Genomic DNA, 115,343 nt, shown 5'->3' with positions numbered 1-115,343 from the left:
CGGCTCGGCACATTCCCGGCGCTGCTTCGGAACGCGCCGCTGCGGGCGGGACTCCTGGTGGTGCTGTCCCTGGTGACCGGGCACTTCGCCGCGTACACCTACGTACGCCCCGTCCTGGAGCGGGCCCCGGGCCTCGGCGCCGGGCTGATCAGCGCATCGCTTCTCGCGTACGGGATCGCGGGCATCGCAGGCAACTTCGCCGCCGGTACGCTCGCCGCCCGCGATCCGCGCCGGGCGCTGCTCGCCATCTCCGCGGCGCTGGCCGCCGCGGTCCTGCTCCTCGGCCCCGCGGGCGGCTCGCTGCTCGCCTCGGTGGCGCTGCTCATCGCATGGGGCCTGGCCTACGGCGGGGTCTCCGTCGCCACCCAGCACTGGATCCTCGCCGCCGCGCCCCGCGCCCGCGAGGCGGCATCCGGGCTCTTCGCCGCGGTGTTCAACGCGGCCATCGCCCTGGGCGCGCTCACCGGCGGCCTGGTCGCGGACGGCTTCGGGACGACGGACGTGCTCTGGCTCGGCGGCGGCCTCGCAGGCCTCGCCCTGCTCGTCGTGGCGTACACGACGAAGGGGACGGCCACCGCGTACGCGAAGGAGGCGGCCACCGGTGCACGGTGACCGCCCCCTCACAGGCGTACGGAAGTGGGCGTCAGCCCTTGAGCTCCGCCGCTACCAGCTCCGCGATCTGCACCGCGTTCAGCGCGGCACCCTTGCGGAGGTTGTCGTCGGAGATGAAGAAGGCCAGGGCGTTCTCCGCCGTCTCGTCGGCGCGGATGCGGCCCACGAAGGAGTCGTCCTTGCCGGCCGCGACCAGCGGGGTCGGGACGTCCGTGAGGACGACGCCCTCGGCCGTCGCGAGGATCTCGGTGGCGCGCTCGGCGCTCAGCGGACGCTCGAAGCGGGCGTTGACCTGGAGGGAGTGGCCGGTGAAGACCGGCACGCGCACGCAGGTGCCGGAGACCTTGAGGGCCGGGATCTCCAGGATCTTGCGGGATTCGTTGCGGAGCTTCTGCTCCTCGTCGGTCTCGTTCAGACCGTCGTCGACGATGGAGCCCGCGAGCGGCAGGACGTTGTACGCGATCGGCGCGACGTACTTGTTCGGCGCGGGGAACTCCGTGGCCGAGCCGTCGTGCGTGAGCTTGGGCGCGTCGTCGCCGACCTTCTTGACCTGCTCGAAGAGCTCGTCGACACCGGCGAGACCCGAACCGGAGACGGCCTGGTAGGTCGCCACGACGAGCGCGGTGAGCCCGGCCTCCTTGTGCAGCGGCTTCAGGACCGGCATCGCGGCCATCGTCGTGCAGTTCGGGTTGGCGATGATGCCCTTGGGGCGGTTGGCGATCGCGTGCGGGTTGACCTCGGAGACGACGAGGGGAACCTCGGGGTCCATGCGCCAGGCCGAGGAGTTGTCGATCACGACGGGGCCCTGCGAGGCGACCTTCTCGGCCAGCGCCTTCGACGTGGCGCCGCCCGCCGAGAACAGGACGATGTCCAGGCCGGTGTAGTCCGCCGTGGAGGCGTCCTCGACCGTCACGCCGTCGAGCTTCGAACCGGCCGAGCGTGCCGATGCGAACAGGCGCAGCTCGTCCAGGGGAAAGTTCCGCTCGACGAGGATCTTGCGCATGACCGTGCCGACCTGACCGGTGGCTCCGACGATTCCGACCTTCACAGGAACTTCCTCCGTATGTGCATGGGCATAGGCATTGGCCTGTGCGTTCCATCATGCGTCTGTCCACGGCCGCCTTGTCCAATCCATTGTCCGGAGTTCGGGATGTCACATTCCCGGCCACCGCGAGCGAACGTTTCGGGCCCTCGCGGCGTCCTAGGGGAAACGTCGGGGGAGGGAGGGGTGTCTTGCTGCGCGGAAAGGTGCGACGGGCCCAGCGGGAGAGGGCCGATCCGCTCGACGCGGCCCAGGAGGACCGGGTACGGGCGGTGCTCGCGCTCGGGGGTGTGCCGCACGCCGATCTGCCCGACGGCGTCCAGCAGGTCAGGCTCAAGCTCCTGGAGCGGGCCGCTGACGGGCGTGAGGCGCCCCGTGACGTGTCCGCGTGGGCGGCGGTCGTCGCCTCGAACCTGGCCATGGACTGGCACCGGGCGCGCCGCAGACAGGAGCGCCTGGGGGAGCGGCTCGCCGTGCTGTGGCGGGAGGCGACGGACGAGGACGGCGCGGAGTCGCGGGCCCTTTCGATGGCCGTGACCCAGGGCCTGGACGCCCTGCCCGACACCCAGCGGCAGGTCGTCGTCTTGCGGTTCTACGCCGATCTGCCGGTCCGGGCGATCGCCGACGAGCTGGGCATCCCGGAGGGCACGGTCAAGAGCAGGCTGCATACGGCGGTACGGGTGCTGCGGACGCGGCTGCACGAGGGCGAGGTGGTGTGACGGTGGCCAAGGACGAGTACGACGCGCTGATGCTCGCACTCACGGACGAGCCCGTGCCCGAGGCCGCCCGGCGGGACCCGGAGCTGCTCGCGGAGCACGCGGCGGCTGTGGCGGATGTCGCACTCCTTCGGGAGCACATCGGGGCGGCGGGCCGCGCCCTTGCGGCTCCGGAGCCGGTACCGAAACCGGTGCCCCTGCCGGATCAGCGCGTCGGAGTACGCCCGGCCGGGGCCCGGCGGCGGCGCGTGACGACGGCGCTGGGCCTCGCCGCGGCGATGGCGGCCGTCTCGCTGGTGGGCGGCGTCGCGTGGCTGGCGGTGGAGAGCGGGGGCGGGATCAGCCGGAGCGCCGACGACAAGGACGCGGCGCAGGGGGCGGCGCCTGAGGCCGGGGACCAGAAGTCCGGGGTCTACGTGCCCTGCGCCCGGCTCATCGTGGAGGGCACGGTGAAACGGGTCGAGCCGGTTCCCGGTGGCGTCCAGGACCGGATCGTCCTGGACGTGACCCGCTACTACAAGCCGAGCCGAGGGACGAAACAGGTCACCTTCGTGATGGACGTGGACGTGGATCCGCGGCTCCGGCCCGGAGACCGCACCCTGATCGGCATCCCGAAGGGTGAGGCGTCGCCGGACATCTGGTCCAGCGGCAAGGCGGGCCTGGCCAAGGACCGCGCGTGGATCGAGCGGGAGTTGCGGCAGGGGAAGGGGATGAAGTGCTGAGCGCGGAAACGCAGCGGATGCCGTGAACGCGGCGGACGGGAACGCGGCGGACGTAATGTGCTGGATGTAAGGACCGCTGGCCACTTATGGTTGCTACATGACGACCCAAGCGCCCCTGCCCGCACCCGACTTCACTCCGACCGATGACGTCTTCGTACGGAAACACATGGGCGTGCCGTCCATCGACGTCGACGACTGGACCCTGGTGGTGGAGGGGCTGGTCGAGCATCCGCTGCGTCTGGACATGGCCGAGGTGCTGGCCCTCGGGACCGAGCGGCTGCCCGCCTTCCACGAGTGCTTCGGGAGCCCCTTCGCGCCGGACGTGCCGACGCGGGCGGTGGCGCAGGTGGAGTGGGCCGGGGTGCCGCTCGCCGCGCTCCTGGACCGGGCGGCGCCTCGCGCCACCGCGCGGCACGTCTGGTTCGAGGGCGCCGACACGGGGTCGTTCCACGGTCAGGACGGCCTCACATACGTCAAGGATCTGCCCCTGCCGGTGGCCCGCGGTGATGTCTTCCTCGCGCACCGGATGAACGGGGAGCCACTCCGTGCCGAGCACGGGTTCCCCCTGCGGGCCGTGGCGCCGCGGATGTTCGGCACGAACTCGGTGAAATGGCTGACCCGGATCGTCCTGGCGGACCGCAGGGCGGACAGCGTGTTCACCACGCGGTTCTACAACCGGGTCCTGCCGGGGGACTCGGAGCCGAGCCCCGTGCGGGAGGTCGACGTCAGCAGCAAGTTGTTCGCACCGGGGGAGGGGGAGGAAATCCCCGCGGGGCACGCCGTGTTGAGCGGCAGGGCCTGGAGTACGTCGGCGATCGTGGCGGTCGGAATCTCGGTCGACGGAGGCCCTTGGGAGCCCGCCGTGGTGGACGCGGCGGGGGCAGGGCCGACGTGGCAGCGCTTCTCCCTCCGGCGGGAGTTGGCTCCCGGCACGCATCACATCCGCTGCCGGGCCACGGACGGGGCGGGCAGGACGCAGCCGCTCGCCGGGGCGCGTAACTCGGTGCATGAGGTGGGGGTCGTGGTGGCGGGAGAGTGATCCGCCCGCGACACGCAGACACCGGCCGGCCCGATGCTCGGGCCGGCCGGTGTCGAAGAACCTACGGAGTGACCTTCTCGATGATCACGCTGCCCGTTCCCGCGACCGTGCCCCGCCCGTTCAGGAGGGTCACCTCACCGAACAGCTGGCGGCCGTCGGCCGACGGTGCGTCCGCCGCGACCTCCGCGGTGACCTGGGCCGACGCGCCGTTCGCCAGCTTCACCGGCGCGGACTCGTCCACCTTGACCGAGCCGAGCGCGCCCGAGAAGAAGACATCACGGTAGTCGTACGCGGTCGATCCGGCCGGGATGGAGTAGCCCGCCACCTGGATCTCGTACGTACCCGCCGCCGGCTTCGTGAGGCTGACCGCCTCCTCCGAGTCGCCGTCCGCCGATGAGCCCACGGCCTTGCCGTCCTTCAGGACGGAGAGGTCGAGGTCCGCCGCGGCGTCCGCCGTCGAACCGATGGCGACGTCGAGCCGCTCCGCGCCCTCGGGCACGACCACGGTCGTCGTCTGCGTCTCACCCTGCTTGATCGAAGGCCGCGTCGCCTTCGCGGAGCCGAGCGAGCCGCCCTTCAACTTGCCGTCCACCGCGGCGAAGTTGTTGGTGACCTTCCAGGAGACGGGGGCCGGCGTGCCGACCTTCGCCTCCGGAACCGTCTGCACGGCGGGGTCGAAGTCGACACCCAGCGCGGAGACGTCCAGCTTGTACGGGTTGTCCAGGAGCGGCGACGTCCTGCGCGACTCGACCTCGATCTCCCACACGCCCGGCGTCGGCTCCGGGTAGGAACGCAGGTCGGGGCGGCAGGTGTTGGCCGGGTTGACGTAGTTCGCGTAGCAGACGAGCGACGACGTCGAGTCGACCGGGACGCCGTACGGGTGCACCGCGATGAACCGCGTCTGGCTCTTGTCCTTCAGACCGCCGAGCGCCACCTCAAGGGACTTGGCGCCCTTCGGCACCGTCACGAAGTACGACTTCGTGCTGTTGCGCTGCACCGAACCGGCCGCCGAGGAGACGTACGACGGCTTGGCGAGCGGCGTCGAGACGACCACCGTTGACATGATCTGCTGGTCGACACCCTCGGTGCGTTCGTCGTCCACCGTGAGGACCGCGCTGTGCAGCCCCGCGGACTTGGCCTGCGCCTCGACCTTCACCGTCACCGGCTTGTTCAGGCCGAGCGAGACGTGGTCGCTGCCGAGCAGGCGGAACGTGCCCTGGTGGTTGTTCTCCAGGTCCAGCTCGTGGCGCACGGCACGGTCCGGTCCCGACGTCCGCGTGATGGTGACGTCGTACGTCCGCTTCTGGCCCGTCTTCAGGCCGCCGTCGCGGTCGTAGATACCGGTGCCGGGCTTCTTCAGCTCCTGCTCGAGGGAGGTGTCGACCGGGGCCTTCACCGTGTAACTGTGCGCTGTCGCACCGGACTTGATGGACTTCCAGGCGCCGACGATGTCGATCAGGCCCGTGCCCTGCGCGTACGCCTGCTCACCGCGGATGTGGTCCGCGGTGGACGTCAGCGCGGTGCGCAGCGTCGCGGGGGTGAGGTCGATGTGCTTCTGCTTGGCGGCGGAGATCAGCAGCGCCGAGGCGCCGGCGGCCTGCGGCGACGCCATCGACGTACCCTGCAACATCGAGTAACCGGCGGGGAGTTTGTAGCCCGCCTCGGTGACTGGGGAGCCCGGCAGCCAGGTCTGCGTGGTGTTGATGGCCGAGCCCGGCGCCGAGATGATCGGCGCGAAGCCGCCGTCCTCGCGCGGGCCGCGCGAGGAGAAGGGCATCATCGCGTACTTCTTCTCCACGGCGGAGCCGTAGTTGGCGGCCCAGGTCTCCTTGGAGATGGAGGCGCCGACCGAGATGACCTTGTCGGCGAGGCCGGGGTCGCCGATGGTGTTCGCCCCGGGGCCCGAGTTGCCCGCGGAGATCACCAGCTGCACGCCGTAGGTGTCGATGAGGCGCGTGTAGAGCTCGGCGCGCGCGTTGTTGCCGTCGTTGAGCGCCGGGAGGCCGCCGATCGACATGTTCACGATGTCGACGCCGCGCTTCGTCACGAGGTCGATCATGCCCTCGGTGAGCGCGACGTTCGTGCAGCCGCCGGACCAGGTGCAGGCGCGCGAGGAGACCAGCTTGGCGCCGGGCGCCGCGCCGCTCATCTTGCCGCCGAACAGGCCGTTGGCCGCGGTGATGCCCGCGACGTGCGTGCCGTGCTCGGACTCGATGACGCCGATGTTGACGAAGTCGGCCTTCTTGCCGACCCAGTCGCCGCCGTACGGGTCGGTCGGCACGTCCTTGCGGATCTCGACGACGAAGGGAACGCGCTCGACGACGTCGGTCGCCGGGTCGTCCTTGCCGAAGTAGGCGACCTGGTGGTCGTCCTTGTACGGCTTCATCGTCTCGTCGTCGGTGAAGTCGTTGTTGTCGTTCAGGTCCACGCGCACCGTGCCGGCCGCCGGGTCGTACAGGACGCCCCAGCTGTCGGTGGTGTCGCCGTCGCGGTTGATGTCGCCGTTGGCGTCACCGCCGACGGTGGCCGACTCGCGGAAGCGGTTGACCTGGAAGGAGCCCGCGGGGGCCTTCCACGTCTTGCCGTCCCAGGTGAAGACGGGTCCTGTGACGGGGTTGGTCATCCGCCGCCAGGTGCCGTCCGCGTCCACGATCGGGTCGGTCGCGGTCACCCAGTCGGTGATCTTCCGCTCGCCCGTGGTGGTCTTCTGGAGCGCCGGGTGACCGAGGTCGATGCCGGAGTCCAGGATGCCGATGGTGGTGCCGCGGCCGTCCGCCTTCGGGTTCTTCTTCACGAAGTCGACGGCGCCCGTCTCGAAGGACGGGTTGTACGGGTTCTTCGCGGGGGTGTTCTTGCCCGGTCCGGCGTACGTGTCCTCGACGCCATCGGCGGCCGTCTTCGCGCCCTTGGCCCGGTCGGCGGCGGGCGTCGGGTCGTCGAGCTTGATCTCGTGCCGCAGGTCGATGCCGTGCACCGACGACAGCTTCCCGGCCGCCTCGATGGCGGCGGCGGCCTTCGCGGTGGGCACGGTGGCGCGTACGTACCCGAGCTTGTCGTACGTCCGCCCGACCGAACCGCCCTTGACGGCGTCGAGCTGGCCCGCGACCTGCTCGGTGGCGCCGGGAGCGGTGGCGACCATCATCGTGACGGTCTTCTCGCCGTCCGCCTCGGCGTCCGCGAGGAGTTCGGCGTCGGCGGAACCGAGCTTCTTGTCGGCGGACTTGGGGGCGGTCTTGCCCCCGGGGTCCCCACCGGCCGCGAGGGCCATGGGTATGGGCCCGGCGGCGGAGAGCGCGGCGGTCAGACCGACGGCTATCGCGAGGCGGGTCGTGCGTCTAGCACTGGATCTGTGCATCAGCATCCCTGTACGTAAAGGTCGAAAAGGTCCGGAATCCGGAACCGGATGACCGCTCAGCTTTACGTAAGTGACTGCTGATTGGGGAGAGTTGTCAGGTTACGATCGCGGCGTGACGCAATCCCGCCATGTGCCATCGGCGACATAGCGGGGTGATTCACCTCGCCGGACGCGCCCGCGCGTAATGGCGCGAGGCCTTCGCCCGGTTTCCGCAGGCGGCCATCGAGCACCACCGCCGCGTGCCGTTGCGCGAGGTGTCGAAGAAGTGCAGGATGCACGCCTCGTGGGCGCAGGGCCGGATCCGGTCCTGCGCGGTGGCCAGCAGCGTCAGGTAGTCGCGCGCCGCCAGCCAGGCCGCACCCCACGTCACGTCCTTGAACTCGGGCTTCTCGCCCGGCCCTTCGGGGGACAGAGTCGCCCGGATCCGCCCGTGGTCGAGGACCTTGTTGACGCGGTCGATCCCGGCGTTGGGGTCGGGGCCGTCCACGACGGAGGCGATCGCGTCGCGCGCCCGCAGTACATGCTCCAGCGTGGCCTCGTCCGCACCGAACCGGTCACCGAGCCCGTTGGCGGCGAGCCAGACGGCCAGCCCCTCGGTGCCGGCCAGCAGATCCTGGCGCACGCCGTCCGCCATCCACCGGGTGTTGAGCAGGTCGAGGGAGAGCGGCTCGCCGACGAGCGGACGGGGGTCGCGGGGTGCGGTGGTCGCGGGCTCGGTGGTCATGGGGGCTCCCTTCGAAGCTAACCAGCAAAGGGTACGTGACCGGTTGACGCTCCCGAGTCTAACCACTAACGTCACATTCAACGGTTAGCCCGCGTCAGGCGGGCCGCCGCCGACAAGGGGAGAGTCATGACCGCGACCAGCACACTCCGCACCGGCCACATCGGTCTGAACGTCACGGACATCGAGCGCTCGCTCGCCTTCTACCGCGACGTCATCGGCTACGGCGTGATCGGCGAGGGCAAGGAAGGGGGCCGCAGATTCGCCTTCCTGGGGGAGGGCAAAACCCCGGCGCTCACGCTCTGGCAGCAGGCGGACGCGGCGTACGCGGCCGGGAACGCGGGCCTGCACCACCTGGCGATCGAGGTGGACACCATCGACCAGGTCCGCGCGTACGAGAGCGCTCTGCGTGCGTACGGAGTGGAGTTCGCCTACGAGGGCGTCGTCCCGCACGGCGAGGGCGCCGCGTCCGGCGGGATCTTCTTCCACGACCCGGACGGCACGCGCCTTGAGATCTATGCGGCTTCTGGCGTGGGCGCCTCGGACGTGGCTCCGGTGCCGGACGCTCCGACGTGCGGCTTCTTCTGATCCGATTCCCGCCCACCCACCCGATCACCCGGCGATGCACCCCTGGCCCCAGGAGCGACATGACCCCGCACGCCCCGTACCACCACGGCTCACGCGCCGTCCAGGATCTCGTCGGCGTGCGGGAACTGGCCGACCACGTGGGCCGGTCCATAGGCGACGGCATCCGCCCCGTCGCCGCCGCCTTCCTCGAACTCCAGCCCATGCTCGTGATCGGCGGCGCGGACCCGGCGGGCACCGTCTGGGCCTCGCTGCTCACCGGCGACCCCGGGTTCGTACGGGCCACCGGGCCGCACCAGATCTCGATCGCGGGCCGCGGCCTGCGCCGGGCGGACCCCCTCGCGACGGCCCTCGCGAGGGAGGGCACCCGCGTGGGCACCATCGCCCTCGATCCCCGCACCCGGCGCCGCATGCGGCTGAACGGCCGGGCGCGGCCGACCCCGCGCGGCCTGGCGATCGAGGCCGACCAGGTCTTCTCCAACTGCCCCAAGTACCTCCAGAAGCGGGATCTCCCGCCGGGCGCCATGCCAGGCCGCCCCTCCGCGCCCCGACACGGGGTGAAGCTCACCGGCGATCAGCGCGCGTTCATCGCCGAAGCGGACACCTTCTTCCTCGCCACGGTCCACGCGGAAGGCGCCGACGCCAGCCACCGGGGCGGCAACCCCGGCTTCGTCCAGGTCCCTTCCCCCTACGAACTCGCCTGGCGGGACTACCCCGGCAACTCCATGTTCCTGTCCCTGGGCAACCTCGCCGCCGACCCACGCGCCGGACTCCTCTTCCTCGACTGGGTGACCGGCACCACCCTCCAGCTCACCGGCACGGCCCGCACCGAATACGGCGACGACGGCTCCCGCACGGTCCGCTTCACCCTCACCGAGGCGGTTCAGACCTTAGGCGCGAGCCCCTGGAGCTGGACCGCTCCCGAGTACTCCCCTGCCAATCCGACCCAGGAGGACTAGCGTCACTCTGTGCACAAAGAACTCCGGGTGGCGGCCTACGCCGTATGCGTACAGGACGGGCAGCTGCTGCTCGCCCGCTGGGTGGCGGGCGACGGCAGTAAGCGCTGGACGCTGCCCGGTGGCGGGATGGACCACGGCGAGGACCCGTACGACACGGTGATCCGCGAGGCCGACGAGGAGACGGGCTACGTCGTCGAGCCCGTCGTACTGCTCGGCGTCGACTCACTGCGCCGGCGTTATCCCCGCAAACTCGGCGCCATCGCCGACTTCCACGGCCTGCGGATCATCTACGAGGCGCGGATCACCGGTGGCGAGCTGCGTCACGAGCAGGACGGTTCCACCGATCTCGCGGCCTGGCACCCCCTGGACGCCGTCCCCGAGCTCGACCGGGTCGGGCTCGTCGACATCGGGCTCGACCTGTGGCGGGTGCGCCCCGACGACGGCCACTCCTTCCCCGGTAGATGAACGTGGAGTGACCCCTTCCTCTCCGTCCGGAGAGGGGTGCGTGACCGCGCAGGGTGCCTGATGATCCACGTACGGTGATCGGCGTTGGGCGTTGCGGTCTCGTTAACGTCCAGGTCATCCCGGATGCCAACGATCCAGTAGAGCGGGAAGTTCGCCCACTGCGGAGCTGCCCGCGACCACTGCCGACGCGTTCGCAACCGGGGAGACCGCGCCATGCCGCGCATACGCACCGTCGCCACCACCGCCCAGACCGCCACCCGCTCCGCCGCCTCCGCCGTGGACCGCAGGGCCTTCCTCGCCGCCACCGGGGCGGTCTCCCTCTCCGCAGGCATCGGCTACGCCCTGCGGCCCGCCACCAGCCACGCCGCCGCCAGCGGGCCCGCCCCCGTCGCGCTCTCCCGCCAGGCGCCCGCCGCGCCCCTCGCGCCCTACCGGGGCGGCACCACCCTGGGCGCCGTCGCCACTCCGCGCGGCAGCTCCGGCTACCGGCGGCTCGGGGACGGGCCCGCCTGGGACCGCGTCGTCCGGGGTGAGCTGGCCGCCGCCAAGCCAGGACGCGAGGGGCGGCGCACCGCGCTCGCCGCGTTCGTCCAGTTCACCGACCTGCACCTGGTGGACGTGCAGCACCCGCTGCGGTACGAGTACCTGCGCGCCCAGACCGCGAGCGCCTGGCGCCCGCAGGAGGCCCTGTCGGTGGCCGGCGCGGTCGCGCTGGTCGAGCGGGTGAACGGACTGCGCGGCGCGCCCGCCACCGGATCGCCGCTGCACTGCGTGGTGACGACGGGCGACAACACGGACAACAACTCCCGCTCCGAGCTGGACTGGTTCCTCAAGACGATGAGCGGCGGGCGCATCACCCCCAACACCGGTGACCCGCGCCGCTATGAAGGCGTCCAGGACAGCGGCCTGAAGCTGTACTGGCACCCGGACGACCACCTCCGTGACTCCGACAAGGCCCTCGGCTTCCCGCAGATCGACGGTTTCCTGAAGGCGGCGCTCCGCGAGGTCAACAGCCCCGGTCTCGGGCTTCCCTGGTACTCGACCGTCGGCAACCACGACGCGCTGCCCGGCGGCTGCTGGGGCCCCGGAGACTCGTACTTCTCCGAATTCGCCGTAGGAGGGAGGAAGTTGATGTCCTTGGACGAGTCGCGTGGCGCCGCCCTGTGGAAGGCCGTCAAGAAGGGCCGCGACCCCAAGGGCGCGCACTTCAGGGAGCTGCTGAAGAGCGAGGCGCGGCGGATGCGCACGGTCACCCCGGACGAGAGCCGCGCGCCCTTCACCCCCGCCGAGTACGTCAAGGCGCACCTGGATCCGGCGTACAAGGGCCACGGTCCTGTCGGGCACGGCTACACGCAGGAGAACCTCGACGCGGGCACGCAGTACTACTCCTTCCGCGTCAGCGACGACGTACTCGGCATCAGCCTGGACACCACGGACCCCGGCGGTCACTACGAAGGCTCCCTCGGCACGGCCCAGATGGACTGGCTCGCACGGGAGCTGGAGGCGAACGAGAAGAAGGACGGCGGCGGTTCGTACGTCGTCGTCTTCAGTCACCACACCAGCAGAACCATGCGCAATCTGCGCCAGGACCCGGACCATCCGCGCGAGGTACGGCACGGAGGCGACGAGATCGTCTCCCTCCTCGGCCGCCACCGTTCCGTACTCGCCTGGGTCAACGGACACAGCCACAAGAACGACATCACCGCGCACCAGACCCCGCGCGGTTCCTTCTGGGAGGTCTCCACGGCCTCGCACATCGACTTCCCGCAGCTGGCCCGGGTGGTGGAGCTGAGCGACAACCACGACGGGACGATCTCCCTGTTCACCACCCTCATCGAGTCGGCGGCCCCGCACCGCACGGATTACGCCGACCTCTCCCAGACCGGCCTCGCCGCGCTCTACCGCGAGCTGTCCTTCAACGCCCCTGGTGCGAAACCGGCGTTGGGCGGGGAGCCGGGGGACCGCAACACCGAACTCATCCTCAAGAAGGGCTGAGTCCGAGGAAAGGCCGAAACCCGCTCAACCCGCGTGAGCCGGTCAACCTCCGCACCAGCCCCGTGAGTCCCTCCGGCCGAACGCACATCGTGAACGGAGGGGGAGACATGTCAGCGCGCAGAAGAGGCCTGACGGGTGTGGCCGCAGTGGTGGCCATGACGGTGACGGCGGGGGCGTTCGCGGCTCCGGCTCTCGCCTCGTCGCCCGGCGACCGGCACCGGGCGACGCGGAAGGCGATGGAAGCCGCCGTCAACGAGAACGGGCCCGGCGTGACCGCGCAGGCCAAGGACAGGCACGGCACCTGGAACGCGGCGGCGGGCATCGGCGACCTCGAACGGCAGACGCCGCGCGGCGCCCACGACCGCTACCGCGTCGGCAGCATCACCAAGACCTTCGTCTCGACGGTCGTGCTCCAGCTGGTGGCGGAGGGGGAGCTGAGCCTCGACGACAAGGTGGGGCGGTGGCTGCCGGGGGTGGTCGAGGGCCACGGCCACGACGGGGACAGGATCACGGTCCGCCAGCTCCTCAACCACACGAGCGGCATCTTCAACGTGACGGACGACCCGGGCTTCCGGGACAAGGTGTTCACCGAGAAGTTCCTCGCGCACCGCTACGACACCTGGACCCCCGAGCAGGAGGTCGCCATCGCCATGCGCCACAAGCCGGACTTCAAGCCCGGCAAGGGGTGGGAGTACTCCAACACCAACTACGTCCTCGCCGGAATGATCATCGAGAAGGTGACGGGCGAGTCGTACGCGGACGAGATCCGGCAGCGCGTCATCAAGCCGCTCGGCCTTAAAGCCACCACCGTGCCGGATACGGACCCGAAGATGCCGCAGCCGAGTTCACGTGCCTACACCAAGCTGTCCGACGCACCGGATGCCAAGACCCACGACGTGACGGAGATGAACCCGTCCGTGATGGGCGCTTCCGGTGGCATGATCTCCAGCTCGGCGGACCTGAACCGCTTCTACACGGCGCTGCTGCGCGGCAAGCTCCTGCCGAAGAAGCAGCTCGCCGAGATGAAGACCGCCGTTCCGATGGACGACGACGGTTCTCGGGCGTACGGGCTCGGCCTGGAGCGCCGCAAGACCTCGTGCGGAAAGATGATCTGGGGCAATGGCGGCGACGCCCCCGGTTCGTCGTCCGGGGCGCTGGCGACGGCGGACGGCGGCCATGCCCTCGCGTTCAACTTCAACGGCCCCGAGGCGGACTGGCCCTCGGTCATCAACGCGGAGTTCTGCGCCGAGTAAGGCAAACGGGGGGCGGGACCGCGGTCGCGGCCCGCCCTCCTTCGCTCGCGTCACCTGGGCAGGACGACCACGTACGCCGCCGGGTCGCGGTCGGTCGAGGCCATCAGCGCGGTCCGTACGACGGTCGCCTGCTGCTCCAGTGACTCGCGCAGTTTCCTGGGCGTCAGATGAACGACGGTGATGCCGAGCCGCTCCAGGTGCTCACGCTTACGGGCGTACTCGGACCACAGGGCGTCGTCGTCCTCCCGGAGTCCCTCCCGGAGCCCCTCCCGGAGACCCTGCCGGGGTGCCCGCGTGTCCAGTTCGATCGCGACGGCCTGGTCCGGCCAGTAGGCGTCGACGCCCCCGAGGTGCGGCCCGCCCGGCAATCGCAGGTCGACGTTCCACAGCGGATCGGGCAGACCGTGCTCGGCGACCATCCGGTACAGCCGGTCCTCGGCGATGGCCCGCCCCTCGGCGAGCAGCGAGTCCACCGCGTCCACGACATGGGGCCGGGTGAGCAGCTTGGCCTGGCTCAACTCCCGCACGAGGGCGGCCGGTTCGCAGTGGCCGCCGCGCACCGCCTCGGTGAGCAGCCTGCGCACCGCGCCCGCCTCGGTGAGCCCCGCCACGGCGTCGGCGAGCGCGCGGGGCACCGGGGCTACCGGAACTCCCGTGATCTGTACGGCGGTCGGCAGCGCCGGGGTCCGCACGAGCCGCGTGAACCCGGTGGACCGCAGCCGCCGGGTGCGCGGGACGAGGACGTCGATGCGGTCGAGGGAGAGGAGCGGGGGAGCGGAGGAGAAGCGGTGCAGGGCGAGTGCCGCGAGGCCGGTGATCAGGGCGTCGGCGTACGGGGCGTGGGGCTCGCCAGGGCCGGGCTGTCCGGGCACGGTCCTCGCCACCTTGGCCGGCGGGCGCCCGGCGTACAACAGGGCGCCGTGCAGGCGCTCTTCACTGGTCGGTGGCCCCGGATGCAGCAGGCACACCCCCGGGAGGAGCTGCTGCCAGGGTCCTTCGGGGCGGCAGTGGGCGGCGACGTCGGCGGCGGAGACGCCGTGGGCGCGGAGCTGGGCGGTGCTCATGACGCGACGCTGGACGTCGGCGAGGTGGCGGAGGGGGCGGGGGGAGAGCGGGGTGTTGTGGTTCATGACCGGGCCATTCCCGCTGCCGCCGTGCCCCCTAACCGCTGTTACAAGCCCGTCGACATAACCGGACAACCCCGCACTAAAGTGCAGACGTTCGACTGCCGAAAAGGTCCGTTTGTGTGCGGTACGGGATGAGGCGGGGTGGGGCGGGGCGCGGGCGGGTGCGGAATACCCCGCACCCGCCCGTACCTCCCTAGGAGACGGCGCCCGCGTCGCAGGCCTGCGCCCGCAGGGACCGGGCGAGGTCGTCGCGAGCCTCAAGCACGAGGCGCCGCAAGGCGGACGCGGCCGACTCGTGCGAGGCGAGCCACGCATCCGCCGCGTCCAACGTCCCCTGATCGTCCTGGAGGTGGGGGAACAGCCCCTTCACCACGTCCATGCCGATCTGGATGGACCGCTCGGCCCACACCCGCTCGATGGCGTCGAAGTACTTCGCGGCATACGGCGCGACCAGCTCCCGCTGCGACGCCTGCGCGAAGCCGCCGATCGTCGCCCCCACCAACGCGTTCGACAGGTTGTCCGACTCCACCACGGCGGCCCACGCCTGTGCCTTGACCGCCTCGGAGGGCCGCGCCGCCAGGCACCGCACCTGATGCCGCTTGCCGGAGGCGGTGTCGTCGCGGGCCAGCTCGGCGGCCAGTTCCTGCTCGCCGACGATGCCGTGCGCGGCCAGCGGGCCGAGGAAGGACCAGCGCAGCTCCTGATCGATGTCCAGGCCGTCGATCTTCGCCGTCCCGGCCAGCAGGCCGTGCAGCAGCTGAAGATCGGCTTCCGAGGAGGCCACGGCCGTGAAGAACCTGGCCCACGTCAGCTGGTGCTGGCTGCCAGGGTCGGCGATCCGCAGCTCCCGCAGCGCACCCTCGGCGAGCGCGCGCCCGCCCTCCTCGCGCCACTCGGGGGAGGCGTAGTGCGTGAGGGCCGAGTCCGCCCAGGCGTGCAGCATCTGCAGCACCCCGATGTCGCTCTCGCGCCCCGCGAACCGCAGCACGAGCCCGATGAAGTCCCGCGCCGGCATCAGCGCGTCCCGCGTGAGGCTCCACAGCGCGGACCAGCACAGGGCGCGAGCGAGGGGATCGGTGAGCTCACCGAGGTGCTCCCGCAGCGTGTCCAGGGAGTTCTCGTCGAAGCGGATCTTGCAGTACGTCAGGTCGTCGTCGTTGACCAGGACCAGGTCGGGCGCATCGGCCCCGGCCAGCTCGGCGACGGTCGTGCGCGGCCCGTCGACGTCCACCTCGGCGCGTGCGTACCGCGTCAGCTCGCCCTCGGGCGTGCGGCGGTACAGGCCCACCGCCACGCGGTGCGGGCGCAGTTCGGGGTGCGACTCGGCGGCTTCCTGGAGCACGGAGAGCTCGGTGATCCTGCCCTCCGCGTTCAGGATGACCTGCGGAGTCAGCGAGTTCACGCCCGCCGTCTGCAGCCAGGCCCGGGACCAGGACGCCATGTCGCGCCCGGAGGTCTCCTCCAGGACCGAGAGGAGGTCACCGAGCCGGGTATTCCCGTACGCGTGCCGCTTGAAGTAGCGGCGCGCGCCTTCGAGGAACGCGTCACGCCCGGCGTAGGCGACGAGCTGCTTCAGTACGCTCGCGCCCTTCGCGTACGTGATGCCGTCGAAGTTGAGCTTGGCGTCCTCCAGGTCGCGGATGTCGGCCGTGACCGGGTGGGTGGAGGGCAGCTGGTCGGCGCGGTAGGCCCACGCCTTGCGGTTGTTGGCGAAGGTGATCCAGCCGTTGGTGAAGCGTGTCGCCTCGACCATCGAGAAGGAGCCCATGAAGTCGGCGAAGGACTCCTTGAGCCACAGGTCGTCCCACCAGCGCATGGTGACGAGGTCGCCGAACCACATGTGCGCCATCTCGTGCAGGATGACGTTGGCCCGGCGCTCGTACGACGCCTGCGTCACCTTGCCGCGGAAGATGAACTCCTCGCGGAAGGTCACACAGCCCGGGTTCTCCATCGCGCCCAGGTTGTACTCCGGCACGAAGGCCTGGTCGTACTTCCCGAAGGGGTAGGGGTAGTCGAAGTTGTCGTGGAAGAAGTCGAGCCCCTGCTTGGTGACCAGGAAGACGTCGTCCGCGTCGAAGTGCTTGGCGAGCCCCTTCCTGCACAGCGCGCCGAGCGGGATGTCCAGCGTCGTGCCGTCGTCGAAGGTGCGGGTGTAGGAGTCCGTCACGTAGTGATACGGGCCTGCGACGACGGCGGTGATGTACGTCGAGATCGGCTTCGTCTCGGCGAACCGCCAGGTGCCGTCGGTCAGTTCACCGGCGCCGTTCGACCAGACCGTCCAGCCGTCGGGTGCCTTCGCGGAGAAACGGAAAGGTGCCTTCAGGTCCGGCTGCTCGAAGTTGGCGAAGACGCGGCGCGAGTCGGCGGGCTCGTACTGCGTGTAGAGGTAGACCTCGCCGTCCTCCGGGTCGACGAAGCGGTGCATGCCCTCGCCGGTGCGGCTGTAGGCGCACTGGGCGTCCACCACCAGTTCGTTCTCCGCGGCCAGGTCCTCCAGCGTGATCCGGGTGCCGTCGAAGACCTCGGCGGGGTCCAGGTCCCTGCCGTTGAGGGAAACGGCCGTGACGCTCGGGGCGATCAGGTCGGCGAAGCTCGTGGCGCCGGGCTCAGCCGAGCGGAAACGCAAGGTGGTGACGGAGCGGAACGTGCGCGGCTCCTGGTCGCTCTCGCCGAGCGCGGAGCGCAGGTCGAGAAAGACCTCGTACCCGTCGACGGACAACAGCGCGGCCCTCTCCTGGGCCTCGTCGCGGGAAAGATTCTCACCGGGCACGGGCGGTACTCCCTTGTACTCGCATGACTGAAGTCGTGGATCGCACGACCTGTACGAATGTCTACGATCCTCGCATGTGCCCTCGGCGCGCGGTATCCGGGAATGCCCGGGTAGATCACTGACGTTCCCCTGGCCAAGCGCGCTCATATTCCCTAGGGAGAGACATGTCCGAGAACGGCAAGTCCGGCAAGACCCCCGTTGACTTCTGGTTCGACCCGCTGTGCCCGTGGGCCTGGATGACCTCGCGCTGGATGCTGGAGGTGGAGAAGGTCCGCGATGTCGAGGTGCGCTGGCATGTCATGAGCCTCGCGGTGCTGAACGAGGACAAGCTCGACGAGCTGCCCGAGGAGTACCGCGACATGCTGGAGACGAAGGCCTGGGGCCCGGTCCGCGTCGTCATCGCCGCCCAGCAGAAGCACGGCGACGAGTACACGGGCAAGCTCTACACCGCCCTCGGCACCCGCTTCCACAACCTTGGCGAGGGCCCGACCCGCGAGGCGATCGTCTCCGCGCTCAAGGACGTCGGCCTGCCCGAGGACCTCGCGGACTACGCGGACTCCGACACGTACGACAAGGAGCTGCGGGCCTCCCACAAGGAGGGCATCGAGAAGGTCGGCCAGGACGTCGGCACGCCCGTCATCGCCGTACCCGGCGCGGACGGCGAGCAGATCGCCTTCTTCGGCCCCGTCGTGACGCCCGCCCCCAAGGGCGAGGCGGCGGCCAGGCTCTGGGACGGCACGCTCCTCGTGGCGTCCACGCCCGGCTTCTACGAGATCAAGCGGACGCGTACGCAGGGCCCGATCTTCGACTGACCCGGCCTGCAGAGATACACCGAAAGGCCCGAAAGAACCGAAAGGCCCCCGTGAGTCATGTCCTCACGGGGGCCTTTCCTTTATCCGCCTGCCTCAGCGAAGGTTGAGAAGACGATCACGAGGCAGGACGTTCTCAGGGAGAAAGCAGCAGGCTGTTCACGCGCTGCTTGGCGGCCTCGTACCGCTTCGACACGTCCTGCCAGTTGACGACCTGCCACATGGCCTCGATGAAGTCGACCTTCTGGTTCTTGTACTGCAGGTAGAAGGCGTGCTCCCAGGCGTCGAAGACCAGGATGGGCGTCGAGCCCTGGCCGACGTTGCCCTGGTGGTCGTAGACCTGCTCGACGATGAGGCGGTTGCTGAGCGGCTCGTAGGCGAGGACGCCCCAGCCCGAACCCTGCGTGGTCGCCGAGGCCTTGGTCAGCTGGGCCTTGAACTTGGCGAAAGAGCCGAAGGACTCGGTGATCGCGTCCGCGAGGTCGCCGACACCGTCCGCGGCCAGCGGCTCGCCACCGCCGCCGTCCTTGGGGCTGTTCATGTTGTGCCAGTAGATGCTGTGCAGGATGTGGCCGGAGAGGTGGAAGGCCAGGTTCTTCTCCAGGCCGTTGATGGCGCCCCACGTCTCCTTGTCGCGCGCCTCCTCCAGCTGCTCAAGGGTGTCGTTCGCGCCCTTCACGTACGCCGCGTGGTGCTTGTCGTGGTGCAGCTCGACGATCTGGGGGTTGATGACCGGCTCGAGCGCCGCGTAGTCGTACGGAAGTTCTGGAAGCGTGTAAATGGCCATGATCCGAGCCCTCCGACTGCTGCTCTGCTGTGGTGCAACGCTTATTGCGACCTATATGCAAGTGCAGGCTAGCAGCAGAAGGGGCCCGGAGTTGATCAGCCCTTCGTCCTAGGACCGGGTGTCGGGGAACGCGATGGGAACGCGAGAGGGCCCCGAGTCCATCGACTCGGGGCCCTCTCGCGAAAAAGTAAGGACGAGCTACTCGGCGGCGGTGACCGCCGCCCGCTTCTCCGCCGTCTTCTGCCGCGCGAATCCGATCGCGGCCAGGATCAGCGTCAGCGCGCCCGTCGCCAGCAACTGCTTGCGCGTGTCGGGCTGCTGGGTCATCAGGTAGAAGATGTACGCCATCGCGGCGAGCGCCACCCAGGTCAGGAAGGGGTAGCCCCACATCTTGACGACCAGCTTCTGCGGGTTCTCGCGGTTCATCCTGCCGCGCAGGATCAGCTGTGAGGCGGCGATGAAGATCCAGACGACCAGGATCATCGCGCCGATCATGTTCAGCAGCCACGGGAAGACGTCGTCCGGGCGCCAGTAGCTGAGCAGCACGCAGACGAAGCCGAAGACCGAGGAGGCGAGGACCGCGAGACGCGGGACGCCGCCCGAGACCTTGCCCAGCGCGCGGGGGCCCTGGCCGCGCCGGATCAGGGAGTACGACATGCGCGACGCCCCGTAGATGTTGGCGTTCATCGCGGAGAGCAGGGCGATCAGGACGATGACGTTCATGATCTGGCCGGCGCCGGGGATGCCCAGGTGGTCAAGGGTGGCGACGTACGGACCCTTCGCCACGACCTCCTTGTTGTCCCAGGGCAGCAGCGTGACGACGACGGCCATGGAGCCGACGTAGAAGAGCGCGATGCGCCACATCGCCGTGCGGACGGCCTTCGCGACGCCCTCGACGGGCTTCTCGGACTCGGCCGCCGCGATCGTGACGGTCTCCAGACCGCCGTACGCGAAGACCGACGCGAGGAGGCCGATGATCAGGCCGTCCGTGCCGTTCGGCATGAACCCGCCCTCACCGGTGAGGTTCGCCGTGCCGGGAGCGGACGCGTCCGAGCCGGGCAGGATGCCGAGGATCGCCAGGACGCCGAGGCCCAGGAAGAGCGCGATCGCGCCGACCTTGAGGGCGGCGAACCAGAACTCGAACTCGCCGAAGTTCTTCACGGCCGTCAGGTTGGCCCCGCAGAACACCAGCATGAAGAGGGCCACCCACGCCCACTCGGGGCTGTCGGGGAACCAGCCCGCCATGATCTGCGCGGCGCCGAGGCCTTCGATGCCGACGGCGACGCAGAGCAGGAACCAGAAGCCCCAGCCCGCCGTGAAGCCCGCCCAGGGGCCGATCGCCCGCTCGGCGTGGACCGAGAAGGAGCCGGACGCCGGGTTCGCCGCCGACATCTCGCCGAGCATGCGCATCACGAGCATGACGAGCACGCCGGATACCGCGTACGCGAGGACGATCGACGGTCCGGCCGCGGCGATGCCCGCTCCGGAGCCCACGAAGAGGCCGGCCCCGATGACGCCGCCGAGGGCGATCATCGAGAGATGCCGCTGCTTGAGGCCGTGGACGAGCGGTGAATCGACCTTGGGGGCTGCGTCGGTTGATGCGTCGGGCGATGCGTCCTGGGGGATGGACGTCCGAGACATGGGCGTGCCCTGTTCACTAGCTGAGACGGAGAGGCGGAGCTGAGACGGGGAGGCGAGCGGCCCACAGTCTGAAGTCCCCCACCGCTGACAGGGAACACCTGACCGCTATACGGACACGACGCTCACACGTTGTGAAGCGGCGGGCACGAGATGTTCACGCCCGTTTCAGGCGCGCCGCGCGCCACTCCCGCAGCCCCGCGATCGCGAGGACAAGGCCCGTCGCGCCCGCCGACCACAGCAGCTGCGGACGCGCCCCGTCATCGGTCAGCATCAGCCCGATCACGGCCGTCATCGCGGCGAGCGCCGCCCACGTCAGATAGGGGAAGGCCCACATCCGCAGAACGAGACGCTCCGGAGCCTCACGCTCGACGCGCCGCCGCAGCCGCAGCTGCGAGACCGCGATCAGCGCCCACACGAACAGCAGCACCGCGCCCACCGAGTTGAGCATGTAGAGGAAGACGGAGTCCGGCCACTTCAGATTGAGTACGACGGATACGAAGCCGAAGGCCACGGACGCGAGCACGGCACGCCGGGGCACCCCGCCGCCCGACACCTTCAGCAGGGCCCTCGGGGCCTCACCGCGTTCGGCCAGCGAGAAGACCATCCGGGACGAGCCGTACAGGTTGGCGTTCAGCGCCGAGAGCAGCGCCACGAACACCACGATGTTCATGATCGTGCCGGCCGACGGCACCCCGATCGAGTCGAGGACCGTCACATACGGACTGACCCCGGCCTTCTCCGCCGTCCACGGCAGGACCGTCACGATGACCAGCATCGAACCGACGTAGAAGAAGAGGATGCGGTAGACGGCGCTGCGCACGGCGCGGGCGACCGAACGCACCGGATCGTCGGACTCGGCGGCGGCGATCGTCACGACCTCAAGGCCGCCGAAGGCGAAGACCACGGCGAGCACACCGGAGGTGACGCCCTCCCAGCCGTTGGGAAGGAACCCGCCGTGCCCGGTGAGGTTGGTGAGGCCCACGGGGTCTGTGTCCGGCAGGACCCCGAAGACCGCGAGCAGCCCCAGCACCAGGAACGCGACGATCGCGAAGACCTTCAGCGCGGCGAACCAGAACTCGAACTCGCCGAAGTTCTTCACGGAGGCGAGGTTGGCCGCCGTGAACACCAGCATGAAGATCAGCACCCAGGCCCACTGCGGGACGCCCGGCGCCCAGCTGTTGGCGATCTGCGCGGCGCCGGTCGCCTCCACGGCCAGGACGACGACGAGCAGGAACCAGTAGAGCCACCCGACGCTGAACCCCGCCCAGCGCCCGAGCGCCCGCTCGGCGTGCACGGAGAAGGAACCGGAGGCGGGCATCGCGGCGGACATCTCGCCGAGCATCCGCATCACGCACATCGCGAGCGCGCCCGCGATGAGGTACGAGACGACGATGCCGGGCCCGGCGACGGCGATGCCGGCGCCGGATCCGACGAAGAGACCGGCTCCGATGACTCCGCCGAGCCCGAGCATGGTGAGATGCCGCTGCTTCAGTCCGCCGCCGAGAGGCTCGGGTGTATCCGGGGATGCGTCGTGCATGGTGCTCAGGCTGCTCTCGGGCTCACAAAGACTTTGGCGGGAACCTACAGTCTCGCCGTGGCATGGCCTCCCGCGCAAAACGGCCCCACAAGCCCCCCACCTCAGTGACGAGCGTCACGCCCCCATGGGGGGTATGTCCCACGCTTTGTGCAGAGCCCACCATCAAAGCCCCCGGCGCCTTGTCACCCACCACCGATGTCGGCCGCCCCCGCCTGAGATAGCGTCGCGGAGTCCCAACTGCCCGTTCCACAACCCGCGGAGTCCCGATGAGCATCGCCGCCGTCTCTTCCCGTCCCGGCCAGGTCCTCGCGGACCTGCTCCCCGCCTCCCGTGCGAAGGACGCGGCCTTCGTCCTCGGCGGCGCCGCCCTCACCGGCATAGCGGCCCAGATCGCCGTGCCCGTGCCGGGCTCCCCGGTGCCGGTGACGGGCCAGACCTTCGCCGCGCTCCTCGTCGGCACCGCGCTCGGCGCCCGCCGCGGCTTCCTCTCCCTCGCCGTGTACGCCCTCGTCGGCATGGCCGGCATGCCGTGGTTCGCCCAGGCGGGCTCCGGCGTCGCCGCGCCGTCCCTCGGCTACGTCCTCGGCATGCTGCTCGCCGCGACCGTGGTCGGCGCCATCGCCCGTCGCGGCGGTGACCGTTCCGTCCTGCGCACCGCGGGCACGATGGTCCTCGGCTCCGCGATCATCTACGCGGTCGGCGTCCCGTACCTCGCCGCCGCGACCGGCATGTCGCTGACCCAGGCCGTCGCCGCCGGGCTCACGCCCTTCCTGATCGGCGACGCCCTGAAGGCCGCGCTCGCGATGGGCGCGCTGCCCACGGCGTGGAAGCTGCTCGACCGCTAGTTCAACCCCGGTCGGTCACTCCGTTAGTTCAACCCCGGTCGGTCACTCCGTAGTTCCGCCTGAAGAGGTTCGCCGGGTCGTACGTGGCCTTCAGCCCGGCGAGCCTCTCCCGCGTCCCCGCGTCGTACAGGCCCTCGGGCCGGTCCCCGCCGCCGAAGGCGAAGTTGAGCGACCGCCCCACGACCTGCGGTGCAAGCAGCCCGAACGCCTGTGCCTGCACGGCCCGTACCGCCGTGAGATCCGTGCCGTCAAGCGGCGAGAGCACCCGCACCAGCCACCCCGCGCCCCGGTAGGGCACCGCGTTCCCTGCGGGCTTGGCCAGCGCCCCGCCCAGGTGGTTGACCTGGACGACGTGCATCGACTCGGCGGCGGGACCGGTCAGCGCGAACAGCTCACCCAGCGCCGCGACATCGAGCGCGTCCAGCATCACGCTGTCCCCGTAGTAGGCGTGCGGGAAATCCGGGTCGCTGTGGATCGTGTGGCTCTCCGCGTACGGCATCTCCCGCAGCGAGTCCGACACCACGGGCCCAATCTCCCTGAGCGGCGCCACAAGCCGCTCACCCGCGGCCTCGGAGCCGGTGTACGCGACCCGCACCGTCACGAGATAGCGGCCCCGCAGATGGGGCGGCAGCTGTGGGATGTCCGGGTAGGTGATCGCCGCCACCGATGAGGTCAGCTCGTCCGGCACGGTCCGCGTCCACGCCTCGTAGGCCCGCAGCACCTCCCCCGGATCGACCTCACGCCCGTCGAACTCGATCGCCCCGCCGTACACCCGCTCCACCGGCACCAGGCCGATCTCCAGGGCCGTCACCACCCCGAGGTTCGCGCCCCCGCCGAGCAGCCCCCAGTAGAGCTCGGGCTCGCTCTCGGCCGTGACGCGGCGCTGTGAGCCGTCCGCCGTGACGACATCGAGCCACCGGACGTGATCGGCCGCGTACCCGAACTCCCTTGCCAGGACGCCGAGTCCACCGCCCAGGGTGTACGAGACGGCCCCCACGCCCGGCGCCGAACCGTTCAGCGGCGCGAGTCCGTGCGGCGCCGCGGCCTCCACGACCTGGCCCCAGCGGACGCCCGCCCCGACGGTGACCGTGCGCGCCTCGGCATCGACCCGTACGGAGTCCATCCGCCGGGTGCTGATCAGGACGCCGCCCTCCGAGGCCCCCGGAAGCCCGTGCCCGGTGGCCTGCGCGCCCACGGGCAGGCCCGCCTCGGCGGCGTACGAGACGGCGGCGACGACGTCATCGGCGCTCTCGGCCGCGAACACGATCGCGGGCCGCTGCGCGAAGCCGGTCTGATACCCGGCGATCTCCTCGTCGTACCCCTCGTCGTCGGGCCGGAACACGAGTCGCCGATCGGTGAAGTCCACGGTGATCCTCCAAGATGCGCTGTCTGACGGGACAGAGCTTGCCTGGAAAACCTGACATCCGCCGTCAAGTTTTCCGGCTCTTCGGGAAAACCGGTCACCGACGGTGGCGGGTACGTCGACCACGCCACCGTCGGCGGGTGACGGCTAGGCGTCGACGCGGGGCCGCACCTTCTCGCGTACGACCGAGAAGATGACCACGAACGCCGCCGCGAGGAGCGAGAGCAGCACCTGCTTGCGCCCGGCCTCGTCGGTCAGCATGTAGACGAGCACGAAGGAGATCATCGCGATCGTGACCCAGGTCAGGTACGGGAAGAGCCACATCTTCACGACGAGCTTCTCCGGCTCCTCGCGCAGGATGATGCCGCGCATCCGCAGCTGGGTGAAGCAGATCATCAGCCAGACGAAGAGGGCCACAGCGCCCGACGAGTTCAGCAGGAAGTCGAAGACGGTGTCCTTCCACTGGTAGTTGAACCAGACGGCGACGAAGCCGAAGACGACGGACCCGAGGATCGCGGCCTGCGGCACACCGCGGGAGTTGGTGCGCGCGAAGGCCTTGGGCGCGTCACCCCGCTGGCCGAGGGAGAAGGCCATGCGGGAGGCGGTGTAGAGACCGGAGTTGAGACAGGACAGGACGGCGGTGAGGACGATGACGTTCATGACCTGACCGGCGTGCGGAATGCCGATCGAGTTCAGCGCGGCGACGTACGAACCGTCCTTCAGGATCGACTTGTCGTTCCAGGGGAGCAGCGTGATGACGACGAAGATCGAGCCCAGGTAGAAGACGCCGATACGCCAGATGACGCTGTTCGTCGCCTTGGTGACGGCGCGCTGCGGGTCCTCGGACTCGCCGGCGGCCAGGGTGACGATCTCGGAGCCCATGAAGGAGAAGACGACCATCAGGACACCGGTGAGGATGGCGCCCGCGCCCTTGGGCATGAATCCGCCCGCGTCGGTGAGGTGCGCGAATCCGGCGCCGGGGTTGTCGGAGCCGGGCAGCACGCCGAAGACGGCGAGCAGACCGATGATCACGAACCCGCCGATGGCGACGACCTTGATGCCGGCGAACCAGAACTCGAACTCTCCATACGAGCCGACCGAGACGAGGTTCGTCGCGGTGAGCACCACCATCACGATGAGCGCCCAGCCCCACTGCGGGACGGCCGGTATCCATCCGTTGAGGATGACGGCACCCGCGGTGGCCTCCACCGCGAGCACGACGACCCAGAAGAACCAGTAGAGCCAGCCGATGGAGAATCCGGCCCAGCGGCCGAGGGCCTGGTCCGCGTAGGTGGAGAAGGAGCCGGAGGTCGGCCGTGCGGCGGCCATCTCGCCCAGCATCCGCATCACCAGGACGACCATCGTGCCGACGAGGGCGTACGAGACGAGGATGGCGGGCCCTGCGGCGGCGATACCGGAGCTGGAGCCGACGAAGAGGCCTGCTCCGATGACGCCACCGATGGCGATCATGGAGAGGTGTCGGTTCTTCAGCCCGGCCTTGAGGCCGTCACCGGTGTCTCCAGACTGTGAATCCCCAGGGTCGACGGGGTTACGGTCTGCCTTCGCAAGGGAGGGTTGCGAGGTCATGGACGAATCCTTAAGTTCTCGGGTCACGAGCCCCCGCATTCAAACTCAGGGGTGCGGGTGACGGAAGCCCTGACTCCGGATCGTTGTATTTGGGCCTGATGGCCTGGACCTGCCGTGACCGAGGCCGGGTCCGGAGTGACCAAGGTCCGGCCCCCGGACGCGGCTACCCGCCCCGTGACGTGCCACACTCGGACGCATGCGCGTGTACCTCGGCTCGGATCATGCCGGCTACGAACTGAAGAACCACCTGGTCGAGTGGCTCAAGAGCCACGGCCACGAGCCCGTCGACTGCGGGCCCCACATCTATGACGCCCAGGACGACTACCCCCCCTTCTGCCTCCGCGCCGCGGAGAAGACGGCGGCGGACCCCGAGTCGCTCGGCATCGTGATCGGGGGCTCCGGCAACGGGGAGCAGATCGCCGCGAACAAGGTGAAGGGGGTCAGGGCCGCCCTGGCCTGGAGCGAGGAGACCGCCGCGCTCGGGCGTGAGCACAACGACGCGAACGTGGTGTCGATCGGCGGCCGGATGCACACGCGGGAAGAGGCGACGAAGTTCGTCGAGATCTTCCTGGCGACGCCGTACTCGGGCGAGGAGCGGCACACTCGCCGCATTGACATGCTGTCGGCTTATGAGGAGTCGGGCGAACTGCCGCCCATCCCGGCCGGCCACCCGCAGCAGTAGCGGCCCCCCACGGGGCTCCGCCCCGGACCCCGCTCCTCAAACGCCGGAGGGGCTGGAGGTTTCTCCAGCCCCTCCCTATCTCCATGTCTCCAGGAGGCACCGTGCCGGAGGGGCACACGATTCACCGGCTGGCCGCGGACCACCGGGAACGCTTCGAGAACCGCGGCCCCCTCCGGGTGACCAGCCCCCAGGGCAAGTTCTCCGACAGCGCCGCCCTTCTGAACGCCCAGGAGATGGACACCGCCGAAGCCCACGGCAAGCACCTCTTCCTCGGCTTCGCCGAGACCGGCTGGGTCCACATCCACCTCGGTCTCTTCGGCAAGGTGAACTTCGGCGCCGCGGCCTCCGCGAACCCGCCCACGGACACCGTCCGCCTCCGCATCGCCACCAAGGACGCGTACGTCGATCTGCGGGGTCCCACGACCTGCGCGCTCATCACGGACGAGGAGAAGCAGGCGATACACGCCCGCCTCGGCCCCGACCCGCTCCGGACGGGGGACGACCCGGCCGCCGCCTACGCCCGCGTCTCCCGCAGCCGCACCACCGTCGCCGCGCTCCTCATGGACCAGAAGGTCATCGCGGGCGTCGGCAACGTCTACCGCGCCGAGGTCCTCTTCCGGCACGGCATCGACCCGTACACACCGGGCAAGGACATCACTCCCGCCCAGTGGACGGCCATCTGGGACGATCTGGTCGCCCTGATGCGGGAGGGCGTACGCCTCAACCGCATCGACACCGTCAGGCCGGAGCACACACCGGAGGCGATGGGCCGCGCCCCGCGCGTGGACGACCACGGCGGCGAGGTCTACGTCTACCGCAGGGCGCTCATGCCCTGCCACATCTGTGGCGGCGAGATCCGCACCGCCGACCTCGCCGCCCGCAACCTCTTCTGGTGCCCGAAGTGCCAGCGAAAGGCCCGGTCATGTTCAGCTCGATAGGCCCCTTGGGCGTCACGCTGTTCTCGCTGCTCAGCGTGGTCGTCTACCTCCTGCCGTCCCTCATCGCCTTCAACCGGGGCGTCGAGAACCGCTGGCTGGTCCTGGTCATCAACATCGTCTTCGGCGCGTCCGTCATCGGCTGGCTGATCGCCCTGTACCTGGCCACCCGCAAGGTCAAGGCCCCGCTGCCCCGGATCAGCTGAAGCCCCCCGGGCTAGAACCCGTGCGGCAGCCACGGTGCGACGTCCGAGCCGAAAGCCGTCGTCGCCTCCGCGAGTGCGCCCGGCCGCAGTTCCCGCACCCGGCCCGCCGCCGACAGTGACGTCAGGGACACACCGCCGAGATAGGCCGAGCCCAAGTCCCGTACGGACAGGGCGAGATCGGCGTCGTCCTCGGTGCGCTCGCACGTCGCGCCCTTCAGGTCGCCCGTGAGCCGCCAACGGCCCGCGTTCCAGGGACAGAAGGCGTCCTCCACGTCCAACACGAGGTTCACCGGCGTCCGGTAGGTGCGTGCCTCAAGGGCGGCACCGACCTCCACGAGACGCACGTGCAGCGAGTCGGCCACCCGGATCTCGCAGCGCCGCTGGTCCGAGACGAGCCACAGGACCGCGTCGTCCTTCGGGCGGCTGCGGGTCTCGATCCTCGACGTCAGGTCGATGTCGAAGAGGAACCGCCACAGCGCCGCGTACGCCGCCGGGTCGAGCGCTTCGAGATCCCGCAGCCGCACGATGCCCTTGGGGCCCGCCGCGTCCCACTCGGGCTTCACCCGGAAGCGCGAGTAGCCGACGACCTCCCCGTCCCGCTCCGCGACCACGCACTGCAGGGGTGAGGCCCCGTGCCGCTCGCTCTCGGGGTCGAGCAGACCGAGCCGCTCCCAGCCCGGCTGCCGCGACAGCATGCCCGGCCGTTCGCTCACCCGCCGCGCGTACACCGCCTCGCAGGCGTCGAGCACATCGGCGGGCTTGGCGTACCGAAGCCGTACGTCGTCCGTGCCGGGCGGCACCGAGAGGCGTACGCGAGAGGTGTCGATGTCGGCCTTCATGGCCTCGGTCGCCACCCCGTACCCGAACCGTCCGTAGATGGCGGGTTCGGAGGCCGTGAGCACGGCCAGGGACTCGCCCTTCGCACGTACGTCGTCAAGCTGACGCCGCATCATCGACGTGAGGATCCCGCGGCGCCGGTGCGTCGCCGCGACGCTGACCATGGTGACGCCGGCCGCGTCCACCAGGGAGCCGCCCGGCACGGACAGGCGGAAGCTGAACGATCCCGTCGTGCCGACGCAGGCGTCGCCCTCCCAGGTGCCGAAGAACCGGTCGAACTCGGTCAGTGCGTTCCAGAGCTCATGCTCCTCCTTCGCCTCGGCCACGCCACCGAAGGCGAGCTCCAGCGTTCCGTAGTACGTGTCCCAGTCTTCCTGGCGCAACTCCCGCAGTTCCCTGGTCATATGCCATGCCTACCAGGATGAAGCGGGCAGAGCGACAGGATTTCCGCGCGTCGTCGACATGCCCCTGACGGGGGACAACCGGCACCTCCCGTGCGAAGTCCCTGGCCCGGTGGATAGGGTCCGGGAGCAATGGCAGGCAGGCGAGCGGAAGCCGAGACGTTTACAGCCCGGATGAAGAAGCGGATCCACCGGGTGCGGATAGGGCTGCGCAAATCCGGGGTGGACTACTTCAGAGGCGACGGCTCGGACTGGGTCGCCCTGGCGGGACTGCTCCTCACCATCCCGGTGATCACCTTCTTCACCATCGTCAACAACGTCTGGTTCTCGCCCTCCGCGCTCGTCCTGCCCATCGTGGCGGGCGGCCTGCTGCTGCGCCCCTCAAGCCTGCTCGGCCTGTACGCGGCGTCGGCCGCGGCGCTCATCGTGGAGTCCGTCCAGCTCGGCCCGTACACGGAAGGCCCCTCGCGGGTCACACCCGGAGTGGTCCTGGTGGTCGCGGCCTGCGGGTTCTTCGGGCTGATCATCGCGCAGTTCCGCAGCAGGGTCGGTGTGCCGTGGAGAGGCGGCGGCACGATGCTCTTCGACCTGCGCGAACGTATCCGCGTACAGAGCAAGTTGCCGAAGCTGCCCCGGGGCTGGCACCGCGAGATGGCGCTGCGGCCCGCGGGCGGCCAGTCCTTCTCCGGTGACTTCGTGGTCGCGGCCCGCACGAACGGCGGCCGGACCCTGGAGGTCGTCCTCACGGACGTCTCGGGCAAGGGCATGGACGCGGGCTCGCGCGCCCTGCTCCTGTCCGGCGCCTTCGGCGGGCTCCTCGGCTCGCTGCCGCCGCACGCGTTCCTCACCGCCGCCAACGGCTATCTCCTGCGCCAGGACTGGGACGAGGGCTTCGCGACCTCCATCCATCTGGTCCTCGACCTGGAGACCGGCGACTACGAACTCTTCACGGCGGGCCATCCGCCGGGCCTCCAGCTCAGCTCGGGCAGTGGCCGCTGGGAGGAGAAGGCCGCCGAGGGCCCGCTCCTCGGGGTGTACGACGGGGCGCAGTTCGACCCGGTGAAGGGTTCGCTGCGCCCCGGTGACGTTCTGATGCTGTTCACGGACGGCCTCGTCGAGACCTCCGACCGCGACATCAGCGAGGGCATCGACCGCCTCACCGGGGAAGCCGACCGCTATGTCGCGGGCGGCTTCCACGGTGCCGCGTGGCATCTGATCGAGGCGGTAGCCAAGGACGTCAACGACGACCGGGCGCTGCTCCTGATCTGCCGCGAGGCGTCAGCGGGCGCCTGACATCTCCATCTCCGGTTCCGGTACGGGATCGCGCCCGCCCGGCAGGATCCGGGCCAGCCAGTGCGAGCGCCCCGCCGCCAGCGGTCCGAGCACCGCGAGGACGAGCACGTACCCCGCGATGAAGGGCGACAGCCGCTCGTCCAGGCCCGCGGTGGCGGCCATGGTCGCCAGGATCAGGGCGAACTCGCCGCGTGCGAGCAGGGTGGTGGAGATGTTCGCCGCGGGGCCCGCCCCGAAGCCGTAGATCCGCGCCGCACCGAGTCCCGCGAGGACGTTCATGAGCAGCGTCACGGCCACGGCGGCGAGCACCGGCCACAGGACCGTGGGCAGGTCGCCCGGGTCGATGGAGAGGCCGAAACCGAAGAAGAAGATCGCCCCGAACGCGTCCCGCAGGGGGTGCACGAGCTTGCGGACGCGCTCGCCGGACGCCGTGCTGCCCACCATCAGACCGACCATGAACGCGCCGATCGCGTCCGCGACCCCGAACCACTCCGAGACCCCGGCGACGAAGACCGCGGCCCCGAGGAAGGAGATGACGAGCAGTTCGTCGTCCCGGGTGTCCATGAGCCGCCCGACGACCTTCGTGCCGAAGCGCGCCACGAGGGCGAGAAGCAGCAGGAAGCCGAACGCCTTGCCGCCGTCCATGACGGCCGCCGCGAGGCTGTCGGCGCCGGACAGGACGGGCTGCAGCGCCGCCAGATAGAGCGCCAGGAAGATGTCCTCGACGACGATGATGCCGAGGATCGGCTTGGTCTCGGGATTGCCGAGCCTGCCGGTGTCGACGAGCACCTTGGTGACGATCGCCGACGAGGAGATGCCGAGTACTCCGGCGAGGACCAGAGCCTCGGAGGTGCCCCAGCCGAGGGCGAATCCGAAGCCGAGGCCCGCGCCGACGTTCAGCGCGAGATACGTCCCCCCGGCGAGGGCCATCTTGCGGCCACCCGTCTTGAGGTCGTCCATGTGGAACTCGAGACCCAGGTAGAAGAGCAGAAGCACCAGGCCGAGCGCCGAGAGCATCTCCAGGTCGTGGGGGTCCGAGAGCAGGACCACGCCGGGGGTGTGCGGGCCGAGGAGGATCCCGGCCAGGATGAAGAGGGGAATGGTGGGGAGTCCGATGCGCCCGCCCACGCGGGCGAGTACGGCGGCGGCGAGAAAGGCGCCGCCCATGGCTATCAGGGTGTCTGCGTGTCCGATGGGCCCGTTCCTCCTGGTAGTCGGCGACGCACTCTCCGCGGCTATGGCAAAGAGAGCGTCAAGAACGCGTCAATAGTTAGCTTACCAAACGACTTGTGCGGGCCCTCTCAGGGCGGACATCCGCTCTCTGCGGGGGATACCCCCACCCCCGATTCGCCGGGGGACCTCATGGTCCACAGGGCCCCCGAATCCGTACGTTCGAGGCATCACCGTGCATCACCTACGGAAGGCGGAGAGAGCCATGGGGCTGCGGCGCAAGAAGCGATCCGAAGCGGGCGAGGGCTTCGAGGGGCGCGGGGGAGCGATGCCCCCGATGCCCGGCGAAGCGCCCCGCGGCGGCGACTGGGCCGTCGAGCTGCGCGGTGTACGCCGCAGGTACGGCAGGGGGTCCGCCGCCGTGCACGCACTGAGCGGCATCGACCTCGCCCTGGAGCGCGGCAGCTTCACCGCCGTCATGGGCCCGTCCGGCTCCGGCAAGTCCACCTTCCTGCAGTGCGCCGCCGGGCTCGACCGGCCAAGCGAGGGCACGGTCCGCCTCGGCGGCACGGAGATCACCTCCATGAGCGAGAACAAGCTGACCGCGCTGCGCCGCACCCGCCTCGGCTTCGTCTTCCAGGCCTTCAACCTGCTGCCCTCGCTGACCGTCGAGCAGAACGTCGTCCTGCCGATGCGGCTCGCGGGCCACCGCCCCGACCGCCGCAGGGCCGCCGACCTCCTCGCCAGCGTCGGCCTCGGCGCCGACAAGCACAAGCGCCGCCCCGGCGAGCTCTCCGGCGGCCAGCAGCAGCGCGTGGCGATCGCCCGTGCCCTGGTCAGCGAGCCGGACGTGATCTTTGCCGACGAGCCCACGGGGGCCCTGGACACCACCACGGCCGCCGAGATCCTGGGACTGCTGCGCTCGGCCGTCGACGGGATGGGCGCCACGGTCGTCATGGTCACCCACGATCCGGCCGCCGCGGCCTACGCGGACCGGGTCCTTTTCCTCGCAGACGGCGCGATCGTGGACCGCCTCGAGCGGGGCTCTGCCCAGCAGATCGCGGGACGTATGGCGAGCCTGGCGGCTCCGATGTACGCGACAGCGGCGGCGTAACCCCGCACTCGGCCCCGCACGCCGGCCCCGCACTCGGCCCCGCCCTTCGGCCCGACCCTTACCGACTCCGGAGAATTCTCATGCCCAACGGCCTCGCCCGCGCCGCGATCCGTTTCAAACCCGCCGCCTTCGTGGGCACGTTCGTCGCGCTGATGATGGCCGCGCTGGTCGTGTCCGCCTGCGGCATCCTCCTGGAGACGGGAGCGCGCGCCTCCGTGCCGCCCACCCGGTACGCCGGGGCCCCCGTGGTCGCCGCCGCCGAACAGCAGATCCACTTCGTCTCGGGCAGCGGTGACAGCCGCTCCGAGTCGAACTCGCCGCTGCCCGACCGGGCCCGGATCGACAACTCCCTGGTGGCGAAGGCGGGTTCGGTGCCCGGCGCGCGCACCGCCGTCGCCGACGTCACCTTCCCCGTGCAGTCCGGCGCCAAGAGCGTCACCGCCCACGGCTGGGGCTCCACGGCCTTCACCGGCGAGAAGCTGACCGCGGGCCGCGCCCCGCGGTCCGGCGAGGTCGCCCTGGCCGCACCGGGCGCGTCCGTCGGCGAACACACCACGCTCACCACAGCGGACGGACCGCGCGACTTCCGGATCTCCGGCACGGTACGGGCCGGGCAGGGCCAGCCCACCGCCTGGTTCGCCGACTCCGACGCCGTACGCCTCTCCGGCCACCCGGGCCGCGTCGACGCCATCGCCGTCCTGCCCAAGGAAGGCGTCTCGGACAGCGCCCTCAAGGCCCAGGTCGCGCACGCCATCGGCGGCAAGACCAAGGTCCACACCGGCGACGACCGCAGCGAGGCCGAGGGCTCCGCGCTCGCCTACGCCAAGGAGATGCTCACCGGGCTCGGCGGCTCCTTCGGCGGAATCGCCACCATGGTCGCCATGTTCACCGCGGCGGCCACCGTGGCGCTCTCCGTCGGCCAGAGGGCCCGTGAGTACGCGCTGCTGCGGGCCATCGGCACGACGCCCCGGCAGATCCGCCGCACCATCGCCACGGAGGCCCTGCTCGTCGCACCCCTCGCGGCGGCGGCCGGTCTCCTGCCCGGAATCGCCCTGGCCCGCTGGTGGTTCGGCCAACTGAAGGAGAAGGGCGCCGTCCCCGAGGGCCTGGACCTGTCGGTCTCGTTCATCCCGCTCACCGCCGCGATCGGCGCCGCCGTGCTCACCGCGCTGCTCTCCGGCTACCTGGCGGCACGCCGCCCCTCCCGCATCAGGCCAGGACAGGCCCTCAGTGAATCCTCGGTCGAACGCCTGCGCCCCGGCTGGATCCGTACGCCCCTCGGCATCGCGGCGGCCGTCGGCGGCTGCGTCCTCGCCGGGATCGCCTCGAACCTGACCGGCGACGACGCGGCGAACGTGGCGCTCGGCATCGTCATGCTGTTCATGCTCGCCGTGGCCCTGCTCGGCCCGCTGGTCGCCCGCGGCTGCGCGGCCCTGTTCGGACTTCCGCTGCGCGGAGCGGGCGCTTCGGCCTCGCTCGCGGCGGCCAACTCCCGTACGAACGCCCGCCGCCTGGCCTCGGCGATCACTCCGATCGTGCTCGCCATGGCGTTCTCGTCGACCCTCGTCTTCATGCACACCAGCGAGGACCGCGTCGCCGCCGACCAGCAGCGCGATGGCATCACCGCCGACCACATCGTGACGGCCTCGGGGGCGGGCGTGACCCCGGCCGGGGTGACGGAGGCCGCGCGGGCGCCGGGGGTCACCTCGGCCGTGGGGCTGCTCAAGACCTCACTCCTGGTGCCGGTGGGCTCGGGCGCCGACCGCTGGCTGGAGTCCGCTTCGGCGCAGGGTGTGACGGGCCCGTCCCGTGACCTGGCCAAGGTCCAGGACCTGGACGTCAAGGCGGGCACGATGGGATCGCTCGGCAGGGGTGAGATCGCCCTCGACGCGAAGCTCGCGGACTCCGCGGGGGTGAAGACGGGCGAGCGCCTGGCCCTGCGCCTGCCGGACGGTACGAAGGCGTCGCCGAAGGTGGTGGCCACGTACGGCCGAGGCCTCGGCCTCTCCCAAGTCACCCTCCCGGCGGCGGACTTGAAGCAACACGTGACGTCGTCCTTCTCTTCGGAGATCTGGACGAAGGGCGAGGCACCGAAGGCGCTCACCGCCCTCGGCACACTCCAGGACCACGACGGCTACGCCACCGCCCAGTCCACGGACCGCGCGGTCAACGCCTGGGCGAACACGGTCATGGCGGCCGTACTCGGCGGCTTCGCGGCGATCTGCGCGGTCAACACCCTGGTGATGACGGTCCTGGACCGCCGCAGGGAACTCGGCACCCTGCGCCTGATCGGCTCCACCCGCCGCCAGGTGATGCGGATGGTGCGCTGGGAGGCGCTGCTGGTGGCGTGCGCGGGCACAGTGATCGGCTCGGCGATCGCCCTGGCCACGCTGGTCCCCATGATGAACGGCCTCACGGGCGAGTCCCCCTACATCCCACCGCTGGTGTACGGCTCCTTCGTGGGGGCAACGCTGGTACTGGGCCTGGTGGCTACGGCACTTCCGGCGAGGGCGGCGTTGAGGCGCTGACTCTTCAGCCCGCCGGGAACTCTCCAGCCCGTCTGGGGCAGGATCCCCGCATGAACTCCAACCCCAGCCCCCTCCTCACCCTCCCCGAAGTAGAGGCCCTGGCCCGCGAAGCCCACGCCACCCAGAAGGACAAAGCAGGCCGCCCCTACGCAGAGCACCTGCAAGCCGTGGCAGCCGGAGTCCAGTCCCGAGGCGGCTCGCCAGAACAAATCGCGGCGGCCTGGCTCCACGACGCGATCGAGGACAACGCCCTGACCGAGGAGTGGCTGCGAGAGGCGCCGCTGACTCCTCGTATGAAGGAAATCGTCCTGGCCCTCACGAAACGGAAGGGTGAAACCCCCGAGACCTACGCCACCCGCATCCTCGCCACACCAGGCGCCCGCCTGGTGAAGGATGCGGACCTGGCCCACAACGCGAATCCGGCCCGTCTAGCAGTGCTAGACGGGCCGACACGCATCCGCCTCACAGCGAAGTACGCCCACATGCACGCCCTGCTGGGCGTAGAACCACCAGGCTAGGAACAAGGCTAGGAAGAGGACTTGCTCCGTTCCCGGGCCAGCGCCGCAGCGTCCCGCTTGAACGCCCACTCCATCTTCGGCTCCATGGCGAAGCGGAACATCCGCTGCACCGGAGGCGTACAGAGAAGCGTCACCACAGCCGCGGCCACCAGCGAGACGACGATCTCACCGGCAGGCTTGTGCATCCACTCGTAGTCCTCGAACCAGCCCCAGAAGCGCGAGCCCTTGGCGAGGAAGCCGTGCAGCAGATAGCCGTACAGCGTGCCCGCGCCGAGCACCGTGAACCACATCTTCCGGCGCGGAACCCACGCGAAGAAGCACGCGGTCAGGATGGCGGAGCAGCCGAACAGCGCCAGCGTCATCACGACACCGGCCCACCACGGCGCCCCCAACTCCTGGGCGCTGTCGCGGCGGTAGAACCACGCCGAGGTCATCCGCGGACCGGCCCAGTACGCGAGGAGCAGTGCGCTCGCGAAGATCGGGATGGAGAGAAGCCGCACCTCGCGGCGCCGCACCAGCTGGAAGTACTCGGGCTTCATGCACAGGCCGAGAACGAAGAAGGGCAGGAACTGCAGCACGCGCTGAAGGTCCAGGTCGTCGCCGATGTCGGGCGAGATCGAGGCGAGCACCGCGATGGCGAGCGAGAGCGGCACCGGCCAACGGACCAGCTTCCACAGCGGGGTGGTGAGCCGCCAGACGAAGAGCGCGACCAGGAACCAGGTGAGGTACCAGGGGTCGAGCAGACTGATCGGCTGGGTCGGGTCGTCGTCCGCGTAGCGCTTGAAGAAGGTGTACGCGACTTCGAAGATGACGTACGGCACAGCGATGCCGGTCACCAGGCGCTTGAGGCGGTCGGACCGCATGTCGAAGCTGCGGGAGAAGTAGCCGGAGATGAGGATGAACGCCGGCATGTGGAAGGTGTAGACGGTCATGTACAGCGCCTCTGCGGCGCGGCTGCCGTCCGTCAGCGGCTCCCAAGCGTGCGCCATCGCGACCAGGACGATCGCCAGGTACTTGGCGTTGTCGAAGAACGAGTCGCGCTGCTTGGCGGGTTGGCCCGTCGCCGCGGGTCCGCCGGTGGTGCCAGGACGCCCCGTGGAACCAGGGTGTCCGGTGGAAGCGGGATGCCCCGGGAATGCGGGTCGAGCGGTGGTGCCGGCCGGCGCGTGGGGAACGGTCGCGGCCATGGTGGACTGGGGGGCGCGGGGGCCAGGTACTCCGTCCGCCGGCACATGTGCCGGGGGGAGCGGCGCCCGGTGGCGGCCGTGCGGTTGAACCGAGTTCGTCACAGGCCCTCCCACCAAGAGCTGGGTGGGACGACCCGGGACCGCACTGCGCTTGCGGGGATGATGGCAGCGTGGAACATCTGAGGCACCCTAGCGTCGCTTGCGCGCTTTCGTAAAACCCTCAACTCGGCTGTCACCTCAATCACAGACGGTTCATGACTATTCCGGTCCGGGTACCCCGGAAATCGCATGAGCCGACATGGCGATTCCCCACCCGTCACGCGCAGGTCAGCCGCCTGACCGCCCGGTACGTCACTATTCATCCACCTTAAACGTCGCATAACGCCCGCAGGCGACTCAGGTGAAATGTCCGATTGATTGGGCCTTTGTGAAGTCGGGAGTGTGTGCGGAGTGTGCGTCCGCCAACAATTCGAATTTCTGGCGAACGAGTTGTGTGGCAATGGAAACGATCAAGCTGAATTGGTGGCCGTGCGCGGGTCTCGAATTGCCGTGCGGGGGCGCGGTGTTCTTGCGCCCCAAGGGCGCCCCCGCGCACCGGGGGCGGGCCGGGCGTCCGCACCGTTGGCCGACGATGTGTCACCGGCCGCATATGGGTGGCCTGTTGGTGGCACGATGGTCCTGGCGGGGGTGTGCGGGGTCGTACCCCCCGGGCCGGGGAGAGACCGACCTAGGGTGTGATCAGTGTGGCCATTTCGCTGTCAGTGGTGTTGCTGTTGGCGATCATCCTTGTGGTGCTGATCCGCGGGGGGTCGATCAAGGCGGGACCCGCGATCGTCGCGGTGCTCTTCGGGTTCTTCCTCGCCTCAACTGGAATGGCCCCCTCCATAAACCGCTTCCTCAATGAGGTGGCGGAGACCATCAACTCGATCAGCTTCTGAGCGGCGTGCGCGGCAAGCGGCGTCGCGGCGGCCGGCCACGCGAAAAAGCCTCAGGCCCGGTTCCGGGGAACCGGGCCTGAGGCCACAGAGCGGGTGACGGGAATCGAACCCGCGTAGCTAGTTTGGAAGACTAGGGCTCTACCATTGAGCTACACCCGCACGGCTCGCGCCGCTGTACATGCAAGGACACTGCTGGTCAGCGACCGCGGCACGGCAAGCATCGTAGCGGGTCGGACGCCCTCCCCGCACACCCCGTACGTACTCACGATTAACCGGGGGCCGCACTGCCTGCGGGCATGTACCCTACGTGTCGCACCGACGGGGTGTGGCGCAGCTTGGTAGCGCGTCCGCTTTGGGAGCGGAAGGCCGTGGGTTCAAATCCCGCCACCCCGACCAGCAGGAAGATCGCGTTGTGGGTCGGCTCCCGCTTGCCGTTACTATGCAAGCTGTGTGCCCGTGTGTCTCTGAGGCCGGGCAGAATCCCAAGAAGTCAGCCCCAAGGAGACCGAACCGTGAAGAGCGCCGTGGAGACCCTGAACCCGACTCGGGTTCGGCTCACTGTTGAGGTGCCCTTCGAGGAGCTCAAGGAAAGCCTCGACGCGGCCTACAAGAAGATCAACCAGCAGGTCACGGTGAAGGGCTTCCGCAAGGGCAAGATCCCGGCCCGCGTCATCGACCAGCGGTTCGGCCGCGGCGCCGTCCTCGAAGAGGCCGTCAACGACGCGCTCCCGAAGTTCTACACCGAGGCCGTCAACGAGGCCGAGCTCAACGTCCTGGGCCAGCCCGAGGTGGACATCACCGAGCTGAAGGACAACGAGACCCTCAACTTCACCGCTGAGGTCGACATCCGTCCCGCGATCGAGATCCCGGACTACTCCGGCATCGAGGTCGAGGTCGACGCGGTCGAGGTCAGCGACGAGGACGTCGAGAAGGCCGTCGAGGAGCTCCGTGAGCGCTTCGCGTCCACCTCGCCGGTCGAGCGCGCCGCCGAAGACGGCGACGTCGTGACGCTCGACCTGGAGGCCAAGGTCGAGGGCGAGATCCTGGAGGACGGCGTCGCGTCCGGCGTCTCCTACACGATCGGCTCCGGCGAGCTCCTCGAGGGCATCGACGACGCCGTGAAGGGCCTGGAGGCCGGTGGCGAAGCCACCTTCACCTCCGAGCTCAAGGGCGGCTCCGCCGCGGGCAAGGAGTCCGAGGTGACCGTCAAGGTCACCCAGGTCGCCGCCCGTGAACTGCCCGCCCTGGATGACGACTTCGCGCAGCTCGCGTCGGAGTTCGACACCCTGGACGAGGTCAAGGCGGACAGCCGCAAGCGCCTCGAGAACATGAAGCAGTACGACCAGGCGACGCAGGCCCAGGAGCGCGTCCTGGAGAAGCTGCTCGAGCTGGTCGAGGTCCCCGTACCCGAGAAGCTCCTCGCGGACGAGATCGAGACCCGCAAGCACAACCTGGTGAACCACCAGCTCGGCCAGATGGGCCTCGACCTCGCGAAGTACCTGGAGATCCAGGGCAAGACCGAGGAAGAGTTCGACGCCGAGACCAAGGAGCAGGCCGAGAAGGGCATCAAGACGCAGTTCGTCCTCGACGAGCTCGTCAACAAGGAGAAGCTGAACGTGAACCAGGAGGAGCTCACCGAGCACCTCATGCGTCGCGCGCAGTCCTCCGGCATGTCCCCCGACCAGTTCGCCCAGGCCGTCGTCGAAGGCGGCCAGGTCCCGATGCTGGTCGGCGAGGTCGCCCGCGGCAAGGCCCTCGCGGTCGTCGTCGAGGCGGCCACGGTCAAGGACACCAACGGCGAGGTCGTCGACCTCGACGACGAGGACGAGACCGCCGAGACGGTCGAAGCCACGGAGTCGGCTGACGCCGCCGAGGAGAAGACCGAGAAGACCGAAGCCTGACCGTTGCGCTCGGCTGAAGCATGAAGGGCCCCCGGGAGGAATTCCTCCCGGGGGCCCTTTGCACCCCGCCAGGGCCCCGTCAGGGGCGCGGGGAACTGCGCGAGCAACCCAGTGCGACCCGCACCCGCCGTGGGGCCTGACGCGGCACACGCGACTGCGGCCCTGTGGGGGCGGGCCGCGCAGTTCCCCGCGCCCCTGACGGGGCACCCCGGCGGCCCTGACGAGGCGCCCCCGCCAGAACCTGCGCTCACAGCGAACAGTGAACTCTGCGGGATTCCCCGGAGGGGCTCGCGCGTTAGGGTCCATGAATACGAGGGCAGGGGAGTCCCCGAAGCCGCCCCGGAGCGGTGAGCACGCGGGGTCCCTAGCCTCAGAAGAAGACGTGAGACGGCCCGGCGCCGTCGTAAGACGAGCAGGTGGATACGTGACGAATCTGATGCCCTCCGCCGCCGGCGACCCCTCCATCGGTGGTGGCCTCGGCGACCAGGTCTACAACCGGCTGCTCGGCGAGCGGATCATCTTCCTCGGCCAGGCCGTGGACGACGACATCGCCAACAAGATCACCGCGCAGTTGCTGCTCCTTGCCGCAGAGCCGGACAAGGACATCTTCCTTTACATCAACAGCCCTGGTGGATCCATCACGGCCGGCATGGCGATCTACGACACCATGCAGTACATCCAGAACGACGTGGTGACGATCGCGATGGGCATGGCGGCCTCGATGGGCCAGTTCCTGCTCAGCGCCGGCACGCCGGGCAAGCGCTTCGCGCTGCCGAACGCCGAGATCCTGATCCACCAGCCCTCCGCCGGTCTCGCGGGCTCCGCGTCGGACATCAAGATCCACGCCGAGCGTCTCCTTCTGACCAAGAAGAAGATGGCCAACCTCACCGCGTTCCACACGGGTCAGACCGTCGAGCAGGTCACGCACGACTCGGACCGTGACCGCTGGTTCGACCCGGAAGAGGCCAAGGCGTACGGCCTCATCGACGACATCATGCCCAATGCGGCCAGCATGCCGGGCGGCGGCGGCACCGGAGCCTGAGCCTCACCGCTCAGCCTTCCGAAGCCGATCAAGCCCACGCTCCTCAGGAGACCTACAGAGATGAAGAACTACCCCGGCAGCGGCCTCTACGAGCGCACCATGGCCGAGTACACCGGCTCCACCGGCGAGTACACCGGCCCCACCGCCGAATCCCGCTACGTCATCCCGCGCTTCGTCGAGCGCACCTCGCAGGGCGTGCGTGAGTACGACCCGTACGCGAAGCTCTTCGAGGAGCGCGTGATCTTCCTCGGCGTGCAGATCGACGACGCGTCCGCCAACGACGTCATGGCGCAGCTCCTGTGCCTGGAGTCGATGGACCCGGACCGCGACATCTCCATCTACATCAACAGCCCCGGCGGCTCGTTCACGGCCCTCACGGCCATCTACGACACGATCCAGTTCGTGAAGCCGGACGTTTCGACGGTCTGCATGGGCCAGGCGGCCTCGGCCGCCGCCGTGCTCCTCGCTTCGGGTACGCCGGGCAAGCGCATGGCGCTCCCGAACGCGCGTGTCCTGATCCACCAGCCCTACAGCGAGACGGGCCGCGGGCAGGTCTCCGACCTGGAGATCGCCGCGAACGAGATCCTCCGGATGCGTGCGCAGCTGGAGGAGATGCTGGCCAAGCACTCGACGACGCCGATCGAGAAGATCCGCGACGACATCGAGCGCGACAAGATCCTCACTGCCGAGGACGCGCTGGCGTACGGCCTGATCGACCAGATCATCTCCACTCGGAAGATGAACAACGCCTCGGTCGTCTGACGCAGACCTGTAGCATCTGCCGCTCCTTGGCACGGTTCACGTCAAAGCGAACCGTGCCAAGGGGGGCCCGAACGGGGGGCTCGGCAAGGTACCGTCGGATATGAGGCACCAGGAGTCGCTGAACGTGGCGTCTCCCAGGCGAAGGGGAAGCACCTCGTGGCACGCATCGGTGACGGCGGCGATCTGCTCAAGTGCTCGTTCTGCGGGAAGAGTCAGAAGCAGGTCAAGAAGCTCATCGCAGGTCCCGGCGTGTATATCTGCGATGAGTGCATCGACCTCTGTAACGAGATCATCGAGGAAGAGCTCGCGGAGACGAGCGAGGTGCGGTGGGAGGAACTCCCCAAGCCTCGCGAGATCTACGAATTCCTCGAGGGATACGTCGTGGGCCAGGAACCCGCGAAGAAAGCCCTCTCGGTGGCGGTCTACAACCACTACAAGCGGGTCCAGGCCGGGGAGACCGGCGGAGCGCAGGGCCGTGACGACGCGATCGAACTCGCCAAGTCCAACATCCTGCTGCTCGGCCCGACAGGTTCCGGCAAGACGCTCCTCGCGCAGACGCTCGCGCGGATGCTGAACGTCCCGTTCGCCATCGCGGACGCGACGGCGCTCACGGAGGCGGGCTATGTCGGCGAGGACGTGGAGAACATCCTCCTGAAGCTGATCCAGGCCGCTGACTACGACGTCAAGAAGGCCGAGACCGGCATCATCTACATCGACGAGATCGACAAGGTCGCGCGTAAGAGCGAGAACCCGTCGATCACGCGCGATGTCTCGGGCGAGGGTGTCCAGCAGGCGCTCCTGAAGATCCTGGAAGGCACGACGGCTTCGGTGCCCCCGCAGGGCGGCCGCAAGCATCCGCACCAGGAGTTCATCCAGATCGACACGACGAACGTGCTCTTCATCGTGGGCGGCGCGTTCGCCGGCCTCGAGAAGATCATCGAGTCGCGGGCGGGCGCGAAGGGCATCGGCTTCGGCGCCACGATCCACTCCAAGCGCGAGCTTCAGGAGAAGGACCGGTTCGAGGACATCATGCCGGAGGACCTGGTGAAGTTCGGGATGATCCCGGAGTTCATCGGCCGCCTCCCGGTCATCACCTCGGTCCACAACCTGGACCGCGAGGCGCTGCTCCAGATCCTGGTGGAGCCGCGCAACGCACTCGTCAAGCAGTACCAGCGCCTCTTCGAACTCGACGGCGTGGAGCTGGACTTCGAGCGCGAGGCGCTGGAGGCCATCGCCGACCAGGCGATCCTGCGGCAGACCGGCGCGCGTGGCCTGCGCGCCATCATGGAGGAGGTCCTCCAGTCGGTGATGTACGAGGTTCCGTCCCGCAAGGACGTGGCCCGAGTCGTCATCACGGCGGACGTCGTCCACTCGAATGTGAACCCGACGCTGGTGCCGCGTGATGCGCGGGGTCCGGGGACGGGCGAGATGAAGTCCGCGTAGTTACCAGGTCTATCTGGTTTCCAGGCCTACGTGGAAGGGGCGCCCGGCGATTCGATCGCCGGGCGCCCCTTCCACGTATCCGGCTGCTGCCGTTGCTACTCGACCTCGACGCGGACGTCGGCACGGAGCTTGGCCGTCAGGCCGGCGGCATCCTCCAGAGCGATGTCCTTGCCGCTCGCGGTGGCGGCGACGTCCGAGTGGGCGACGTACGCGACCGTGCTGTGGTCACCCCAGACGCACATCGGCGTCTTGAAGCTGTTCGGGACGTCCTCGTCGCCCGCGCCGGTCTCGCCCATCTTGAACTCGGCTTCCTGGCACTTCATGACGCCGTTCTCGAATCCGTCCGGAGTGAACTCCTTGGGGCTGCCGATGAGTTGTATGCTCCCGGGCTCCTCGGTGGACTTCTTCCTCATTTCGGCGAACATGGCGTCGACGACCTTCTCCGGGTCGTCGATCTCGCCGTACACACCGGAAAAGTTGAGGGACCGCATGGACGCGCCCTCGCCCGAGTTGTAGGCGGCGAAGGCGTCCTTGGGGTTGCTGACGCCCTGCTTCTCCAGGTCCTTGATGTCGCTCGACGACATGCCGCCGCCGTCTCCGCCCGAGTTGTCCTTCTTGTACTCGCCGCCGAGGATGGTGGCGGGCGCGGTGAGCTTGTAGATCTTCCCGTCATCGGCGACGGAGCCGCTGTCCTTGCCGGCGGTGAACCACCACACCCCGGCTCCGATCGCGGCGACCGCGACGACGACGCCGACGATGAGCCCGGCCTTCTTCCCGCCACCGCCGGACGGCGCCTGCCCGTAAGGGGGTTGAGGCGGGTAGCCGTAGCCGGGCTGGGGCGGTTGGGGCGGCTGCCCGTAGGGGCCGGGTTGTTGCGGCTGCTGCTGTCCGGCGTACGGGCCTGGCTGGTTGTAGCTCACTTAGGGGCTCCCCGTCTGGATGTTGATGTACGTCAGACATCCTGGACGACGGGGAAGCTCGGTGGGCTGGCGGGGTGGCACATGGCCCGTCGCCTCGGAGAGGCCCAAGCGGGCGTCTCTCCAAGGCGGTTGGGGTGAGGGTCAGAGCTTGACGCGGACCTCTCCGCGGAACTTGGCCGTCGTCCCCGCGGCCGCGTCGAGGTCGGCGCCCGTGCCGCCCATGGCGCTCGCCACGTCCGTAGTGATCACGATGCCGAGCGTGCTGTGGTCGCCCCAGATGCAGGTTGCCATCGACATCTTGCTCGCGCCCGAACTGCTGCTGCCGGCGGTCGACGATCCGCCGAGGTCGAGCTTCATCTCCTGGCACTTCATGACCGCGCCGTCGAGCCCGGCGGGGTTGTACTCCTTGGGGCTGCCGACCAGGGTCATCGACTCGCCACTGCTGCCGCTGCCGCCTTCCTGGGCGTTCTTCTCCGCCTCGCCGAACATCGCGTCGACAACCTTCTCCGGGTCGGCGATGTCGCCGTAGACGCCGTTGAACTGCAGGATCTTCTGCGCCAGCGGGTTGTCCTCGCTCCCCGACTGGTACTGGGCCGCGACATCCTTGGCGTTCTTCACGCCGTGCTGCTCGGCCTTCTCGATGTCGCTGGAGCTCATGCCCCCTTCGCTGCCGCCCTCCTCGCCCTTCTTGTACTCGGTGAGGACCGTCGCCGGCGTGATCAGCTTGTGCGGGCCGTCGTCCTTGATCCCACCGCCTCCCGCCACGGAGGAGGAGCCGCCCTTCTTGCCGTCGCCCTTGTCGTCGTCACCGCCCGCGAGGAAGAAGTAGCCGCCGACCGCTGCCGCTATGACCACGGCCACGGCGCCGATGATCAGGCCGGTCTTCTTGCCGCCGCCCTGCGGGGGCGGAGGCGGCGGGAACTGCCCGTAGGGAGCCTGCGGCTGCTGTCCGTAGGGGCTCGGCTGCTGGGGGGAGCTGTAGCCCTGCTGCGGTGCCTGCGGAGGGTAGCCGTAGCCGGGCTGGGGTGCCTGGGGCGGCTGGCCGTAGGGGCCGGGCTGCTGGGGAGGCTGCCCGCTGCCGTACGGGCCGGGCTGCTGGGGCGGCTGCCCGTCGTACGGGCCCGGCTGGTTGTAGCTCATGAGTGGGTTCCCCCTGAGTGTGCTTATGTGATTCCGACATCCTGACGGAAGCAGCCCCGGCCGAAGCGACCGGGGCTGCTGTGCGCGAGGCGCCGCGTGAGGGCGTCGGGATCAGGACTTGACGCGTACTTCCTTGCGGAGCTTCGTCGTCGTGTCCGCCGCGTCGTCGAGCGAGGCGCTCTTGCCCGTCATGGCGGACGCCATGTCGACCGGGATCACGATGCCGAGGGTGCTGTTGTCGCCCCAGATACAGACGGGCATGCGGATGGACTTCGGTCCGGAGCCGCCACCCTTGACCTCTGTCTCCTGGCACTTGAGGACCGCGCCGTCCGCGTCGAAGCTCTTCGGGCTGCCGATCAGTTTGCCGGTGTCGGTGTCCTCGTTCACCGACTGCTTCTTCATCTTGGCGAACATGCCGTCGACCACCTTGGACGGGTTGTCGATCTCCCCGTACACGCCCATGAACTTGAGCATCTTCCCGGCCAGCGGGTTGCTCTTGTCCCCCGACCGGTAGTCGGCGTCGACGGGCTTGCCGTTCTTGACGCCGTCCTTCTTGGCCCTGTCCATGTCGTCGTCGCTGAAGCCCTCACCGGTCGACGGCTGCTTCTGGTAATCGGAGAGCACCGTCTCGGGGGTGACGAGCTTGTGCGGGCCGTCGTCCGACACCGCCGAGTTGCCCGCCGACGAGCTGTCGTCCTTGCCCGCCGTGAACCACCACACCCCGCCGCCGATCGCGACGAGCGCCACGACCGCGCCGATGATGAGGCCCGTCTTCTTGCCGCCCCCCGCGGGCGGCGGAGGCGGCGGAACCTGCCCGTAAGGGGCCTGCTGACCCGGCTGCTGCCCGTAAGGGCCAGGCTGCTGCGGCTGGCTGTAGCCGCCCTGCTGCGGGGGGACTCCCTGCGGTGCCTGCTGGGGGTAGCCGTAGCCCGGCTGGGGTGCCTGCGGCTGCTGGCCGTAGGGGCCAGGCTGACCCGGCTGCTGCCCGTACGGACCGGGCTGCTGGGGCTGCTGCCCGCCGTACGGGCCAGGCTGGTTGTGACTCATTGCGTGGGTTCCCCTCCGAACGCTTATGTGATGCCGACATCCTGACCGAAGGCGAAGGGTCATGGGGCGCACGGCCGCAACCGTTACTCAAGAATCCGGTTTCGGGACGGGACTGTGACACCTCTAAACTGGCCCGGTGACCGAGAAGACTCAGCAGCAGAATCCAGCGCCCATCACCGAACTGCCGACCCAGTACGCGCCGGCCGAGGTAGAGGGGACGCTGTACGAGCGCTGGGTGGAACGCGGCTACTTCTCCGCCGACGCCGAGAGCGACAAGCCCCCTTACACCGTCGTCATCCCGCCGCCGAACGTCACCGGCTCCCTGCACCTGGGCCACGCCTTCGAACACACGCTCATCGACGCCCTCACCCGCCGCAAGCGCATGCAGGGCTTCGAGACGCTGTGGCAGCCGGGCATGGACCACGCGGGCATCGCCACGCAGAACGTCGTGGAGCGCGAGCTCGGCAAGGAGGGCAAGTCCCGCCACGACCTGGGGCGCGAGGCGTTCATCGAGCGTGTGTGGCAGTGGAAGAACGAGTCCGGCGGTCAGATCTCCGGGCAGATGCGCCGCCTCGGCGACGGCGTCGACTGGTCGCGTGAGCGGTTCACGATGGACGAGGGCCTCTCGCAGTCCGTCCAGACCATCTTCAAGAAGCTCTACGACGACGAGCTGATCTACCGCGCCGAGCGCATCATCAACTGGTGCCCGCGCTGTCTGACGGCGATCTCCGACATCGAGGTCGAGTACCAGGACGACGACGGCGAGCTCGTGTCCATGAAGTACGGGGAGGGGGACGAGACGATTGTCGTCGCCACCACCCGCGCCGAGACCATGCTCGGTGACACCGCCGTCGCGGTCCACCCCGACGACGAGCGCTACAAGCACCTGGTCGGCAAGCAGATCAAGCTGCCGCTGACCGACCGCACGATCCCCGTCGTGGCCGACGAGCACGTCGACCCCGAGTTCGGCACCGGCGCCGTCAAGGTGACCCCGGCGCACGACCCGAACGACTTCGAGATCGGCCAGCGCCACGACCTGCCGAACATCGCGGTCATGGACGAGCACGCGGTGATCACGGTGCCTGGTCCCTTCCAGGGCCTGGACCGCCTGGAGGCCCGCAGCGCCATCGTCGGCGCCCTGCGCGCCGACGGCCGCATCGTCGCCGAGAAGCGCCCGTACGCGCACTCGGTGGGCCACTGCTCGCGCTGCAAGACCACCATCGAGCCGCGCCTTTCGATGCAGTGGTGGGTCAAGGTCGGCCCGCTCGCGAAGGCCGCCGGTGACGCGGTCCGCGACGGCAAGGTCGCGATCCACCCGCAGGAGATGGAGAAGCGCTACTTCGACTGGGTCGACAACCTCCACGACTGGTGCATCTCGCGCCAGCTGTGGTGGGGCCACCGTATTCCGGTCTGGTACGGGCCCAACGGCGAGGTCGTCTGCGTCGGTCCCGAAGACGAGGCACCCACCGGCGAGGGCTGGACCCAGGACAGCGACGTTCTCGACACGTGGTTCTCCTCCGGCCTGTGGCCGTTCTCCACCCTCGGCTGGCCCGAGCAGACCGACAGCCTGGCGAAGTTCTATCCGAACTCGGTCCTGGTCACCGGCTACGACATCCTCTTCTTCTGGGTCGCCCGGATGATGATGTTCGGCCTGTACGCGATGGACGGCACCCCGCCGTTCCACACGATCGTGCTGCACGGCATGGTCCGCGACCAGTTCGGCAAGAAGATGTCGAAGTCCTTCGGCAACGCGGTCAACCCGCTGGACTGGATGGACAAGTACGGCTCGGACGCCGTCCGCTTCACGCTCGCCCGCGGCGCCAACCCCGGCGTCGACGTGCCGATCGGCGAGGACTGGGTCCAGGGTTCGCGGAACTTCGCCAACAAGATCTGGAACGCCACGCGCTTCGCGCTGATGAACGGCGCCACGATCGAGGGCGAACTGCCGCCCGTCGAGCAGTTGTCGGCGACGGACCGCTGGATCCTGTCCCGGCTCAACGCGACGGTCGCCGAGGTCGACGCGCTCTACGACGACTACCAGTTCGCCAAGCTGTCGGACGCGCTCTTTCACTTCGCGTGGGACGAGGTCTTCGACTGGTACGTCGAGCTGTCCAAGACCACGTTCATGGGCGGCGGCGAGGCGGCGAAGGTCTCGGGCCGCGTCCTGGGCGAGGTCCTGGACGTGACGCTGCGGCTCCTGCACCCGATCGTCCCGTTCGTGACGGAGACGCTCTGGACGACCCTCACCGGCCGCGAGTCCCTCGTGATCGCCGAGTGGCCCTCCGACAGCGGCTTCCGTGACACCGGGGCCGAGCGGGAGATCGAGACGCTCCAGCAGGTCATCACCGAGGTCCGCCGATTCCGCGCCGATCAGGGGCTTCAGCCGGGCCAGAAGGTCCCGGCCCGGCTCTCCCTGGACGGCACGGCGCTGGCCCCGCACGAGGCGGCCATCCGCCAGCTCCTGCGCCTCCAGCCGGAGGGCGAGGAGTTCACGGCCACCGCGACGCTGCCGGTCTCGGGCGCCACGGTCGCGCTCGACCTGTCCGGCACGATCGACGTCGCGGCGGAGCGCAAGCGCCTCGCGAAGGACCTCGCGGCGGCCGAGAAGGAGAAGGCGCAGGCCACGGCGAAGCTCGGCAACGAAGCGTTCCTGGCGAAGGCGCCGGACAACGTGGTCGACAAGATCCGCGGCCGCCTCACCAAGGCGGACGACGACATCGCCCGCCTCCAGGCCCAGCTGGAGGGCCTGCCTGCGGCGTAGTCAGGCCGGGGGCCCATGGAGCCATACGGTTCCACGGGCCCCTGCCCCGTTCTGCCGCCGCCCGCGCCCCGAGGGGCCCCTGCCGAACAAGCTTTTCCCGCCCACCCGCCCGATTGCCCCGCGGTGCTCGCGGATTGGGCCGCGGCAGGGGGCGGGTGGGGCCGGCGCCCGGGGGATTCCTGCCGCGACGGTGGGTTGGGCGCGTACGCCCGTTGCTCGCAGAACAGCCGCCACGCACCCGCAGTCGGCAGCGCACGCGAGGGGACGTGCCGGTATGTCTGCCCGGAGCACGGTGAGCCGGACTCCGGGGCCGCAGCAGCCAAGCGCTCGGACCGTGATGGCGAGGACGGACATACCGGCGCGGCTCCGCCCCCAAGACGGACCAGCCCCGCACCCCCACCGCCCCCCGGCCGGAGGCCTACGCCGCCGACATCACTCGCTCCAACCCATCAAAGTCCTCCACACACTTCCCGCACCCCAACGCCACACTGTCCAGCGGATTATCGGCCACGAACACCGGGATCCCCGTGGCCGAAGCCAGCCTCAGGTCGAGGCCCGGCAGCAGTGCGCCGCCGCCCGTCAGGACGATGCCGTGTTCCATGATGTCGCCGGACAGCTCCGGCGGGCACTCCTCCAGCGTCGCCCGCACCGCGGCGATCACGGCCTCCACCGGTTCCTCCAGCGCGGCCCGCACCTCCCGCACCGTCAGCTCCACCGTCTTCGGCAGCCCGGCCACCTTCTGCCGGCCCCGCACGGTGAACGTCCGGGACTCCAGCGCGTCGTCCCCCGGTACCGGCCACGCCGAGCCGATCGCGACCTTGATGTCCTCGGCGGTCCGCTCGCCGATGAGCAGGCCGTGCTCCTTGCGCACGAAGGTCGTGATCGCCTCGTCAAGGCGGTCACCGCCCACCCGCAGCGACTGCGCCGTGACGATCCCGCCCAGCGAGATCACGGCGACCTCCGTCGTGCCGCCGCCGATGTCGACCACCATCGAACCCTGCGGCTCCGCCACCGGAAGCCCCGCCCCGATCGCCGCCGCCATCGGCTCCTCCACCAGATACACGGCCCGCGCCCCGGCCCGCTGAGCCGCGTGCACGATGGCCCGCCGCTCGACCTGCGTGACGCCGCTCGGCACGCAGATCACCATCCGCGTACGGGGGCGACGTCCTGGCACGGCCTTGCGCACGAAGTGCCGGATCATCTCCTCGGCGGCTTCGTAGTCACTGATCACGCCTCCCCGGAGGGGACGGATGGCGGTGATGGACCCGGGAGTGCGGCCGATCGTCAACTTGGCCTCCGTGCCGACGGCCAGGGCCGTCCGGGCCCCCTCCTTGATGGCGACGACGGACGGTTCGTTGAGCACGATCCCCTGACCGCGGACGTAGAGAAGGGTGTTCGCTGTGCCGAGGTCGATACCTATGTCCATGATCACCAAGTTTGCCCGGCGATTGACCGGATCGGCGGGTCCTCGGCCCCGAATCGAACGTGACTTAAGTCCCAAACGGGCCGGGGCAGGTCCGGACGGCGGCTGTCAGTGGGCCTCCGTAGACTGGCGTACGTGAGTGACCTCCCCCCGCCTGACAGCGAGCACCCCGACCGCGACAACAGCGGCGACCGTTTCGAAGAGATCGTCGGAGCCGAGACCAGCCGTGACCCCGACCTCGCCGTGATCGAGGCGGGCAGCCGCACCCTGCGCACCCAGGCGGGCCCGCCCGAGGGCGACATCCCCTCCCGCCCCACCGACCCGGAGATCGACAAGGCGCTGCGCGAGGTCGAGACGGAGCTCGCGAGCCGCTGGGGGGAGACGAAGCTGGAGCCCTCCGTCAGCCGCATCTCCGCGCTGATGGACGTCCTCGGCGAGCCCCAGCGCGCGTACCCCTCGATCCACATCACGGGGACGAACGGCAAGACGTCCACGGCCCGCATGATCGAGGCTCTGTTCAGCGCCTTCGAGCTGCGCACCGGGCGGTACACCTCGCCCCACGTCCAGTCGATCACCGAGCGGATCAGTCTGGACGGCGCCCCCATCGAGGCCGAGCGCTTCGTGGAGACGTACAACGACATCAAGCCGTACGTGGAGATGGTCGACGCCGAGCAGGAGTACAGGCTCTCGTTCTTCGAGGTCCTCACGGGCATGGCGTACGCGGCCTTCGCGGACGCCCCCGTGGACGTCGGCGTCGTCGAGGTCGGCATGGGCGGCAGCTGGGACGCGACGAACGTGATCGACGGCTCGGTCGCCGTCGTCACGCCCATCGACCTGGACCACACCGACCGCCTGGGCACCACGCCCGGCGAGATCGCCGCCGAGAAGGCCGGCATCATCAAGCCGGACGCCACAGTGATCATGGCTCAGCAGCCGGTGGACGCCGCGCAGGTGCTCCTGAAGAAGGCCGTCGAGGTCGACGCGACGGTGGCCCGCGAGGGCCTGGAGTTCGGCGTGGTCGCCCGCAAGATGGCGGTGGGCGGCCAACTGCTCACCCTCCGGGGGCTCGGCGGGGAGTACGAAGAGATCTTCCTGCCCCTGCACGGCGCCTATCAGGCGCACAACGCCGCCGTCGCGCTCGCCGCGGTCGAGGCCTTCTTCGGCATCGGCTCGCAGCACGCGCACTCGCTGGACATCGACACCATCCGCAAGGCCTTCGCCGCGGTCACCTCGCCCGGCCGCCTCGAAGTCGTGCGCACCTCACCCACCATCGTCCTGGACGCCGCGCACAACCCGGCGGGCGCCCGCGCCACCGCCGAGGCGATCAGCGAGGTCTTCGACTTCAGCCGGCTGATCGGCGTGGTCGGAGCCAGTGAGGGCAAGGACATGAGGGGGCTGCTCGAAGCCTTCGAGCCGATCTTCGCCGAAGTCGTCGTCACGCAGAACTCCAGCCACCGCGCGATGGACGCCGACACGCTGGCCGGGCTCGCCGTGGAGGTCTTCGGTGACGAGCGCGTCCAGGTCGAGCCGCGTCTGCCGGACGCGCTCGAGGCCGCGATCACCCTCGCCGAGGAAGAGGGGGAGTACGCGGGCGGTGGCGTCGTCGTCACCGGTTCCGTCATCACGGTCGGCGAGGCCCGGCTGCTCCTGGGGAGGGGCTGACTTCCGTGCGTACGCTCTGCGCTTCGACGCTGATCGGCGAGTTCTTCGTCATCGGCTTCGCCGGTCTGGTCGCCATGAAGGACCCGGACCTGTCGATGGGCACGGTCTGGACGGTCTGCGGCATCGCGATGCTGTTCTCCGTCCTGCTGTGCGGCATGGTCACCCGGCCCGGCGGGGTGCAGCTTGGCTGGGCGCTGCAGATCGCGCTCATCGCGAGCGGCTTCGTCGTACCGATCATGTTCTTCATGGGTCTCGTGTTCGCCGTGCTGTGGTGGGCTTCGCTGCACTTCGGCCAGAAGATCGACGAGGCGAAGGCGAGGTTCGCCGCTCAGGCCGAGGGCGAGGCGGGTGCCGCGGCCGGGGCCGGGGGTAACCCCGCGTAGTGGTGCCGGTATCGTGCCCGGCATCCCATGCGACAGCGGTAGCCCGTCGCACCAGGAAAAACCTGTCGCAAGTGAACCTCTTGGAGCCGCACATGACCCAGCGCACTCTCGTCCTGCTCAAGCCCGACACCGTCCGTCGTGGCCTGATCGGCGAGATCATCGGCCGTATCGAGCGCAAGGCGGACTGGACGATCTCCGCTCTCGAACTGCGCTCGCTCGACCAGGAGACGCTGGAGCAGCACTACGGCGAGCACAAGGGCAAGCCGTTCTACGAGCCGCTGGTCGACTTCATGTCCTCCGGCCCGGTCGTCGCACTCGTCGTCGAGGGCGAGCGCGTCATCGAGGGTGTGCGCGCCCTGGCGGGTCCGACCGACCCGATCGCCGCCGCGCCCGGCTCCATCCGGGGCGACTTCGGCACGATCGTCCGGGAGAACCTGATCCACGCCTCGGACTCCGAGGAGTCCGCCGAACGTGAGCTGAAGATCTTCTTCCCGGGCGTCGTCTGACACGCCGTACGGATTTCCTGACGCCTAGTCAGCAGGGCACCGCCCTGACCAGGGGTGGCCGAGAAATCCGGCCGCCCCTTGGCATATGCGCCCCAATTGGGGGAACGCGTGCCTCCGATGGCACGTCTCCAAGAGCGAGGCGGCGCTTCATCTGCTGACAATGGCGAAGACCCTAGCGCCGTGTTCGTGCAGGCGAGACTACGATGGAAGCCTCCACGCCACACAGCACCCACTCGCCTACCTAAAAAGCCATCACACGCTCCAGGGGAGGCCAGACGCATCCATGGGGAACAACATGTCGTTCATCGGCCGTGACATGGCTGTCGACCTCGGGACCGCCAACACGCTGGTGTACGTCAGGGGTCGGGGGATCGTCCTGAACGAACCGTCCGTCGTCGCGATCAACACCAACACCGGTGGCATTCTCGCTGTCGGCGCCGAAGCCAAGAAGATGATCGGTCGCACGCCGGGCAACATCGTTGCCGTGCGACCGCTGAAGGACGGCGTCATCGCCGACTTCGAGATCACCGAGCGGATGCTCCGCTACTTCATCCTGAAGATCCACAAGCGCCGCTACCTCGCCCGCCCGCGCGTCGTCGTCTGCGTGCCCTCGGGCATCACAGGAGTCGAGCGCCGCGCCGTCATCGAGGCCTCCTCGCAGGCCGGTGCCCGCCAGGTGCACATCATCGAGGAGCCCATGGCCGCGGCCATCGGTTCCGGCCTGCCGGTCCACGAGGCCACGGGCAACATGGTGGTCGACATCGGCGGCGGCACCACCGAGGTCGCCGTCATCTCGCTCGGCGGAATCGTCACGGCACAGTCGATCCGGGTCGCGGGCGACGAGCTGGACAACGCGATCATCCAGCACATCAAGAAGGAGTACTCCCTTCTCCTCGGTGAGCGCACGGCCGAGCAGATCAAGATCACCATCGGTTCGGCGTACGACATGGACGCCGACGAGCACACCGAGATCCGCGGCCGGGACCTGGTCTCCGGGCTGCCCAAGACCGTCGTCATCTCCGCCGCCGAGGTCCGCAAGGCCATCGAGGAGCCGGTCAACGCGATCGTGGACGCGGTCAAGACGACCCTCGACAAGTGCCCGCCGGAGCTCTCCGGTGACGTCATGGACCGCGGCATCGTTCTCACCGGAGGCGGCGCCCTGCTGCGCGGCCTCGACGAGCGTCTGCGTCGCGAGACGGGCATGCCGATCCACATCGCCGAGGACCCGCTGGACAGCGTGGCCCTCGGATCCGGCAAGTGCGTCGAGGAGTTCGAGGCGCTCCAGCAGGTCCTTGACGCGTCACCGCGCAGATGAGAGTGGCGCGAACCCGCTGAAAGGGTGTCCGCCGTACGAGTGCCTGTCACCTCGTGCGGCGGATCGTTGATATAGAGGCAAGACAACAATTCCGCGGCGCCCGCAGACGCCGCGGAATCCGATTGCTCAGATTTGCTCAGAATTCCAAGGATTTCCAACTGAGGAAGGCACGGCCGCCGCACGTGAGGGACACACGAGAGAGCCGGCTGCTCCTGGTGCTGCTGATCGCCATCGCGTTCGCTTTGATCACGGTGGACATCCGCGGTGGCGAGGACTCGCCGGTCGACGGTGCCCGCCGCGCCGCCGCCACGGTCTTCGGCCCGGTCGAGGACGGCGTATCGACCGCCGTCGACCCGATCGGGAACGCCATCGGCGCGGTCCGGGACTCCGGTGACCGGCATGACCGGATCGCCGAACTCGAGCGGCAGAACGCCGCGTTGAAGGGGAAGCTCGGCAGCGACGACCGCAACCGCAGCCGCGTCAGGCAGCTGGACAGCATGCTGAAGACGGCCGGTGCCGGTCAGTACGGCATCAAGGGCGCCGAAGTCATCGGGATAGGAGCGGCCCAGGGCTTCTCCTGGACCGTCACCATCGACGCGGGCGCCAACGACGGAATCAAGCGCGACATGACCGTCCTGAACGGCGACGGCCTGGTCGGCCGCGTCACCACGGTCGGCCCCGGCACCGCGACCGTCCTGCTCGCCAACGACCCCGACTTCACCGTCGGCACCCGCATGGAGAAGTCCGACGAGCTCGGCTTCGCCACCGGACAGGGCGACCGCCCGCTCTCCGTCCAGATGCTCAACGGCAAGGCCGAGGTCAAGAAGGGCGACCGCCTGGTCACCTTCGGCTCGCAGGCCGACAAGCCGTTCGTGCCGGGCGTACCGGTCGGCGAGGTCGTCCGCGTCGACCCCTCGGGCGGCAACCTGACACGCAACGTCTTCATCAAGCCGTACGTCGGCTTCACCAAGCTGGACATCGTCGGCGTCGTCGTCGAAGCGCCCCGTGAGGACCCGCGCGACACGGTGCTCCCGAAGAAGCCCGCCAAACCGAAGCCGACCCCGACGGTGACCGTGACGGCCACCCCGTCAGGACAACCGGCCGAAGGCGTCGACAACGGCAACGAGCAGTAGGAGCACCGGACCCATGCGCTTCAACCGAATCCTGCTCTCCACCACCCTGGTCGTCGTCGCCCTGGTCATCCAGGTCAGCGTCCTGGCCCGGCTCCAGCTGCCGGGCGCGGTCCCGGACCTGGTGCTGCTCACGGTGCTCGGCCTCGCCCTGGTCTACGGCCACGTCGGCGGCGCCCTCATCGGCTTCGGCGCCGGGCTGCTCACCGACCTGGCCCCGCCCGCCGACCACGCCGCCGGGCGGTACGCCCTGGTGCTGTGCGCCATCGGCTACCTCGCGGGCCTGGCCAAGCCGGAGACCGGGCGGCTCAGGTCCGCCACCGGGCCGCTCGTCGTGGTCGTCGGCGCCGCCATCGGCTCGACCCTGCTGTACGCGGGCGTGGGCGCCCTCGTCGGGGACACCGCGGCCCGCCACGTGGGCCTGGTCAAGCTCCTGTTCACGGCCGCCCTGTACGACCTGCTGCTCGCGCCGTTCACGGTGCCGCTGATCATCGCCCTTGCCCGGCGCGCCGAGAACGATCCGCTGGGGGAGAGCTCACCCGCCAACAAGGCGGCCACGGACGTCTCGTCCGGCTGGCTCGCCTCGGGCACCGGCCTGCGCATCGGCAACCAGCGCGGCGGCCTGCGGATGAAGGCGGCCAAGGCCCGCGTCGCGCGCGCCGGACGCATCAAGGGGGTCAAGCGGCTGTGAACGCGGCGCAGTTGGCCCCGTACACGTCCGGCCGCGCACACAGGTCGGTCGTGTACACGTACTACCCGTACACACACTGAGAGGGGGAGGCAGCGCAGTGACCAACATCCCCGAGACCGGACGGACCCCACGGGTCCAGATCCGCCTCATCGTCATCCAGATCCTCGTGCTCTCCCTGCTCCTGACCCTGGGCGGCCGCCTCTGGTACCTCCAGATCCGCAACGGCGACGAGTACGCCAAGGAAGCCTCCGGCAACCACGTCCAGCAGGTCGTCCAGCCCGCCGTGCGCGGCTCGATCCTCGACTCCCGCGGAGTCCCGATCGCCGACAACGAGACCCGCCTGGTCGTCTCCGCGTCCCGCACGGACCTGATGAAGATGAAGGACGACGGCAAGGCGGTACTCGGCAGGCTCGCCGAGGTCCTGGACATGGAACCCAAGGACGTGGACGGCAAGGTCCGCCTCTGTGACTCCAAGACCCCGCAGCCCTGCTGGAACGGCTCGCCCTACCAGCCGATCCCGATCACGGACGAGGCCACTCCCAAGCAGGCCCTCCAGATCCGCGAGCGCTCCGAGGACTTCCCCGGCATCACCGCCGAGCCCACCGCCGTGCGCCGCTACGCCGCGCCCGGCAAGTCCAACACCGCGCAGGTGCTCGGCTATCTCTCGCCCGTCACCGACGGCGAGATCAAGAAGGCCGAACACACCGACTCGCCGTTCCTCCGCTCCGACCAGGTGGGCCGCTCGGGACTTGAGCGGACGTACGACGCTCAGCTGCGCGGCAAGGCCGGCGTCACCCGCTACGAGGTCGACAACCTCGGCCGCGTCATCGGCAAGGCCAAGGACGACAAGGCCGAGTCCGGCGCGAACGTCGTCACCAGCATCGACGCGCGCGTGCAGGCCCTGTCCGAGTACTGGCTCAACGACGCGATGAAGAAGGCCCGCCAGGAGTTCGACAAGAACACCAACGAGAACTACAAGGCCGACGCGGGCGCCGTCGTCGTCATGGAGAACAAGACCGGCCGCATCGTGTCGATGGCGTCGAATCCGGCGTACGACCCGAACGCCTGGGTCGGCGGCATCTCCGGCAAGGACTACACGCGGCTCACCGGGAAGAAGTCCAACTACCCGCTCCTGAACCGCGCCATCCAGGGCCAGGCGGCCCCCGGCTCGATCTTCAAGGTCATCCCGACGACCGCCGCGGTCAACGCGGGCTACGACTTCGACGGCAGGTACCCCTGCCCCAGTTCGTACAACGTCGGCGGCCAGACCTTCAAGAACTTCGAGTCCAAGGGCCACGGCTCCATCACCCTCGGCCAGGCCCTCGAGGTCTCCTGCGACACCGTCTTCTACAAGCTCTCGCACGACCAGTGGATCAAGGACGGCGGCAACAAGCCGAAGAAGGACCCCAAGGACTGGTTCTACAAGACCGCCCACCAGTTCGGCCTCGGCAAGGAGACCGGCATCGACCTGCCGAACGAGGTCACCGGACGCGTCCCGGACCGCCAGTGGAAGAAGGACTACTGGAAGGCCAACAAGGACGGCTGGTGCAAGCAGGGCAAGAAGGGCGGCGACTACACCCAGCAGATCGCCTACGAGAACTGCCTCGAAGGCATGAAGATGCGCGCCGGTGACTCCGTCAACTACTCCATCGGCCAGGGCGACACCCTCGTCACGCCGATACAGATGGCGTCGATCTACTCCGCCATCGCCAACGGCGGCACCCTCTACAACCCCACCGTCGGCAAGGCGATCATCAGCGCCGACGGCAAGCAGGTCCAGGAGCTCAAGCCCAAGTCGCACGGCAAGCTGCCCATGACCAAGGAGACGCGGGACAAAGTGGACGGCGCCCTCGCCGACGTCGCCACCAAGGGAACCGCCGCCTGGCGGTTCGGCGGCTGGCCGCAGGACAAGATCCCGATGCACGCCAAGACGGGTACGGCGGAGGTCTACGGCAAGCAGACCACCTCGTGGTTCGCGACGTACACCAAGGACTATTCGATCGTGATGACGATCTCCCAGGGCGGTACGGGTTCCGGAGCCTCGGGACCCGCTGTCCGCAAGATCTACGACGGCATCTACGGCCTGGACGAGGACGGCAAGCAGAACCTCAAGAAGGCCCTCCTGCCCGAGCCGCAGAAGAACCTCCCGAAGATCGAGTCCGACGGCTCGATCGACTCCCCGAAGATCAAGCCGTACAAGCCGGAGGCCCCCAAGGAGCCGAAGGAGCCGCAGGAACTCGCGGGCGCGCCCGCGGCGGGGAGGCGCGACTAGTGGCCGGCAACAATGGCTTCTCCGTCCCCGGTTACGGGCCCGAACGCCCGCCGATGTCGTTGGCGCGCCTGTTCGCCCGCGACTCGCTGGTGCGCAGGATGGACTGGCCGATACTGCTCGCGGCGCTCGCGCTCTCGGCGATCGGCTCGGCCCTCGTCTTCTCGGCGACACGCAACCGCACCGAGCTGGTCGGTGACGATCCCTACTCCTTCCTGCTCAAGCACCTCCTGAACACCGGCATCGGCATCGCCCTGATGGCGGGCACGGTGTGGCTCGGCCACCGGACGCTGCGGACGGCCGTGCCGATCCTCTACGGCATCTCCGTCTTCCTCGTCCTGCTCGTCCTCACCCCGCTCGGCGCGACGATCAACGGCGCGCACGCCTGGATCGTGGTCGGCGGCGGCTTCTCGCTGCAGCCGTCCGAGTTCGTGAAGATCACGATCATCCTGGGTATGGCGATGCTGCTCGCGGCACGGGTGGACGCGGGCGACCGGGTCCACCCCGACCACCGCACGGTTCTGCAGGCCCTCGGCCTGGCCGCCGTACCGATACTGATCGTGCTCCTCATGCCCGACCTCGGTTCGGTCATGGTGATGGCGATGATCGTGCTCGGCGTCCTGCTCGCGTCGGGCGCCTCCAACCGCTGGGTCTTCGGGCTGCTCGGCACCGGCGCGGCCGGCGCGATCGCCATCTGGCAGCTCGGCGTCCTGGACGACTACCAGATCGCCCGCTTCGCGGCCTTCGCCAACCCCGCGCTCGACCCGGCGGGCGTCGGCTACAACACCAACCAGGCACGCATCGCGATCGGCTCCGGCGGACTCTCGGGCACCGGCCTCTTCAAGGGCTCGCAGACCACCGGCCAGTTCGTGCCCGAACAGCAGACGGACTTCGTGTTCACCGTCGCGGGCGAGGAGCTCGGCTTCGCGGGCGCCGGGCTCATCCTGGTGCTGCTCGGCATCCTGCTCTGGCGGGCCTGCCGCATCGCGCGCGAGACGACCGAGCTGTACGGCACGATCGTCGCCGCCGGGATCATTGCCTGGTTCGCCTTCCAGGCCTTCGAGAACATCGGGATGACGCTCGGCATCATGCCGGTGGCGGGCCTGCCGCTGCCCTTCGTCTCGTACGGAGGGTCATCGATGTTCGCCGTCTGGGTGGCCGTCGGGCTGCTCCAGTCCATCAAGGTGCAGCGCCCGATGTCCGCGTAGGACGGTCACGGGGGCTGCCCTTGGCCTGGGATCGCGTCTAGATTCGGTTCATGGCGGAGACGAAGCGTGAGATCGAGCGTAAGTACGACGTTGGCGCTGACGCCGCGCTGCCCGACCTGACCGGGGTCGCGGGCATCGCGGATGTCGTCGACAAGGGCGTCGTCGACCTGGACGCCGTCTACTACGACACGGCCGACCAGCGTCTGCACGCCGCCTCGGTCACGCTGCGCCGCCGCACCGGCGGCGACGACGCGGGCTGGCACCTGAAACTGCCGGTGTCGCTCGCGGAAGGCGTACGCGACGAGATCCGGGCCCCGCTGTCGGACTCCGTCCCGCGTGCGCTGTCCGCCCTGGTGCGCTCCCGGGTCCGCGAGGCCGAACTCGCCCCCGTGGTGCGCCTGTTGTCCGCGCGGGACCTGCGCCACCTCGTCGACGCCAAGGGCGAGCTGCTCGCCGAGATCAGCATCGACCGCGTACGGGCCGAGCGGCTCTCCCCGCACGGTGGCACCGCCGAGTGGGCCGAGATCGAGGTGGAGCTCGCGGACGACGCGGACCCCGCGCTGCTCGACAAGGTCGAGAAGAAGCTGCGCAAGGCGGGGGTGGAGCGGTCGGACTCCTCGTCGAAGCTGGGCAAGGCGCTGGCGGCGACCGGTCTGAGTGAGACCCGTCGGCAGGCGCGTGAGAAGCCGTCCGTCACCAAGAAGGGCAAGAAGGGCGAGCGCCTCGCCGTCGTCCATGTGGAGGACCCGGCCGGGCGCGACGAACCCCGCACCGCCGGGGACCACGTCCTCGCCTACCTCCGCGCCCAGCGCGACGCCCTCGTTTCCCTCGATCCCGCGGTCCGCCGCGACCTGCCGGACGCCGTGCACCAGATGCGCGTCGCCACCCGCCGGATGCGCAGCGCGTTCCGCTCGTACCGCAAGATCCTCGACCGCACCGTCACCGACCCGCTCGGCGACGAGCTGAAGTGGCTCGCGGGAGAGCTGGGCGTCGACCGCGACCAGGAGGTTCTGACCGAGCGGCTCACCGCCCGCATCGGCGCCGTCCCCAGGACGCTCCTGCTCGGCCCCGTGCGCGGACGCCTGCGCATCTGGTCCGTCGCCCGCAGCAGCGGCTCCCGGCGCAGGACCCTCGCCGTGCTCGACGGCAAGCGCTACCTCGCGCTCCTGGACTCCGTCGACGCCGTCCTCGCCGACCCCCCGCTCCGCCCGGCAGCCCTCGCGCCCGCCGCCGACGCCCTCCCCAAGGCCGTGCTCAAGGACTACCGGCGCCTCGCGGCCCGCGTCGAGCACGCCCTCGCGCTCTCCCCGGGCCAGGACCGGGACGCGGCCATGCACGCGGCCCGCAAGGCGGCCAAGCGGGTCCGGTACGCGGGCGAGGCGGCGACGCCCGCCCTCGGCAAGCCCGCCAAGCGGTTCGCCAAGCGGATGAAGGCCGTCCAGGGCGTGCTCGGCGACCACCAGGACAGCGTGGTGGCGCGCGAAGCCCTGCGGGCGCTTGCGATCCAGGCCCATCTGGCGGGGGAGACCGCCTTTACCTGGGGGCTTCTGTACGGGCAGGAGGAGGGGGCCGCCGCGGACCGGGAGCGGGAGCTGCCGGGGGTGTGGGCCAAGGCGTCCAAGGCGAAACTGCGGTCGGCGCTGGGGGGCTGAGCGGCGGGGTACGCTGGATGGTCACCCCTGCCAGATCATGAGAACCCTGCCGAAAGACGCTGTGATGCCTGTCGAGTCCGTCTTCCCACGACTGGAAGCGCTTCTCCCGCACGTCCAGAAGCCCATCCAGTACGTCGGCGGAGAGCTCAACTCCACCGTCAAGGACTGGGACGCGTGTGACGTCCGCTGGGCGCTCATGTACCCGGACGCGTACGAGGTGGGACTGCCCAACCAGGGCGTCATGATCCTCTACGAGGTACTGAACGAGCGCGAGGGTGTCCTCGCCGAGCGCACGTACAGCGTGTGGCCCGACCTCGAAGAGCTGATGCGGGAGCACAAGGTCCCGCAGTTCACCGTGGACAGCCACCGCCCCGTCGGCGCCTTCGACGTGTTCGGGCTCAGCTTCTCCACCGAGCTCGGCTACACGAACATGCTCACGGCCCTTGACCTCGCGGGCATCCCGCTGGAGTCCAAGGACCGCACGGTCGACGACCCGATCGTCCTCGCCGGAGGTCACGCGGCCTTCAACCCCGAGCCGGTCGCGGAGTTCATCGACTGCGCGGTCATCGGCGACGGCGAGCAGGCCGTGCTCGACATGACGGCGATCATCCGCGAGTGGAAGGCCGAGGGCCGCCCCGGCGGCCGCGAGGAAGTCCTCTTCCGGCTCGCGCGGACCGGTTCGGTCTACGTCCCCGGGTTCTACGACGTCGAGTACCTCCCGGACGGGCGGATCGGCCGCGTCGTACCGAACAAGTCGGGTGTCCCGTGGCGCGTGTCCAAGCACACCGTCATGGACCTGGACGAGTGGCCCTACCCCAAGCAGCCCCTCGTGCCGCTCGCGGAGACCGTCCACGAGCGCATGTCCGTCGAGATCTTCCGCGGCTGCACCCGCGGCTGCCGCTTCTGCCAGGCCGGCATGATCACGCGCCCCGTGCGGGAGCGAAGCATCACCGGCATCGGCGACATGGTGGAGAAGGGCCTGAAGGCCACCGGCTTCGAAGAGGTCGGCCTGCTCTCCCTGTCGTCGGCGGACCACACGGAGATCGCGGACGTCGCCAAGGGCCTCGCGGACCGGTACGAGGAAGACAAGATCGGCCTCTCCCTGCCCTCGACCCGCGTGGACGCCTTCAACATCGACCTCGCGAACGAACTGACGAGGAACGGCCGTCGCTCGGGTCTGACGTTCGCCCCGGAGGGCGGCAGCGAGCGGATGCGGAAGGTCATCAACAAGATGGTCTCCGAAGAGGATTTGATCCGCACCGTCGCGACCGCGTACGGCAACGGCTGGCGCCAGGTCAAGCTGTACTTCATGGTCGGTCTGCCCACCGAGACCGACGACGACGTCCTGCAGATCGCGGACATGGCGGCGAACGTCATCGCCAAGGGCCGCGAGGTCGCGGGCAACGACATCCGCTGCACGGTCTCCATCGGCGGCTTCGTGCCCAAGCCGCACACGCCGTTCCAGTGGGCCCCGCAGCTGTCGGCGCAGGAGACGGACGCCCGCCTCACGAAGCTGCGCGACAAGATCCGCGGCGACAAGAAGTACGGCCGCTCGATCGGTTTCCGCTACCACGACGGCAAGCCCGGCATCGTCGAGGGCCTGCTCTCGCGCGGTGACCGCCGCATCGGCTCCGTCATCCGCGCCGTCTATGAGGACGGCGGCCGTTTCGACGGCTGGCGCGAGCACTTCAGCTACGACCGCTGGATGGCCTGCGCCGAGAAGACGCTGCCCGCCTTCGGTGTGGACGTCGACTGGTACACGACGCGTGAGCGCACGTACGAGGAGGTCCTGCCCTGGGACCACCTGGACTCCGGTCTCGACAAGGACTGGCTCTGGGACGACTGGCAGGACTCGCTCGACGAGACCGAGGTCGAGGACTGCCGCTGGACCCCGTGCTTCGACTGCGGCGTGTGCCCGCAGATGCAGACGGAGATCCAGATCGGCCCGACCGGCAAGAAGCTCCTTCCGCTGTCGGTGGTGAAGTAAGTGCGTCACCCGAGTCCGGTGGACGGGGCGGTTGGTCCTCAACTCGCCCCGCCCACCGGCCTCGTGCATCTCTCCTTCATCGCCGCGATGGAGGAGTTCCGCGCCGAGGGCCGCGGCGGCGATGACGACGACACGACGCTCGGCCGCACCCTGCGCGACTACGGCGACAAGTGGCACGACCCCGCGGTCTTCGAGCGGTACGTCGCCGAGGTCCAAGCGGCGGTCCACCCGGCCGAGCCGCTCTCCGTCCCCGTGACGACCCTCTGGTACACCGACGGCAGTAGTTACTTCGGCCGCCTCGCCATCCGGCACAACGTCGCCACGCGCTTCCTGCGCGAGTACGGCGGCCACATCGGCTACGACGTACGCCCCACCGCCCGCCGCCGCGGCCACGCCACCGCGATGCTGATCGGCTCGCTGCCGTACGCCCGCGAACTGGGCCTGGAATCGGTCCTGGTGACCTGCGACACCGACAACACCGGTTCGCGCAAGGTGATCGAGGCGGCCGGCGGCGAATTCGAGGACGAGCGGGGCGGCAAGCTCCGCTTCTGGATCCCGACCGGCGCCTGACCGGCCGAACCAGCACCCCTCACTGACGCGTCTAGGACGGCATGGACCTGGAAAAGCGGCCTCCGCAAGCGCAGCCACAGTCTCAACCGCAGGCCGAGGGCTGTCTCGCCGTCGCGATCCGCATTCCGGTGCGGATCGTGGTGCTCGTGCTTGTCGTGCCGGTACGCCTGGTGTGGGACGCGCTCGCCGTGTGCGGGCGCTTCCTGTACTTCAGGGGGCTCAGGCCCGTGGGCCGCGCACTCGCCTGGCTGGGCCGGACGCTGATCGTGACACCACTGGTGTGGCTGCTCAAGGCGGTGTTCGTGTGGCCGTGGGTGGGGCTGTGGCGGTATGTGGTCGTGCCGGTGGGCAAGGGGCTCGCGTGGCTGGGGCGGGTGCTGGTCGTGGTGCCCGCCGTCTGGCTGTACGCGTCCGTCCTCACGCCGATCGGGCACGGCATCGTCTGGCTGTACGCATCGGTGCTCACCCCCATTGGGCACGCGATCGCCTGGCTGGCGCGGGCAGTTGGCGCCGGGATCGCGGCGACCGGGCGGGGCGCCGGTGCCGTGCTCGTGTGGCTGTTCAAGGCGGTGTTCGTGTGGCCGTGGGTGGGGCTGTGGCGGTATGTGGTCGTGCCGGTCGGCAAGGGGCTCGCGTGGCTGGGACGGGTGCTGGTCGTGGCGCCCGCCATGTGGCTGTACGCGTCCGTCCTCACGCCGGTCGGGCGCGCGATCGCCTGGCTCTGCAAGGGGATCGGCGCCGGAATCGCCTGGCTGGCGTCGGGCATCGGGACCGTGCTCGGGTGGCTGCTGCGAGGTGTCGGGACCGTACTGCGCTGGATCTTCGTCGTGCCCGCCGTCGCCCTGTGGCGCTGGGTGCTCGCCCCCATCGGGCGGGGCATCGCGGTCGTCGCCCGCGAGATCGGTGACGCGCTCGGACACGCCTGGCGGATCGCCGGGTACATCTCGCTGGCCGTGGGCCGCTTCCTCGGACGACTCCTTCGGTGGATCTTCGTCGACCCGGTGCGCTGGGTGTACCGCTCCGTCCTCACCCCCGTAGGGCACGCCCTGCGCGACGGCGTCTGGCGGCCCGCCGCCCGGGCCGTGAAGGACGCGGGGCGCGCGGCCCGGCAGGCACTGGCCGCCGCCCGCCAGAGCGTGCGGGAGGCCCGCGCCGACGTACGGCGCATGCTGTTCGGCACGCCGAAGGAAACGGTCCCCGTGAGGGCGGCCGAGCGGGAGCCCGCGCCGGTCCCGGTGGCCCGGCGGGAACCGGACACGTCTGCGACACGTACTCTAGGTAGCAGTACGACCGCACTCACGAAGGACTAGAACACTGGGCAAGCGACAGCCCGAAGGCCCGCCGCCCGCTCCCGCGGTGCAGCGCATCCGACTGCGCTACACCAAGCGCGGCCGCCTCCGGTTCACCAGCCACCGTGACTTCCAGCGCGCCTTCGAGCGGGCGCTGCGCCGCGCCGAGGTGCCCATGGCGTACTCGGCGGGGTTCACGCCGCACCCGAAGGTGTCGTACGCCAATGCCGCACCCACCGGCACGGGCAGTGAGGCCGAGTACCTGGAGATCGCGCTCACCGAGGCGCGTGACCCCGACAAGCTGCGCGAGCTGCTCGACGAGTCGATGCCGACCGGCCTCGACATCATCGACGCCGTCGAGTCCCGTACATCAGGGCTCGCCGACCGGCTCACCGCGTCCGTCTGGGAGCTGCGCCTGACCGGCGTGGAGCTCACGGACGCGGAGCGTGCCGCCGAGGCCTTCCGGGCCGCGGAGACCGTCGAGGTCCAGCGCCGCACGAAGAACGGCATGCGGACCTTCGACGCCCGCGAGGCCGTCGTGAGCCTTGAGGCACTCGCTCATGACGAGGCGCTCAGTCATGACACCGATAGGCCGACCGACCAGCCCTGTGCGATACTGCGGCTGGTTGTTCGGCACTTGACACCTGCCGTGCGACCCGACGACGTCCTGTCCGGTCTCCGAGCTGTGGCCGACCTGGCGCCGCCGGTCCCCGCAGCGGTGACCAGGCTGGCGCAGGGGCTTCTTGACGACGAGACCGGCACGGTGACCGACCCGCTCGCGCCCGACCGCGAGGCAGCCACGGCCCCACTTGAGAACCAAGGGGCCGCCGCAGCCGCCGCGAAGGCGCCGGCGCAGGAAGGTCCCGCGTAGGGACACGTCGTAGCGCCGCCCTGGTACTCGGGAGCCACCTGGGTCGGGCAGCGCACTGACCGAGACTTTCGCCAGGCCGTCCGCATTTGGGCGTACGGAACCGGCGAGACAGACACATAGAGCTCCCGTGCGGCGCCCACGCCCCCGGATGGCGGCCCCGCGTAAGTGAGCGAGAGCCGCGGACATCACCGGACAAGGCGCGGCGCCCGGGAGCGTGACGGGAGAACCGCCCGCATGCTTGAGCCGAACGAACCCACTGAGGGCTCGGACAACAACACCCCCAGCGACACCTTGCCGCCGCGCCGCAGGCGCCGTGCGGCGTCGCGGCCCGCGGGACCGCCCGTGGGCGCCACCGAGGCCGCCGCGCCGGCCATACCGGCCACCCCCGCCGCCGAAGAGGCTCCCCGGAGCGCTGCTCCCGAGCCCGCACCGGCCGAGGAAGCCGCTCCCGCGCCGCGTCGCCGCCGTGCCACGCGCCGCGCCTCGGCTCCCGCCGGAGCGCCGCAGGGCGCCGAGACGGTCGCTGAAGCGCCGGTCGCCGAGCCCGAACCCGCCGTGGCCGCTCCCGAGCCCGTAGCCGCCGAGGAGGCCGCTCCCGCGCCGCGTCGCCGCCGTGCCACGCGCCGCGCCTCGGCTCCCGCCGGTGCGCCGCAGGGTGCCGCCGACGCGCCGGTGACCGCTGAGCCCGCCGCTGCCGCCGCTGAAGAGCCCGCCGCCGAGAAGCCCGCCGCCGAGCCCGAGGCGCAGCCGGAGTCCGGAGACGCCGCCCCGCGCCGCGCCCGCCGCCGTGCGACCCGCGGTTCGTCCGCGCCGGCCGCCGAGGCAGCGCAGACGCAGGCGAAGGCCGCCGAGCCGGTGGCCGCCGAAGCCTCTGAGCCTTCTGAGCCCGCCGCTCCGGCCGCTTCCGCCGCGTCGGCCGCTCCCGCCGCGAGCGCGCAGGCCGCCGAAGCGGACACCGCCGAAGAGGACGCGCCCCGCGGGCGCCGTCCCCGCCGTGCGACGCGCAAGGCCGCCGCCGGATTCTCGGCGCCCGCCCCGACGCGGACCCGCAAGGCGCGCGCCGGTGACGCCGACGAGGACTCCGGGCGCAAGCCCGCGCGGCCCGCCGTCGCCGTCTTCCAGGCGCCGGTGTTCGCCGAGCCGATGTTCCAGACCCCCGAGCGCGCCGCCGCCGCTGCCGCCGCCGAAGCGGCCGACGAGCCCGTCGAAGACGAAGAGATCGAGATCGTCGAGGCCGAGCCCGTGGCCGCCGCCCCCGTGGTGGAGGAGGAGACAGGACCGCGCCGTCGCCGTCGCCGCCGGGCCGCGGAGGAGCAGCCCGCCGCCGAGCGCGAGAGCGCCAAGGCCGCCCCGAAGCCCGCCCAGGCCCCGGCCCCCGAGGTCGAAGAGGCCGAGGACACCGCCGCGGACCAGGACAGCGACCACGACACCGACGGCGACGACTCGGACGACTCCGGTGAGCGTCACGGCCGCCGTCGCCGTCGTGGTGGCCGACGCCGCCGTCGCGGTGAGTCCGCCGACGACTCCGGTGACCAGCAGGACTCCGAGTCCGACGCCGACTCCGACACGGACGCCGCCGAGCAGGACGCCGACGCGTCCGCCGAGCAGGCCGACGAAGACCACGACGACAACGGCTCGGGCGGCTCCACCAGCAGCCGTCGCCGCCGTCGCCGTCGCCGCCGCGCCGGTGACTCCGGTGAGGCCGAGAACGCAGTGGACGGCGACCCGGAGCGTACGGTCGTCAAGGTCCGGGAGCCGAGGGAACGGCGAGGGAAGGACGCAGAGCGCGAGCTCGGCACCGGCGCCGACGAGGTCACGTCCATCAAGGGCTCGACCCGTCTGGAGGCCAAGAAGCAGCGCCGCCGCGAAGGCCGCGAGCAGGGCCGCCGCCGCGTCCCGATCATCACCGAGGCCGAGTTCCTGGCCCGCCGCGAGGCCGTCGAGCGCGTGATGGTCGTCCGCCAGAACGGCGAGCGCACCCAGATCGGCGTCCTTGAGGACAACGTGCTCGTCGAGCACTACGTCAACAAGGAGCAGGCGACCTCGTACGTCGGCAACGTCTACCTCGGCAAGGTCCAGAACGTGCTGCCGTCGATGGAGGCCGCCTTCATCGACATCGGCAAGGGCCGCAACGCCGTGCTCTACGCCGGTGAGGTCAACTTCGAGGCGCTCGGCATGGCCAACGGCCCCCGTCGCATCGAGTCGGCCCTGAAGTCCGGCCAGTCGGTCCTCGTGCAGGTCACCAAGGACCCGATCGGCCACAAGGGCGCCCGCCTCACCAGCCAGGTCTCGCTGCCCGGCCGCTACCTGGTCTATGTGCCCGAGGGCTCGATGACCGGCATCAGCCGCAAGCTGCCCGACACCGAGCGCGCGCGTCTGAAGACCATCCTCAAGAAGATCGTCCCCGAGGACGCGGGCGTCATCGTGCGCACCGCCGCCGAGGGCGCGAGCGAGGACGAGCTGCGCCGTGACGTCGAGCGTCTGCAGCAGCAGTGGGAAGAGATCCAGAAGAAGGCGAAGAACGGCGGCAACGCCCCGACGCTGCTGTACGGCGAGCCGGACATGACCGTCCGTGTCGTCCGCGACATCTTCAACGAGGACTTCTCCAAGGTCATCGTCAGCGGCGAGGACGCCTGGGACACCATCCACGGATACGTCTCCCACGTCGCCCCCGACCTGGCGGACCGCCTGCAGCGCTGGACCTCCGAGGTCGACGTCTTCGCGACGTACCGCATCGACGAGCAGCTGATGAAGGCGCTGGACCGCAAGGTCTGGCTGCCCAGCGGCGGCTCGCTGGTGATCGACAAGACCGAGGCGATGATCGTCGTCGACGTCAACACCGGAAAGTTCACCGGCCAGGGCGGCAACCTCGAAGAGACCGTCACGAAGAACAACCTCGAAGCGGCCGAGGAGATCGTGCGCCAGCTCCGGCTGCGCGACCTCGGCGGCATCGTCGTCATCGACTTCATCGACATGGTCCTTGAGCAGAACCGCGACCTGGTCCTCCGGCGCCTCCTGGAGTGCCTGGGCCGCGACCGTACGAAGCACCAGGTGGCCGAGGTCACCTCGCTGGGTCTCGTACAGATGACCCGTAAGCGCGTCGGTCAGGGCCTCCTGGAGTCCTTCTCCGAGACCTGCGTCCACTGCAACGGCCGCGGTGTCATCGTGCACATGGAGCAGCCGACCGCCGCCGGTGGCGGCGGCAAGCGCAAGAAGCGCGGTCGCGGTGGCTCCGAGCAGGGTCAGGAGCACACGCACGAGCACGAGACCTACGACACCCACGAGGTCGACGAGGTCGAGACCGCGGAAGAGGTAGCCGCGGAGGCCGCCGCCCCGGTGGCGCTTCCCGAGCCTGAGTTCGTGCCGGACGAGGACCTCTACAGCAGCGCGTTCGAGGCCGAGGCCGCCGCGTCCCGTGGTGGCCGCTCGCGGCGCAGGGCGACCCGCAGGGCCTCGGCTCCGGCCGGCGCCCCGAAGGCGGAGGCGGAGACCGCCCCCAAGGCGGAGAAGCGCTCCAGGTCCCGTGGGGCCAAGGCCGAGACCCTCCAGGCCGAGGCTCCGGTGATCGAGGCCCCCGTGGTCGAGACCCCCGCCGCCGCGGAGGACCCGGTCGTCGAGGTGGCCCCCGAGGCCCCCGAGGCGCCGGTGGAGGACGCCGCTCCCAAGGGCCGTACGCGCCGCCGTGCGACCCGCAAGGCGACGTCGCCCGCCGGTTCGCCGAAGTCCGCCGAGAGCGCCGAGCCCGAGGCCGCCGTGATCGTGACCGAGGCGCCCAAGGCCGAGCCCGTCGCGGAGCCGGTCGCCGAGCCCGTCGCCGCCGAGCCGGTGGCGGACGCCGCTCCGGCCCGTCCGCGCCGCCGTGCGGTCCGCAAGGCCACCGCGCCGACCGCGTCCGAGGAGGCGGCCGTCCTGGTCGTCCCGTCGGCGGAGAAGGCGACGGAACCGGTGGCGGAGCCGGAGACCGAGGCCCCCGAGGCCGAGGAAGCCGCTCCGGCCAAGAAGACGGCGCGTAAGACCGCCAAGAAGGCGACGGCCAAGAAGGCCGCCACCGCCACCAAGAAGACCGCGGCCAAGAAGACGGCCGCCAAGAAGACGACGGCCAAGAAGGCGTCGAAGACGGCGAAGAAGACCGCAGCGGCGGAGCAGACACCGGCCGGTGTCAAGGCTTCCGCGGCCGAAGAGGGCTGACCTCCTGCTTCGCAGTCCGTACGTATGACCGGGTGCCCCCGATACGGCGAAATCGCCGCGCCGGGGGCACCCGCCTGTTGGCACCCGGCGAAGTACCTGTAAAACTCATGCGGTTGATGAAGGAATACGCGAGCGTGGCGTCTGGGGAGACGTGCCGCTGGCGTCAGGGGAGGGAAGTGTCGATGACGCACGGGCGTCTGAGGGGCACGGGACGCCACCGTGCCGTGAAGCAGGCCAAGGGGGGCCGTCAGGCCGTCGCACTGGCGACGGTCCTGTCCGCGGCGGGGATCCAGAGCGTGAGCGCCGTGGGGAGCGCCACGGCGGACGAGCAGCAGCCGCTGCTCGCCGAGGCGCCGATCTTCAACGATCCGAAGGGCACCCCGGAGCAGCAGTACGCGATCCGCACCCGGCTGATCGAGCTGACCGACTCCGCCGTGCCGGGCTCGACCATCAAGGTCGCGGTCTACCACGTGTGGGAGGCCTCGGTCGTCGACGCGCTCGTGCGGGCCAAGGACCGCGGTGTCCACGTACAGATGCTGCTCGACGAGTCCAGCAGGAGCGACCGCCCCACGAACACGTCATACAGCACGCTCGCGGCGGCGCTCGGCACCGACAAGAACAAGTCGTCGTTCGTGACGCTCTGCCCGGCGCACAAGTCCTGCCTGGGCGATCCCCAGTACGGCCAGTCGATCATGCACAATAAGTTCTGGCTGTTCTCGCAGGTCGAGGGCGCCAGGGACGTCGTCGTGCAGACCACGTCGAACTCGACTCCGTCCGCGCACACGAAGTTCTACAACGACGCGCTGCAGCTCCCGAACAACCCGATGATGTACGAGGCGTACGCCGACTACTTCACGGACATGATCGGCAAGGACTGGCGCAACTGGGACTACCGCACGGTCACCGACGGCCTCTACAAGGCGTACTTCTTCCCGCGCTCCGGCACGGTCAACGAGACCGACACGATGTACTCGGTCCTGAACAACGTGCAGTGCAACTACAAGGACGCGAGCGGGGTGGCCCGGCACACCAACATCCGTGCCTCGATCTTCAAGATCACCCGGCAGCAGATCGCCGACAAGCTCGTCTCGCTCAAGAAGGCGGGCTGCACGGTGAGCATCCTCTACGCCGAGACCGACAGCGCCAAGAGCCAGGGCGGCTCCCCGGGGACCTGGGAGACGCTGCACAAGTCCGGCGGTCCGACCGTGCGCTGCTTCAACGACGACCGGGACCCGCTGCACCCCGGCACGAAGCTCGTGACGCCCTACATCATCCACTCGAAGTACCTGCTGATCGACGGCATGTACGACGGCAAGCGCAACAAGCTCTCCTTCACCGGCTCGCAGAACTACACGGCGCCCGCCCTGCGCGAGAACGACGAGGCGATCGTGAAGGTCGACGACGACTCCGTGCACGATGTGTACCGCGGCCACTTCGACCGGGTGCGGGCCGTGGCCTGGCCGGGCAGCGCCGACAGCACCGATCTGTGCAAGGGTGTCAAGCCGCTGCCGCCGGACGGCGAGAACCCGGTTTGACCCTTCCGGCCCAGCCCCGTAATCTTGAGCGTCGGCGTGTCAATAGACACGCTCTACCCCTGTAAACCTAATTTCCTTCCGGCGCCTGGCGCCCGGGAGAGGCCGACCGTGCAGACGGTCCGGCTGGACTGCGGGGGTCCCGTTCCGAGCGAGAGAGAGATCCGTGTACGCCATCGTGCGCAGCGGTGGTCGCCAGCACAAGGTTGCTGTCGACGACATCGTTGAGGTTGACAAGCTTCCCACCGCCAAGGTTGGCGACACCGTAGAGCTCTCTACGCTGCTCGTTGTCGACGGCGACGCCGTGACGAGTGACCCGTGGGTGCTTGCCGGTATCAAGGTCACGGCCGAGGTCGTGGACCACCACAAGGGTGCGAAGATCGACATCCTTCGTTACAAGAACAAGACCGGCTACCGCCGTCGCCAGGGTCACCGCCAGCAGTACACGGCGATCAAGGTCACCGGTATCCCCACGGCTGCGAAGTAAGGGACTGAGACTAGATGGCACACAAGAAGGGCGCATCGTCCACTCGGAACGGGCGCGACTCCAATGCTCAGCGGCTCGGCGTGAAGCGCTTCGGCGGTCAGACCGTCAACGCCGGTGAGATCCTGGTCCGCCAGCGTGGCACCCACTTCCACCCGGGCTCGGGCGTCGGCCGCGGCAAGGACGACACCTTGTTCGCGCTGGACGCCGGTGCGGTGGAGTTCGGCACCCACCGTGGCCGCAAGGTCGTGAACATCGTTCCGGTCGCCTGAATCAGGCAGCCGTAGAACAGTTCTTCGCGAGGGCGGACCTCACTTCCCTGTCGGGAAGCGGGTCCGCCTTTCGCGTGTTACTAGATAGACATTCCGTTCGTTTCTGGAGGCACATCCCATGACCACCTTCGTGGACCGCGTCGAGCTGCACGTCGCCGCGGGTAGCGGGGGCCACGGCTGTGCCTCCGTCCACCGTGAGAAGTTCAAGCCGCTCGGCGGCCCGGACGGTGGCAACGGCGGCCGTGGCGGGGACGTGATCCTGGTCGTCGACCAGTCGGTCACCACCCTGCTCGACTACCACCACTCCCCGCACCGCAAGGCCACCAACGGCGCCCCCGGCGCCGGCGACAACTGCTCCGGCAAGGACGGCCAGGATCTGGTCCTGCCCGTGCCGGACGGCACCGTCGTCCTCGACAAGGACGGCAACGTCCTCGCCGACCTGGTCGGCCAGGGCACGACGTACGTCGCCTCGCAGGGCGGCCGCGGGGGCCTGGGCAACCGGGCACTCGCGTCGGCCCGCCGCAAGGCGCCCGGCTTCGCGCTGCTCGGTGAGCCGGGAGACGCGGGCGACGTCGTCCTGGAGCTCAAGACCGTCGCGGACGTCGCGCTCGTGGGCTACCCCAGCGCGGGCAAGTCCTCGCTGATCTCGGTCCTGAGCGCGGCCAAGCCGAAGATCGCGGACTACCCCTTCACGACGCTCGTCCCCAACCTCGGTGTGGTGACGGCCGGTTCGACCGTCTACACCATCGCCGACGTACCGGGCCTGATCCCGGGCGCGAGCCAGGGCAAGGGCCTCGGCCTGGAGTTCCTGCGCCACGTCGAGCGGTGCAGCGTCCTGGTGCACGTCCTGGACACGGCGACCCTGGAGTCCGACCGTGACCCCGTCTCCGACCTCGACATCATCGAGGCCGAGCTGCGGGAGTACGGCGCGGGCCTGGAGAACCGGCCGCGCGTCGTCGTACTCAACAAGATCGACGTACCCGACGGACAGGACCTCGCGGACCTCGTCCGGCCCGACCTGGAGGCCCGCGGCTACCGCGTCTTCGAGGTGTCGGCCGTGGCGCACAAGGGGCTCAAGGAGCTGTCCTTCGCGCTCGCCGAGGTGGTGGGCGCCGCGCGTGCCGCGAAGCCGAAGGAGGAGGCGACCCGCGTCGTCATCCGTCCCAAGGCCGTGGACGACACGGGCTTCACCGTCAAGCTCGGCGACGACGGCATCTACCGCGTGCGCGGCGAGAAGCCGGAGCGCTGGGTGCGCCAGACGGACTTCAACAACGACGAGGCCGTCGGCTACCTCGCGGACCGGCTGAACCGCCTCGGCGTCGAGGAAGCGCTGATGAAGGCGGGCGCGCGCAGCGGTGACGGCGTCGCCATCGGCCCCGAGGAGAACGCGGTCGTCTTCGACTGGGAGCCTTCGGTGATGGCCGGCGCGGAGATGCTGGGCCGCCGCGGCGAGGACCACCGCCTTGAGGAGCCCCGTCCCGCGGCCCAGCGCCGCCGGGACCGTGACACCGAGCGGGACGACGCGGAGAAGGCGTACGACGACTTCGAGCCGTTCTAGGCGGGAGCGCCCCAAGCAGAGGGCCCCCGGAGCTTCGGCTCCGGGGGCCCTCTGCTTGCTCGTCACCGTGCGGGTGCGTTGTGGTTGCTCGCGCAGTTCCCCGCGCCCCTTACGGGGCTACGCCGTCACGGAGTCTTCTGCGCCGTTCTGCTCGGTGGCGTCCGACTCCATTTCCTCCGCCGCGTCCTCCGCCGCCCGCTGGCCGGGGATTTCCGCGTCGATGCGGGTGGCCATGCGGATGCGGCGCTCGTCGGCCTTGGCCGATAGGGCCAGGACCGCCTCGTTGAAGCGGACAAGGGAGGGCGGGTCCGAGGGGCCCAGGAGGTGCTCCTTGAGGCCTGCGCGGGCCTCGGCGTGGGCGTCCTTCTCCGGGGAGCGGACGGCCTCCAGGAGGGCCGGGAGGCCCTCGGCGCCGGGGGAGAGGATCGCCGCCGCGCTCACCGTCGGGAAGCCCGCGCGGAAGTCCGCCTCGGACATGCCGGAGGTGTTCGCGACCGCGTAGGGCTTCTCACTCGTCAGCCAGTCGGAGACGACCGAGGAGACGTCGCTGATCAGCAGGTCCGCCTGGTTGAAGCAGGAGAAGATCGCGGGGCGCGCCGAGGTGATGATCTGGTGCTCCCACTCGGGGAACGACGCCCAGTACGCCGCCTCCCAGGCAGCCGTCGCCTCGGCGACCGCGGCCTGCTGGTCGCCGTCGGGCGTGCCCTGGAGCATCATCCGCTCCATCTCGTCCACGCTCTTGCGGAACGCGGTGGAGGTGAGCCGGTCCAGGTCCTCGGTGCGGCGCAGCAGCTCGGTGGCCGCCTCCGGACCGGGGCGCTCGCCCGAACGCTTGGCGGCGGCCTCGCGGATCATCGCCTTGATGCGCTCGTTGGCGGCGCCCGCGCGCGGGTCCTGCGAGCCGGTCATCGGATGCGGCTTGTAGATGAGGCGTACGCCGGGGTCGGCGAGGAGGTGGCGGACGATGTTCTCGCCCGCGAGGGTCACCGACGTGTTGCCGGGGTTGCCGTCCCAGCCCTCCCAGGTGGGGGCGTACAGAACGGTCGTGAAGGTGCCCGTGGGGGCGCCCGTCGAGCGCAGGATCGGGGACAGCTGGGGGCGGCCGACCTCGACCACGTCCTTGTCCTCGACGCCGACCTCGGCGGCCTGGTAGCGGTCGCGCGCGGCGGGACCGGCCACCCACACCTCGTCGTACGCCTTCGCGTACGGGTTGCAGGAGGACAGCTTGTCGCTCTCGCCGTGGTTGATGAAGGCGTGCTTGATCGTGGGGATGCGCAGGACCTGCGAGGTCTTCGCGGCATTCGCCGGGTGCAGCATCATCTTCAGCGTCGAGGTCTCCAGGGAGAACATCGTCGCGACCTTCGGGAAGCAGATGATCGGGACGTCCGTGGCGTCGATCTTCTGCACCATGAACCGCTCGCGCAGCACGATCAACGGCTTGCCGTCGAGCTTGGAGAGCGTGGAGAGCCACATGTTCGCCTGGTACGCGGATGTGGCGCCGCCCGAGAAGTACATCGCGACGGTCGGCTGGTAGGCGGCCAGCCAGTTGTCCAGCCACTCCATGACCTTCTCGTCGTTCTTCGCGCGCTTCTTGGGAAGCAGCCACGTGGCGAGGTAGATCGCGCCGAGGCCCATCAGGGCGATGGAGATCCCGAGGCCGATGCCGCCCCAGTACGCGTCGGTGGTGCCCGCGGTGACCATCAGGCCGGCCGTGGCCGGGATCGAGAACGTCAGCAGGCGGTGGGCCTGGCGGCGCGACAGGATCCGCGGCGGGGCCGCGGTCAGGTGAAGCGCGGACGCGTCGATGTTGCGCGTGACGATCGGCAGCTGGCGGGAGCGGCGCACCAGTATGGCGGTGGCCTGGCAGCCGAAGTGCAGGAAGTAGAAGGCAAGCAGCGAGATCGTCAGGGGGGACTGCTCGGCGAGCGGCTCGATGCCGTCGATGCGCAGCAGGCCGACCAGGATGAGCATGTCGCGCAGCAGCTGGCGGACCGTGACATCGAAGCGGATCTTGCCAAGGAGGGAGAGGAGCCCCGGCTGCTTGTACTGCAGATAGACGTCGAGCGCGAGGTTCGCCGCCGACGCGGCGATGAACACCGGTACGTACGGGACCAGCGCGCTGACCAGCTGGGCCGTGAAGAGCGCGAACATCGCGAACAGCGCGGAGAGCTGCACGATGCGGCGGGGTGCGAGTCCGGCAGAGGGCACGGGCTTGGGCTCCTGGCGGGGGATCGGGGGGATCGGACAAGGGGGGAAGTCGACCACTGACCGTATGACGTGCGGTGGCTCCGTAGCAATCTTCCGTGACGACAATCACCGGATAAAGGGGCAAAGGTACTGAACCTGAAGGGCGTGTTTCGCCTCGGGGGGCCGTTCGGTCCGCCCCTCGATATGTGCGGGCGCCGCCTCCGTGCTCTCGCGTAGATTGCAGGTCCGGCAGGCAACGGGATCTTCGGGATCATTGGGGAAGCGCGTGAGCAGGGCAAGTCAGGGGATCGCAGAGGCCCGCAGGGTGGTCGTCAAGGTCGGGTCCTCGTCCCTGACCACCGCGTCGGGGGGACTGGACGCCGACCGCGTTGACGCCCTCGTCGACGTACTGGCCAAAAGCCGCAGCGGCGGCGAGCGCGAGATCGTGCTCGTCTCCTCCGGTGCCATCGCCGCCGGGCTCTCGCCGCTGGGCCTGCGCAGGCGCCCCAAGGACCTCGCCCGGCAGCAGGCGGCCGCCAGCGTCGGCCAGGGGCTTCTCGTGGCCCGCTACACGGCTTCCTTCGCGCGGTACGGCGTACGCGTCGGACAGGTGCTCCTCACCTCCGACGACATGGCACGCCGTGCCCACCACCGCAACGCCTCCCGCACCCTCGACCAGCTCCTCGCGATGGGCGCGCTGCCCGTCGTGAACGAGAACGACACCGTGGCGACGGACGAGATCCGCTTCGGCGACAACGACCGGCTCGCCGCGCTCGTCGCCCACCTCGTCCACGCCGACCTCCTCGTCCTGCTCTCCGACGTGGACGGCCTCTACGACGGCGACCCCGCCAAGCCGGGCACCTCCCGGATCTCCGAGGTGACGGGCCCCGCCGACATAGCGCACGTCCAGATCGGCAGCGCGGGCAAGGCGGGCGTCGGCACCGGCGGCATGGTCACCAAGGTCGAGGCCGCGCGGATCGCGGCAGGCGCCGGGATCCCCGTCGTCCTGACCTCCGCGATCCACGCCGCCGACGCCCTCGCGGGCCGCGACACCGGCACGTACTTCCACCGCACGGGCCGCCGCTCCGCCGACCGGCTCCTGTGGCTCCAGCACGCCTCCGAACCGCAGGGCGCGCTGACACTGGACGACGGGGCGGTGCGCGCGGTCGTCGAGGGGCGCAAATCGCTGCTGCCCGCCGGGATCGCGGCGGTCGAGGGCGACTTCGCCGCGGGCGAGCCGGTCGAGCTGCGGGACCCCGCGGGGCGGCCCGTGGCGCGTGGCCTGGTGAACTTCGACGCCAAGGAGCTTCCGCAGCTCCTCGGCCGTTCCACGCGGGAGCTCGCACGGGAGCTCGGACCGGCGTACGAGCGGGAAGTGGTGCACCGCGACGACCTGGTCCTGCTGGAGCCCTAGGCCCGCGGCAACCTCGTATTCCGTGGTGCCGGCACCTCAGGCGTCACAGCAGCCCCAGCTGCCCCCGGCCGAAAACAGGCGCGAACGCCCCGCACGGTCCGGTCTCTGCGAGGTGAAACTCCCCAAAACCGCCCCGCGGGGGCGCTTGGCCTGCTCAACTTTGTTCCAGACAACTCCGCACGACCATTGCGTATCCGCACCACCCTTGCGTAGAGGAGGCCGTCGTGAGACGAGTGCGCCCAGGAGCGGCGTCCCGCGCGTCGGCCGAGCGGTCCCTGACGAGTGTCGCCGCGGGCGCGGCGTACACGGGTGACACGCACGCGGCCGGCGAGGCGGACGAGCGGCAGGAGGGCGAGACGGTGGAGGCGCCCCGGCTGTGGCACGTCACGCTGAGCGTCTCGGGTGCCGAAGCCCCGCTGAAGGAGGTCAGGCGCGGCCTCGAACAGCTCGCCCACGACCATCCCTTTCTGCTGACCAGCAGGTACGCGCCCGACCACGCGGAGATCCGGTACTGGGAAGAGGCCCGCGACCTGCACGACGCCGCCGCGGTCGCGCTCCGGCTCTGGGGCGAGCACCGGCAGAGCGCGCAGCTGCCGCCGTGGGAGATCGTGGGGCTCGAAGTCATCGACCGCGACACCTACCACCAGCGGATCGCCGAGGGGTACGGACCGCTGCCGGCAACCCCGGTGGGCGTGCACCCTTTTTGAGCCGCGATGAGCGCGGTGGTCTCGGCTGCTGAAACGAGGGGTGGACCCTGGCCGCTCCGCATTACGCTGCGGACATGACGTCCCTCATGCCGGTCTCGCCGTACGACAACCTCTCGCCTGTCGCCCAGGCCGCCTACCGCGCCCGTGGTGCCGCCGCGACGCTCGCGCCGCTGCCGCGTGCCGCCAAGGACGACGCGCTCCTGGCGATCGCCGACGCCCTTGAGGTGCGCACCGCCGAGATCATCGAGGCCAACGGCAAGGACACCGCCCGCGCCCGCGAGGCCGGGACAAGCGAGTCCATCGTCGACCGTCTGACACTCACCCCGGAGCGGGTCCGCGCCATCGCCGCCGACGTGCGCGACGTGGCCGCGCTGCCCGACCCCGTCGGCGAGGTCGTCCGCGGCTCGACCCTGCCCAACGGCATCGACCTGCGCCAGGTCCGCGTTCCGCTCGGCGTCGTCGGGATCATCTACGAAGCCCGCCCGAACGTCACCGTGGACGCCGCCGCCCTCTGCCTGAAGTCCGGCAACGCGGTGCTGCTGCGGGGCTCGTCATCGGCGTACGAATCGAACACGGCGCTCGTCCGCGTGCTGCGCGACGCCGTCCACGGAGCGGGCCTGCCCGCCGACGCCGTCCAGCTCGTGCCGGGCGAGAACCGTGACTCCGTGCGCGAGCTGATGCGCGCCCGCGGCCTCGTCGACGTCCTCATCCCGCGCGGCGGCGCCTCGCTGATCAAGACCGTCGTCGAGGAGTCCACCGTCCCTGTCATCGAGACCGGCACCGGCAACTGCCACGTCTACGTGGACGCCGAGGCCGACCTGGACATGGCCGTCGACATCCTCATCAACTCCAAGGCCCAGCGCCCCAGCGTCTGCAACGCCGCCGAGACCCTCCTGGTGCACGCCGACATCGCCGACGCCTTCCTGCCGCGCGCCCTGGACGCGCTGGCCGAGGCGGGCGTCACCGTGCACGCCGACGAGCGGGTCATCTCGTACGCCGACCGGTCCAAGGCGACCGTCGTGCCCGCGACCACGGAGGACTGGGAGACCGAGTACCTCTCGTACGACATCGCGGCGGGCATCGTCGACTCGCTCGAGCAGGCCGTCGAGCACATCCGGCTGTGGACCTCCGGGCACACCGAGGCGATCGTCACGACCTCGCAGCAGGCCGCGCGCCGCTTCACCCAGCTCGTGGACTCCACGACGGTCGCCGTGAACGCCTCCACGCGCTTCACGGACGGCGGCCAGTTCGGCTTCGGGGCCGAGATCGGCATCTCCACGCAGAAGCTGCACGCCCGTGGCCCGATGGGGCTCCCCGAGCTGACGTCCACGAAGTACATCGTCACCGGAGACGGCCACACGCGCTGAGGCCGCCATGGCACGGAGCACCCGCTGAATTCGCGTACCGCCCGCCCAGAATGCCCCTTCCGGGGCTACGCTGGAAGGGTGCCGGAGGACGTGGGGGGCACGCCGTCGTTTCCTGACGGCTGGGAGCCCGACGACGACCGCGACCGCGGGGGTGCGGACGAAGAGTTCGCCTCCGTGGTCTTCGACGAGGACTTTGTCCGGTCCGCCAAGGTCCATGAACCCACCGCGGTGGAGCGGCTGTTGGCCGCTGCCCAGGCCCGCGCCGAGGCCTCCGAGGCCGAGGCCCGCCGGGCCCGCACCCACGGCGGCCGGGACGCACCGGATGACGAGCTCTTCGAAGAGGGCTTCGGCCCCGACGACGGCGGCGAGTTCGGGCACGACCCCGACCTCGACGATGTGTACGACCGCGAGTTCACCGAGGGCGGCTATGGCCGGCGCGGCCGTTACGGCGGCCACCACCGCTGGCACCGCCCCGTCGCCTGGATGCTCGCCCTCCTGATGGGCGTCGGCATGGTCGCGCTCGCCTTCACCGCGGTCTACCGGGGAGGGTCGTCCGGCCGCCAGGACCGGATACCGCCGCCCGCGTCGACGGAGCCGTCCGCCTCTGCGGAGTACGCCCCGCCACCCGTCTCCGCGACGCCCCGTACTCCGTGAGAACTTGTCAGAACTTGTCGTGTACCAGGGCGTTTACCTGACCGCCCGGCGACCTACCCTGAAAGTATGGGCGGGCCAGGAGAACCACCTGAGGGGACACCCGAGGGCGCTCCCGCCGGTGGTGAGGACGAGTACCGATCCGTTGTCTTCGACGAGTCGTTCGTCCGTGCCGCACGGCTCCAGGAGTACTCCGCGCAGGAGCGCATGGGTGATCACACGCACGCGGTGCGCCGCCGCCCCGCGCGCCACAGGAACCTCTCCAAACAGGCCATGATCCTCGTCCTGCTGATCGCCGTCGCCTTCGGCACCGCCATCTACATGGGCGTACGCAACCCGTACCAGACCCCGGTCGCAGGGCGCCCCGAGCCGCTGCGGATGACGATCATCCCGCTCGCCCCGCCGGGCTCCGTGCCAGGCGCCGAGAAGGTCGCCGACCTGTACGAACACAGCCCGGCCGCGCAGTTCCGGGCCGGTGCGTCCGGCATCAACCTGCCGTCGGCCCGCCGCACCTCGCACTTCTCGGACGGCCAGGTGATGACCGCGCTGACCACCGCCAAGGACTACCTGGTCGAGTCCTCGCTCGACCCGGACGTGCTCACCGGCGGCGCCGTGCGCTCCGCCCGGATCCTGCTCGACCCGCAGCAGCTCGACCAGTTCGACGAGAGCTTCGCGCATCCGGCGGCGGACGGCCGACACGCGCCCACCGGCTGGCTGGTGCGCTTCGACCCGACGAAGACGGCCCTCGCCTCGTCCGGCATCCGGGTCCACGGCACGCTGCACGCCACCGAGACGGACAAGAACACCCTTGAGGTGACCTCCGACCACACCTTCGTCTACGCGCTGCGGCCGGTCGGCAAGGGCGAGCACGCCAAGGCCTCGCTGTTCACCGTCCGCCGCGAGCTGCAGTTCCGCTTCGACCGGGACGACCTGCGGATGCGCCAAGCCGAGCTGCTCGTGTCGTACACGCAGGCGGGCCCGCTCGCCTGCTCCGCGGACGCCGCGAACCAGCTGCGGCCACTCCTTGCCGGGCAGAAGGCGAAGGCTGGCGGGCCCGCGGGCACCGATCCGTATGCGACGGGTGACGCCACGGCGCTGTGCGGAGCGCTTTCGGCTACCGCCCAGCCTTCGCTCTGAGTTACTTGGAGCTACTTCTACTTGGAGCTACTTCGCCTCTGAGGGCGGGTCGTCGGTCTGCCCGCCCTCCTGTCCGCTCTGGCCCGTGAACTTGCCGCGCAGCTTGCCGCCCAGGTCGCCGGCGCCGCCCGCGATGTCGTTGACCAGCTTCATCAGCGGGTCCTTGCTGCTGCGTACGTTGTCCGCGTAGCTGGAGGCGGACTGGCGGAAGGAGTCCGACACCGAGGTGTCCTTGTCCTCGTCGCGGCGCGGGTAGTGACCGTCCATGATCCGCTGGTAGTCGCGGGTCTCGGCCCACTTCTTGAGCTCGGCGGCGCGCACGGTCGTGAACGGGTGCGACCGCGGCAGCATGTTCATGATCTTCAGCACCGAGTCGCGCAGGTCGCCCCCGGCCTCGTACTCCTTGGCCTGGTCCAGGAACGCGTCCACGTTCATCTCGTGCAGATGGTTGCCGCCCGCGATCTTCATCAGGCCGCGCATCGACGCCTGGAGATCCTGGCCCACCAGGAGCCCCGCGCGGTCCGCCGACAGCTCCGACTTGCGGAACCACTCGCGCAGGGCGGTCACGATGGCCATGATCGCCACGTTGCCGAGCGGGATCCACGCCACCTTGAGGGCGAGATTGGTGAGGAAGAGCAGGATCGTGCGGTACACCGCGTGGCCGGAGAGGGCGTGGCCCACCTCGTGGCCGACGACCGCCCGCATCTCCTCCTCGTCGAGCAGCTCGACGAGGCCGGTGGTCACCACGATGATCGGCTCGTCCAGGCCGATGCACATCGCGTTCGGGTTCGGGTCCTGGTTGACGTACATCGGCGGGACCTTCTCCAGGTCCAGGATGTAACAGGCGTCCCGCAGCATGGTGTTGAGGTGCGCGAACTGCGCGTCGGAGACCCGTACGGAGTCCGAGAGGAACAGGAGCCGCAGGCTCCGCTCGGGGAGCAGGCCGCTGAGTGCCTTGAAGATGGTGTCGAAGCCGCTGAGCTTGCGCAGGGCCACCAGGGCCGAACGGTCCGCCGGGTGTTCGTACGCCCGTGAGGAGATGCCGGGGAAGCGCCTGCGCTGCCGGCTCGGCGTGTTCTCGTGACCGCTGTTCTCTTGGCCGCCGTTCGCGTGGCCGTGGTCGTTGTCGTCGGTCATGCCCCATCCCCCATGCTCGTCCAGTCATGCCCCCGAGGTGGGGCCCAGCCTAGGCGGAGATACCGTGGCAGGGCAGTCAGCGAATGGAGTCATCCCTCATGGAGCACTACGCCGCAGCCCACTGGGTCACGGAGGCGGCCGCCGTGGCCGCCAAGGAGCAGGGCGCGGGAAATCTGCTCCGTGTCGTCCTGATCGTCATGGTCGTCGGCTGCGTCCTGGTGGCGTGGTTCCTGCTCCGGGGCTATCGCCAGGGCGCTGACGCGGAGGAGACTCCCGGTGAGCGTGGCGAAGAGACCCCTGGCGGGGGCGGCGAAGAGACCCCCGGCGAGGGCGGCAAGAGCGACGGCGCGGACGACCGCGCGGACCGGAACGGCTGAGTCGGCGTGAGCTCCGCCGGTGCCCCCGCATACGATGGCCCGGAAGTCTTTGTCCCGCCCACCTCCGGATAGGTCCTGCCGACGATGAGCCTCCACAGCACCGCCGCCCAGCTGGTCACTCTCGCCTCCGAGGGTGAGCACGGCGGCAGGCACGAAAGCCTCAGCCCCATCCTGACCGGCGGTGGCGCGTTCGTCGTGCTGCTGCTTCTCCTGTGGATCACCACCCGCTTCAACCGGGACCGCTGAGCCCGCTTCAGGCGGGATGGCTGAACCGTTTGAACCGGGACCACTGAATACAGAGCCCGTTCGCCGGGCCGGTAGGGTCTGCACGCATGGGAGAGCAGGACATGCCTATCGGCCCCGGTGCCGGCCCGGTGAGCAAGGGCAAGCGCCGCCTCGGCGTCATGGGCGGAACGTTTGACCCGATCCACCACGGACACCTGGTGGCGGCCAGTGAGGTCGCCGCGCAGTTCCACCTCGACGAGGTGGTGTTCGTGCCGACCGGGCAGCCGTGGCAGAAGAGCGACAGGGCGGTGTCCCCGGCCGAGGACCGCTATCTGATGACGGTCATCGCGACCGCCGAGAACCCACAGTTCTCGGTGAGCCGCATCGACATCGACCGCGGCGGGCCGACCTACACCACCGACACCCTGCGCGATCTGCGCACGCTCAATCCCGACACGGACCTCTTCTTCATCACGGGCGCCGACGCCCTCGGCCAGATCCTCACCTGGCGCTACACCGAAGAGCTGTTCTCCCTGGCGCACTTCATCGGGGTCACCCGGCCCGGCCATCCGCTGACCGACCCGGGCCTGCCGGAGGGCGGGGTCTCGCTGGTGGAGGTTCCGGCCCTCGCCATCTCGTCATCGGACTGCCGTGCACGGGTCGCCAAGGGGGACCCTGTCTGGTACCTGGTGCCGGACGGTGTGGTGCGTTATATCGACAAGCGCGAGCTGTACCGCGGCGATTGAGCCGAGAGGGGCACCGGTGAACGACCGACAGTACGACCCGTATGCGGGCGGCGACCCGTACGCGGGCGAGTACGCGGCTGATCAGTACCAGGTCGTCGGGTACGACGACTATGGGCAGCCGGTGTATCAGCAGGTCCAGCCGTCTACTTCGTATGACCAGTACGGGGCGGGGCAGCAGGAGCAGCAGGGCTACGGCTACGACCCGTATGCGACGGGGCAGCAGGCTCCCGTGCCGCCGTATGACGCGTCGTACGACTCCGGTTCGTACGGGACGTACGACCAGCAGCAGCCGCAGCAGGCCGCCCAGCAGACGCAGACCGGCTGGATCCCGCAGCAGCAACAACAACAGCAGCAACAGCAGCCCCCGCAGCCGCAGTATCAGCAGCCTGCGCGGCAGCCCCAAGAGTCCGTACCGCCGCAGTCGCGGCAGCCGCAGCGGGAGCCGGAGGAGCGGGAGCCCGCGTACGAGACCCAGCAGTTCTCCTTCATCGAGGAGCCGGACGAAGAGTCCGAAGACGTCATCGACTGGCTGAAGTTCACCGAGAGCCGCACCGAGCGCCGCGAGGAGGCCAAGCGGCGCGGGCGCTCCCGGGTCGTCGCCCTGGTCGTCGTCCTCGCGCTGGTGATCGCGGGCGGCGTCGGCTATCTCTGGTACGCGGGCAAGCTGCCCGGCCTGTCGGACGGCGCGTCCGGCGACGAAGCCGCGGCGGCCGGACCGCAGAACCGCGACGTGATCGTCGTCCACCTGCACAACACCAAGGGCGGCGGCACCTCCACGGCGCTCCTGGTGAACAACACCACCACCAAGCGCGGTACCACCGTCCTGCTGCCCAACTCCCTCTCCGTGACGGACGACGAAGGCGCCGGGACGACGCTCGGCAAGTCGGTCGACGACGACGGCTCGACCGGCACCCGCGAGTCGATCGACACCCTGCTCGGCACCCAGGTCGAAGGCACGTGGCGGCTCGACACCCCGTATCTGAACAACCTCGTCGAGCTGGTCGGCAACATCGACATCGACACGGACACCGATGTGCCCGACCCGAAGGCCAAGAAGGGCCAGGCGCCCCTCGTGAAGAAGGGTGAGCAGCAGACCCTGAGTGGCCAGATGGCTGTCGCGTACGCCACCTATCGCGCGTCCGGCGAGTCCGAGACCGCGCAGCTGAACCGGTTCGGCCAGGTCATGCAGGGCGTCCTGCGGAAGCTTTCGTCCGACCCGCAGGCCGCGACCACGACCGTCCAGTCGCTCGCCCAGATCCTCGACCCCTCGCTCAAGGAGAAGGACCTCGGCGCCTTCCTCGCCAAGCTCGCCGACCGGGCGAAGGGCGGCGACTACTCCACGAAGCTGCTCCCGGTACAGCAGGACGGGACGCTGTCGGAGAAGGCCGGCGCGAGCGTGGTCAAGGACGTCCTGGGCGGCGCGGTCAAGAATTCGGACAAGGGTGCGGCCGTGCGGGTCGGCGTGAAGAACGCCTCCGGGACCAAGGGCGCCGGGCAGAATGCGCGGATCTCGCTGGTCAACGGCGGTTACACCTTCGTCGACAGCGGTGCGGGCTCGACGGCCCAGGCCGCTTCGCAGGTCATCTACGCCGACGCGGACAAGAAGACGCAGGCCACCGAGGTCGCCAAGACCCTCGGTCTGCCGGCGAGCGCGGTCCGCAAGGGCAAGACCGCACCGAACGCGGACGTGTCGGTGGTCCTGGGCCAGGACTACAAGACGGGATGACACCGGGGGCCTCGGCCGGGAGCTTTTCGAGCCTTCCTGGCCGGGGTGACGCAGCAGACAGACCCGTCAAACAATCATCGGGAGGGCTGTCGGTGGTCCGTGAGACCCTTGGGGAGTCTTGACCACCTGAAGGAAAGCTCACTAGTGACCGCCACGGACCGCTCCATCGAGCTCATCAAGGCCGCCGCACAGTCGGCCGCCGACAAGCTCGCGCACGACATCATCGCGTACGACGTCAGTGACGTGCTGTCGATCACCGACGCCTTCCTGCTCGCCTCCGCGCCCAACGACCGCCAGGTCAAGTCGATCGTCGACGAGATCGAGGAGCGGCTCAGCAAGGAGCTCGGCGTCAAGCCGGTGCGCCGCGAGGGCGACCGCGAAGCCCGCTGGGTCCTCCTGGACTACGTGGACATCGTGGTGCACGTCCAGCACAGCGAGGAGCGTGTCTTCTACGCCCTCGAGCGCCTGTGGAAGGACTGCCCCGAGATCGAGCTCCCCTCGGACGCCGTCGCGACCCGCGGCAAGGCCGCCGAGCACGCCGAGCAGCGCGCCGCGGAGGAGGCAGCGGACCTGGACGGTGAGCTTCGGTGACCAGCCCCGGCTGCCGGATCATCCTGTGGCGGCACGGCCAGACGGCCTGGAACCTGGAGCGCCGCTTCCAGGGCTCCACGGACATCGACCTGACCGACATCGGTGTCTCGCAGGCCAGACGCGCCGCCCGGCTGCTCGCCTCGCTGAAGCCGGACGCCATCGTGGCGTCCGACCTCAAGCGGGCGGCGGCCACCGCGGCCGAGCTCGCCGCCATCACCGGCCTCGACGTCACCCACGAGCAGGGTCTCCAGGAGACGTACGCCGGTGAGTGGCAGGGCCTGACGCACGACGAGATCATCGCGCGCTTCGGCGACCAGTACGCGGCGTGGAAGCGCGGCGAATCGGTGCGCCGCGGCGGTGGCGAACTCGAAACCGAGGTCGCGGACCGGGCCGCGCCGATCGTCCTGCGCCATGCCGAGAAGCTGCCGGAGAACGGCACGCTCGTGGTGGTCAGCCACGGCGGCACGATCCGCACTACCATCGGCCGCCTCCTCGGCCTGGAGTCCTTCCACTGGGAGGGTCTGGGCGGGCTTTCGAACTGCTGCTGGTCCGTGCTGGGCCAAGGCGCGCGGGGCTGGCGCCTGCTTGAGCACAACGCCGGCACGCTGCCGGAGCCGGTGCTCGGCGACGACGATTAGCCCGTGTCGTGGCGGATGCGAGAGCCGCTGGTCGGAGGGGTGCCAGGGGCCCGTGACCCGGATTTCACATTCCGCCTTGTCGCAGGCTAAAGTTCTTCTTGTTCGCCCGCCGAGCGGGAAGAACACGCGGGGCTATAGCTCAGTTGGTAGAGCGCCTGCATGGCATGCAGGAGGTCAGGAGTTCAATTCTCCTTAGCTCCACAATCCGGATCCCGTCCTCGTCAGAGGGCGGGATTTTCCGTGTCCAGGGCGGGATTCTCCGTTTCTACGAATCTACGAAATGGCGGCGGGCCAGAGCGGCTCCCGTAGCTCCCGCAGCCGTGCCGTCCGCAGCCTGCTCTCTTCGTCCTCCGGTGTGTACGCGACGATCCTGCACTCCGGCATGCCGTTGATGGACAGCGAGACCGACGTCATCCGCAGCTCACCCACCGTCTCGTGCCGGAACGTCTTCACACGGGAGCCCGGCCGCACCACGTCACCGCTCTCCCACAGCTCCGCGAAGTGCGCGCTCGCGGCGGACAGGCGGCGTATGAACTCCTCCCACGCGGGCTCGCCCGCATGCCGTCCGTACGCACCGCGCAGCGTCGCGACCATCACCGGCAGCTCCGAGTCACGGAAGACCAGCGGGCAGACCGGGTCGGGCACGATGAACAGCGTCCACAGCACGTTCGGAACGCCGAGGGCTGCTATCTGCGGGCCGAGGGACTCTATCTGCGGGACGAAGAACAGGTCCCGATAGGCGGGGTTGGTGGCGAGGATGTCGTACCGCGCGTTGTAGACCACCGCCGGATGCGGGTCGAGGGCGTCGATGATGCCCTGGATCTCCGGGCCGACGGCCTCGGGGGATGCGGCCTCGCGGTCCGGTGCGTACGGAACGCCCGCCAGTTGGTAGAGATGCTCCCGCTCGGGCCGGTCAAGGCGGAGCGTGCGGGCCACGGCGTCCAGAACCTGCGCGGAGGCGTTGATCGGGCGGCCCTGCTCCAGCCACGTGTACCAGGTGACACCGACCCCGGAGAGCTGCGCGACCTCCTCGCGGCGCAGACCGGGGGTGCGGCGGCGCAGGCCGGGCGGCATGCCCACGTCGGCCGGGGTCACCCGGGCCCTGCGACCGCGCAGGAAGGCGGCGAGCTCCGGCCGTCGTCGCTGAGTCGTCCCCATCGTCGTCACATCCCCCATCGTCGGTCCACGCCCCCGCCTGTGCCAGGTGCTGTCAGTACCAGCATCAGCGGGCTCTCGTTACCCGTATCAAGCCGCCGTCACGCTCGTGCCATGACAACGACCACCCCGTCCACCGCAGCGGATCCCGCTGGTTCAAGTCCCGTATTCAGTAAAGCCCCTGGCACTGACAATCGCCGCGGACGGCTCCTCGCGGTCGTCATCGCCGCGCAGTTCATGGCGCTGCTCGACGTCTTCATCGTCAATGTCGCCGCGCCCACCATCCGCGGTGAACTGGGCGCTTCCGGCGCCGGGTTGCAGCTGGTGATCGCCGGTTACACCATCACGTACGCCGTACTCCTGATCACCGGAGCGCGGCTCGGCGACCGGCTCGGCCACCGCCGCGTCTACCTCCTGGGGCTCACGGTCTTCACCGCGGCCTCGCTCGCCTGCGGACTCAGCCAGGGCGCGGGCGAGTTGATCGCCTTCCGGCTTGTGCAGGGCGCGGGGTCGGCGCTCCTCATCCCACAGGTGCTCAGCCTGATCCAGCGCAATTTCACCGGCGAGGCGCGGACGAAGGCGCTCGGCGCGTACGCGGCCGTGCTCGCCGTCGGGGCCGCCGCGGGGCAGGTGCTCGGCGGGATCCTGGTCAGCGCCGACCTGTTCGGCACGGGCTGGCGGCCGGTGTTCCTGGTGAACGTGCCGGTCGGCGTGGTCCTGCTGGTCATGGCGAGGCGTGTGCTGCCGCGCGATGGCGGCGCCGCCGGGAAGCCGGGGGAGGTGCAGCGGGCGCGTGCGCTTGATCTGCCGGGTCTTGTGCTGCTCGGTGCCGCGGTCTCGCTGCTCACCGTGCCGCTGGTGCTCGGCCAGCAGGAGGGCTGGCCGCTGTGGTCCTGGCTCTCGCTCGGCTCATCGGCGGTTCTCTTCGCGCTCTTCTGCGGATACGAGGCCCGCCTTGCCCGCGGCGGCGGGGCACCGCTGATCGCGCCTCGGGTCCTGCGCATCCCCGGCATGAGCCTCGCGGTCCTCAGGATCGCCGCGGTGATGGCGGTCAACGCGGGCTTCCTGTTCGTCCTGACCCTGCACATCCAGGGCGGCCTCGGCTACAGCGCGCTGCGCGCCGGTCTGACGTTCGCGCCGACCGCGGTGGTCTTCGGCGCCGTCGGCCTGACCTGGCGCCGGTGGCCCGCGGCGGCCCAACGGGCGCTGATTCCCGGTGGGTTCGCGCTGACCGCGGTGTCGGCGGTCGCGGTGGGGCTGCTGCTGCGGGACGGCGGTGAGGGCGGGCTGTGGCTGTATGTCGCCTTCGTGGGCATCGGGATCGGACTCTCCCTCGGGTTCAGCCCGACGCTCACCCGGGCACTCTCCACGGTGCGGCCCGAGGACGCCGCGGACGCCAGCGGCCTGCTCTCGACGGTCGCGCAGCTCGGCCAGCTGATCGGTGTCGCGTGCTACGGCGCGCTTTTCCTCAACCGGCTTGAGTCACAAGGGGCTCCGGGGGCGTATTCATCGGCGGACGCGCTTCTGGTGTGCGCGTACGCGCTGGCAGGGGTCGCCGCGCTGGGTGCCGTGTCCGGACTGGTACGCATGCGTCGCTGACCGGGTCGCTCAGGCCGTGGCAGAATCGGACAGCCGGAAGGGGACCGCACCAGACCACCCAATGTGACCCGACGGGAGGGAGAGCGATGCCTGCGAGCATCCTCGAAGAGGCCGATGGCCTCATCGAAGTGGACGCGCCGTGCCGCGCTGCCACTCCCTTCGCGGCGATCACCCTCCCCAGCTGTCCGTCATGTCGCACCTGCCCGTCCTGCCTCATCTGTCCGTCCTGCGGTTCGTCCCATGTCGCCCAAGTGCTCGGTGACAACGGCGGTGTCTCGTACGTGTGCACGGCCTGCGGCCACAGCTGGAGCTGATTGATGGGTGCACACAGGCGGAAGTGCGACTGGTGCGGCAGTGGTACGCCGATCGTCCGCGACATGGAACCGGTCAACCAGGACTACCAGTACTGGTGCGAGGAGTGCGCGCGGGCGCTGATCATAAAGGGCGACCCCATCGAGACGTACCGCGAACTCGAAGGGGAGCCGATCTATGGCCGGCTGCTCGACGAACACTGCACGCTCAAGCGCTTCTACTCCTTCGCCACGGCCTGACCCCCGGGCGGGGACGCTGCCCGACTCCTTGCAGCAGGAACGCGAAAGCGGTCCCTACGTAGAGGGCGGACAGCGTCATCTGGCCATAATTCTGGCCGAGTTCAAGCCGCCCCACTCCGTGCGGAACCCACCACAGGGCGTACGAACAGAAGACGAGGGCCACGGCTCCGGTGGCGGCCCACCGGGCCCTGCCTCCTCGGCGTACCGCATCCGCCCACACCAGCAGCGCCATCGGCACGCACCACACCCAGTGGTGGGACCAGGACACCGGGCTGATGAGGAGCGCGGTCGCGGCGCAGGAGACAGCGGCCCGCAGGCGCTCACCCCGTAGCTCCGCGGCCACCGCGACCGCGAGGCCGAGCACGCCGGCCGCCACCGCGGCCACCGCCCACCAGGCGCCGGGCTCCGCGGTGTGCAGGAGCCGTGCGAGGACCCCGCGCAGCGACTGGTTCGCGGTGTCCTCCGTCAGCCCGACCCGGCCCGCCTCGAAGACCATCCGGGTCCAGAAGCGCAGGGAGTCGTACGGCAGGACGACCGCCGCCGACAGCGTCGCACCGGCGAACGAGACGGCCGCCACACACGCGCGGCGCACAGGTTCCTGCCAGCACCCGCGCCGCACGGCCTCGGCGCCACCGGTGAGCAGCAGGAACGCCACGAAGAGCGCGGGTGTGAGCTTGATCGCCGCGGCGATGCCGACGCCCACCCCCGCCCAGCGGTGACCCGGAGGCCGGGAGAGGTCCCACAGGACCAGGACGGCGAGCAGCAGATTGATCTGGCCGTACCGCAGGGTCGTCCACACCGGCTCCGCCCAGACAGCGAGCGAGGACACCCACAGGGCGCTCTCCACGCGCGCGTGCCCCGTGCCGGTGGCTTCGTCGTTCCCGATCAGCCCCAGGGCGAGGCGGACGAAAACCACCAGGAGGAGCAGGTTCCCCAGCGTCGCCAGTGCGCGTATGTCGGCCGTTTCAAGGAGCGTCAGCGGTGTGAACAGCAGGGCGGCGAACGGCGGGTAGGTGGTGGGCAGATGCGCCTCGGTGGTGCGCAGCGCGTAGAGGTCACCGCCCACGCGCACGGTCTCGCCCTCGGCGCGGTAGACCATCAAGTCGATCATCGAGACGTCCGCGGCGCGCTGCGCCAGCCAGAAGGCCGTGAAGGACAGCAGGCAGACCCCGGCGGCGAGGGGCACGCGGCGGCGGGCGCTGGCGAGCGCGATCACGGTCACGAAGGCTGACAGTACCGGCCGTATCCGTACAGACCGGAAACGATTTGGTGGAGCACGGGGAGGACCGTGTAATGTTTACGAGGTCGCCGGGGGAACCGGGCGGACAGGCAAGGGGCTATAGCTCAGTTGGTAGAGCGCCTGCATGGCATGCAGGAGGTCAGGAGTTCAATTCTCCTTAGCTCCACAGAAGATGAGAGCGGGCCACCCGGATCGGGTGGCCCGCTCTCGTATGTCTACTTGTGGGTCACTGCCGTCCGCTGCCGAGCGCCCTGCGGCCCCGCCCCCGGCCCGGCGGGAGTGCCAGCGGCAGTGTCGTGCGCTGCGCGGGCACTGCAGGGTCCTCCTCGATGCGCAGCGCGAGCGCCGGGCAGCGGCGCACCGCACGGGTGGCACGCGCTTCGGAGTAGCGCGGTACGGATGCTTCCGCTACGCCGGGGAAGCCGTCCGGGCCCAGCTGGATCAGCTCGGGGACGATGTCCGCGCACAGTCCGTGGCCCTGGCAGAGCGTCCAGTCGACGGCGAGCCTGCGGCCGCTGGGCGCCTCCGCCCGGGGAACCTCCGCCTGGAGCGGCAGAACACCCTCCACGGGACGGCCGCAGCCGCCGCCAAGGACATGCGCGGCCAGGTCGTCCGTGAACGCCGAGATGGTGGAGTCGATGAACGCCGCCGTGCCGTCCGGGTGCTTGCAGGCGCCGCGCCGCTTCACGGCCCGTGTCACCTCGCGCAGCGCCTCCAGGGCGGTGGGACCGCCGCCGTCCAGGACGTCCGCGAGGCCGCGGGCCGCCGCGGGAAGGCCCAGATAGCAGGGGCCGCACTGTCCTGCGCTCTCGCCGGCCAGCCAGTTCGCCACGTGCAGCGCCTCCCCCAGGGGGCAGGTGCCGGGGCCGATGGGCAGGATGGCGCCCGCGCCGAGCGCGCCCCCGCAGGCCTCCAGGGAGGCGCGGGAGACGACCGCGTCATGAGCCGTGATCGCGTCGAGCCACTTGCCGTGGTAGCCGCCGGTCAGGACGCCCTGGGGGAGCGGCGGGGCGCCGGCCAGCTGCAGGACGTACCGCAGGGGCACTCCCGTGGGGACCTCGACCACCATGGGGCGGGCGACGGCTCCTGAGACGGTGAGCAGCACCGTGCCCGGCTCCTCCCGCAGACCGGTGCGGCAGTAGCGGTCCGCGCCGATCCGGGCGGCTACCGCGAGCTGGGCGAAGGTCTCCGCGTTCGACAGCAGCGTGGGCGCGCCGCCCACCCCGGAGTCGGAGGTGCGCACCTTGCGGCCCGGAGGCACCGGCGCGCCGCCGTCCGCCGAGCGGACCAGGGCCGAGGACTCACCCGTCACCATGCGCACCGGATTGCGCTGCACGCGCGCGCGGATGGTCGATCCGCGCCGGTTGGTCAGGCCGCGCTCGGCGAGCGCCGAGAGCATCGAGGACTCGGTGGAGTCGCGGGTCACGCCCACGACGAGCGTGCGCGCGCCGAGCGCCTCGGCGGCAAGGAGAGCGCCGTCGAGGATGAGGTGCGGCGCACGGTTGATCAGAACGGTGTCCTTGCGGCAGGCGGGTTCGTCCTCGCTGCCGTTGACGACGACGACGGGGCGCACCCCGCGTCGTATCGCCGCGTCGGCGACCGCGCGCAGCTTCTTGGCGAAGGGGAAGCCCGCGCCGCCCCTGCCGCGCAGTGAGATCGCCTCGGACAGGCCGGCGAGGGATTCGCCGGCCATGGGTTCGAGCGGGCCGTGCACCTTGAGGTGCATCGCCAGATCGAGGCGCTCGACCAGGTCGAAGCCCGAGGTCAGGAGCGGAAGCCCGACGACGCGGACTTCGGGGACGTCGGGCAGCGACGCGTTCACTTGGGGCCTCCGGTGGCGGCGTTCCAGGGCTCGCCCGAGCTCGGCGCCTGGAAGGTGTGGGGCAGCGGCTCGGTGGCGGGGCCGCTGGAGCAGGGGGCTTCGTAAGGGGCTTCGTACGAGGCTTCGTATGAGGAGGGGCGGGGTACGTCGTACGTCGGGTCGTAGGACGTGTCGTGGGAGCGGTAGGACGCCTCTGGAGGGTCGTACGCCGTCTCGTGGGTGTCGTACGAGGTGTTGTAGTGCGAGGTGTTGTCGTACGGGATCCGGGGCGCCTCGGCCGGGAGAGGCGGTGACGGGGCCGGCCAGCGGGGCGGCGGGTCGGTGCGGGGGATGACCTCCGTGGGCTGGTTGGTGGAGGCGAGGACGCGGTAGGCCGCCGCGATGCCGACCACCGGGTCGGGGTCGGACTCGGGTTCGGGGGCGCGGCCGGGAGGGGCCGCCGCTCCGGGGAGCGGGGACTCCGTGGTGTCCCGGCGGTTGGCTGCCCTGGCGCCCGTCCTGCGCTCCGGTTCGAGGAGGGCCAGGATCCGGGCGGCCACCTTCCGCTTGACCGGCAGCGGGGCGGCGCGCAGCGCGACCGCCCCCGCGACGGCGACCAGGCAGAGGCTGTACAGGACGATCACCCACGGCTTCGGCGCGCGTCCCGCGTACAGGCCGTGGATCAGCGCCGAACACCAGGCGGGGTAGGCCAGCATGTGCAGCGCCCGCCAGCGCGAGGCGACCTGGGCAGGTGAGGCGAAGGCGCTGCGCAGGGCTCCGGTGACGCCGGTGACCACCATGAGGAGGCCGGCGAGCGAGCCGAGGCCGATGAGTCCGTCACTGCCGGAGAAGCCGAGCCCGAAGGGGATGAGGGCGCCGAGGGGGGACACGTGGTCGAGCGCGAGTTTGACGGTGACGTGCAGCAGGAGGAACCCGATGGAGGCGACCGCTGTGGCCCGGTGCACGGCCTGGGCGAGCAGTCGCTGACGGGAGTGCAGGAACAGCCGGTCCGTGGCGACCAGGCCCCAGACGACGGCGGAGGTGAGGGCGACCAGGGACAGGACGCCGGTGGTGAAGTCGAGAGCGGCGCGGAAGGCGTCGCTCCCGACTATGACGAGCAGGGGTATCAGGAGCAGGGCGGCCGTGGTCAGCACGCCGCGGGTGGTTCTGCTCGGCTCGGGGAACGCGGGGTACGAACGGCTGCTGGGGTTCCTTCGGCTCCTGCGGCTTGCGCGGCTTTCGCGATGAGGATTCAGAGGGTTCATGGGGGCGGCTCCGAAATGGCTCGATCGCCGCATGCTAAGTGTCCGCATACCAGTGAGTACGAGGTTTGAGTTATTGCGTTGTTATAAAAGCGCGACACGATCTTGGTGTTGCCCCGATAGTGGTCGGTACGCGGAGTAACCCTTGGCCAAAGGTGGGCTCCCCGGGCTTCCGGTGGGCCTCAGGTGGCGCGTGGCCGCCTCGGAGCGGTACGGCGGAACCTCGTCGCGGGCCGCGTGAGCGCTGCGGTACCCTGACGCCATGCGTGCCGTACGCCTTCTGCTTAGCGGGCCGCGCTGATCAGTCCCGACCGCCGGAAAATCGCGGTCGGCATCGGCGCGGCGTCCCCTCCTGTGTGAGGGGCTTTTTCATTTGGCCGGGACGGTCATTTCCGCAGGCAGAGACGATCGATGGAGCTTTGAGGATCATGAGCGAGACGAATTCTGCCGCCCCCACCGAGGTGGCGGCTCCGCACCGCTACACGGCCGCTGTGGCCGCCGAGATCGAGGCACGCTGGCAGGACTTCTGGGACGCCGAGGGCACGTACGAGGCGCCCAACCCGAGCGGCGACCTGGCCGCGTCCGCCGAGGGGTCGGCCGCGCAGGCCGCGCTGGTCGACAGGCCCAAGCAGTTCATCATGGACATGTTCCCCTACCCCTCCGGAGCGGGCCTGCACGTCGGCCACCCGCTGGGATACATCGCCACGGACGTCTACGCGCGCTTCCAGCGCATGACGGGCCACAACGTCCTGCACACCCTGGGCTTCGACGCCTTCGGCCTGCCCGCCGAGCAGTACGCCGTACAGACCGGCACGCACCCCCGGGTCTCCACCGAGGCCAACATCGAGAACATGAAGACGCAGCTGCGCGGTCTGGGCCTGGGCCACGACAAGCGCCGCTCCTTCGCGACGATCGACCCGGACTACTACAAGTGGACCCAGTGGATCTTCGTACAGATCTTCAACTCCTGGTACGACGCCGACGCCCGGAAGGCCCGCCCGATCGCCGACCTGGTCGCGCAGTTCGACAGCGGTGAGCGCGCGGTACCGGGCTCCACGCGCGCGTGGAGCGAACTGGACGCCGCCGAGCGCGCGGAGGTGCTGAGCCAGTACCGCCTGGCGTACGCCTCCGACGCGCCCGTCAACTGGTGCCCGGGCCTGGGCACCGTCCTGGCCAACGAGGAGGTCACCGCCGACGGCCGCTCCGAGCGCGGCAACTTCCCGGTCTTCAAGTCCAAGCTGCGCCAGTGGAACATGCGCATCACCGCCTACGCGGACCGCCTGCTGGACGACCTGGACGCGCTGGACTGGCCCGAGGCCATCAAGCTGCAGCAGCGGAACTGGATCGGCCGCTCCGAAGGCGCGCGCGTCGCCTTCCCGGTCGGCTCCGAAGGCGACGCGATCACCGTCTTCACCACCCGCCAGGACACCCTGTTCGGCGCCACCTACATGGTCCTGGCACCCGAGCACGAGCTGGTCGACCAGGTCGTCCCCGACGCCTGGCCCGAGGGCACCCACGAGACGTGGACCGGCGGGCACGCCACCCCCGCCGAGGCCGTCGCCAAGTACCGCGCGTTCGCCGCGTCCAAGTCCGACGTGGAGCGCCAGGCCGACGCCAAGGAGAAGACCGGTGTCTTCACCGGCGTCTACGCCACCAACCCGGTCAGCGGCGAGCAGGTCCCGGTCTTCATCGCCGACTACGTACTGATGGGTTACGGCACCGGCGCGATCATGGCCGTCCCGGCGCACGACACCCGCGACTTCGCCTTCGCGCGCGCCTTCCACCTGCCGATGCGCTGCGTGGTCGAGCCGTCGGACGGCCGCGGCACCGACACCTCGACGTGGGACGACGCCTTCTCCTCGTACGAGGCGAAGCTGGTCAACTCCGCCAACCAGGAGATCTCGCTGGACGGCCTGGACGTCGCCGGCGCCAAGGCGCGGATCACCGGCTGGCTGGCCACCCGCGGTATCGGCGAGGGCACCGTCAACTTCCGCCTGCGCGACTGGCTGTTCAGCCGCCAGCGCTACTGGGGCGAGCCGTTCCCGATCGTCTACGACGAGGACGGCGTCGCCCACTCGCTGCCCGAGTCGATGCTGCCCCTGGAGCTGCCGGAGGTCGACGACTACTCCCCGCGCACCTTCGACCCGGACGACGCGGACACCTCTCCGGAGACGCCGCTGTCCCGCAACGAGGACTGGGTCGACGTAGAGCTGGACCTGGGCGACGGGGTGAAGCGCTACCGCCGCGAGACCAACACCATGCCCAACTGGGCGGGTTCATGCTGGTACGAGCTGCGCTACCTGGACCCGCACAACGACCAGAAGCTGGTCGACCCGGCCGTCGAGCAGTACTGGATGGGCCCGCGCGAGGGGAAGCCGACGGGCGGTGTCGACCTGTATGTGGGCGGTGCCGAGCACGCGGTGCTGCATCTGCTGTACGCCCGCTTCTGGTCGAAGGTGCTGTTCGACCTGGGCCACATCTCGTCCGCCGAGCCGTTCCACAAGCTGTTCAACCAGGGCATGATCCAGGCCTACGTGTACCGCGACAGCCGTGGCTTCCCCGTCCCGGCCACCGAGGTCGAGGAGCGCGACGGCGGTTACTTCTTCGAGGGCGAGCCCGTCAAGCGCGAGCTGGGCAAGATGGGCAAGTCCCTGAAGAACGCGGTCACTCCGGACGAGATCTGCGAGGAGTACGGCGCGGACACCCTGCGCCTGTACGAGATGGCGATGGGCCCGCTGGACGTCTCGCGCCCGTGGGACACGCGCGCGGTCGTCGGCCAGTACCGCCTGCTGCAGCGCATGTGGCGTCTGATCGTCGACGAGACGACGGGCGAGGTCACGGCGGTGGACATCGCCGAGTCCGACATCGCCGATGGCACCCTGCGCGCCCTGCACAAGGCGATCGACGGCGTGCGCCAGGACCTGGACGGCATGCGGTTCAACACCGCCATCGCCAAGATCACCGAGCTGAACAACTACCTGACCAAGGAGGGCGGCGCGCTGCCGCGCTCCGTCGCCGAGCGTCTGGTGCTGCTGATCGCGCCGCTGGCCCCGCACTTCGGCGAGGAGCTGTGGCGCAAGCTGGGCCACACCGACACGGTGGTCCACCAGGACTTCCCCGTCGCCGACCCGGCGTACGTCGTGGACGAGTCCGTGACCTGCGTCGTGCAGATCAAGGGCAAGGTCAGGGCGCGCCTGGAGGTCTCCCCGTCGATCTCGGACGAGGAGCTGGAGAAGGTGGCCCTGGGTGACGAGAGGGTTGTGGCGGCGCTGGACGGCGCCGGGGTCCGCAAGATCATCGTGCGGGCGCCGAAGCTGGTGAACATCGTTCCGGCGTAACGCCGGGCGCGAGTAGCGCGGCGCGCGCGAGGGGGCATGAGGGTAGTCCCCTACGGGCAGGTTGGGGGTTCCGCTGGAACCCTCCGCCTGCCCTTTGCGTTTACCGTGGAAGGGCCGGAGCGGAACTCGCCGCAGGACCTGAGAGGAGCGTCATGGAAGCCGTGATCGCGATCGTGGCGCTGCTTGTCGTGCTTTTTCTGGGCCTTGGTGCCTATGCCACGGTGAAGGTGGTCGGCGCGGCCAAGCGCGGCGTGGACCGCACGATCTCGCAGGCGCGCCGGACGGTGGAGGACACGACGCTCCGGGCCAAGAGCTTCGGACAGATCGGCACCGCGGGCGAACTGGCCCAGCTGCGACTCTCGTTGCGTACGTCGATGAGGGCCACGCAGGAGACGCTGCAGGCGGGTGTCGTCGAGGACGCCTCGCTGAAGGAGTCCCTGGGGCTCTTCGAGCGGCTCAGCGCGCATGGGCACGAGCTGGACGACGAGCTGCGGCGCCTTGAACGTGACCCGGACAAGGCGGCCCTGGCCGGGCGGCTCCCCGCGCTGCGGGAACGCACCGAGCAGGTCATCAAGGCGGCTGACTCACTGCGGTGGAGTGCGCGGGACCGGGCCCGCCGGTTCGCTGACGACGACCTGGACTCGCTGCGCTCCCAGATCGACCTGGAGGCGGGCGCCCTGCGGCACTGGACCACGGAGCCGTCGCCCATGCAGACCCCCGCCTCATGGCCGGAGCCCGAGCCGGCGGCGGATGCGGGCAGAGGGGCGGAGCAGACGTGGACGGAACCGTCCGAGCCCGCCTCCGGGTCCGCTTCGGCCGGGGAAGCGGCGCGGCCCGCCATCACACCGTCGAAGGCGCGGCCCACCTACTCCTGGGAGAAGCAGGCCAGGCCCGAGAGCACCACGTGATCGCGAGCGCGATCTGGCACCTTCCGGAGTGCTGCTGGCAGACTGACCTCCAAGGGGTCGGGCTGCCGCCCTCGGGTCCAGGCAGGTAATCTCCACCGCATGTCCCGTCATGTCGCGATCGTCACGGATTCCACGGCCTACCTGCCGCAGCGGACGATGGAGCGGCACAGCATCACGTCGGTACCCCTGACCGTGGTCCTCGGTGACCAGGCACTCGAAGAGGGCACGGAGATCTCCGCCCGTTCCCTCGCTCTGGCGCTGCAGAAGCGGCGTCCTGTGACCACCTCGCGGCCGAGTCCGGAAGTCTTCGCGGAGACCTATCGCAAGGTCGCGGAGTCCGGCGCGAAGGCCATCGTCTCGCTGCATCTGTCCGCCGAGTTCTCGGGCACGTACGACGCGGCTGTCCTGGCGGCGAAGGACGCGCCGGTGCCGGTGCGGGTGGTGGACACCGGCATGGTCGCGATGGCCCTGGGCTTCTGCGCGCTCGCCGCGGCGGAGGCGGCCGAGTCCGGCGGCACGGTGGACGAGGCGGTGACCGCGGCGGAGAAGCGGGCCGCGAACACGTCCGCGTACTTCTACGTCGACACCCTGGACTATCTGCGCCGAGGCGGCCGGATCGGCGCCGCGCAGGCGCTGTTGGGCTCCGCGCTGGCCGTGAAACCGCTGCTTCAGCTGGACGGCGGGCGCATCGAGATGCTGGAGAAGGTGCGTACGGCGTCCAAGGCGATCGCCCGGCTCGAGGAGATCGCGGCCGAGCGGGCCGGGACGAGCCGTGTCGACATCGCGGTGCATCACCTGGCGGCGCCGGAACGTGCATCGGCCCTCGCGGACCGGCTCAGGGACCGGGTGCCTGGCCTGGCCGAGCTGCACGTGAGCGAGGTGGGTGCGGTGATCGGGGCGCATACGGGGCCGGGGTTGTTGGGGGTTGTTGTTTCGCCTTGGTGAGGGCGGGGGCGTGGCTGGTAGTTCACGCTTGTGGGTGACGGAGTTATCCACAACTGCTGGGTAATCCACGGGAATTGACCAAGATCAACTTAGTTCCGCCGAAGTGTCTAGCGTCGTCGACATGGCACTTCGATCACTTTCACGGACACCTGCCGCGACGAGCGGGCCCGGGCGCGGCCCGGGTTCTGACGGTCGCACTTCTTCTGACGGTCGCGCCTCTGACGGGCGTGCGCGATACGGCCACGCACGTAGGCGGGCGGCGCGACGCAGACATGCTTCGTCGGAGGCGCGGGCGGAGGCGCGGGCGCTGAGGCTGCGTGCGGAGTCGTTGTTCCTTGAGGCCGGGGGTGAGGCCGGGGCGGGGGTGGCGGGGCGGCGTTCTGGGGCTGGGGAGCAGCTGCGGGGTGTGTCGGCGCCGCAGCTGCCGAGTGTTCCGCAGCCGCAGCCGCAGCCGCAGCCGCAGCCTCCGCCGGTGTTTCGGCCTCGGGGTCGATCGCACCCCCGGCCCCAGGTACATACGCAGACGCACCCCCAGACGCTGGCCCATCCCGTGGACTCGCCTCGGATGGCGCCTCCAGCGCAGCCGGAGGCGACTGCGGATGGGGGTGAAGTGGGGCCGCCGTTGCGGGGGAGGGTGGGGCTTGCTCTGCGGGAGCGGTTGCCGTTGTGGTTGCAGATGCGCTGCGGTCTTGAGCGGCGGAGCCTGGTCGCGCTCGTAGTGGTCCTCGTTCTCGCCGCGGTGTTTGCCGCCCAGCACTTCTGGGCTGGGCGGACCCAGCCGGTCCGGGCGCCGGACGTGGTGGAAGCAGCGCCCGAGCGGGGTGTGGAGCCGTCTCCGTCACCGGGGGCCTCGCCTCCTGCGGGGGGCCATGGCCCCTCGGCGCCCGGCACGGTCGGCGCCGGGGTCGTGGTGGACGTCAGCGGAAAGGTCCGCAGCCCCGGGATTCTGCGACTGCCCGCGGGGTCCCGGGTCGCCGACGCACTGAAGGCCGCGGGCGGGGTTCGCCCCGGCGCGGACACGGACGGACTCAACCGTGCCCGCCTGCTCGTGGACGGCGAACAGGTGGCGGTGGGGGCGCCGGCGGCTCCCGGACCGGCGGCGCCGGGTGCGGCGGCGGCCGGGGCGACGGGAGCGAGCCCCGCCGCGCCGGTCGGCCTCAACACGGCCACGGCCGAGCAACTCGACGAACTGCCAGGCGTAGGCCCCGTACTGGCCCAGCACATCATCGACTACCGCACAGAGCACGGCGGTTTCCGCTCGGTGGACGAACTGCGCGAGGTCAACGGCATCGGCGACAGACGCTTCGCCGACCTGCAGAATCTCGTGCGGCCATGAGGTCACCACGGCAGCCGGTCACAGTGCGCCAGACGGCTACGACAGCGGCGAGGGCCACGACGGCCGCGAGGGCTACGAGGGCGACAACGGCCGCGACCACCCAGGCAACCGCAACGCCCCACGCCCGCCCCGCCGTTCACCCGCCGCCCGGGCGGCAGCTCGGGGACGCTCACCCCTGTCAGGAGGGCCCCGCGGACCTTCGCCTCGTGCCTCCCGCGCTCGCGGCCTGGGGGACTGCGGCCCTGGCGCTGGACGCCCCGGCCCGATGGGTGATCGCAGCCGTGGTGGTCTGTGTGGTGGTGGCCGGCGCCCTGTTGGTGACGTGGACGGTACGAGCGCGGGCCGCGAGCGAAGGCCGGCCCCAGCCGTGGCGGCGGGTCTCGGCAGCGGCCGCCCTGCTCTGTGCCGCAGCGGGCGCGACGTCCGCGGCGTTGCACGGCGCCGATCTGCACCGCGGCCCTGTCCCCGCCCTGGCCCGTGAATACGCGGAAGCGGAGGTCGAGTTGGAGGTCACGTCCGACCCCCGGCTCACTCGGCCCCGCGTGACGGGAGCCCGTGCCATGCCGCCCTCCGTCATGCTGGACGCGGAGATCGTCCGGGTCACGTCGGCGGACGGCGAGACCTCCGTGACCCGTACCCCGGCCCTGGTTTTCGCGGGGGAGGAGGGCGGGGGTAAAGGCAAGAGTTCCACTCCTCGGTGGGGCAAGGCGCGCTGGCTCAAGCTGCTGCCCTCCACCAGGCTGCGGGTCCGCGCGAGCCTCGCGCCTCCCTTGCCGCAGGGAGACAGGATCGCGGCGGTGTTGCGGGTCGCCGGAGGGCAGACGCCGTACGTGGTCGCGGGGCCGTCAGGGCCGCAACGCCTCGCCGGCCGGCTGCGGGGCGGGCTGCGGGAGGCCACCGACCAGTTGACGCCTGACGCCCGGGCGCTGTTGCCCGGGCTTGTGGTCGGGGACACCTCCCGCGTGCCGCCCGAGTTGGAGGAGGCCTTCAAGGCGACCGACCTGACGCATCTCCTGGCGGTGAGCGGAGCCAACCTCACGATTGTCCTTGCCCTGCTCATCGGCCCGCCCGGTCTCGCCCAGCGTGTCGAACGGCGGGGTATCGCGCCACGGTTGGGGATTCCGCTGCGGGCGACCGCGGTGCTGGGGGGTGCGCTCACCCTCGGCTTCGTCATCGTCTGCAGGCCGGACCCGAGTGTGCTGCGTGCGGCGGCCTGCGGGCTGATCGCGCTGCTGGCCATCGGTACCGGACGGCGCCGGTCGCTGATCCCGGCTCTGACCGCGGCCGTACTGCTGCTCGTCCTGTACGACCCGTGGCTGGCCCGTAGCCCCGGATTTCTGCTCTCCGTCCTCGCCACCGGGGCGCTGCTGACCCTCGCCCCGAGGTGGAGCGCCTCCTTGCGCAGACGCCGGGTTCCCCCGCGCCTGGCGGAGGCCCTGGCCGCCGCGGCTGCCGCCCAGGCGGTGTGCGCACCCGTCGTCGCCGTGATCGCGGCACGGGTGAGTCTGGTGGCGGTGCCCTGCAACCTCCTGGCGGAGGTGGCCGTCGCGCCCGCCACGGTCCTCGGCTTCGCCACGCTTGCGACGGCGCCGCTGGCGATACCGGTGGCGAAAGTCCTCGCGTGGTGCGCGAGTTGGCCGGCGGGGTGGATCGCGGACATCGCCCGCACGGGCGCGGCTCTGCCCGGCAGCGGTGTCGATTGGCCCGGTGGCTGGCGTGGCGGTCTGCTGCTCGCCCTCGCCACGGTCGGTGTGGTCCTGGTCGGCCGCAGGCTTCTCAGGCACCCCTGGCTCAGCACGGCCTGCGCCCTGCTGCTCCTCCTCGCGATCGTGCAACCGCCGCCGCTCACCCGGGTGATCGCGGGGTGGCCGCCGCCGGGCTGGCGGTTCGCGATGTGTGACGTGGGCCAAGGGGATGCCACGGTGCTCGCGGCGGGGGACGGGGCCGCGGTGGTGGTCGACGCCGGGCCTGATCCGGTGCTGGTGGACCGCTGTCTGCGCCTGCTCGGCGTCACACGTGTCCCGCTCGTGCTGCTGACCCACTTCCACGCGGACCATGTGGCGGGGCTCCCCGGGGTGCTGCGCGGGCGTACGGTCGCGGCGATCCAGACGACGGGATATCAAGAGCCGCCCGAACAGGCGCGGTTCGTGCGGGAGCAGGCGGCCGCACATCGTGTTCCGGTGACCCGTGCCGTCGCGGGGGAGCGGCGCCGTGCGGGCGGGGGCGCCCTGGACTGGCAGGTGCTCTGGCCCATGGCCGAGGGCGTGGGCCCGGCCGCGACTCCCGAGGGGCCGAACGACGCCAGCGTCAGCTTGCTGGTCCGTGCCAAGGGGATGACCCTGCTGCTGCTCGGTGACCTCGAACCGCCCGCCCAGCGTGCCCTGTCGCGCACACCGGCCGTGGCCGCGCTGCCGCCCGTGGACGTGCTCAAGGTCGCCCACCACGGCTCGGCCTACCAGGACCCAGGGCTCCTGCGGAGAGTCGCGCCACGCCTCGCTCTCATCTCTTGCGGCAGGGACAACTCATACGGACACCCGTCGCCCCGCACCGTCGCGGCCTTGCGGGCCGGGGGAGCGGAGGTGCTGAGGACGGACACGAATGGCGCGATCGCGGTGGCCGGGCCCACCGGCGGATCGGCGGCCAGGTCAGCGGACGGGAGCGCTCACGGGCTTGAGGTGGCGATGACCCGGATGTGAAGGGCCGATTCGGGCTGCTCGTGATGCTTGAAGGGTTATTGCGGGACTCCGGCGCTGCGGGTCCGTGTTGCATCGAATGCCGCAACGGTGATCGAATGCATCTTCGTGGAAGGAGTTGTCAAGTTGCGCGGTGGTGTGTCGCATATGTTCGGCCGTTGGCTGGGAGACCGTACGAACCGAGCCGGTCGGGCAGGGGGACCCTTGTCCGCCGTGCGGGTTCCGCCCAGTGCGGGGGTCCTCAGCTGCCGGGTGCTCGACCCCGTCAACGTGCCCGTGCGGCACGCGGAGTTCGCAGTGAGCGATGCTATGGGGCGCAAGGTCGTCGGTGGGGGCCTTGACCCGTTCGGTTCGTTCGTCGCGACGGTCCCTGCCGGTGAGTACCGCCTGGCGGTCTCGGCGGAAGGGTTCACGCCGTACCGGGCGGACGCCACGGTCGGGGAGAGCGCGCATGCCTCGCTCGGTGACGTCATGCTCCAGATCGCCAAGCCCCCGGCGCTGCCGGAGGCCGGTGACTGGGAGATCGACCCCCTGCACTCCTCGATCGGCTTCAGCGCGCGGCACATCGGGCTCGCCCGTATCCACGGGCGGTTCAACAGTTTCGCGGGGGCCATACGCATGGGCGAGCGCATGAAGGACTCCGCGATGCATGTCGTCATCGACGCGGCCTCCATCGACACCGCCGTGAAGATGCGCGACGACCACCTGCGGTCCGGTGACTTCCTCGACGTGGAACGCTTCCCGACGATGGAGTTCTACAGTGACCGCTTCGTGCACAAGGGCGGCAGCCGCTGGGCGATCACGGGAGGCCTGACGCTGCATGGTGTGACGCGCACGGTCACGCTGGACACCGAGTACCTCGGAGTCGGCCACGGCATCGAGGGCGAGACGCGTGCCGCCTGCCGCGCCACCACCGAGCTGCACCGCGACGACTTCACGATCACCTGGCAGACGATGCTCGCCCGCGGCATAGCGGCGGTCGGCCCCAGCATCACGATCGACCTCGACATGCAGATCGTGCCCAAGAGTTAAGAGTTAAGAGCTAAGAGCTGAGAGCACTGGAACCGGGCCCTCAGGGAGCTTCGAGCCAGCCCTCGTGCTCCGCAGCCAGTTCGTCGAGCTCCGCGCGGTCCAGGCGCCGCTCGGGGTCCTCGACCACGACCAGCCACTGGGCGTCCTCGGCGTCGTCCTCGCCGGCCAGGGCGTCACGGACGAGCTGAGGCTGCTCGCGGACGCCGAAACGGTCGGGGAGCTCTTCTGCCACTTCCTCCGCGGCATCGCGGTCGGGCAGCACCAGGACATGTCGTACGTCGGTCACCTGCCCATTCTCCGGCACGGGGCGAGCCGCCCGAGAACCGGCCACCCCCCCCGCCACGCCCCCCGCCGGCCGGACCGCACGGGTGGACCGTGCGCACGGGCCGGGCTGTCAGTGCCGCGTGGGATGCTTGACCGCGATGGCCAGGAAGACAGATACCGCCGACCCGCTCGCTCCTCTCACGCTCGCCGTGGGCCAGGAGGACCTCCTCCTCGACCGCGCCGTGCAGCAGGTGATCGCCGCCGCCCGCGCCGCCGACGCCGACACGGACGTGCGCGACCTCACATCCGACCAGCTGCAGCCCGGCACGCTCGCCGAGCTGACCAGTCCCTCGCTCTTCGCCGAGCGCAAGGTCGTGGTCGTACGCAACGCGCAGGATCTGTCGGCCGACACGGTCAAGGACGTCAAGGCGTATCTCGGGTCGCCGGCCGAGGAGATCACCCTCGTCCTGCTGCACGCGGGCGGGGCCAAGGGGAAGGGCGTGCTCGACGCCGCCCGCAAGGCGGGAGCCCGTGAGGTCGCCTGCCCCAAGATGACCAAGGCCGCGGACCGGCTCTCGTTCGTACGGAGCGAGTTCCGCACCCTGGGGCGTTCGGCCACGCCCGAGGCGTGCCAGGCCCTGGTGGACTCGATCGGCAGCGATCTGCGGGAGCTCGCCTCAGCGGTGTCCCAGCTGGTGGCGGACGTCGAGGGCACGATCGACGAGGCGGTCGTCGGCCGCTACTACACGGGCCGTGCCGAGGCCTCCAGCTTCACCGTGGCCGACCGTGCCGTGGAGGGGAGGGCGGCCGAAGCGCTCGAAGCGTTGCGCTGGTCCCTGTCGACCGGTGTCGCCGCGGTTCTGATCACCAGCGCTCTTGCGCAGGCCGTCCGGGCGATCGGCAAGCTCTCCTCCGCGCGGGGCGGGCGGCCCGCCGACCTCGCCCGTGAGCTGGGCATGCCGCCCTGGAAGATCGATCGGGTGCGGCAGCAGATGAGGGGCTGGACGCCGGACGGAGTGGCCGCCGCGCTTACCGCTGTCGCGGCGGCCGATGCGGGGGTCAAGGGCGGAGGGGACGATCCGGAGTACGCCTTGGAGAAGGCCGTCGTCGCCGTTGCCCGCGCGGCGCGGGCGCGCCGCTGAGGGCTTCGCCCCGGGGCGCCGAGACGGGGGAGCCTAGGCGCCGAGAGGCTTCAGTCGGTTCGGAACCCGCAGGTAGTCCGTGGCTGGCCGCGCAGTTCCCCGCGCCCCCAAAGGGGCGCCCCCGGACACAGCAATGCCCCCGGAGTGGGCCGGGGGCATCGTCGCAGCGTGGCGTACTGCGTGGTCTGTCCGCGATTCGAGGTAGAGGGCTCGAATTACCCTCGCGGGAGGATTGATCAGCGCCCCGGCGAACCGGGGCAAGGGGTTCAGCCCTGGAGGGACGCGACCTTCGAAGCAAGCGCCGACTTCTTGTTGGCGGCCTGGTTCTTGTGGATGACGCCCTTGGAGACGGCCTTGTCGAGCTGACGCGAAGCCTCACGCGTCGCCTCGACGGCCTTCTGGGTGTCACCAGCGGCAACGGCCTCACGGGCACGGCGGATCGCGGTCTTCAGAGAAGACTTGACCGCCTTGTTGCGCTGACGCGCCTTCTCGTTGGTCTTGATCCGCTTGATCTGGGACTTGATGTTCGCCACGAAAGAGCCTTTTCAGGTTCAGGTACTGCAGAGGTACTGCAGATGAGTTTCTTTTTGACTTGTGCCTCAGTGCTGAGAGGGCAAGGAGACACAGCTGCCCAGATTACCAGCCGCTCCCCGGCCGGCCCAATCCGGGCCCGGCTCCCCACCCCGAGCGGCCCACACCGGGACCGGTGCCTCACCCGTGGGACCATGGAACCTACGTATAGATCCGACCCGAGGCGACAGGCGCCTCAAGAGACAGGACCCTGCGTGCCCGCGATCCCTAAAAATGTGCCCGCGCCGAGCCGTACCGACCCGGCTCTGATCCGTAATTTCTGCATCATCGCGCACATCGACCACGGCAAGTCCACGCTTGCCGACCGGATGCTCCAGCTGACCGGTGTGGTCGATCAGCGGCAGATGCGTGCTCAGTACCTCGACCGCATGGACATCGAGCGCGAGCGCGGCATCACCATCAAGTCCCAGGCGGTGCGTCTGCCCTGGGCCCCCTCGGAGGGCCCCGAGAAGGGCAAGACCCACGTTCTCAACATGATCGACACCCCGGGGCACGTGGACTTCACGTACGAGGTGTCGCGCTCGCTGGCGGCCTGTGAGGGCACGGTCCTCCTCGTCGACGCGGCGCAGGGCATCGAGGCGCAGACTCTCGCCAACCTCTACCTGGCGATGGAGAACGACCTCAAGATCGTCCCGGTACTGAACAAGATCGACCTGCCGGCCGCCCAGCCGGAGAAGTTCTCCGAGGAGCTCGCCAACCTCATCGGGTGCGACCCGGACGACGTGCTCAAGGTCTCGGCGAAGACCGGCATGGGCGTCGAGGCGCTGCTCGACAGGGTCGTCGCCGAGGTACCGCCGCCGGTCGGCGTCGCCGACGCGTCCGCGCGCGCGATGATCTTCGACTCGGTGTACGACTCCTACCGAGGCGTCGTGACGTACGTACGAGTCGTCGACGGCCAGCTCAACAAGCGTGAGCGGATCCGGATGATGTCCACCGGCGCCACCCACGAACTCCTCGAGATCGGTGTCTCATCGCCCGAGATGACCCCGGCCGACGGCATCGGCGTCGGCGAGGTGGGCTACATCATCACCGGCGTGAAGGACGTGCGTCAGTCCAAGGTCGGCGACACGATCACCTCGCTGCACAAGGGCGCCACCGAGGCGCTCGGCGGCTACAAGGACCCGAAGCCGATGGTGTTCTCGGGTCTCTATCCGCTGGACGGCTCGGAGTACCCGGACCTGCGCGAGGCCCTGGACAAGCTGCAGCTCAACGACGCCGCGCTCGTGTACGAGCCGGAGACATCGGCCGCTCTCGGCTTCGGTTTCCGCGTCGGCTTCCTCGGCCTGCTGCACCTCGACGTGATCCGCGAGCGGCTCGAGCGCGAGTTCGGGCTCGACCTCATCGCCACCGCTCCGAACGTGGTCTACCGCGTGGTCATGGAGGACGGCGCCGAGCACACGGTCACCAACCCGAGCGAGTTCCCCGAGGGCAAGATCGACGAGGTCTTCGAGCCCGTCGTGCGCGCCACGCTCCTCGCGCCGAGCGAGTTCATCGGCTCGATCATGGAGCTGTGCCAGAACCGGCGCGGCACCCTGCTCGGCATGGACTACCTCTCCGAGGACCGTGTGGAGATCCGCTACACGCTGCCCCTCGCCGAGATCGTCTTCGACTTCTTCGACCAGCTGAAGTCCAAGACGCGTGGTTACGCCTCGCTGGACTACGAGCCCACCGGCGAGCAGTCGGCCCAGCTCGTCAAGGTCGACATCCTGCTGCACGGCGACAAGGTCGACGCCTTCTCGGCCGTCACGCACAAGGACGCGGCATACGCGTACGGGGTGCGCCTGGTGGCCAAGCTGCGTGAGCTCATCCCGCGTCAGGCCTTCGAGATTCCCGTGCAGGCCGCGATCGGCTCCCGGGTCATCGCCCGCGAGACCATCCGCGCCATCCGCAAGGACGTCCTCGCCAAGTGCTACGGCGGTGACATCTCCCGTAAGCGCAAGCTGCTCGAGAAGCAGAAGGAGGGCAAGAAGCGCATGAAGATGGTCGGCTCCGTCGAGGTGCCGCAGGAAGCCTTCATCGCGGTGCTCTCCAGCGACGACAGCGGCCCGGGCAAGGCCAAGAAGTAACCCGGGCCGGGGTCGGAGCGGGTGTCGGGGCCGCAGCCGGGGCCGGGCCGGAAAGCACCATCCGTCCCGCCCGGCACGGACGGCACACCGGCATCACGGAACCACGGACAGGCATCTCAACGGGGTCCGTCGCGCTCTTGCGCGACGGACCCGTTCTGTATGAAGTGACAGGCAGAAGCCCCTTACGCGCCGGGCCTCGGCGCTCTACTCTGATCACTGCTCGTAGGTTACTCGCAAGTTAAACAAGAAGCCGCGGCCCACCGCCGCGGCCAACGGCCGCAGCTCACCGCCGTGGCCGTCAACCGCAGCCAGTCACCAGCAGCCGCCAGCCAGTCGCCGCACTGTCGTGGGCCCGGAGGATGTCGTGAGCGACACACAGACCTTGATCGAGAACCGTCCGCCGTCCGTGGCGCATCTCTTCCTGGAGCGCGTGGCGGCGACGCCCGATGCCGAGGCCTACCGCTATCCCGTGCCGGCTGCCTCAGGCGAAGGCCCCGACGACTGGAAGTCGCTCAGCTGGGGCCAGGCCGCCGAGCGTGTCTACGCCATCGCCGCGGGCCTGATCGAGCTCGGCATCGCGCCCGAGGAGCGGGTCGCGCTCGCCTCGTCCACGCGGGTCGAGTGGATCCTGGCCGACCTCGGCATCCTCTGCGCCGGCGCGGCGACCACCACGGTGTATCCGCAGACCAACGCCGAGGAGTCCACCTACATCCTGGCCGACTCCGGCAGCCGGATCCTGATCGCCGAGAACGCCGAGCAGCTCGCCAAGGCGCGCGAGAAGCGGGCCGAGCTGCCCGAGCTGCGGCACGTCGTGGTGATCGACGCCGAGGGCGCGGGGCCCGCCGAGGGCGACCCCGACGGCTGGGTGCTCACGCTCGCCGACCTGGAGGCACGCGGCGCGGCCCACCTGGAGAAGAACCCGGAGCTGATCAAGGAGCGGGTCGCGGCGATCACCGCCGAGCAGCTCGCCACGATCATCTACACCTCCGGCACCACGGGCCGCCCCAAGGGAGTGCGCCTGCCGCAGGACAACTGGTCGTACATGGCCAAGGCCATCGCGTCGACCGGTCTTCTAGGCCCGGACGACGTGCAGTACCTCTGGCTGCCGCTCGCACACGTCTTCGGCAAGGTGCTGACCTCCGGGCAGATCGAGCTCGGGCATGTCACCGCCGTCGACGGCCGCGTCGACAAGATCATCGAGAACCTGCCGGTGGTGCAGCCGACGTACATGGCCGCCGTGCCGCGCATCTTCGAGAAGGTCTACAACGGGGTCGCGGCCAAGGCACGGGCCGGCGGCGGCGCCAAGTACAAGATCTTCCTGTGGGCCGCCGACGTCTCCCGCGAGTACGCGAAGGTCAGCCAGGACAACTTCCGCAGGACCGGCACCGCCTCGGTGCCCTTCGGGCTCGGCGCCAAGCACAAGGTCGCCGACGCGCTCGTCTACTCCAAGCTGCGGGAGGCCTTCGGCGGCCGGCTGCGCGCCGCCGTCTCCGGCTCGGCCGCGCTCGCTCCCGAGATCGGCTACTTCTTCGCCGGCGCGGGCATCCACATCCTGGAGGGCTACGGCCTCACCGAGTCCTCCGCGGCCTCCTTCGTCAACCCCGGCGAGGCCTACCGCACCGGCACCGTCGGCAAGCCGCTGCCCGGCACCGAGGTCCGGATCGCGGACGACGGCGAGATCCTGCTGCGCGGCCCCGGCATCATGGAGGGCTACCACGGGCTCGCCGAGAAGACGGCCGAGGTCCTGGAGTCCGACGGGTGGTTCCACACCGGGGACATCGGCGAGCTCTCCGCGGACGGCTATCTGCGGATCACCGACCGCAAGAAGGACCTGATCAAGACCTCCGGCGGCAAGTACATCGCGCCCGCCGAGGTCGAGGGCCAGTTCAAGGCAGTCTGCCCGTACGTCTCCAACATCCTGGTGCACGGCGCCGACCGGAACTTCTGCACCGCCCTCATCGCGCTCGACGAGCCGTCCATCCTTCAGTGGGCCAAGGAGAACGGCCTGAGCGGCAAGAGCTACGCCGACGTGGTCGCCGCCCCGGCGACGGTCGAGCTCGTCGAGGGCTATGTGAAGCAGCTCAACGAAGGTCTCCAGCGCTGGCAGACGGTCAAGAAGTTCAAGCTGCTCCCGCGTGATCTCGACATCGAGCACGGCGAACTGACGCCCAGCCTGAAGCTGAAGCGCCCGGTCGTCGAGCGCGAGTACCAGCACCTGATCGACGAGATGTACGCGGGCTCGCGCGAGGCCTGAGCCGCAAGTCCCCTGCGCGGGCGGGTCAGTCGCCCCGCCCGCGCCGCATCTCCTTCACCAGCTCCTCCATGTGCGTCACGTGGTGGCGCAGTTCGAACACGTCCTTGAGGCTGCTGGCGGCCATGTGTGCCTCGATCGCCGAGAGGCGGGCCGCCAGCTCGTCGAACTGCTGCTGATCGCGCTCCAGGATCTTCTCCAACTGCTGGTTCTTCCGGTGCAGTTCGAGGAAGACGGTGACCTTGGCGCGCAGCACCCAAGGGTCGAAGGGTTTGGTGAGGTAGTCCGCGGCGCCCGTCGCGTAGCCGCGGAAGGCGTAGCCCGCGTCGTTGTCGGTGCCCGTCAGGAAGATGATGGGCACGTCCTTCGTCTGGTCGAGCCGCTTGATGTTCGACGCGGTCTCGAAGCCGTCCATGCCCGGCATGCGGACGTCCAGAAGGATCACGGCGAACCGTTGCCTCAGGAGCGCCTTCATGGCCTCCTCGCCCGAACGGGCGCGTACGAGTGGTTCGTTGAGTGACCCCAGGACGGCTTCGAGCGCCATCAGGTTGTCCTCCATGTCATCGACAAGGAGGATGCTCGCGCGGTTGTCCTTCATGACCTGTGTGCTCATGGTGGCAGTGCCTCACTCAGTCGTCGGCTCAGCAGCGGTCTGCCCATGAGCGGCTGCCGGTTCCGGAACAACGGTCTCTGTTGTGGCGGGTGCGGCCTGCTCCGCGGCACCCCCACCCACGCCCCCGCCCACGCCGTCACCCGCGCTCTCTGGGGCGAGGAGCGAGCAGGCGACGGTGAGCAGTTGGTCCACGTCCACGGGCTTGGGCACGTAGTCGCTGGCACCCTGCTCGATGGCTTTCTCGCGGTCGCCGGGCATCGCCTTGGCGGTCAGCGCGATGATGGGGAGGCCGGTCCAGCGCGGGGTGCGGCGGATCGCGGTGATGGTTTCGTATCCGTCCATCTCCGGCATCATGATGTCCATCAGGATGAGATCGGTGTCGGGGTTGCGCTCCAGCGTCTCGATTCCCTCACGGCCGTTCTCCGCGTAGAGGACGGGCATACCGACGCGGCTCAGCACATGAGTGAGCGCGAAGACGTTGCGGATGTCGTCGTCCACGATGAGGACGCGGCGCCCGCGCAGTACCCGGCCCGCGGGGCCTTCCCGGTACTCCTCCAGCTTGGTCGGTGTCGGCCAGCTGTCGTCCTGCTCGCGGAACGCGTGCGGGGTCATGACCGCCTCCTCCTCCGGGTCCGAGGGAGGCATGATCGGCCTTGTCGCCTCGTACGCCACCGCGGCGGGCCCGTGCCCCGGGTGCACCACGGGCACGAACAGCGTGAAGGTGGAGCCCTGCCCCGGGTTGCTCTCCGCGGTGATGCGCCCGCCGAGGAGCCCGGCGATCTCGCGGCTGATGGAGAGGCCGAGTCCGGTGCCGCCGTACTTGCGGTTGGTGGTGCCGTCGGCCTGCTGGAACGCCTCGAAGATGGCCGGGAGCTGGTCGGCGGGGATGCCGATGCCGGTGTCCTTGACGGCGAAACAGAGCAGGTCGCTGCCGTCGTGGTGGCGCCGCTCGGCGTGCTTGACGCGGCTCACGCGCAGTTCGACGCGGCCGGTCGCGGTGAACTTGACCGCGTTCGACAGGAGGTTGCGCAGGATCTGCTGGAGCCGCTGCTCGTCCGAGAACATCTCACGCGGCACGTCCTCGCCGACCGACACGTCGAAGGCGAGCCCGCGGTCGAGGGTGAGCGGACGGAACGTCGCGTGGACGTAGTCGAGGACCTTGATGAGGGGGAGCTTCTTGGGGCGTACGTCCATCCGGCCGGCCTCGATCTTCGACAGGTCGAGGATGTCGTTGATGAGCTGGAGGAGGTCCGAGCCCGAGCGGTGGATCGTCGTCGCGAACTGCACCTCCTGGTCGGAGAGATGGCTGTCGGGGTTGTCGGAGAGCAGCCGGGCCAGGATGAGCAGGGAGTTCAGCGGGGTGCGCAGCTCGTGCGACATGTTCGCGAGGAACTCCGACTTGTACTGCGAGGAGGTGGCGAGCAGCGCCGCCTTCTCCTCGAGTTCCGCGTTCGACCGCTGCAACTCCGCCTGCTGGAGCTGGAGTTCGTCCGAGCGGTCCTGCAACTGGGTGGCCAGCCGCTGGGACTCGCTGAGCAGTGATTCCGTACGGGAGTTGGCGATGATCGTGTTGATCGCGACGCCGATCGTGCTCACGAACTGGTCGAAGAACGCGAGGTGTACATCCGAGAAGCGGGAGAACGTGGCCAGCTCGATCACGCCGAGCAGCTTGTCCTCGAAGAGGATGGGGATGATCACGAGGCTGGCGGGGGCGGCGTCCCCGAGCCCGGAAGTGATCTTGATGTAGTCGGTCGGTACCTCGTCGACGAGGATCCGCTTCTTCTCAAGCGCTGCCTGGCGCACCAGACCGTGCGCGGGCATCGCGCCGGTGTCGACGACCGAGCCCTGCGCGGAGCCGTACCCGGCGATGAAGGCGAGCCCCTTGACCGGGGGCGTCTGCAGCGTCGTGGCGTCCCCGGCCTCCGGGTCGGCGAGGAAGAAGGCGCCGTACTGCGCGTTCACCAGCGGGGTCAGCTCGCGCAGGATCAGGTCGGCGACCTCCATCAGGTCACGGTGGCCCTGCATCAGACCGGCGAGACGGGCGAGGTTCGACTCCAGCCAGTCCTTGGCGCGGGTGGTCTCGCGGAGGTTGGAGACCATGACGTTGATGTTGTTCTTGAGCTCGGAGACCTCGCCGCGGGTCTCGACCGTGATGGAGCGGGTCATGTCGCCCTGCGCCACCGCCGAGGCGACCTCGGCGATCGCGCGCACCTGGGTGGTGAGGTTCAGGGCGAGCTCGTTCACGTTCGTCGTCAGGCGCTTCCACGTGCCGTAGACGCCCTCGACCCTTGCCTGGCCGCCCAGTTGACCCTCGGAGCCGACCTCGCGGGCCACACGGGTGACCTCGGAGGAGAAGGAGGACAGCGTGTCCACCATGGTGTTGATGGTGGTCTTCAGTTCCAGGATCTCGCCGCGCGCGTCCACGTCGATCTTCTTGGAGAGGTCGCCCTGGGCCACCGCCGTCGCGACCTGCGCGATGTTGCGGACCTGGCCGGTGAGGTTGTCGGCCATGTAGTTGACGTTGTCGGTGAGGTCCTTCCACACCCCCGATACGCCGAGCACCTGGGCCCGCCCGCCGAGCCGGCCGTCCGTGCCGACCTCACGGGCCACCCGGGTCACCTCGTCGGCGAAGGCACGCAACTGCTCCACCATCGTGTTGACGGTGTCCTTCAGCTCAAGGATCTCGCCGCGCGCCGTCACCGTGATCATCTTGGAGAGGTCGCCGTTGGCGACGGCCGTGGTGACCTGGGCGATGTTCCGCACCTGTGAGGTGAGGTTCAGCGCCATGAAGTTGACGTTGTCCGTGAGGTCCTTCCATACGCCGGACACGCCGCGCACCTGGGCCTGACCGCCGAGGTTGCCCTCGGTGCCGACCTCGCGGGCCACGCGGGTGACCTCGTCGGCGAAGGCGGACAGCTGGTCCACCATCGTGTTGATGGTCGACTTCAGTTCGAGGATCTCGCCCTTCGCCTCGACCGTGATCTTCTTGCCGAGGTCACCCTGGGCGACGGCCGTCGACACCAGCGCGATGTTCCGCACCTGTGAGGTGAGGTTGTCCGCCATGAAGTTGACGTTGTCGGTGAGGTCCTTCCATACGCCGGACACGCCGCGCACCTGAGCCCGGCCGCCGAGGTTCCCTTCCGTGCCGACCTCGCGGGCGACGCGGGTGACCTCGTCGGCGAAGGCGGAGAGCTGGTCCACCATCGTGTTCACCGTCGACTTCAGCTCCAGGATCTCGCCCCGGGCGTCGACGGTGATCTTCTGGCTCAGGTCGCCGTTGGCGACGGCGGTGGTGACCTGGGCGATGTTCCGCACCTGAGAGGTGAGGTTCGACGCCATGAAGTTGACGTTGTCGGTGAGGTCCTTCCACACGCCGGACACACCGCGGGCCTGCGCCCGGCCGCCCAACTGACCCTCCGTGCCGACCTCGCGGGCGACACGCGTCACCTCGGCCGCGAAGGCGGAGAGCTGCTCGACCATCGTATTGACGGTCAGCTTCAGTTCGAGCAGCTCGCCCGTCGCCTCGACCGTGACCGTACGTGTCAGGTCGCCCTGCGCCACCGCCGTCGTCACCAGGGCGATGTCGCGCACCTGGGCGGTGAGCCTCGCGGCCATCGTGTTCACGGCCTCGGTCACGTCCCGCCAACTCCCGGAAAGCCCCCGCACCTTGGCACGCCCGCCGAGGCGCCCCTCCGTGCCGACCTCGCGGGCGACCCGGGTGACCTCGCCCGTGAAGAGCGACAACTGGTCCACCATCGTGTTCACCGCGCGGCCAAGACGCCGCAGGTCGCCCCGCAGCTCGCGGGAGCCGTCGTGCAGGTCGACACGCTGGGTGAGGTCACCGCCCGCGACCGCGTTCAGGACACGTGTCGCGTTGGCCGCCGGGGCGACCAGGGCGTCGAGCAGGG

The 115,343-nt window shown here is 69.9% G+C and carries 92 protein-coding genes and 4 tRNA genes (2 of these 96 only partly in view); 68 read left to right on the top strand and 28 right to left on the bottom strand.

Annotated elements, in window-relative coordinates; all coding sequences use genetic code 11:
- Positions 1–612: the 3' portion of an MFS transporter gene (locus tag ACGFX9_RS04780; RefSeq protein ID WP_393464551.1), read on the top strand. It extends 564 nt beyond the left edge of the window; only the last 612 of its 1,176 coding nucleotides appear in the window; its start codon lies off the left edge, out of view; the stop codon is at positions 610–612.
- A 31-nt stretch (positions 613–643) separates the two neighbouring features.
- Here the strand turns inward: ACGFX9_RS04780 and ACGFX9_RS04775 are convergent, their stop codons facing one another.
- Positions 644–1,660 carry an aspartate-semialdehyde dehydrogenase gene (locus tag ACGFX9_RS04775; RefSeq protein ID WP_393464548.1) on the bottom strand — a complete coding sequence of 339 codons (1,017 nt, stop codon included), beginning with the start codon at positions 1,658–1,660 and terminating at the stop codon, positions 644–646.
- 185 nt (positions 1,661–1,845) lie between these two features.
- Here ACGFX9_RS04775 and ACGFX9_RS04770 point away from each other — a divergent pair, with 185 nt between their 5' ends.
- The 3 genes from ACGFX9_RS04770 to ACGFX9_RS04760 all read left to right on the top strand — a co-directional run bounded on the left by ACGFX9_RS04770 (position 1,846) and on the right by ACGFX9_RS04760 (position 4,131).
- Entirely contained in the window at positions 1,846–2,373 is a 528-nt protein-coding gene (locus ACGFX9_RS04770) for a sigma-70 family RNA polymerase sigma factor (RefSeq protein ID WP_393464545.1), read from the top strand.
- 2 nt (positions 2,374–2,375) lie between these two features.
- Positions 2,376–3,092 carry a hypothetical protein gene (locus ACGFX9_RS04765; protein WP_393464542.1) on the top strand — a complete coding sequence of 239 codons (717 nt, stop codon included), beginning with the start codon at positions 2,376–2,378 and terminating at the stop codon, positions 3,090–3,092.
- Positions 3,093–3,189: 97 nt separating this feature from the next.
- On the top strand, positions 3,190–4,131 hold the full coding sequence (locus ACGFX9_RS04760; protein WP_393464539.1) for a molybdopterin-dependent oxidoreductase: 942 nt from the start codon (positions 3,190–3,192) through the stop codon (positions 4,129–4,131).
- A 61-nt stretch (positions 4,132–4,192) separates the two neighbouring features.
- Here the strand turns inward: ACGFX9_RS04760 and ACGFX9_RS04755 are convergent, their stop codons facing one another.
- Together ACGFX9_RS04755 and ACGFX9_RS04750 are read right to left on the bottom strand one after the other, a co-directional pair.
- Complete coding sequence (locus ACGFX9_RS04755) at positions 4,193–7,492, bottom strand: S8 family serine peptidase (protein WP_393464536.1); 3,300 nt, start codon at positions 7,490–7,492, stop codon at positions 4,193–4,195.
- A 151-nt stretch (positions 7,493–7,643) separates the two neighbouring features.
- Complete coding sequence (locus tag ACGFX9_RS04750; RefSeq protein ID WP_393464533.1) at positions 7,644–8,210, bottom strand: CGNR zinc finger domain-containing protein; 567 nt, start codon at positions 8,208–8,210, stop codon at positions 7,644–7,646.
- A gap of 126 nt (positions 8,211–8,336) precedes the next feature.
- On the opposite strand from ACGFX9_RS04750, the gene ACGFX9_RS04745 reads away from it, so the two are divergent.
- The 5 genes from ACGFX9_RS04745 (at position 8,337) to ACGFX9_RS04725 (ending at position 13,464) form a co-directional block, all read left to right on the top strand.
- Positions 8,337–8,795: a VOC family protein gene (locus tag ACGFX9_RS04745; RefSeq protein WP_393464530.1), complete on the top strand. Its 459-nt coding sequence runs from the start codon at positions 8,337–8,339 to the stop codon at positions 8,793–8,795.
- A 59-nt stretch (positions 8,796–8,854) separates the two neighbouring features.
- Positions 8,855–9,751, top strand: coding sequence for a pyridoxamine 5'-phosphate oxidase family protein (locus tag ACGFX9_RS04740; protein ID WP_393464527.1), 897 nt, complete (start codon positions 8,855–8,857; stop codon positions 9,749–9,751).
- A 9-nt stretch (positions 9,752–9,760) separates the two neighbouring features.
- Positions 9,761–10,216: an NUDIX hydrolase gene (locus ACGFX9_RS04735; protein WP_393464524.1), complete on the top strand. Its 456-nt coding sequence runs from the start codon at positions 9,761–9,763 to the stop codon at positions 10,214–10,216.
- A gap of 213 nt (positions 10,217–10,429) precedes the next feature.
- The gene (locus ACGFX9_RS04730) at positions 10,430–12,211 is read left to right on the top strand and encodes a TIGR03767 family metallophosphoesterase (RefSeq protein WP_393464521.1); all 1,782 of its coding nucleotides are present in this window, start codon (positions 10,430–10,432) and stop codon (positions 12,209–12,211) included.
- A gap of 107 nt (positions 12,212–12,318) precedes the next feature.
- Positions 12,319–13,464 (top strand): serine hydrolase domain-containing protein, encoded by a 1,146-nt coding sequence (locus tag ACGFX9_RS04725; RefSeq protein ID WP_393464518.1) that lies wholly within the window; start codon positions 12,319–12,321, stop codon positions 13,462–13,464.
- Positions 13,465–13,514: 50 nt separating this feature from the next.
- Here ACGFX9_RS04725 and ACGFX9_RS04720 read toward each other — a convergent pair whose 3' ends face one another.
- The gene (locus ACGFX9_RS04720; RefSeq protein WP_393464515.1) at positions 13,515–14,594 is read right to left on the bottom strand and encodes a hypothetical protein; all 1,080 of its coding nucleotides are present in this window, start codon (positions 14,592–14,594) and stop codon (positions 13,515–13,517) included.
- 190 nt (positions 14,595–14,784) lie between these two features.
- Positions 14,785–17,361, bottom strand: coding sequence for an aminopeptidase N (gene pepN / locus ACGFX9_RS04715; protein ID WP_393464512.1), 2,577 nt, complete (start codon positions 17,359–17,361; stop codon positions 14,785–14,787).
- A 164-nt stretch (positions 17,362–17,525) separates the two neighbouring features.
- On the opposite strand from pepN, the gene ACGFX9_RS04710 reads away from it, so the two are divergent.
- Positions 17,526–18,173: a DsbA family protein gene (locus ACGFX9_RS04710; protein WP_393464509.1), complete on the top strand. Its 648-nt coding sequence runs from the start codon at positions 17,526–17,528 to the stop codon at positions 18,171–18,173.
- A 133-nt stretch (positions 18,174–18,306) separates the two neighbouring features.
- Here the strand turns inward: ACGFX9_RS04710 and ACGFX9_RS04705 are convergent, their stop codons facing one another.
- From ACGFX9_RS04705 to ACGFX9_RS04695, 3 genes are all read right to left on the bottom strand, one after another.
- A complete protein-coding gene (locus ACGFX9_RS04705; protein ID WP_389907111.1) occupies positions 18,307–18,957 on the bottom strand; it encodes a superoxide dismutase in 651 nt (216 codons plus the stop codon).
- Positions 18,958–19,155: 198 nt separating this feature from the next.
- Positions 19,156–20,598: an amino acid permease gene (locus ACGFX9_RS04700; protein ID WP_393464506.1), complete on the bottom strand. Its 1,443-nt coding sequence runs from the start codon at positions 20,596–20,598 to the stop codon at positions 19,156–19,158.
- A gap of 154 nt (positions 20,599–20,752) precedes the next feature.
- On the bottom strand, positions 20,753–22,135 hold the full coding sequence (locus tag ACGFX9_RS04695; RefSeq protein WP_393464503.1) for an amino acid permease: 1,383 nt from the start codon (positions 22,133–22,135) through the stop codon (positions 20,753–20,755).
- Positions 22,136–22,401: 266 nt separating this feature from the next.
- Here ACGFX9_RS04695 and ACGFX9_RS04690 point away from each other — a divergent pair, with 266 nt between their 5' ends.
- Positions 22,402–22,980, top strand: a complete 579-nt coding sequence (locus ACGFX9_RS04690; protein WP_393464500.1) for a biotin transporter BioY — start codon at positions 22,402–22,404, stop codon at positions 22,978–22,980.
- Positions 22,981–23,008: 28 nt separating this feature from the next.
- Here ACGFX9_RS04690 and ACGFX9_RS04685 read toward each other — a convergent pair whose 3' ends face one another.
- The gene (locus ACGFX9_RS04685) at positions 23,009–24,346 is read right to left on the bottom strand and encodes an FAD-binding oxidoreductase (protein ID WP_393464497.1); all 1,338 of its coding nucleotides are present in this window, start codon (positions 24,344–24,346) and stop codon (positions 23,009–23,011) included.
- A gap of 144 nt (positions 24,347–24,490) precedes the next feature.
- A complete protein-coding gene (locus ACGFX9_RS04680) occupies positions 24,491–25,930 on the bottom strand; it encodes an amino acid permease (protein WP_393464494.1) in 1,440 nt (479 codons plus the stop codon).
- Between the two features lie 196 nt (positions 25,931–26,126).
- Here ACGFX9_RS04680 and ACGFX9_RS04675 point away from each other — a divergent pair, with 196 nt between their 5' ends.
- The 3 genes from ACGFX9_RS04675 (at position 26,127) to ACGFX9_RS04665 (ending at position 27,753) form a co-directional block, all read left to right on the top strand.
- The gene (locus tag ACGFX9_RS04675) at positions 26,127–26,612 is read left to right on the top strand and encodes a ribose-5-phosphate isomerase (RefSeq protein ID WP_393464491.1); all 486 of its coding nucleotides are present in this window, start codon (positions 26,127–26,129) and stop codon (positions 26,610–26,612) included.
- Positions 26,613–26,713: 101 nt separating this feature from the next.
- Positions 26,714–27,550, top strand: a complete 837-nt coding sequence (locus ACGFX9_RS04670) for an Fpg/Nei family DNA glycosylase (protein ID WP_393464488.1) — start codon at positions 26,714–26,716, stop codon at positions 27,548–27,550.
- Positions 27,535–27,753 carry a superinfection immunity protein gene (locus ACGFX9_RS04665; RefSeq protein WP_393464486.1) on the top strand — a complete coding sequence of 73 codons (219 nt, stop codon included), beginning with the start codon at positions 27,535–27,537 and terminating at the stop codon, positions 27,751–27,753. The genes ACGFX9_RS04670 and ACGFX9_RS04665 overlap by 16 nt, the downstream gene beginning before the upstream one ends.
- 11 nt (positions 27,754–27,764) lie before the next feature.
- Here ACGFX9_RS04665 and ACGFX9_RS04660 read toward each other — a convergent pair whose 3' ends face one another.
- Positions 27,765–28,994: a GNAT family N-acetyltransferase gene (locus ACGFX9_RS04660; protein ID WP_393464483.1), complete on the bottom strand. Its 1,230-nt coding sequence runs from the start codon at positions 28,992–28,994 to the stop codon at positions 27,765–27,767.
- A gap of 129 nt (positions 28,995–29,123) precedes the next feature.
- Here ACGFX9_RS04660 and ACGFX9_RS04655 point away from each other — a divergent pair, with 129 nt between their 5' ends.
- Complete coding sequence (locus ACGFX9_RS04655; protein ID WP_393464480.1) at positions 29,124–30,284, top strand: PP2C family protein-serine/threonine phosphatase; 1,161 nt, start codon at positions 29,124–29,126, stop codon at positions 30,282–30,284.
- Here the strand turns inward: ACGFX9_RS04655 and ACGFX9_RS04650 are convergent.
- Positions 30,270–31,451: a cation:proton antiporter gene (locus ACGFX9_RS04650; RefSeq protein ID WP_393464477.1), complete on the bottom strand. Its 1,182-nt coding sequence runs from the start codon at positions 31,449–31,451 to the stop codon at positions 30,270–30,272. The genes ACGFX9_RS04655 and ACGFX9_RS04650 overlap by 15 nt on opposite strands.
- 268 nt (positions 31,452–31,719) lie before the next feature.
- Here ACGFX9_RS04650 and ACGFX9_RS04645 point away from each other — a divergent pair, with 268 nt between their 5' ends.
- The 3 genes from ACGFX9_RS04645 (at position 31,720) to ACGFX9_RS04635 (ending at position 35,614) form a co-directional block, all read left to right on the top strand.
- Positions 31,720–32,568, top strand: coding sequence for an ABC transporter ATP-binding protein (locus ACGFX9_RS04645; RefSeq protein WP_393464474.1), 849 nt, complete (start codon positions 31,720–31,722; stop codon positions 32,566–32,568).
- An 80-nt stretch (positions 32,569–32,648) separates the two neighbouring features.
- Complete coding sequence (locus tag ACGFX9_RS04640) at positions 32,649–35,096, top strand: FtsX-like permease family protein (protein ID WP_393464471.1); 2,448 nt, start codon at positions 32,649–32,651, stop codon at positions 35,094–35,096.
- Between the two features lie 50 nt (positions 35,097–35,146).
- Complete coding sequence (locus tag ACGFX9_RS04635) at positions 35,147–35,614, top strand: HD domain-containing protein (protein ID WP_393464469.1); 468 nt, start codon at positions 35,147–35,149, stop codon at positions 35,612–35,614.
- Positions 35,615–35,622: 8 nt separating this feature from the next.
- Here ACGFX9_RS04635 and ACGFX9_RS04630 read toward each other — a convergent pair whose 3' ends face one another.
- On the bottom strand, positions 35,623–36,903 hold the full coding sequence (locus tag ACGFX9_RS04630; protein ID WP_393464466.1) for an acyltransferase family protein: 1,281 nt from the start codon (positions 36,901–36,903) through the stop codon (positions 35,623–35,625).
- A 641-nt stretch (positions 36,904–37,544) separates the two neighbouring features.
- Between ACGFX9_RS04630 and ACGFX9_RS04625 the strand changes: the two genes are divergently transcribed.
- Positions 37,545–37,739 carry a hypothetical protein gene (locus ACGFX9_RS04625; RefSeq protein ID WP_135335839.1) on the top strand — a complete coding sequence of 65 codons (195 nt, stop codon included), beginning with the start codon at positions 37,545–37,547 and terminating at the stop codon, positions 37,737–37,739.
- 88 nt (positions 37,740–37,827) lie between these two features.
- Here the strand turns inward: ACGFX9_RS04625 and ACGFX9_RS04620 are convergent.
- Positions 37,828–37,898: transfer RNA gene (locus tag ACGFX9_RS04620), tRNA-Gly, on the bottom strand.
- Between the two features lie 160 nt (positions 37,899–38,058).
- Here ACGFX9_RS04620 and ACGFX9_RS04615 point away from each other — a divergent pair.
- The 5 genes from ACGFX9_RS04615 to clpX all read left to right on the top strand — a co-directional run bounded on the left by ACGFX9_RS04615 (position 38,059) and on the right by clpX (position 42,887).
- Positions 38,059–38,135: transfer RNA gene (locus ACGFX9_RS04615), tRNA-Pro, on the top strand.
- Positions 38,136–38,251: 116 nt separating this feature from the next.
- Entirely contained in the window at positions 38,252–39,640 is a 1,389-nt protein-coding gene (tig, locus tag ACGFX9_RS04610; protein ID WP_393464463.1) for a trigger factor, read from the top strand.
- A 436-nt stretch (positions 39,641–40,076) separates the two neighbouring features.
- Positions 40,077–40,682 carry an ATP-dependent Clp protease proteolytic subunit gene (locus ACGFX9_RS04605; RefSeq protein ID WP_393465642.1) on the top strand — a complete coding sequence of 202 codons (606 nt, stop codon included), beginning with the start codon at positions 40,077–40,079 and terminating at the stop codon, positions 40,680–40,682.
- Positions 40,683–40,742: 60 nt separating this feature from the next.
- Entirely contained in the window at positions 40,743–41,444 is a 702-nt protein-coding gene (locus ACGFX9_RS04600) for an ATP-dependent Clp protease proteolytic subunit (RefSeq protein WP_393464461.1), read from the top strand.
- A gap of 156 nt (positions 41,445–41,600) precedes the next feature.
- The gene (gene clpX / locus ACGFX9_RS04595; RefSeq protein ID WP_361828289.1) at positions 41,601–42,887 is read left to right on the top strand and encodes an ATP-dependent Clp protease ATP-binding subunit ClpX; all 1,287 of its coding nucleotides are present in this window, start codon (positions 41,601–41,603) and stop codon (positions 42,885–42,887) included.
- Positions 42,888–42,982: 95 nt separating this feature from the next.
- Here the strand turns inward: clpX and ACGFX9_RS04590 are convergent, their stop codons facing one another.
- The 3 genes from ACGFX9_RS04590 to ACGFX9_RS04580 all read right to left on the bottom strand — a co-directional run bounded on the left by ACGFX9_RS04590 (position 42,983) and on the right by ACGFX9_RS04580 (position 45,994).
- Positions 42,983–43,807, bottom strand: a complete 825-nt coding sequence (locus ACGFX9_RS04590; RefSeq protein WP_393464458.1) for a hypothetical protein — start codon at positions 43,805–43,807, stop codon at positions 42,983–42,985.
- Between the two features lie 141 nt (positions 43,808–43,948).
- Positions 43,949–44,947: a hypothetical protein gene (locus ACGFX9_RS04585; RefSeq protein ID WP_393464455.1), complete on the bottom strand. Its 999-nt coding sequence runs from the start codon at positions 44,945–44,947 to the stop codon at positions 43,949–43,951.
- 111 nt (positions 44,948–45,058) lie between these two features.
- On the bottom strand, positions 45,059–45,994 hold the full coding sequence (locus ACGFX9_RS04580) for a hypothetical protein (protein WP_393464452.1): 936 nt from the start codon (positions 45,992–45,994) through the stop codon (positions 45,059–45,061).
- A 136-nt stretch (positions 45,995–46,130) separates the two neighbouring features.
- Here ACGFX9_RS04580 and ACGFX9_RS04575 point away from each other — a divergent pair, with 136 nt between their 5' ends.
- On the top strand, positions 46,131–48,755 hold the full coding sequence (locus ACGFX9_RS04575; RefSeq protein WP_393464449.1) for a valine--tRNA ligase: 2,625 nt from the start codon (positions 46,131–46,133) through the stop codon (positions 48,753–48,755).
- A 418-nt stretch (positions 48,756–49,173) separates the two neighbouring features.
- Here ACGFX9_RS04575 and ACGFX9_RS04570 read toward each other — a convergent pair whose 3' ends face one another.
- A complete protein-coding gene (locus ACGFX9_RS04570) occupies positions 49,174–50,181 on the bottom strand; it encodes a rod shape-determining protein (protein ID WP_393464446.1) in 1,008 nt (335 codons plus the stop codon).
- 132 nt (positions 50,182–50,313) lie between these two features.
- Between ACGFX9_RS04570 and ACGFX9_RS04565 the strand changes: the two genes are divergently transcribed.
- The 18 genes from ACGFX9_RS04565 (at position 50,314) to obgE (ending at position 73,745) form a co-directional block, all read left to right on the top strand.
- The gene (locus ACGFX9_RS04565) at positions 50,314–51,840 is read left to right on the top strand and encodes a bifunctional folylpolyglutamate synthase/dihydrofolate synthase (protein WP_393464443.1); all 1,527 of its coding nucleotides are present in this window, start codon (positions 50,314–50,316) and stop codon (positions 51,838–51,840) included.
- Between the two features lie 5 nt (positions 51,841–51,845).
- Positions 51,846–52,223 carry a DUF4233 domain-containing protein gene (locus tag ACGFX9_RS04560; RefSeq protein WP_393464440.1) on the top strand — a complete coding sequence of 126 codons (378 nt, stop codon included), beginning with the start codon at positions 51,846–51,848 and terminating at the stop codon, positions 52,221–52,223.
- A gap of 92 nt (positions 52,224–52,315) precedes the next feature.
- Complete coding sequence (ndk, locus tag ACGFX9_RS04555) at positions 52,316–52,729, top strand: nucleoside-diphosphate kinase (protein WP_393464437.1); 414 nt, start codon at positions 52,316–52,318, stop codon at positions 52,727–52,729.
- A gap of 295 nt (positions 52,730–53,024) precedes the next feature.
- Positions 53,025–54,044, top strand: a complete 1,020-nt coding sequence (locus ACGFX9_RS04550; protein WP_160505014.1) for a rod shape-determining protein — start codon at positions 53,025–53,027, stop codon at positions 54,042–54,044.
- A 182-nt stretch (positions 54,045–54,226) separates the two neighbouring features.
- Positions 54,227–55,177: a rod shape-determining protein MreC gene (mreC, locus tag ACGFX9_RS04545; protein WP_393464434.1), complete on the top strand. Its 951-nt coding sequence runs from the start codon at positions 54,227–54,229 to the stop codon at positions 55,175–55,177.
- A 13-nt stretch (positions 55,178–55,190) separates the two neighbouring features.
- Positions 55,191–55,865, top strand: coding sequence for a rod shape-determining protein MreD (gene mreD, locus ACGFX9_RS04540; RefSeq protein ID WP_393464431.1), 675 nt, complete (start codon positions 55,191–55,193; stop codon positions 55,863–55,865).
- A 97-nt stretch (positions 55,866–55,962) separates the two neighbouring features.
- Complete coding sequence (gene mrdA, locus ACGFX9_RS04535; RefSeq protein WP_393464428.1) at positions 55,963–58,137, top strand: penicillin-binding protein 2; 2,175 nt, start codon at positions 55,963–55,965, stop codon at positions 58,135–58,137.
- Positions 58,137–59,342 (top strand): rod shape-determining protein RodA, encoded by a 1,206-nt coding sequence (gene rodA / locus ACGFX9_RS04530; RefSeq protein ID WP_393464425.1) that lies wholly within the window; start codon positions 58,137–58,139, stop codon positions 59,340–59,342. Before mrdA ends, rodA begins: the two co-directional genes overlap by 1 nt.
- Before the next feature lie 50 nt (positions 59,343–59,392).
- Positions 59,393–60,994 carry a CHAD domain-containing protein gene (locus ACGFX9_RS04525; RefSeq protein ID WP_393464422.1) on the top strand — a complete coding sequence of 534 codons (1,602 nt, stop codon included), beginning with the start codon at positions 59,393–59,395 and terminating at the stop codon, positions 60,992–60,994.
- Positions 60,995–61,058: 64 nt separating this feature from the next.
- On the top strand, positions 61,059–62,981 hold the full coding sequence (locus ACGFX9_RS04520) for a TIGR03960 family B12-binding radical SAM protein (RefSeq protein ID WP_393464419.1): 1,923 nt from the start codon (positions 61,059–61,061) through the stop codon (positions 62,979–62,981).
- On the top strand, positions 62,982–63,551 hold the full coding sequence (locus ACGFX9_RS04515) for a GNAT family N-acetyltransferase (protein ID WP_393464416.1): 570 nt from the start codon (positions 62,982–62,984) through the stop codon (positions 63,549–63,551).
- Positions 63,552–63,592: 41 nt separating this feature from the next.
- On the top strand, positions 63,593–64,861 hold the full coding sequence (locus ACGFX9_RS04510) for a hypothetical protein (protein WP_393464414.1): 1,269 nt from the start codon (positions 63,593–63,595) through the stop codon (positions 64,859–64,861).
- 46 nt (positions 64,862–64,907) lie between these two features.
- A complete protein-coding gene (locus ACGFX9_RS04505; RefSeq protein WP_393464411.1) occupies positions 64,908–65,711 on the top strand; it encodes a TIGR03936 family radical SAM-associated protein in 804 nt (267 codons plus the stop codon).
- A 234-nt stretch (positions 65,712–65,945) separates the two neighbouring features.
- Positions 65,946–69,899, top strand: a complete 3,954-nt coding sequence (locus ACGFX9_RS04500) for an Rne/Rng family ribonuclease (protein ID WP_393464408.1) — start codon at positions 65,946–65,948, stop codon at positions 69,897–69,899.
- A 182-nt stretch (positions 69,900–70,081) separates the two neighbouring features.
- The gene (locus ACGFX9_RS04495; protein ID WP_393464405.1) at positions 70,082–71,434 is read left to right on the top strand and encodes a phospholipase D-like domain-containing protein; all 1,353 of its coding nucleotides are present in this window, start codon (positions 70,082–70,084) and stop codon (positions 71,432–71,434) included.
- 163 nt (positions 71,435–71,597) lie between these two features.
- Entirely contained in the window at positions 71,598–71,918 is a 321-nt protein-coding gene (gene rplU, locus ACGFX9_RS04490) for a 50S ribosomal protein L21 (RefSeq protein WP_160505004.1), read from the top strand.
- A gap of 14 nt (positions 71,919–71,932) precedes the next feature.
- Positions 71,933–72,187, top strand: coding sequence for a 50S ribosomal protein L27 (gene rpmA / locus ACGFX9_RS04485; RefSeq protein ID WP_030564037.1), 255 nt, complete (start codon positions 71,933–71,935; stop codon positions 72,185–72,187).
- A gap of 118 nt (positions 72,188–72,305) precedes the next feature.
- Positions 72,306–73,745 (top strand): GTPase ObgE, encoded by a 1,440-nt coding sequence (gene obgE, locus ACGFX9_RS04480; protein ID WP_393464402.1) that lies wholly within the window; start codon positions 72,306–72,308, stop codon positions 73,743–73,745.
- Positions 73,746–73,862: 117 nt separating this feature from the next.
- On the opposite strand, the gene ACGFX9_RS04475 is transcribed toward obgE, so the two are convergent.
- Positions 73,863–75,953, bottom strand: coding sequence for a hypothetical protein (locus tag ACGFX9_RS04475; RefSeq protein ID WP_393464400.1), 2,091 nt, complete (start codon positions 75,951–75,953; stop codon positions 73,863–73,865).
- Between the two features lie 286 nt (positions 75,954–76,239).
- Here ACGFX9_RS04475 and proB point away from each other — a divergent pair, with 286 nt between their 5' ends.
- The 5 genes from proB (at position 76,240) to ACGFX9_RS04450 (ending at position 81,208) form a co-directional block, all read left to right on the top strand.
- Complete coding sequence (gene proB, locus ACGFX9_RS04470) at positions 76,240–77,346, top strand: glutamate 5-kinase (protein ID WP_393465638.1); 1,107 nt, start codon at positions 76,240–76,242, stop codon at positions 77,344–77,346.
- Positions 77,347–77,570: 224 nt separating this feature from the next.
- On the top strand, positions 77,571–78,053 hold the full coding sequence (locus tag ACGFX9_RS04465) for a hypothetical protein (RefSeq protein ID WP_393464397.1): 483 nt from the start codon (positions 77,571–77,573) through the stop codon (positions 78,051–78,053).
- A gap of 74 nt (positions 78,054–78,127) precedes the next feature.
- Positions 78,128–79,420 carry a glutamate-5-semialdehyde dehydrogenase gene (locus tag ACGFX9_RS04460; RefSeq protein WP_393464394.1) on the top strand — a complete coding sequence of 431 codons (1,293 nt, stop codon included), beginning with the start codon at positions 78,128–78,130 and terminating at the stop codon, positions 79,418–79,420.
- Positions 79,421–79,498: 78 nt separating this feature from the next.
- Positions 79,499–80,074, top strand: a complete 576-nt coding sequence (locus ACGFX9_RS04455) for a hypothetical protein (RefSeq protein ID WP_393464391.1) — start codon at positions 79,499–79,501, stop codon at positions 80,072–80,074.
- Between the two features lie 66 nt (positions 80,075–80,140).
- Positions 80,141–81,208 (top strand): hypothetical protein, encoded by a 1,068-nt coding sequence (locus ACGFX9_RS04450; RefSeq protein ID WP_393464389.1) that lies wholly within the window; start codon positions 80,141–80,143, stop codon positions 81,206–81,208.
- Positions 81,209–81,235: 27 nt separating this feature from the next.
- Here ACGFX9_RS04450 and ACGFX9_RS04445 read toward each other — a convergent pair whose 3' ends face one another.
- Positions 81,236–82,345, bottom strand: a complete 1,110-nt coding sequence (locus ACGFX9_RS04445; RefSeq protein ID WP_393464386.1) for a M48 family metallopeptidase — start codon at positions 82,343–82,345, stop codon at positions 81,236–81,238.
- Positions 82,346–82,443: 98 nt separating this feature from the next.
- Here ACGFX9_RS04445 and ACGFX9_RS04440 point away from each other — a divergent pair, with 98 nt between their 5' ends.
- The 7 genes from ACGFX9_RS04440 (at position 82,444) to ACGFX9_RS04410 (ending at position 86,849) form a co-directional block, all read left to right on the top strand.
- Positions 82,444–82,722, top strand: a complete 279-nt coding sequence (locus ACGFX9_RS04440) for a hypothetical protein (protein WP_393465712.1) — start codon at positions 82,444–82,446, stop codon at positions 82,720–82,722.
- 84 nt (positions 82,723–82,806) lie between these two features.
- Positions 82,807–82,968, top strand: coding sequence for a hypothetical protein (locus tag ACGFX9_RS04435; RefSeq protein WP_393464383.1), 162 nt, complete (start codon positions 82,807–82,809; stop codon positions 82,966–82,968).
- Positions 82,969–83,054: 86 nt separating this feature from the next.
- Complete coding sequence (nadD, locus tag ACGFX9_RS04430; protein ID WP_393464381.1) at positions 83,055–83,693, top strand: nicotinate-nucleotide adenylyltransferase; 639 nt, start codon at positions 83,055–83,057, stop codon at positions 83,691–83,693.
- Positions 83,694–83,709: 16 nt separating this feature from the next.
- Positions 83,710–85,419 (top strand): LytR C-terminal domain-containing protein, encoded by a 1,710-nt coding sequence (locus ACGFX9_RS04425; protein WP_393464378.1) that lies wholly within the window; start codon positions 83,710–83,712, stop codon positions 85,417–85,419.
- A gap of 144 nt (positions 85,420–85,563) precedes the next feature.
- Positions 85,564–86,010, top strand: a complete 447-nt coding sequence (gene rsfS, locus ACGFX9_RS04420) for a ribosome silencing factor (protein ID WP_393464375.1) — start codon at positions 85,564–85,566, stop codon at positions 86,008–86,010.
- Positions 86,007–86,648: a histidine phosphatase family protein gene (locus tag ACGFX9_RS04415; RefSeq protein WP_393464372.1), complete on the top strand. Its 642-nt coding sequence runs from the start codon at positions 86,007–86,009 to the stop codon at positions 86,646–86,648. Before rsfS ends, ACGFX9_RS04415 begins: the two co-directional genes overlap by 4 nt.
- Positions 86,649–86,776: 128 nt before the next feature.
- Positions 86,777–86,849: transfer RNA gene (locus tag ACGFX9_RS04410), tRNA-Ala, on the top strand.
- Positions 86,850–86,921: 72 nt separating this feature from the next.
- Here the strand turns inward: ACGFX9_RS04410 and ACGFX9_RS04405 are convergent.
- The gene (locus ACGFX9_RS04405; RefSeq protein WP_393464369.1) at positions 86,922–87,824 is read right to left on the bottom strand and encodes a helix-turn-helix transcriptional regulator; all 903 of its coding nucleotides are present in this window, start codon (positions 87,822–87,824) and stop codon (positions 86,922–86,924) included.
- A 93-nt stretch (positions 87,825–87,917) separates the two neighbouring features.
- Here ACGFX9_RS04405 and ACGFX9_RS04400 point away from each other — a divergent pair, with 93 nt between their 5' ends.
- The 3 genes from ACGFX9_RS04400 to ACGFX9_RS04390 all read left to right on the top strand — a co-directional run bounded on the left by ACGFX9_RS04400 (position 87,918) and on the right by ACGFX9_RS04390 (position 89,953).
- The gene (locus ACGFX9_RS04400; RefSeq protein WP_393464366.1) at positions 87,918–89,402 is read left to right on the top strand and encodes an MFS transporter; all 1,485 of its coding nucleotides are present in this window, start codon (positions 87,918–87,920) and stop codon (positions 89,400–89,402) included.
- Positions 89,403–89,488: 86 nt separating this feature from the next.
- On the top strand, positions 89,489–89,716 hold the full coding sequence (locus tag ACGFX9_RS04395) for a hypothetical protein (RefSeq protein ID WP_393464363.1): 228 nt from the start codon (positions 89,489–89,491) through the stop codon (positions 89,714–89,716).
- Between the two features lie 3 nt (positions 89,717–89,719).
- Positions 89,720–89,953 (top strand): hypothetical protein, encoded by a 234-nt coding sequence (locus tag ACGFX9_RS04390; RefSeq protein WP_006137425.1) that lies wholly within the window; start codon positions 89,720–89,722, stop codon positions 89,951–89,953.
- Here the strand turns inward: ACGFX9_RS04390 and ACGFX9_RS04385 are convergent.
- The gene (locus ACGFX9_RS04385) at positions 89,922–91,175 is read right to left on the bottom strand and encodes a glycosyltransferase 87 family protein (RefSeq protein WP_393464361.1); all 1,254 of its coding nucleotides are present in this window, start codon (positions 91,173–91,175) and stop codon (positions 89,922–89,924) included. The genes ACGFX9_RS04390 and ACGFX9_RS04385 overlap by 32 nt on opposite strands.
- Positions 91,176–91,286: 111 nt before the next feature.
- Between ACGFX9_RS04385 and ACGFX9_RS04380 the strand changes: the two genes are divergently transcribed.
- Positions 91,287–91,359: transfer RNA gene (locus tag ACGFX9_RS04380), tRNA-Ala, on the top strand.
- Positions 91,360–91,419: 60 nt separating this feature from the next.
- Here ACGFX9_RS04380 and ACGFX9_RS04375 read toward each other — a convergent pair.
- Both ACGFX9_RS04375 and ACGFX9_RS04370 read right to left on the bottom strand, forming a co-directional pair.
- A complete protein-coding gene (locus ACGFX9_RS04375; protein ID WP_393464358.1) occupies positions 91,420–93,015 on the bottom strand; it encodes an NADH-ubiquinone oxidoreductase-F iron-sulfur binding region domain-containing protein in 1,596 nt (531 codons plus the stop codon).
- Entirely contained in the window at positions 93,012–94,148 is a 1,137-nt protein-coding gene (locus ACGFX9_RS04370) for a hypothetical protein (RefSeq protein WP_393464355.1), read from the bottom strand. The genes ACGFX9_RS04375 and ACGFX9_RS04370 overlap by 4 nt, the downstream gene beginning before the upstream one ends.
- 536 nt (positions 94,149–94,684) lie before the next feature.
- On the opposite strand from ACGFX9_RS04370, the gene leuS reads away from it, so the two are divergent.
- From leuS to ACGFX9_RS04340, 6 genes are all read left to right on the top strand, one after another.
- Positions 94,685–97,594 (top strand): leucine--tRNA ligase, encoded by a 2,910-nt coding sequence (leuS, locus tag ACGFX9_RS04365; RefSeq protein ID WP_393464352.1) that lies wholly within the window; start codon positions 94,685–94,687, stop codon positions 97,592–97,594.
- Between the two features lie 152 nt (positions 97,595–97,746).
- A complete protein-coding gene (locus ACGFX9_RS04360; RefSeq protein WP_393464349.1) occupies positions 97,747–98,502 on the top strand; it encodes a hypothetical protein in 756 nt (251 codons plus the stop codon).
- Positions 98,503–98,601: 99 nt separating this feature from the next.
- The gene (locus ACGFX9_RS04355; RefSeq protein ID WP_393464346.1) at positions 98,602–99,447 is read left to right on the top strand and encodes a DegV family protein; all 846 of its coding nucleotides are present in this window, start codon (positions 98,602–98,604) and stop codon (positions 99,445–99,447) included.
- Positions 99,448–99,568: 121 nt separating this feature from the next.
- The gene (locus ACGFX9_RS04350; RefSeq protein WP_393464343.1) at positions 99,569–100,783 is read left to right on the top strand and encodes a helix-hairpin-helix domain-containing protein; all 1,215 of its coding nucleotides are present in this window, start codon (positions 99,569–99,571) and stop codon (positions 100,781–100,783) included.
- A gap of 206 nt (positions 100,784–100,989) precedes the next feature.
- Positions 100,990–103,479 carry a ComEC/Rec2 family competence protein gene (locus ACGFX9_RS04345; RefSeq protein WP_393464340.1) on the top strand — a complete coding sequence of 830 codons (2,490 nt, stop codon included), beginning with the start codon at positions 100,990–100,992 and terminating at the stop codon, positions 103,477–103,479.
- Between the two features lie 144 nt (positions 103,480–103,623).
- On the top strand, positions 103,624–104,508 hold the full coding sequence (locus ACGFX9_RS04340; RefSeq protein WP_393464336.1) for a YceI family protein: 885 nt from the start codon (positions 103,624–103,626) through the stop codon (positions 104,506–104,508).
- Between the two features lie 40 nt (positions 104,509–104,548).
- Here the strand turns inward: ACGFX9_RS04340 and ACGFX9_RS04335 are convergent, their stop codons facing one another.
- Positions 104,549–104,794, bottom strand: coding sequence for a hypothetical protein (locus ACGFX9_RS04335; RefSeq protein ID WP_393464333.1), 246 nt, complete (start codon positions 104,792–104,794; stop codon positions 104,549–104,551).
- Positions 104,795–104,930: 136 nt separating this feature from the next.
- On the opposite strand from ACGFX9_RS04335, the gene holA reads away from it, so the two are divergent.
- Positions 104,931–105,914, top strand: coding sequence for a DNA polymerase III subunit delta (gene holA / locus ACGFX9_RS04330; RefSeq protein WP_393464330.1), 984 nt, complete (start codon positions 104,931–104,933; stop codon positions 105,912–105,914).
- A gap of 266 nt (positions 105,915–106,180) precedes the next feature.
- Here the strand turns inward: holA and rpsT are convergent, their stop codons facing one another.
- Complete coding sequence (rpsT, locus tag ACGFX9_RS04325; RefSeq protein ID WP_393464327.1) at positions 106,181–106,447, bottom strand: 30S ribosomal protein S20; 267 nt, start codon at positions 106,445–106,447, stop codon at positions 106,181–106,183.
- 252 nt (positions 106,448–106,699) lie between these two features.
- Between rpsT and lepA the strand changes: the two genes are divergently transcribed.
- Both lepA and ACGFX9_RS04315 read left to right on the top strand, forming a co-directional pair.
- On the top strand, positions 106,700–108,571 hold the full coding sequence (lepA, locus tag ACGFX9_RS04320) for a translation elongation factor 4 (RefSeq protein ID WP_393464323.1): 1,872 nt from the start codon (positions 106,700–106,702) through the stop codon (positions 108,569–108,571).
- A gap of 364 nt (positions 108,572–108,935) precedes the next feature.
- Positions 108,936–110,825 (top strand): AMP-dependent synthetase/ligase, encoded by a 1,890-nt coding sequence (locus ACGFX9_RS04315; protein ID WP_393464320.1) that lies wholly within the window; start codon positions 108,936–108,938, stop codon positions 110,823–110,825.
- A gap of 25 nt (positions 110,826–110,850) precedes the next feature.
- On the opposite strand, the gene ACGFX9_RS04310 is transcribed toward ACGFX9_RS04315, so the two are convergent.
- Together ACGFX9_RS04310 and ACGFX9_RS04305 are read right to left on the bottom strand one after the other, a co-directional pair.
- Complete coding sequence (locus ACGFX9_RS04310) at positions 110,851–111,435, bottom strand: two-component system response regulator (protein WP_393464317.1); 585 nt, start codon at positions 111,433–111,435, stop codon at positions 110,851–110,853.
- A gap of 12 nt (positions 111,436–111,447) precedes the next feature.
- A protein-coding gene (locus ACGFX9_RS04305) for a HAMP domain-containing protein (protein ID WP_393465635.1) crosses the window boundary here: on the bottom strand, positions 111,448–115,343 show its 3' portion. The gene runs 226 nt beyond the window's last position; 3,896 of the gene's 4,122 nt are visible here — the last part of the coding sequence; the start codon falls outside the window, past its right edge — the gene reads right to left on this strand; the stop codon is at positions 111,448–111,450.

The organism is Streptomyces sp. NPDC048436 (genome assembly GCF_043200355.1).
In the GTDB taxonomy this organism is placed as follows: domain Bacteria; phylum Actinomycetota; class Actinomycetes; order Streptomycetales; family Streptomycetaceae; genus Streptomyces.
This window is presented reverse-complemented; position numbering and strand designations above follow the sequence as displayed.

Excerpts from the sequence above, each read along its gene's own strand:
- ACGFX9_RS04710 (WP_393464509.1), top strand. The coding sequence starts at position 17,526 with ATGTCCGAGAACGGCAAGTCCGGCAAGACCCCCGTTGACTTCTGGTTC.
- ACGFX9_RS04500 (WP_393464408.1), top strand. The coding sequence starts at position 65,946 with ATGCTTGAGCCGAACGAACCCACTGAGGGCTCGGACAACAACACCCCC.
- ACGFX9_RS04605 (WP_393465642.1), top strand. The coding sequence starts at position 40,077 with ATGCCCTCCGCCGCCGGCGACCCCTCCATCGGTGGTGGCCTCGGCGAC.
- ACGFX9_RS04450 (WP_393464389.1), top strand. The coding sequence starts at position 80,141 with ATGGGCGGGCCAGGAGAACCACCTGAGGGGACACCCGAGGGCGCTCCC.
- ACGFX9_RS04390 (WP_006137425.1), top strand. The coding sequence starts at position 89,720 with ATGGGTGCACACAGGCGGAAGTGCGACTGGTGCGGCAGTGGTACGCCG.
- ACGFX9_RS04400 (WP_393464366.1), top strand. The coding sequence starts at position 87,918 with ATGACAACGACCACCCCGTCCACCGCAGCGGATCCCGCTGGTTCAAGT.
- mreD (WP_393464431.1), top strand. The coding sequence starts at position 55,191 with ATGCGCTTCAACCGAATCCTGCTCTCCACCACCCTGGTCGTCGTCGCC.
- ndk (WP_393464437.1), top strand. The coding sequence starts at position 52,316 with ATGACCCAGCGCACTCTCGTCCTGCTCAAGCCCGACACCGTCCGTCGT.
- holA (WP_393464330.1), top strand. The coding sequence starts at position 104,931 with ATGGCCAGGAAGACAGATACCGCCGACCCGCTCGCTCCTCTCACGCTC.
- ACGFX9_RS04695 (WP_393464503.1), bottom strand. The coding sequence starts at position 22,135 with ATGCACGACGCATCCCCGGATACACCCGAGCCTCTCGGCGGCGGACTG.
- ACGFX9_RS04660 (WP_393464483.1), bottom strand. The coding sequence starts at position 28,994 with ATGACCAGGGAACTGCGGGAGTTGCGCCAGGAAGACTGGGACACGTAC.
- ACGFX9_RS04310 (WP_393464317.1), bottom strand. The coding sequence starts at position 111,435 with ATGAGCACACAGGTCATGAAGGACAACCGCGCGAGCATCCTCCTTGTC.
- ACGFX9_RS04705 (WP_389907111.1), bottom strand. The coding sequence starts at position 18,957 with ATGGCCATTTACACGCTTCCAGAACTTCCGTACGACTACGCGGCGCTC.
- ACGFX9_RS04350 (WP_393464343.1), top strand. The coding sequence starts at position 99,569 with ATGGCACTTCGATCACTTTCACGGACACCTGCCGCGACGAGCGGGCCC.
- ACGFX9_RS04360 (WP_393464349.1), top strand. The coding sequence starts at position 97,747 with ATGGAAGCCGTGATCGCGATCGTGGCGCTGCTTGTCGTGCTTTTTCTG.
- ACGFX9_RS04700 (WP_393464506.1), bottom strand. The coding sequence starts at position 20,598 with ATGTCTCGGACGTCCATCCCCCAGGACGCATCGCCCGACGCATCAACC.
- nadD (WP_393464381.1), top strand. The coding sequence starts at position 83,055 with ATGGGAGAGCAGGACATGCCTATCGGCCCCGGTGCCGGCCCGGTGAGC.
- ACGFX9_RS04745 (WP_393464530.1), top strand. The coding sequence starts at position 8,337 with ATGACCGCGACCAGCACACTCCGCACCGGCCACATCGGTCTGAACGTC.
- ACGFX9_RS04725 (WP_393464518.1), top strand. The coding sequence starts at position 12,319 with ATGTCAGCGCGCAGAAGAGGCCTGACGGGTGTGGCCGCAGTGGTGGCC.
- ACGFX9_RS04740 (WP_393464527.1), top strand. The coding sequence starts at position 8,855 with ATGACCCCGCACGCCCCGTACCACCACGGCTCACGCGCCGTCCAGGAT.
- ACGFX9_RS04600 (WP_393464461.1), top strand. The coding sequence starts at position 40,743 with ATGAAGAACTACCCCGGCAGCGGCCTCTACGAGCGCACCATGGCCGAG.
- ACGFX9_RS04445 (WP_393464386.1), bottom strand. The coding sequence starts at position 82,345 with ATGACCGACGACAACGACCACGGCCACGCGAACGGCGGCCAAGAGAAC.
- ACGFX9_RS04635 (WP_393464469.1), top strand. The coding sequence starts at position 35,147 with ATGAACTCCAACCCCAGCCCCCTCCTCACCCTCCCCGAAGTAGAGGCC.
- ACGFX9_RS04720 (WP_393464515.1), bottom strand. The coding sequence starts at position 14,594 with ATGAACCACAACACCCCGCTCTCCCCCCGCCCCCTCCGCCACCTCGCC.
- ACGFX9_RS04355 (WP_393464346.1), top strand. The coding sequence starts at position 98,602 with ATGTCCCGTCATGTCGCGATCGTCACGGATTCCACGGCCTACCTGCCG.
- rpmA (WP_030564037.1), top strand. The coding sequence starts at position 71,933 with ATGGCACACAAGAAGGGCGCATCGTCCACTCGGAACGGGCGCGACTCC.
- ACGFX9_RS04525 (WP_393464422.1), top strand. The coding sequence starts at position 59,393 with ATGGCGGAGACGAAGCGTGAGATCGAGCGTAAGTACGACGTTGGCGCT.
- ACGFX9_RS04645 (WP_393464474.1), top strand. The coding sequence starts at position 31,720 with ATGGGGCTGCGGCGCAAGAAGCGATCCGAAGCGGGCGAGGGCTTCGAG.
- ACGFX9_RS04460 (WP_393464394.1), top strand. The coding sequence starts at position 78,128 with ATGACGTCCCTCATGCCGGTCTCGCCGTACGACAACCTCTCGCCTGTC.
- ACGFX9_RS04405 (WP_393464369.1), bottom strand. The coding sequence starts at position 87,824 with ATGGGGGATGTGACGACGATGGGGACGACTCAGCGACGACGGCCGGAG.
- ACGFX9_RS04435 (WP_393464383.1), top strand. The coding sequence starts at position 82,807 with ATGAGCCTCCACAGCACCGCCGCCCAGCTGGTCACTCTCGCCTCCGAG.
- leuS (WP_393464352.1), top strand. The coding sequence starts at position 94,685 with ATGAGCGAGACGAATTCTGCCGCCCCCACCGAGGTGGCGGCTCCGCAC.
- ACGFX9_RS04395 (WP_393464363.1), top strand. The coding sequence starts at position 89,489 with ATGCCTGCGAGCATCCTCGAAGAGGCCGATGGCCTCATCGAAGTGGAC.
- ACGFX9_RS04495 (WP_393464405.1), top strand. The coding sequence starts at position 70,082 with ATGACGCACGGGCGTCTGAGGGGCACGGGACGCCACCGTGCCGTGAAG.
- ACGFX9_RS04730 (WP_393464521.1), top strand. The coding sequence starts at position 10,430 with ATGCCGCGCATACGCACCGTCGCCACCACCGCCCAGACCGCCACCCGC.
- ACGFX9_RS04585 (WP_393464455.1), bottom strand. The coding sequence starts at position 44,947 with ATGAGCTACAACCAGCCGGGCCCGTACGACGGGCAGCCGCCCCAGCAG.
- ACGFX9_RS04580 (WP_393464452.1), bottom strand. The coding sequence starts at position 45,994 with ATGAGTCACAACCAGCCTGGCCCGTACGGCGGGCAGCAGCCCCAGCAG.
- ACGFX9_RS04680 (WP_393464494.1), bottom strand. The coding sequence starts at position 25,930 with ATGACCTCGCAACCCTCCCTTGCGAAGGCAGACCGTAACCCCGTCGAC.
- ACGFX9_RS04640 (WP_393464471.1), top strand. The coding sequence starts at position 32,649 with ATGCCCAACGGCCTCGCCCGCGCCGCGATCCGTTTCAAACCCGCCGCC.
- ACGFX9_RS04550 (WP_160505014.1), top strand. The coding sequence starts at position 53,025 with ATGTCGTTCATCGGCCGTGACATGGCTGTCGACCTCGGGACCGCCAAC.
- ACGFX9_RS04690 (WP_393464500.1), top strand. The coding sequence starts at position 22,402 with ATGAGCATCGCCGCCGTCTCTTCCCGTCCCGGCCAGGTCCTCGCGGAC.
- ACGFX9_RS04340 (WP_393464336.1), top strand. The coding sequence starts at position 103,624 with ATGTTCGGCCGTTGGCTGGGAGACCGTACGAACCGAGCCGGTCGGGCA.
- ACGFX9_RS04675 (WP_393464491.1), top strand. The coding sequence starts at position 26,127 with ATGCGCGTGTACCTCGGCTCGGATCATGCCGGCTACGAACTGAAGAAC.
- ACGFX9_RS04520 (WP_393464419.1), top strand. The coding sequence starts at position 61,059 with ATGCCTGTCGAGTCCGTCTTCCCACGACTGGAAGCGCTTCTCCCGCAC.
- ACGFX9_RS04510 (WP_393464414.1), top strand. The coding sequence starts at position 63,593 with ATGGACCTGGAAAAGCGGCCTCCGCAAGCGCAGCCACAGTCTCAACCG.
- ACGFX9_RS04440 (WP_393465712.1), top strand. The coding sequence starts at position 82,444 with ATGGAGCACTACGCCGCAGCCCACTGGGTCACGGAGGCGGCCGCCGTG.
- ACGFX9_RS04650 (WP_393464477.1), bottom strand. The coding sequence starts at position 31,451 with ATGGGCGGCGCCTTTCTCGCCGCCGCCGTACTCGCCCGCGTGGGCGGG.
- ACGFX9_RS04755 (WP_393464536.1), bottom strand. The coding sequence starts at position 7,492 with ATGCTGATGCACAGATCCAGTGCTAGACGCACGACCCGCCTCGCGATA.
- ACGFX9_RS04665 (WP_393464486.1), top strand. The coding sequence starts at position 27,535 with ATGTTCAGCTCGATAGGCCCCTTGGGCGTCACGCTGTTCTCGCTGCTC.
- obgE (WP_393464402.1), top strand. The coding sequence starts at position 72,306 with ATGACCACCTTCGTGGACCGCGTCGAGCTGCACGTCGCCGCGGGTAGC.
- ACGFX9_RS04570 (WP_393464446.1), bottom strand. The coding sequence starts at position 50,181 with ATGGACATAGGTATCGACCTCGGCACAGCGAACACCCTTCTCTACGTC.
- ACGFX9_RS04760 (WP_393464539.1), top strand. The coding sequence starts at position 3,190 with ATGACGACCCAAGCGCCCCTGCCCGCACCCGACTTCACTCCGACCGAT.
- ACGFX9_RS04655 (WP_393464480.1), top strand. The coding sequence starts at position 29,124 with ATGGCAGGCAGGCGAGCGGAAGCCGAGACGTTTACAGCCCGGATGAAG.
- ACGFX9_RS04750 (WP_393464533.1), bottom strand. The coding sequence starts at position 8,210 with ATGACCACCGAGCCCGCGACCACCGCACCCCGCGACCCCCGTCCGCTC.